Source organism: Paracoccus aeridis (assembly GCF_004923205.2).
GTDB classification, from domain to species: Bacteria; Pseudomonadota; Alphaproteobacteria; order Rhodobacterales; family Rhodobacteraceae; genus Paracoccus; species Paracoccus aeridis.
Window position 1 is genome coordinate 1 of record NZ_SELD02000005.1, and the last position, 105,070, is coordinate 105,070.

Below are 105,070 nucleotides of genomic sequence, written 5' to 3' on the forward strand. Positions count from 1 at the left end.
ATGCACTAAGATTACAAACGGACCACCTCAGGGGGGCAGGCCACTTAAGATGCACAAGGCAGGCCTTATCCAATGGCTGTTCCCGGCTCGTGGAGAAACATGTCCTAGGGTTCGTTTCCCCGAGTTCCGTGAATCCCGGCCTTGGGAGATGAAGCGATTGGATGAGATTTTAGTAGAACACGGCCAGAAAAGCACCGGAGAGCAAGACGTTTTTTCCGTCTCGGTGCGAAAAGGTCTGGTTGATCAGATCGAACATCTGGGACGGCGGTTTGCGGCTGAGAGTACTGATCACTATAATTTAGTTCAACCAGGTGATATTGTGTACACCAAAAGCCCCACTGGCGAGTTTCCATTGGGAATAATTAAGAAGAACCAGAATCCATTCAGTGTAACCGTATCACCTCTATATGGCGTTTTTTCTCCATTGAACGAGCACATAGGAGTTATTTTAGACGCATATTTTGAATCGCCCGAGAGAGCCCTGTTGTTTTTGGATCCTTTGGTGCAAAAGGGAGCAAAAAATACGATCAACGTGAAGAACGAATCTTTCTTGTCCGGAGAGATCTGCCTGCCGCCGTCCGAGGATGAGCGACGAAAGATAGCCGACTGCCTGACCTCGCTCGACGAACTGATAACGGCGCAGGACAAAATGACGGCTGCACTGGGAGACCACAAGCGAGGCCTCCTGCAACAGCTCTTCCCGCGGGAAGTCATTTAGCCCATGGCAGAGCCGCAGAAATTTCCTGATCTTGACGCGCTGGCAGTGCAACTGCGCCAGCAGATCGAGGACAGAAACAAGAAGGTCACCCTGATATTTGCCCACAACGGCACTGGCAAGACGCGTCTGTCGATGGCCTTCAAGGAGCTTGGCAAACAGCGCGATGCCGAAGGCCAGGTCACGGCACGCGATACGCTCTACTTCAACGCCTTCACCGAAGACCTGTTCAGCTGGGACAACGACCTCGAGCACGACCGCGCGCGGGTGCTGCGAATGAACACCGACTCGGCCTTTTTTGGCGGGCTCGCCGAGCTTGAGATGGAAAACCGCATCCGCCCGATGCTGCGGCGCTATTGCGATTTTGATTTCCAGATCGACTATGATGAAGGTGTCATCAGTTTCTTCCGTGATCTACGAGCCCGCAAGGAAGACGGCACTTTCGAGACCGTTCGCCACGACAACATCAAGATCTCGCGTGGTGAGGAGAATGTATTCATCTGGTCCTTCTTTTTGGCCGTGGCGCAGCTCGCAATCGATGGACAGGAAGCCTATGACTGGGTGAGATATTTTTACATCGACGACCCCATCTCATCTCTTGATGAGAATAACGCTATCGCCGTCGCGGCCAATCTGGCGAGGATGCTGAAAGAGCAGGACCGGCTTAAGGTGGTGATCTCGTCGCACCACACGTTGTTCTTCAACGTTCTATGCAATGAACTGAACAAGCCGCAACGGTACTTCCTGAGCTGCGACGGCGAGCACTGGCAGCTGCGCGATACCGGCAACACGCCTCGTTTCTACCACGTTGCGATGCTCAAGGAGCTGCACGACGCTGCCCAGTCGGGGCAGCTGCTCACCTATCACTTCACCATCCTGCGCAGCATCATGGAAAAGACTGCGACGTTCCATGGGTTCAACCACTTCGGCGATGTGATGAAGCGGGATCCGGGTGACGAGGATGGCACCTTGCATTTCCGATATGTCCAACTTCTGAGCCATGGCAACTATTCGCTCTTTGAGCCCGCTGAAATGATGGAAGAAAACAAGAGAATCTTTCGCTCAATTCTGGACGACTTCATGAACAATTATCGCTTCAACCCCGCTCTTTTTCCGGCGGATCAAGCGGCGGAGGACGTGGCATGACCGAACAAGATCAAATCCGTTTGGGCAAGACGCTTTGGGGCATAGCCAACGATCTGCGTGGGGCAATGAACGCGGACGATTTCCGGGACTACATGCTTTCGTTCCTGTTTCTTCGCTACCTGTCGGACAACTACGAAGAGGCAGCAAAGGCAGAACTCGGGCCCGACTGGCCGGCCCTCTCAGCGGACGATCGCCGTTCGCCGCTGTCGGTCTGGTATGCGCAAAACCCTGAAGACACGGACGAGTTCGAAGACGTCATGCGCCGCAAGGTGCACTACGTCATCGAACCTCCCCATCTCTGGAGTTCCATCGCCGAGATGGCGCGCACCCAGGACGATGACCTGCTGCGGACACTACAGCGCGGCTTCAAGTTCATCGAGACCGAGTCGTTCTCGAGCAGCTTCCAAGGGCTGTTTTCCGAGATCAATCTGGACTCTGAAAAGCTTGGGAGGGCCTATCAGCAGCGCAATGCGCGCCTGTGCACGATCATCCAGAAGATCGCCGAGGGTCTGGCCCAGTTCCCGCGGGACCGTGACCTTCTGGGAGATGCCTACGAGTATCTGATTGGTCAGTTCGCGGCCGGCTCCGGTAAGAAGGCCGGGGAGTTCTATACGCCTCAGGAGATATCGAGCATTCTGTCAGGAATCGTGACGCTCGATAGTCAAGACCCGGCTTCGGGCAGGCGCGCAAAGCTGAACCGCGTATACGACTTCGCCTGCGGCTCGGGCTCCCTGTTGCTTAACGTCCGACGACACATGGGCAACCATGGCATTGGCAAGCTTTATGGGCAGGAGAAGAACATCACGACGTACAATCTTGCCCGAATGAACATGCTGCTGCATGGCATGCGCGATACTGAGTTCGACATCCACCACGGTGACAGTCTCGAAAATGACTGGGACATCCTGCGAGAACCAAACCCGGCCAAGAAGGTCGAATTTGACGCCGTGGTCGCCAATCCGCCGTTCAGCTATCGCTGGAGCCCGACCGAGGAGATGGCCAAGGACTTCCGCTTCAAGAACCACGGCCTCGCGCCGAAGTCAGCGGCCGATCTCGGATTCCTTCTGCATGGGCTCCACTACCTGGCGCGCGACGGAGCCATGGCGATCATACTCCCGCATGGCGTTCTTTTCCGCGGCGGAACCGAGAAGGCGATACGCACAAAGCTGCTGAAGGACGGAAACATCGACACTGTGATCGGCCTGCCGTCCAAGCTCTTCTATTCCACTGGGATCCCCGTTTGCATTCTGGTTCTCAAGAAGTGTAAGCGCACGGACGATGTATTGTTCATCAACGCGGCCGAGCTCTATAAGCCGGGCAAACGCCAGAACTCGCTGCTGCCAGCGCACATCAAGGAAATTGTTGAAACCTATCAGAATCGGACTGAGAAGGAGAGATTCTCGCGGCTCGTTGCCCTTGATGAGATTGAAAACGAGCACGACTTCAATCTCAACATTTCACGTTACGTCAGCACAGGAGAGCCGGAGGAAGAGGTCGATCTTGATGCCGTCTACGAACAGCTTTCAGGCTTGCAGGAACTGATTGGGTCAGCGGCACAGCGCCACAACGGCTACCTCAAAGAGCTGGGCCTGCCATCGTTGCCTCTCGATCCTGAGAAACGGTCGGACTGAGGCCCCGGCGTGGGCCCGATTGGCCAACCCCAACTGGTGGAAGGCCCGTTTGGTCAGTCTTGTGGCAGCAGTTTTTGTCGCTGGAAAACGTTCGATCTCCGTTCCATCTCGGGCGAATGCCACCGGCGTCGAAGTGTTCAGGTTGAGCTCGGAAAAACATCGCAATACCAGTGGCTTGAAAGCTATTCACCAAATCGGCGCAGTCATTAGGTCCGGAGAATATCGGCCCTGAGAGACCACTTCCGGGCCACCTGGCATCGGGGTCAGTGCTCAGCCCCACCCGCATAACCCTTGAATATAACGGCAAAATCCGGCCGCGGCCGGATCGGGAGAACGCTTTCGCGGGGGCAAGTGGCGGAGGCGGTGGGATTCGAACCCACGGTGGGCGTTCACCCACGTCGGTTTTCAAGACCGGTGCATTAAACCACTCTGCCACGCCTCCCGCAGCGCGTCTGGTTACCGCAGGGCGCAGGTGCCGGCAAGCGCCCGCGTGGTCTCGCCGCTTGCCCGCGGCGCCGCCCGCTGCTAAGCCCGCCCCATGAACGCGCGTGCCGCCACCGCCGCCTGCATTACCGCCTGACGCTAGCACCGGCGGGCCGTTCATGCGTGACCATTGAACCCCGCCCTCGGGGAACTGACATGGTCGAGATCAAGCTGACGAACACGCGCACCCGCCGGAAAGAGGCGTTCGCCCCCATCGATCCCGATCGCGTCCGCATGTATCTGTGCGGGCCGACCGTCTACGACCGGGCCCATCTGGGGAACGCGCGGCCGGTGGTGGTGTTCGACGTGCTCTACCGGCTGCTCCGCCATGTCTACGGCGAGGACCGCGTCACCTACGTCCGCAACTTCACCGACGTCGACGACAAGATCAACGCGCGCGCGGCCGAGACGGGGCGGCCGATCCGTGACATCACGGACGAGACGATCGGCTGGTACCACGACGACATGGACGCGCTCGGCGCGCGGCGCCCCGATCACGAACCGCGGGCGACCGACTACATCTCGCAGATGATCGCGATGACCGCGGACCTGATCGCGAAGGGCCACGCCTACGAGGCCGAAGGCCACGTGCTGTTCGACGTACGGTCGTTTCCCGACTACGGCAGGCTCTCGGGGCGGTCGGTCGACGACATGATCGCCGGCGCGCGGGTCGAGGTTGCGCCGTTCAAGCGCGACCCGATGGACTTCGTGCTGTGGAAGCCGTCGCCGGGCGACCTTCCCGGCTGGGACAGCCCGTGGGGACGCGGTCGCCCCGGCTGGCACATCGAGTGCTCCGCCATGTCGCAGGCGCTGCTCGGCGACAGCTTCGACATCCACGGCGGCGGCATCGACCTGCAGTTCCCGCACCACGAGAACGAGATCGCGCAAAGCTGCTGCGCCAACCCCCACGCCGACTTCGCCCGCGTCTGGCTGCATAACGAGATGCTGCAGGTCGAGGGCCGGAAGATGTCGAAGTCGCTCGGCAACTTCTTCACCGTGCGCGACCTGCTGGACCAGGGCATCCCCGGCGAGGTGATCCGCTTCGTCTTCCTGATGACGCATTACCGCAAGCCGATGGACTGGACCGCCGAGAAGGCGCGCGAGGCCGAAGCGACGCTTCGCAGGTGGCACGCGCTGGTGGCGGGGGCGGAGGATCGCGGGATCGTCGACGCCGGGATCGTGGACCTGCTCGCCGACGACCTGAACACCGCCGGAGCGCTGGCGCGGCTTCATGCGATGGCGCGCGAACTGGTCGAGGACCAGAGCCCCGACGGCGCGGGCAAGGGGGTCTTCCTCGCCTCGGCCCGGCTGCTGGGGCTGATGCTGCCGGGCATGGACGGCTGGCTTGCAGCGGGGCCGGATCTCTCGGCACTGGCCGCGCGGCTGGTCCGGTTGCGCGAGGAGGCGAAGGCCACCCGGGACTTCGCCGCGCTCGACGCATTCAAGGCGGCGCTGATCGATGCTGGAGTCACCATCCGCATGAACCGCGACGGGGTGGAGCTCGACCCTTCGCCGTCGTTCGACGCGGCCAAGCTCGACGCGCTGCCATGACCGGGCGGCTCTACCTCTACGACACGACGCTGCGCGACGGGCAGCAGACGCAGGGCGTGCAGTTCTCGGCCGCCGAGAAGGCCGAGATCGCCGGGATGCTCGACGAGCTCGGCGTGGACTACATCGAGGGCGGCTGGCCCGGTGCGAACCCGACCGACAGCGACTTCTTCGCCGCCGCCCCGGCGACCCGCGCCACCATGACCGCCTTCGGCATGACCCGCCGCGCCGGGCGCTCGGCGGAAAACGACGACGTGCTCGCCGCGGTGCTGGACGCCGGGACGCCTGCGGTGTGTCTCGTCGGCAAGGCCCACGACTATCACGTGACCGAGGCGCTGGGGACGACGCTCGAGGACAATCTCAAGGGCATCTCGGCCTCGGTCGCGCATGTCGTGGCGAAAGGGCGCGAGGCGATCTTCGACGCCGAGCATTTCTTCGATGGCTACGGGGCCGATCCCGCCTATGCGCTGGCCTGCGTCCACGCCGCCCGCGACGCGGGCGCGCGCTGGGTCGTCCTGTGCGACACCAACGGCGGAACGCTGCCCGGCGACGTGGGGCGGATCGTGGCCGAGGTGATCGCGTCTGGCATCCCCGGCGACTGCCTGGGCATCCACTGCCACGACGACACCGGCAACGCCGTCGCCTGCACGCTGGCGGCGGTCGAGGCGGGCGTGCGGCAGGTGCAGGGCACGCTCAACGGCCTGGGCGAGCGCTGCGGCAACGCCAGCCTTACATCGCTGATCCCCACGCTGATGCTGAAGGAGCCGTTCCGCTCGACCGTGGCGGTCGGTGTCACGGAAAAGGGGTTGGCGCGGCTGACCCGGATCTCGCGCCGGCTGGACGAGATCCTGAACCGCGCCCCGTCGCGCCCCGCGCCCTATGTCGGCGTCTCTGCCTTCGCCCACAAGGCGGGGTTGCACGCCAGCGCGATCCTGAAATCGCCCCGCACCTACGAGCATGTCGACCCCGGCGTCGTCGGCAACGAGCGCGTGATCCCGATGTCGAACCAGGCCGGGCAGTCGAACCTGCGCGCGCGGCTCGAGGGCGGCGGGATCGCGGTCGATCCGGCCGATCCGGCGCTGACCCGCATCCTCGATCTGGTGAAGACGCGCGAGGATCAGGGCTACGCCTATGATGGCGCGCAAGCCTCGTTCGAGCTGCTGGCGCTGGATGAACTCGGCCGCCTGCCCGAGCTGTTCGACGTCGAACGCTACCGCGTCACGGTGGAGCGGCGGCTGAACGCCGTGGGCCGCCGGATTTCGGTCGCCGAGGCGGTGGTGACGGTCCGCCTGGGCGACAGCCGCGTGATGTCGGCCAGCGACGGCGCGGACCAGGAGGGCGGCGACCGCGGCCCGGTCCACGCGCTCTGGGCGGCGCTTGCCAAGGATCTGGGGCCGTGGCAGGCCTCGATCGACGACATGGCGCTGGCCGATTTCCGCGTCCGGATCATCGGCGCGGGCACCGACGCGGTCACACGCGTCATCATCGATTCGGTCGACGGGGCAGGGCGGTCGTGGTCGACCGTCGGCGTCTCGGCCAACATCGTCGATGCGAGCTTCGAGGCGCTGGTGGACGCGATCCGCTGGAAGCTGGTGCGGGACGGCGTCGCCGGGGCCGCGGGCGGATGACTAACGCCACGTCCCCGTTGCTGGCGGATGCCCTGCGCCGCGACGATCCCGACCGCCACGCGATCGCGCTGCTGGCGCCAAGGGTGGCGCGGGCGAGGCTGCTGACGCTCTATGCGCTGAACCTCGAACTCGCCCGCACACCGCTGGGCGCGCGCGATCCGGTGCTGGCCCAGATGCGGGTGCAGTGGTGGGTGGAGCGGCTGGGGGACACCGCATCCCACCCGCCGCCGCCGCACGAGTTGCTGACACCGCTTCATGCCGCATGGGGTCCGGACGCGGCGGCGCTGGTTCCGCTGGCCGAGGGCCGCATGCGCGACGCCGAGCGGCGCCCGTTCGAGGATGCGGACGAGCTTTGCGCCTATGTCGACGGAACCGCCGGCGCGCTGATGGCCGCGGCGGGGCGCGCGGTGGGGATGCCTTGCAGCGCGTCCGGTGCCGTCGCCGCGCAGGCACGGGGGGCGGGGCTCGCGGCATGGCTCTCGGCCGAGCCGCAGCTGTCGGATCTGGGCATGGGGCTGGCGCGGCCGTCGCTGCGCGACGAAATCGCGCGGCGCGGCATCGCGGCCTTTGCCCAGGCGCGGGCAGGGCGCGCCGCCGTGCCGCGCCCGCTTGGCGTGATCCTGTTTCCCGGCGCGGGTGCCGGCCTGCTGCTTCGCACGCTTGCGGCGGGGGGTGCGCTGCCTGCCCCGCCCTCGGAGTTCGCGCGCAGGGCGGCGCTTCTGCGGCTTGCGCTGACGGGGCGCTGGTGGGTCGGGCGTTAAGCGGATCTTCAGCTTTCCATGCGAGACACTGCGCCGTCCCCGTCAAGGATTCGCGATGTCCAGATCCTGCCGCACCCAGCCCTCCCTTCGGTCCGGCCCCCGGGCATGAGGCGCGTCCGGGTCCTCGTCATCGACGACAGCCTGACCATGCGCCGGCTGATCGGATTGGCGTTGTCCGCCGACAAGCGGATCGAGGTTGTGGGCGAGGCGTGCAATCCGCTTCAGGCCCGCCGCAAGATCGCGGATCTCAGGCCGGACGTGCTGACGCTGGATGTCGAGATGCCGGACGAATCCGGGCTCGTCTTCCTCCGCAGCCTGATGACGGTGCGGCCGATGCCGGTGATCATGGTGTCGTCGGGCACCCACGCCGGCAGCGCCGCCGCGATCGAGGCGCTGTCGCTCGGTGCCGTCGATTGCGTTGGCAAGCCCGCAAGCGCCGACACGGCGGCAAGCTTCGCCATGCTGCCGGACCTCGTCGTGGCTGCAGCAGACGCGCGCGTCCGCCCGCGGCTGGTCGGGTCCGGCGCCGCCCACGCCGCGACGATCATCGGCGACCCCGGGCATTTCGCGTGGAACGGCCGCTTCGTCCTGATCGGCGCGTCGACCGGCGGGGTCGAGGCGCTGGAACAGATCCTGTCCCGCTACCCGGCGAACTGCCCGCCCACGCTCATCACCCAGCACATGCCGGCGGAGTTCCTGGCGAGCCTCGCGCAGCGGCTGAACCGGGCGATGGCGCCCAGGGTGTCGCTGGCCTTCGACGGCGCGCTGCTGCTGCAGGGTCACGTCTACATCGCGCCCGGCGCCGACACCCACCTTGTCGTCGACAACCCGCGCTCGCCCGTCTGCCGGCTCCAGGCGGGGGAAAAGCGCAACTGCCACCGCCCTTCCGCCGACGTGCTCTTCGAATCTGGTGCGGCGCTTGCGCACCGCGCGGTCGGCGTCATCCTGACCGGGATGGGCAACGATGGCGCCGCGGGGCTTCTGCGGATGCGCCACGCGGGCTCGACCTGCCTTGCGCAGGATCGCGACAGCTCCGTCGTCTGGGGAATGCCCCGCGTCGCGCAGGAGATCGGCGCCGCCGAGCATGTCGTCCCCCTGCTGCAGATGGGACGGGAGATCCTGCGGGCAACCAGCCTTCGCGCCCGGGTGCCGCTGCGTTGAAGGCGCGCGGGGCGGACGGCGTCAGCGCCGCGTCATCCGGTAGTTGCCCTCGGGCAGGTTCAGCGCCGCGCGCAGTTCGTCCAGCTGCTCGATGCTGAGGACGACCGCGGTCAGCAGGTCGCCGTCGTCGGACGCCTGCGCCACGACCACGCGGTCGTCGAAGGCGGTGATGACCACGTCCTCGAACAAGGGCCGGCTGCCCTGCCGCACCTCGTCGATCAGGGTAATGACCGTCGAATCGAACTCGTGTTCGATGGTGAACATGCGGCGTCCTTTCCGTCGGGCCGTGCCGCAACTGAACGGCGCGCCCGAACATTCGCGTGAACCTTGCCAAACTGCAACCGCGGCCGTGGCGCGCCCCGCGGTTCCTGACTAAGGTGCGCCCGACCCGAGAAGCATGCGAGCGGCAGATGCAAAAGATGACCAAGATCCTCCGCACCGTGGCTGCGCTGGCGCTGGCGCCCGCGCTGAGCGCCTGCGCCGTTCCGGGCCCGGGTATCCCGCCGGGGCCGCCCGCCGGGATCGCGCCCGCCCCGGTTCCTGCGCCGGTCCCCGCCCCGGTCCCGCAGTCCGGCGTCTCGCTGCGGCAGGATTCGCCCCGGCAGGCGGCGCAGAACTTCCTGTCGGTGCTGCGCACGATGGAGCCCGCGATCGAGCGGGAATGCCTCGTCCGCCGCACCGCGCCGATCAACTGCGACTACCAGTTCGTCGTGGACGACCGAGCGGGCCTGGAACCCAACGCCTTCCAGACCATCGACCGGCAGGGCCGCCCGATCATCGGCTTCACCCTGTCGCTTCTGACCGCCGCCAACAACACCGACGAGCTTGCCTTCGTCGTCGGCCACGAGGCGTCGCACCATATCCTGAACCACCTGCGCCAGCGCGAATCCGCTGCGGCCGCAGGGGCGGTGATCGTGACCGGGATCGCCGCGGCGAGCGGGGTCAACATCCCGTCGGTCGAGATCGCGCAGCGTCTGGGCGCGCAGATGGGCGCGCGCTACTATTCCAAGGAGTGGGAGCTCCAGGCGGATTACCTGGGGGCGATCATCGCCATGAAGGGCGGCTACGATCCGGTGCGCGGCGCGCAGTTCTTCGCCCGCATGCCCGACCCGGGCGACCAGATCCTCGGCTCGCACCCGAGCCGCGCCGCGCGGCAGGCGCAGGTTGCGCGGGCCGTCGAGGATGTCCGCACCGGCCGCACCAGCTGACTTCTCTCGCAAGTTGTTGCGCGGCGGCAACAAAGACCGTCTTGCGAGATTTCGTGAACGGATCGTTAAAGTTTTGCTTCGCTTTGTGCCGCAGGTCGGCGATAATCCGCTTATTGTATGCGGAGACCGGAACGAAATTGATCGGCGTCATCCTGTGGAGCAATGCGGACCAGAAGCGGGCCGTGATCTGGTGTGAGAACAACGGCGGACTGGCCTACCTGGAATCCGCGCGGGATTTCACCGATGACGGCTGGCCCGACTGCGGCGAGATCGTCCACCTGATCGAGGAACGGGCGGCGGGGTTCCATTACGCCCGCTCGGTCCGGCGGTGGGCCGACCAGAGCGGTGTGAAAGCGGCGCCGCGCAAACCCGATGCGGCCCGCAACTATGGTCATCCGCCCCGCGCCGCCTGCTGCTGAGCGGACCTCGGCTGTGCCCCGTCAGCTTCCCCGCGCCAGCGCCGCAACGCCGGTGCGGGCTTGGTCGCACAGCCCCAGCGGCCGCATCATGTCCGCGAACGCGTCCAGCTTCTCCGGCGCGCCGGTGATTTCGAACACGAAGCTTTCCAGCGTCGAATCGACCACCTTCGCGCGGTAGATGTCGGCGATCCGCAGCGCCTCGACCCGCTTGTCGCCCGTCCCGCAGACCTTGAACAGCCCCAGCTCGCGCTCGACGCTCGGCCCCTCGACCGTCAGGTCGTTGACCTGGTGGACCGGCACGATGCGGCCGAGCTGGGCCTTGATCTGCTCGATCACGGCGGGCGTGCCGCGCGTCACGATGGTGATGCGCGAGCGGTGGCCGGCGTGGTCGGTCTCGGCCACGGTCAGGCTGTCGATGTTGTAACCGCGGCCCGAAAACAGGCCGATCACCCGCGCGAGCACCCCGGATTCGTTATCGACGAGGACTGCGAGCGTGTGGCGTTCCACGGCCTGCGCGTGGGGGTCGCGCAGGTCGTAGGCGGAATGGCTGGAAGCGCCTTGCGAAAGCTTCAGGACGGACATGGCGTTTCCTCAGACCAGCACGGCGCCGTCGTCCTGGATCGCCGAGCCGATATCCTCGGCCGCTTCCAGGTCGCCCAGCAGCATTTCGTTGTGGGGCTTGCCCGACGGGATCATCGGCAGGCAGTTCTCGTGCTTCTCGACCAGCACGTCCAGGATGAACGGCCCGTCATAGTCGATCATCTCGCGGATCGCGTCGTCCAGTTCCGCGGGATCGCTGACCTGCCGCCCCTTGCAGCCGAAGGCCTCGGCCAGCTTGACGAAGTCGGGCAGGCTGTCCGACCACGACTGGCTGTAGCGCTCGCCGTGCAGAAGCTGCTGCCACTGCCGCACCATGCCCAGCCGTTCGTTGTTCAGGATGAACTGCTTGACGGGGGCGCGGAACTGCACCGCCGTCCCCATTTCCTGCATGTTCATCAGCCAGCTGGCGTCGCCCGCGACGTTGATGACCAGCGCCTCGGGGTGCGCCACCTGCACGCCGACCGACGCGGGCAGGCCGTAGCCCATCGTGCCAAGGCCCCCGCTCGTCATCCAGCGGTTCGGGCCCTGGAAATGCAGGAACTGCGCGGCCCACATCTGGTGCTGGCCCACCTCGGTCGTGATGTAGCGGTCGTGGTCGCGGGTCAGCGCCTCAAGCCGCTCGATCGCGTATTGCGGCTTGATGATCGTGTCCGAGCGGCGGTAGGCGAGGCAGTTGCGCGCCTTCCAGGCATCGATCTGCCGCCACCAGTCGGCCAGCGCGGGGCCGTTGACCTTCGACCCGCGCGCCTTCCACAGCTTCACGACCGCGGCCAGCACGTCGCCCACGTCGCCGACGATCGGCAGCTGGCAGCGCACGACCTTGTTGATGCTGCTCGGGTCGATGTCGACGTGCGCCTTGATCGACTGCGGCGAGAAGTCCGCGATGCGCCCGGTGATGCGGTCATCGAAGCGCGCGCCCAGGTTGATCATCAGGTCGCAGCCGTGCATCGCCATGTTCGCCTCGTAGAGGCCGTGCATGCCCAGCATCCCCAGCCACGACCGCCCGCTTGCCGGGTAGGCGCCAAGGCCCATCAGCGTCGAGGTCACGGGAAAGCCGGTCGCGTCCGCGAGTTCGGTCAGCAGGCGCGATGCCTCCGGACCCGAGTTGATGACGCCGCCGCCGGTGTAGAGGATCGGCCGTTCGGCGCGCTCGATCAGCTCGACCAGCTTCTCGACCGCGACGCTGTCGCCGTGGCGTTCGGGCTGGTAGCGGCCGGGGGCGACCGCGTCGGGCGCGACATAGGTCCCTTCGGCGAACTGCACGTCCTTCGGGATGTCGATCAGCACCGGGCCGGGGCGGCCCGAGGTCGCGATGTGGAACGCGCGATGGATCGTCTCGGCCAGGCGATCGGTTTCCTTCACCAGCCAGTTGTGCTTGGTGCAGGGCCGCGTGATGCCGACGGTGTCGGCTTCCTGGAAGCCGTCGGTGCCGATCATGAAGGTCGGGACCTGCCCGGACAGCACGATGAGCGGGATCGAATCCAGCAGCGCGTCGGTCAGCCCGGTGACGGCGTTCGTCGCGCCGGGGCCTGACGTCACCAGCACCACGCCCGGCTTGCCGGTGGACCGGGCATAGCCTTCGGCCATGTGGACGGCGCCCTGTTCGTGGCGCACGAGGATGTGCTGGATATGGTTCTGCTGGAAGATCTCGTCGTAGATCGGCAGCACCGCCCCGCCCGGATAGCCGAATACGGTATCGACGCCCTGATCGCGCAAGGCTTCGACCACCATTCTCGCACCCGTCATGGTTCGGGACATGTTCATCTCTCCGATCAGATCCAGCGTGGCGGCAAGCGGACGGGCCAGCCGCGACGCCGGAAACTATTGCCGCGCCGCGGCAGGGTCAATGCGAAGCGCGACAAAAACATCCGTGTTGCGCCGAATCTTGTAATTAAGTTGCGGGAACAATCAGTCCAGCGGCAGATCGATGCGCGCGACCTGCTCGACGATGGGATCGACAGACAGCGGATGGATGTCCGCCTCGTGCGCCTGCGGGTCGCCCAGGTCCTGCCAGACACCGCCCTTGTAGATCTCCAGCGCGCCGAAGCGGGCCTTGTAGGCCATCTTGCGGCTGCCGGGCACCCAGTAGCCCAGGTAGACATAGGGAAGCCCCGCGGCGCGTGCCATGTCCACGTGATCGAGGATCATGTAGGTCCCGAGGCTCGCCTCGGCCAGTGCCGGATCGTAGAAGCTGTAGACGAGGCTCAGGCCGTCATCCAGAACGTCGGTCAGGCAGACGGCGCGCAGCTCGCCATCGGCCCGCGTCAGGTCGCCCGCGGGCGGGTCGCGGTATTCGACGACGCGGGTGCGGACCGGCGTCTCCTCGATCATGGCCGCGAACTCGAACACGTCCATGTCGGCCATGCCGCCGTCCGCGTGGCGGTCGTCGAGATAGCGCCGGAACAGCTCGTACTGCTCCTCGGTCGACCAGGCGCTGGTGGCGGTGCGGACCAGGGCGGCGTTGCGGCGCGCGAGCCTGCGCTGGGTGCGGCTGGGCGCGAAGTCGCGGACCCGGATCCGCGCCGACATGCAGGCCACGCAGCTTTCGCAGCTGGGCCGGTACAGCACGTTCTGCGAGCGCCGGAAGCCCTGCCGCGAAAGCACGTTGTTCAGCGTCTGCCCGGCGTCGCCCGCAAGCGCGGTGAACAGCTTGCGTTCGGCGCGGCCGTGCAGGTACGGGCACGGCTGCGGCGCGGTGACGTAGAACTGCGGCGCGTTCGGCAGGGTGTGACGCATCAGGCAACGCACCTTCCGCAGAGCGGATCGGCCGGGCCGGCAATGGGTATCATCGTCCGGCGCGGCGGCATAGCAGGTAATCGCGGGTCATGTTGTCGACGCAAAGCCTATCAACTGTTTGCGAACCCGCCAAGCGGGGAAAACCGCCATCGGCACGCGTATGGCCGGTTGGCTCGGCGGGCACAGGTGCCTGCGTTTGCGTTGACGGCGGTGCGGGCGCGGCTAGGGTGCCGGGATGGATTTCTCGACCCGGATCACTCGCACGCCCGTGCCCTTCGATGCCGCCCGCGGCCAGGCCGCGGCGGCGCTGTTTCCGGGTGCGGACCCGGCCCTTTCGCTCCTCATCGAGGGCGCCGCGGGGTCAAGCCCCCACCTCTCCGCGCTGATCCACCGCGAGGCGGACTGGCTGCCATCCGCGCTCGGCCTCGGCAACGTGGTCGCGCACGAGACGGCGGGGATGGATGCACTGCCCGCCGCTGAACTGGGGGCCGCCCTGCGCCGGGCCAAGCGCCGGGTCGCGCTGTGGATCGCGCTCGCCGATCTCAGCGGCGTCTGGACGGTCGAGCAGGTGACGCAGGGGCTGACCGACCTCGCGGACCGGGCGACCGACCTCGCCTTCCGCGCCCATGTCGCGGACGAGATCCGGCGCGGCAAATTGCCCGCGCCCCTGTCCGCGGCGAGCGCCGACCGCGCGCCAGATGCGGCGGGCCTGTTCGTGCTCGCGATGGGCAAGATGGGCGCGGGCGAGCTGAACTATTCCTCGGACATCGACCTGATCGTGCTCTACGACGACGCGGCCTACGCGCCCGGCGACCAGGCCGAGGTGCGCACCGCCCTGATCCGCGCCACCCGCAAGGCGACCGCGACATTGTCCGACCTGACCGAGCACGGCTACGTCTTCCGCACCGACCTGCGGCTGCGCCCCGACGCGTCGGTGACGCCCGTCTGCATCTCGGCCGGCGCCGCGCTTGCCTATTACGAGGCCGAGGGGCGCAGCTGGGAACGCGCGGCCTACATCAAGGCGCGGCCCTGCGCGGGCGACCTCGCCGCGGGCGAGCGCTTCCTGGCCGAGCTGCGGCCCTTCGTCTGGCGCCGCGCGCTCGACTTCGCGACGATCCAGGACACCCACGACATGCGGCGGCGGATCCGCAGCCACAAGGGGCTGCATGGGCCGATCCGCGCGATGGGGCACGACGTGAAGCTGGGGCAGGGCGGGATCCGCGACATCGAGTTCTTCGCGCAGACCAGCCAGCTGATCGCCGGCGGCCGCGACCCGGACCTGCGGAGCCGCGCCACCGTCCCGGCGCTCGCCGCGCTGGCGGCAAAGGGATGGATCCCGCAGGCGGTCGCGGACGAGCTGACGGATCACTACCGCGCCCACCGGCGCGTCGAGCACCGCGTCCAGATGGTGAACGACAGCCAGACCCACGCGCTGCCGCAGGTGCAGGACGCGTTTGCGCAGGTCGCGGCGCTGGACGGATCGGACGACCCGGGGGCGTGGGCCGCCGATCTGGAACGCAGGTTCGCCCGGGTCGAGGAACTCGCGGGCGACTTCTTCGACCCCGAAGCGGGCCGTGCCGACGATCCGGCGGTGCCGCCGATGTCGCCCGAAACGGCGGCGATGGTCGAAGGCTGGCGTACCTATCCGGCGCTGAAATCGGGCCGCGCGCAGGAGATCTTTGCCCGGATCGAGCCGCAGATCCTGGCCCGCATGGGCCGCGCGGCGCATCCGGCCGAGGCGCTGGTGCGGTTCGACAGCTTCCTGCGCGGCCTGCCGGCGGGGGTGCAGCTGTTCTCGCTGTTCGGGTCGAACCCGCAGCTGATCGACCTTCTGGCCGACATCTGCGGAACGGTGCCGGGCCTCGCGGCCTACCTCGCCCGCCACCCCGAGGTGCTGGACGGGGTACTGGCCGGGCACTTCTTCGCACCCTGGCCGGGGGCCGCGGGGCTGCGCGAGGCGCTCGACGCACAGCTGCAATCGGCCCTGACGCAGCCGGCCGGGGGCTACGAGGTCGCGCTGGACGCCGCGCGCCGCTGGGCGCACGAATGGCAGTTCCGCGTCGGCGTCCATCACCTGCGCGGGCTGATCGGCGCGGACGAGGCGGCGGTGCAGTACGCCGACATCGCCGACGCCGCGATTGGCGCGCTGGCGGGCGTGGTCGCGCGCAACTTCGCGGTCCGCCACGGGGCGCCGCCGGGTTGGGGGGCGGTCGTGCTGGGAATGGGCTCGCTCGGCGCGCGGCACCTCAACGCGCAGTCGGACCTCGACCTGATCGTGATCTACGACGCGGACGGGGTCGACGCATCCGACGGTCCGCGGCCGCTCGCCGCGCGGGCCTATTACGCGCGGTTGACGCAGGCGCTTCTCACCGCGGTGTCGGCGCCGACCGCCTCGGGGCGGCTGTTCGAGGTGGACATGCGCCTGCGCCCCTCGGGGCGGCAGGGGCCGGTGGCGACGGCGCTGCAATCGTTTCGCGACTACCAGATGGGCGAGGCCTGGACGTGGGAGCATCTGGCCCTGACCCGCGCCCGCGTGATCGCCGGCGCGGGGCATGACGCCCCGGCGCTCGCGGCCGAGGTCGAGGCGCTGCGGGTCGGGGTCCTTGACGCGCGCGGGCGGGACCCGCGCGTGGTCCCCGATCTCGCGGGGATGCGGGCGCGCATCTTCGCCGCCAAGGCGCCGGATGGGCTGTGGGAGGCGAAAAACGGCCGCGGCCGCCTGCAGGACATCGAGCTTCTGGCGCAGTCGTTCGCCCTTCGCACCGGCGCGCCCGCGCGCGCGGTTCCGGCCCAGCTTCGGGCAGGCGCACGGGCCGGGCTGATCGACGCGGCATCGGCCGAGGAGGTGGCGCAGGCCTGGCGCTTCCTGTGGCGGCTCCACTGCGCCGCACGCTTGCTGACGGAAGGGCGGCTTGACATGGAGGCGGCGGGCCGCGGCGGGCAGGAGTTCCTGCTGCGCGAGACGGGTCAGGATACGCTGGACGGGCTTGCGGCGGCGCTTGCGGCGGTGGTCGAAAGGTCAGGGCGCATCGTGGACGAGGCCGTGCAGGCGGGGGCCGGCGAGCCGGCTGCCGGGGCCTGACGGCGCCTGGTCCACGTCCAGCGCGCGCTAGGGCGCCGCTGCCGCGACCCAGCTGCCCGGCGGGTCACCTCAGCCCTGCGCCAGGCCTGCTTCGCTGTCGGTTGCACCGGCCCGAAGATCGCCCGCGTTGATCGGCACTGGCGCCCTGCGCGCCATGCCCCCGCCCAGGTCGCCGAGCGTCACCAGCGGGATCGTCGTCAGCGACGGCGCTTCGGGCGGCGCTTCCTCCACCACATCGAAGACTCCGTGCGTCGTCTTGTCCCAGTAGAACGGGTTCACGACGACCTCGTAGAGCGCCTTCCACGCGGCAAGGCAGCCTAGCGGAAAGTAGAGGTGCATCGTCGGCGCCCACGCCCACAGACCGCGATGCCCGGTCCGGCGCACCGCCCAGGCGCCGATCACCATGTTCAGGATCTCGGACGCGACGAAGATGGAAAACAGGACCGGCACCCCGTAGCCGCCCCACATGGCGCCGAGCGGCTCGCGCAAGGGGTGCGGCAGGCCGAGGCTCAACAGCCAGAAGCTCCACAGCAGGGGGGCCAGCAGGTACTGCGTCAGCATGCCCGCGAACTGGACCTGGAAGCCCAGGAACGCGCGCGTGCCGATCTGGCGCCACAGCTGCACCGGCGTCCGCATGTGGACGCCCCAGGTCATCGCGTAGCCCTTGAGCCAGCGCGAGCGCTGCTTGATCCACGGCAGCGCGCGGCAGTTCGCCTCTTCATGGGTGGTGAAGTCCGCGACCTCGACCCGCATCCCCATGCGCGCGAGGCGGACGCCCAGGTCCGCGTCCTCGGTCACGTTCCAGGCGTCCCACGCGCCCGACCGCTCCAGCGCGTCGCGGCGGAAGAACTGCGTGGTGCCGCCCAGCGGCACGATCAGCCCCATGCGCGACACGCCGGGCAGCACCGCGCGGAACAGCGCCGCGTATTCGATCGTGAAGCAGCGCGACAGCCAGTTGGTGCGCGGGTTGTAGAAGTCGAGCGCGCCCTGGATGCAGGCCACGTCCGCGGGCGCCGCCGCCATGTGGCGGGCGACCTTGTGGAGCTGCCCCGGCTCTGGCCGGTCCTCGGCATCCCAGACGCCGATGATGTCGCCGCGGCAGAAGCTCAGCGCATAGGTCAGCGCGCGGGGCTTCGTCTTGATCGGCCCGTCCGGCACGATGACGACGCGCAGCCAGCGGGGCAGGGTGACGCCGTCGAGCGCGGCGCGGGTGATCTCGTCTGTCTCCTCGACCACCAGGATGATGTCGCTGAGTTCGCGCGGATAGGTGAGCCGCGACAGCCGCCCGACCAGCTTGCCGGCCACGTCCGCCTCGTGGAACAGCGGCACCATGACCGAGATCAGGGGCAGCTTTCCCCCCAGCTCCGGCGGCGGGGCTTCCTTCAGCGCCCGGACCCGCAGCGTGGCGCGGAACGCCATGATCTTCAGCGCGATGCTGCCCACCAGCGTGAGCGTCGCCCACAGCGTCAGCGCCGCCAAAAGCGTGAGCGGCGCGAGCAGCAGCCCGAGCGCCAGCACCAGCATCACGGCCAGCGCGATGCGGCCTGCCCGCGCCTCGTTGCGGGTCCGGCAGCTGAGATCGCCGGCAACCCGCGTTTCCGCCTGCCGGATCAGCTGCGTGCGCCGCGCGGTCAGGATCGCGTCCCGCGCCGCGGTGGGGGAACAGAGGAGCATGCGGACCGTTCCGAGGCTGCGCCGGAGCGTGGGTGCGAGCGCCGCGAACTCATCGGGGCGGGACGCCGCGACATAGGTCACCCCGCCGGTGCGCCGCCAGGGCACGATGCCCGCGTTGAGGCACAATCCCGCCCCCGCCGCGTCGATCAGCCGGGAGTCGGGCGGGGTGGCGGCAAGATCCGGCATGGTCGTGCGCCATTGCCGCGACAGGGCGCGGGCGAGCGCGCCTTCGCTCACCCAGCCATGGGCCAGAAGGATCTCGCCCAGCGGCACGTCCTGGCGCTGCCGCATGACGACGGCCTTGAGAAGGTCGCCGGGCGCCACCGCCCCGTCCTCGATCAGGATCTGGCCCAGCGGGCGCTGGTCGCGCGCGGGCTTCGCCGCTGCCTGCGCCCGTGCGGCCGCCTCGGCCCGGTCACGGTCCGCGCGCGCCTCGCGCAGGCGCGGCTGCAGCGAGATCACCTCGGCGGACGGCGCGCGGTCGCCGGCGGGCGCGATTGAAGCTGGCATGTCTGTTCCAGGACGAGATCGGTCCCGGACGTCATGCCTGATCGAGGGTTAAGGCGCGGTTAACGCCGGCGGTTCAACCTCGCCGCTGTTCCATCGCCCTGGCGAAGCGGTCGAACAGGTAGGCGCTGTCCTGCGGCCCGGGGCTGGCCTCGGGGTGGTGCTGGACCGAGAAGACCGGCCGGTCGGACATCCGGATGCCGCAGTTGGACCCGTCGAACAGGCTCACATGCGTTTCCACGACCCCTTCGGGCAGGGACTGCGCGTCCACCGCGAAGCCGTGGTTCATCGAGGTGATCTCGACCTTGCCGGTCTCCTTGTCGCGCACCGGGTGGTTCGCGCCGTGGTGGCCGTGGCTCATCTTCACCGTCCGCGCCCCCAGCGCCAGCGCCAGCATCTGGTGGCCAAGGCAGATGCCGAAGATCGGAAGATCCCGGGCAAGCAGCTCCTGGATCATGGGCACGGCGTATGCACCGGTCGCGGCCGGGTCGCCGGGGCCGTTCGACAGGAACACGCCCTCGGGCTCGTGCGCCAGCACCTCGGCGGCGGTGGCGGTGGCCGGCAGCACCGTCACGTCGGCGCCCGACGCGACCAGCGAGCGCAGGATGTTGCGCTTCGCGCCGTAGTCCAGCGCCACGACCTTGAACGGGCGCGCAGGTCGGGCAGGGGGCTCGAACCCGTCGGGCCAGGACCACAGCCCCTCGTCCCAGCGATAGCTCTGCCGGCAGCTCACGTGGCGGGCGAGGTCGAGCCCGACGAGCCCGGTCCACGCCTTCGCCCGCTCGACCATCGCGGCGGTGTCGAAGTTCCCCTGCGGGTCATGGGCGAGCGCCACGTGCGGCGAGCCCTGCTGGCGGATCGCCCGGGTCAGGCGGCGGGTGTCGATGCCGCCGATGCCGATGCGGCCGCGCCGTTCCATCCAGTCGGCGAGGTCCGAGGTCGCGCGCCAGTTCGACGGCTCGGTCGGATCCCACTTGACGACGATGCCCGACGCCACCGGCTCGGCGGATTCGTCGTCCAGCGCGGTTACGCCGGTGTTGCCGATGTGGGGGAAGGTGAAGGTCACGACCTGCGACGCGTAGGAGGGATCGGTCATGATCTCCTGGTACCCGGTCATCGCGGTGTTGAAGACCAGCTCGGCCACCACTTCGCCCGCGGCACCGAAGCCATGGCCGCGGAAGATCGTTCCGTCGGCTAGCGCAAGGCAGGCGGTCGGTGTCGGCATTGTCATCTCTCCGGCAGATCGGCGGGGAAACTAGGGGCGGGGACCCGGCCCGTCAAGGCGCGACGCGGCGGTGCTTGACCCGCGCGCCCGGCTGCGGGATTGCAGGGTCTGACGACGCCATCGAAAGGACCACTGCCATGGATTTGCGCGAACGCATCGCCGCCGCCACGAAAGAGGCGATGAAGTCTCGCGACGCCGCCCGGCTCTCCACGCTGCGCCTGATCGGCGCGGGCATCAAGGACCGTGAGATCGCGGCCCGCGGCGAGCCGGGGAATGAGGGCGCGGACGGCCTGCGCGAGGAGGATCTGGTCGCGCTTCTCTCGAAGATGGTCAAGCAGCGACAGGAATCCGCCCGTGCCTTCGAGGAAGGCGGCCGCATCGAGCTTGCCGAGCGCGAGCAGGCCGAGATCACGGTGATCCAGGAGTTCCTGCCCCGGCAGCTGGACGACGCCGAAGTCGCGGCGGCGCTGGACAGGGTGATCGCGGACCTCGGCGCGTCGTCGGTGCGCGACATGGGGCGCGTCATGGGCGAGCTGCGTGCGCGTCACGCGGGGCAGATGGACTTCGGCGCGGTGGGGGCGCTGGTCAAGTCGCGGCTGATGGGGTGAGCGGGCGTCCCGGGCGAGGCTGACTGCATCCCGCGTCCAGGTGCGGGGTCGGGGATGCGACCGTCCGGCCGGCGTCGAGGCCATCCCGGTGTTCCGGAAAGCCGCGCAGGCGCCGGATGGTCGTCTACTGCGGTACGGCACGTACCGCAGCTTCGGCGCGGTGCGGGTCACGCCCAAGCGCCAGCCTGGATCGCCTCGTTCAGCGCTCCGCGATCTCGACCACCGGGGCGGTCGCGCGGGACAGCCCCAGCCGGCGACCGTCGCGGTCGGCCAGCACGCTGTCCACGCGGTCGCCGTCGCGGGCGACGTGGACCACGATCTCCTCTCCGTCGCCGACATTGCCGAAGTACCAGAACGAGCGCGTCGCGTTGAGCCGGGTGGGCTGGCCGCGGTTCTGGCGCCACTCCGCCGCCTTGGCGATGCGGACGAAGTTCTTGAAGTACATGAAGTCGGCGGTGTTGAAGTCCTGGATCCGGTTGACCTCGTATTCCATCGCGACCCTGCCCTCGACCGGCTCCGTCTTCATCGCGTGGTGCAGGTCGAGCTGGGCGTCCACCAGCTCGGGGTCGTGATCCTCGCCCTTCCAGACGTCGCGGACGCGCGAGAAGCGCTTGTTCGACCCGCGCTCGGTCCGCTTGATGAAGCTGGTGAAAAGCTGGACCGAGGCGCGCACCTGCCCGTCCACGACGTATTCGGTCCGCGACAGCGCATGGGGCTTGCGGATGGAATGGATCGTCGTCCGCGCCTCGAAGCGGTCGTCCTCGCGGATGGTGTTCTCCAGGTCGAACTCGGTCGTGAGCGCGATCACCGCCCCGTACATCCGCTCGCCGCGCGCATCCAGCCACTCGGACGGCTTCAGCCCCAGAAGCTCGGCCAGGATGATCCAGTGGTTTTCAAGCGCCGTGGCCAGCGCCCAGTCCTCGGACAGGGTGTGAACGTCGAGCTGCGGCAGGCCGGCGGTGAAGTGGCTGGTGTACTGCATGAAGGGCCTTACTGGAAGAAGCGCCAGAACCCGCCGTTCGGGGCCATGTCGATGGGCGGACCCAGCACCAGGTCGCGGATGTGGTCAAGGTAGCACTGGAAGAACGCGGCCGCGAACCGGTCGCCGTCGTCGTAGTCGCGGGCGTCGGGCCCGGCTTCCAGGACGATCTCGTAGCTGCTGCCCGTCCAGCGGCTGCGGGGAACGAAGGTCGCGGCGCGCCCCCGCCACGCCAGCACCGGCGCGCCGCGCCCAAGGGCCACGCGCCGGCCGAGAACCTCGAAATCCTCCTGATCGCCGAAGGGGCCGTCGGGGAAGATGCGGATCACGCGGGGGTGCGCCTTGACCATCTTGCAAAGCTTGAGGAACCGAACCTGCGCGTCGGGCACGCCCACGGGGATGTGGAAGTCGGGCGGGGGCACGTTCGCAGGCGCCGCGGCCGCCACCACCGACATGGGCAGGCCGATATGGCCGATGCCAAGGCCGCTGGTCAGCGACAGCCCGGCGTGCAGGTCGGCGATCAGGACGTTCTGTCCGCGGTCGGCCGCCGCCTGCGCACGCGAATAGTCGAGCCGGGCATAGTTCGCGAGCTCGCGTGTGACGTTGTGCAGCCGGTGCTGCTGTTCCGGCGTCCTGTCGGCGAGAAGCGAGAGATGGGTCAGGTCGGCGCGGACGAACAACAGGTAACCCGCGACCGTCCGGCTCAGGCTGATGTCGCGGCGGAGCGTGTCGAACTCGTCGGCGGGGGTTCCCCGCAGCGCGGCGAGAGTGGTGAAGAGCGACGGGCTCAGAACCGCCGGCCCGCCCTCCTCGGAGAACTTCCGGACCCGGTCGAGCAGCGACGATTCCGCGCATTCCCGCGCGAACAGCGACCGGTCAAGAAGCGGGAAGATCTGGATCGACGCCTCGGGGTGATAGATGACGATGGATTGCAGCGCCGCGCGCAGGTGCGGGTCCGCCTCGGCCGCTGCCGTGAGCCGCGCCAGTTCGTGCAGGTATGGCGCGCGATCCGGGGACCGGACCATGGCGGCCAGGCGCAGGTGGGCAAGCTGCGGGTGGTCCGCCATCGCCGGCGCGACCTCGCGCGTCAGGCTGATCGCCGGGCCCGGCAGGTTCGCGGATTGAAGCAGCGACCAGCCCGTGCGGGTGATCAGCACCAGGCGGGCGCCGGCTGGGTCGCGGGGCAGGTCGCCCGTCGCGCCGTCCTTCAGCGCCTGCAACGCGATCTCCCCGTCAGGGGTCTGCGCAAGCGCGCGGAGCGCCTGCGCTCCGAACAGCTCATCGAGCCGGGCGGCCGCGAAATCTTGCATCGTGATCCAGGATTCTGGTAACGGAAGCCGAACCGGAAAAAGGGGTTTCGGCGTGCTGGATCGTATGACATTCGACCGACTGCTGCGCAAGTACGCCAAGGCCGCAGAGGTCCGTGACAGCGATCCGCTGTTCGCCGAGGGGCTCGACTTCAGCTCCATCGGCTTTACCGAATTCGTCATGGCCATCGAGGACGAGACCGGGCTCGACATCGACCCCGACGAGCTCGACCACTCGATTCGGACGGTCGGCCAGCTTTACGACCACCTCAGCCGGATGTGACGCCCGCCTACGCAGGGCCCCTCTGCGCGACAACCTGGCGCGCGCGGCCCGGATCCGCGGGGATGAGGCGCGCGGCCCGCAGGATTGGCGGCACCGTTCTCCGCCCAGCCGCGCTCCGCGTCCGCAGCCTTTTTTTCCGATGACGCGGCGTTCCCCGCCAGTCGTGACCAGGAAGGCGACCTTCGCCAAAGCGGGTCTTCGACACCACTCGCAACCGCGCCGCATTCATCTCGGGTCCGCCGTGCCCGGTCGGGATCGCGGCCTGCATCGCGGCCGCGAGCCCGTCAGCCATTGCCGAGGATCTCCACGATCGAGTCCCTCGTCACCGACACGATTGTGTCGGCTTCCTCGCGGGTCAGGCACAGCGGCGGGGCAAAGCCCAGGATGTCGCCCTGCGGCATGGCCCGCGCGATCACGCCGCGCCGCATCATGGCGCCGGCGACCTTGGCCCCGATCCCCTCGGACGCCTCGAAGAACCTGCGCCCCTCGCGCGCGCGGACCATCTCGACCGCGCACAGCATCCCTTCGCCGCGCACGTCGCCCACATGCGCGTGCCCGCCCAGCGCATCGGCCATCTGCCGGTTCAGGTAGGCCCCGACCTCGCCCGCGTTCGCGACCAGCCCCATGCTGTCGATCAGGTTCAGGTTCGCCACCCCGGCAGCCGCCCCGATCGGGTGGGCCGAATAGGTCCAGCCGTGGCCCAGCACGCCGTATTCGTCGCTGCCCTGCATCAGCACGTCCCAAACCCGGTTCCCGACGATGCTGGCCGAAAGCGGCGCATAGGCCGAGGTCAGGCCCTTCGCGCAGGTGATGAGGTCGGGCTTCATGCCGTAGTGGTCCGACCCGAACATCGTGCCCAGCCGGCCGAAGCCCGTCACGACCTCGTCCGCGATCAGCAGGATGTCGTGGCGCGCAAGCACCTTCTGGATCGCGTCCCAATAGCCCTCGGGCGGCGGCACGATCCCGCCCGTGCCCAGCACCGGCTCGCCGATGAAGGCGGCGATGGTGTCCGCGCCCTCTGCCGCGATCAGCCTTTCCAGCTGGTCCGCGCAATGCGCCACGAAGTCAGCCTCTGACATCGAGAGATCGGCCCGGCGGAAATAGTAGGGCGCCTCGGTATGGATCACCTGTGCCAGCGGCAGGTCGAACTTCCTGTGGAACAGATCCAGCCCGGTGAGCGAGCCGGTCATCAGCCCCGACCCGTGATAGCCGCGCCAGCGCGAGATGATCTTCTTCTTCTGCGGCAGGCCGCGCACGTTGTTGTAGTACCAGACGAGCTTGATGTTCGTCTCGTTCGCGTCCGAGCCGGACAGGCCGAAGTAGACCCGCGCCATGTCCTTCGGCGCGCGGTCCATGACCATCTTCGACAGCGTGATCGCGGCCTCGGACCCAGCGCCCGCATAGGCGTGGTAGTAGGCCAGCTCGCGCGCCTGCGCCGCGATCGCCTCCGCGATCTCCTGCCGGCCGTAGCCCACGTTCACGCAGTAGAGCCCGGCGAAGCCGTCCAGCACGCGGTTGCCGTCACGGTCGGTGATGTGGCTGCCCTCGCCCCCCGTCACGATCCGCTGCGGCGCCTCGCCGCGCGCGAACTGGGCGAGGTGGGTCGAGGGGTGGAAGAAGTTCTCGCGGTCCCACTTGGCGAGTTCGTCGTTGGTAAGCATGGGTGTCTCCTTACTCTGACCAGTCACGGCAGACGTACTTGATGTCGGTGAAGGCCTCGAGCCCGTGGCGCGAGCCTTCGCGGGCGAGGCCGGACTGCTTCATGCCCCCGAACGGGATCGGCGCGCCCGTGACCTTGGTGCGGTTGACCGCGACCATGCCGAAGTCGAGCGCGCGCGAGATGCGGTAGATGCGGCGCGGGTCCTGGCTGTGGACATAGGCGATCAGGCCGTATTCGGTCGCGTTGGCGATGGCGACCGCCTCGTCCTCGGTGTCGAAGGGGGCGATGGCCGCGACCGGGCCGAAGGTTTCCTCGTGGAAGACCAGCGCGTCGGTCGGCACGTCGGCAAGAACGGTGGCCGGGTAGAACAGCGGTCCCTGCGGGTCGCGGGCGCCGCCTGTGAGCAGCTTCGCGCCACGCCCCAGCGCGTCCGCCACGTGTTCCTCCTGCTTGGCGACCGCGCGTTCGTTCATCAGTGGCCCGAGGTCGCGGTCGTCCATCCCCGGCCCCAGCGTCAGCGCCCGCGCCTTTTCGGCGAACGCATCGCAGAAGCGGTCGTAGACGGGGCGTTCCACCAGGAAGCGGTTCGCGCCAAGGCAGTCCTGCCCCGATGTCGCGAACTTGGCCTTGACCGCCTCGGCCACGGCGAGGTCGAGGTCGGCCTCGGCGAAGACGATGAAGGGCGCGTGGCCGCCCAGTTCCAGCACCAGCCGCTTCACCGTGTCGGCGGACTGGCGGTAGAGGAGCTTGCCGATCCCGGTCGAGCCGGTGAAGCTGAGCGCGCGGACGCGCGGGTGCGCGGTCCAGGCGCCGACGACTTCGGGCGCGTCGCCGGGCAGGACGTTGAAGACGCCCGCCGGCAAGCCCGCGCGGTGGGCGAGTTCCGCCAGCGCCAGCGCCGACAGCGGCGTTTCGGCGGACGGGTGGCAGACGACCGTGCAGCCGGCGGCGATGGCGGCCGCGGCCTTGCGGGTCAGCATCGCCGAGGGGAAGTTCCACGGCGTGACCAGCGCCGCGACGCCGACAGGCTCCCGCCAGACCTCCATCTCGGCGGTGGCGAGGTGCGAGGTGACGCTTTCGATGTTCGGGCGCTTGGCCTCCTCGGCGTAGAATTGCACGAACGAGGCGGCGTAGTCGATTTCGCCCAGGGCCTCGGACAGGGGCTTGCCCTGTTCGGCGACCATGATCCGGGCCAGGTCGTGGCGGTTCTGCATGATCAGCTCGAACCAGCGCCAGAGCGACTCGGCCCGCACCTGCGGCAGTTCCCATGCCCAGTCGTCGAAGGCGGCATGGGCCACGTCGACCGCCTCGCGCGCGGCATCCGCGTCGAGCCGCGCGACCCGGGCCACCGTGCCGCCGGTGGCGGGGTCCGTCACGGCGAACCGATCCGCGCCCCGGATCCAGCGGCCGCCGACATACCCGTCGGTGCGAAGCAGCGCGGGATCGTTCAGCTCGAGGTCCATCAGATCATCCCCTCGAGCTCGCGCGGGCCTGGCCCCTCCATGTCCTCGGCGCCGCCGACCTCCACGCCCACTACCGCCACGCAGTCGCCGGGCTTCACGATGCCCGGCACATGGCGCGCGCACATGATTCCCGACCGGCCCGCAAGCAGGACCGAAGGCTGGACCCCGGTGCGCCCCGTCGGCCAGAGCCGCGCGATCGGGGCGCCCTTCTTCACCATGTCGCCCAGGTCGGCGTGAAACTCGACCAGGCCGCCGTCATCGGCGAAGACGAAGCAGTCGCTGTCGGGCATGTCGAGCCAGCGCGTCCTGGCCTGCGGCACCTCGCCCTGCAGGATCCCGAAGGCGGTCAGGACGTTGCGCAGCCCCTGCCGCGCGATCCGGACGGTGCGGGCGGTCGCGGTGCCGCCGCCGCCGAGTTCGGTCGTGACGAACACCTTGCCCATTTCCTCGGCGGCGGTGTCGTACATGCCGATGGCGTCGATTTCCAGCATCCGCACGCTCCACGGCGCGCCGAACGCCTCGACCAGCTCGAAGGCGCGGGCTTCCTGCGCGCGCGTCTCGGGGTTGTCGCCGGGCAGGATGTGGGCGGCGCAGAAGGGCAGGAAATCCAGCGTCTTGCCGCCCGAATGGTAGTCCAGCACCACGTCGGCCATCGGCAGCAGCACGCGCTGGAAGTAGTCCGCGATCTTTTCCGTCACCGTCCCGTCGGGGCGCCCCGGGAAGCTGCGGTTCAGGTTGCCGCGGTCGATGGGCGAGGTCCGCGTGCCGGCCGCGAAGGCGGGCTGGTTCATCGCGGGCACGATGATGATGCGTCCCGTCACATTCTCGACCGCGAGGTTCGCGGCCAGGTCGAACAGCGCCAGCGGTCCTTCGTATTCGTCGCCGTGGTTGGCGCCGGTCAGAAGCGCCGTCGGCCCCTCGCCGTTCCTGATCACGGTGATCGGGATGACCACCGATCCCCAGGCGCTGTCGTCGCGGCTGTAGGGCAGGCGCAGGAAGCCGTGCTGGATGCCGTCCCGGTCGTAATCGACCGTGGCCAGCACCGGCGAGGGGCGCAGCCCCTCGGGAGTCGCGGGCATGGGTTCAGTCCTTCACGAAAAGCTTGCGCGGCACGTTCGCCAGCAGTTCCGGCGCTCCGTCGGTGATGGCGATGGTCTCGGTGATCTCCAGCCCCATCTCGTCGGACCAGAGGCCGGTCATGAAATGGAACGTCATCCCCGGCTGCAGCACGGTCCGGTCGCCCGGGCGCAGCGACATGGTGCGTTCGCCCCAGTCGGGCGGGTAGCTCACCCCGATCGGGTAGCCGGTGCGGCCGTCCTTGTGGATCCCGTATTTCGCGAGGACCGAATAGAACGCGCCCGCGAACTCCTCGCAGGTGTTCCCGGCGCGGGCGGCGTCCAGCCCGGCCGCCATGCCTTCCAGCACGGCCTTTTCGCCCTCGACGAAGACCTTGGGGGGCTTGCCCAGGAACACCGTGCGCGACAGCGGGCAGTGATAGCGGTTGTAGCAGCCCGCGATCTCGAAGAACGTGCCTTCGCCCGACTTCAACGGCCTGTCGTCCCAGGTGAGGTGCGCGGCCGCCGCCTCGCGCCCCGACGGCAGCAGCGGCACGATGGCCGGGTAGTCGCCGCCGAAATCGGCCGTGCCGCGGATGCCGGCGTCGTAGATCTCGGCCACGAGGTCGTTCTTGCGCATCCCCGGCTCGATCACCTCGACGATGCGGCGGTGCATCTCGGTGACGATCGCGCCCGCCTTGCGCATGCAGTCGAGCTCTGCCCCCGACTTCACCGCCCGCTGCCAGTTCACGAGCGCGGTCGTGTCGTGGAATCTCGCGTCGGGCAGCCCTGCCTGCAGCGCGGCGAAGGCGCGGGCCGAGAACCAGTAGTTGTCCATCTCGACGCCGATCCGCCTGGCGCCCCAGCCCTTGTCCTTCAGGATCGAGGACAGAAGATCCATCGGGTGCTTCGCCGTGTTCTGCACGTAATCGTCGGCGTAGCCGATGATGTTGTCCTCGGAGAGATAGGCGGTGAAGCGCGCCCCCACCGCGTCCATGCCCCGCCCGAAGAAGATCGGCTCGCCCTCGGGTGGCACGATCACCGCCTGGTGGACGTAGAACGACCAGCCGTCATAACCCGTCAGCCAGTTCATGTTGCTGGGATCGCTGACGATCAGCAGGTCGACGCCCTTCTCCTCCATCGCGCGGCGGGTCTTCTGCAGGCGGTCGGCGTATTCGGCTCGGCTGAACTTCAGGGGGATGTCGGGCATGCTGTCCTCAGGGGGTGAAGGTCCGGCCGGCCCCGGCGGCGCGGGCGCGCGTCAGGGCAAGGGCGGCGATGGCGGTGTCCTGGATGCCGGTGCCGGTCAGGTCGGCCACGGTGATCTCGTCCGGGCGGGTGCGGCCCGGCGCGTGGCCCGCGATGACCTGGCCCAGCTCGGGGCGTCCGTCGGCTTCCGCGACCAGCCCCGCGGCGATGGCGTGGTGCCATTCGCCGAGGCGGCGGGTCTGCGCCAGCCGGTCGGCGACGTAGGTGGCAGACGCGACGAGCGCGGGGTCGAGCTCGTTCTTGTGCTCGGCATCCGATCCCATCGCGGTGACGTGGGCGCCGGGGAGGACGTCGCCGGCGTCCAGGATCGGTCGGTCGGCGGGGGTGGTGGTGACGATCACGCCGGCGCCGCGTGCGGCCTTTGCGACCGTCGCGGCGGCCGTGACGGGAAAGCCCATCCGCGCCGTCATGTCGCGGGCGAAATCGGCGGCCTTCGCGGGATCGCGCGCCCAGACCCGCGCGGCGGAAAGCTTCCGCACCTGCGCCAGCGCGGCCAGCTGCATCCGCGCCTGCATCCCCGCGCCGAGGATCGCCGCGACCGACGCATCCTCGCGCGCGAGGTGCTTCGCCGCGACAGCCCCGGCGGCGGCGGTCCGCACGTCGGTCAGGTAGCCGTTGTCCAGCAGCAGCGCCTCGACCAGCCCTGTGCGGGCCGACAGGACGACCATCATCCCGTTGGTTGACGGCAGCCCCAGCGCCGGGTTGCCGAAGAAACCGGGGCTGATCTTGATCGCGAAGTGATCGACGCCGGGAATGTAGGCGGTCTTCACGTCGACTTCGCCCCGGTGTTCGGGGATGTCGAGACGCAGGATCGGCGGCATCGCCACTGCTTCGGTGGCAAGCGCGAGGAACGCGCGTTCCACGCAGTCGATCGCGTCCATGTCCAGCGGCACCAGCGCGCGCAGGTCGGCTTCGGTGAGGATCGTGACGGGCGGGCGGTTCATGCCGATTCCGCCGAGTTCGCGCCGGCAACGACGCGGGCATGAAGCGCGGGGTCCACGTTGCCGCCCGACAGGACGGTGACGACCGGGCCGCCCGCCGGCCCCTGTGCGCGGACCTTGCCCGAGAGCAAGGCCGCGGTGCCGACGGCGGCCGCGCCTTCCACGACGTGTCCCAGCGCGGCCAGGTGACGCATGGCGCCCGCGATCTCGGCCTCGGTCACGAGCACGGTTTCGTCCAGCAGCGCGCGGCAGATCGGGAAGGTCACGCGGTTCTGCAGCCCCACGCCGCCGCCGAGCGAATCCGCGAGGCTCGCGGTTTCCTCGACCTCGACCGGGGCGCCCGCGGCGAGGCTTGCGATCATCGCGGCGCCGCTTTCCATCGTGACGCCGACGATCCGCGCGTCCGGCCGCAGCGCCTTGACCGCGACCGCGACCCCCGCGATCAGCCCGCCGCCCGACAGCGGCACGAGGATGGCCGCGGCGTCGGGCGCGTCCTCGACGATCTCCAGCCCGATCGTGCCCTGACCCGCGACGACCGCCGCGTCGTCGAAGGGCGCGATCTCGGTCAGCCCCTCGTCGCGGACGGCGCGGGCGACCTCGACCATCGCCTCGTCCTGGCTCGCGCCGACGATCCGCACCTCGGCGCCAAGCGCGCGGATCGCCGCGACCTTGTTCTGCGGCACGAGCCGCGACAGGCAGACGACCGCGCGGGTGCCGGCAAGCTTCGCCGCGTGGGCGAGCGCGCGGCCGTGATTGCCGGTCGAGGCGGTGACGACCCCGCGGGAAAGCGCATCGGGCGAAAGCGCCAGCACCGCGCTGGTCGCCCCGCGCAGCTTGAACGCGCCGGTTTCCTGCAGGTGCTCGGCCTTCATCAGGACGGGGACGCCAAGGCGCCGCGCCAGCACCGGATCGGCCAGCATCGGCGTGCGCCGGACGCGGCCCGCGATCCGCGCCCGGGCGGCGGCGATGTCGTCCAGCGTGACGGGCAGGGCGGTCATGGCGTCCTCATCAGCGCGCCGGGCGCGGCCGCGCCCGTGTCGCCGCAGGCCCGCAGCACGGCCCAGGCGGTGGCGAGGTTCGCCGACACCACGGGCACGCCCGCCGCTTCCTCGAGCCGGTCGATCCAGGCCGCCGCGCGCAGCGCGGTGCAGGCGATGAACAGCGCGTCCGACCCTTTGGCCGTCGCCGCCCGCGCCTGTTGCACGAGCGTCTGCGCGTCGATCCGCGCCATCGCCCTGTCGTCCGACAGCCCCATGCAGGTCACGCGGACCAGCGCAAATCCTTCCGCCGCGAACAGGTCGGCCATCGGCACTGTCGTCTCGGGGACATAGGGCGTCAGCAGCGAGATGCGGCGCGCGCGCATTGCCCGCAGCGCCGCGAGCCCGGCCGAGATCGGGGTGATCGCCCTCGCCGCCGGCTTTCCGGCGGAAATAGCCGTGCGCACCGCCGCGTCGCCGATCACGACCGAAGCCGAGGTGCAGCTGTACACCACCGCGTCCAGCGTCTCGTCCGGCAGGATCAGTTGCGCCGCCTGGGTGATGTCGGGTGCCATCGCGGCCAGCGTCGCGGGCGCCACCGGGTTCGCGAACGGGATCCGCGTCGCGTGGACCGCAATGCCGCGGGGGCTCAGCATCCGGGCATAATCCACCTCGGTCGTCATGTCGGTCGAGAGCGCGATCAGCCCGATCCGGCGCGGCGTCGGCTGGTCGTCCAGCGACACCGGCAGGCCCGAGAGCTGCGGGGCCACGGGTATGCGGGGCAGGCGGGGCAGGGCGGTCATGTCCGTCTCCCGTAGCGGCGTTCGAGCCAGCGCAGGCCCGCGACCGAGATCAGGCTGATGATCAGGAAGAACACGCCGACCAACGTCATCGGCTCGACATAGCGGTAGGTGGAGTTCGCGACCGACTTGGCCTGGTTCATCATCTCCAGCACCGTGATCGCCGACAGCAGCGGCGTTTCCTTGAACATGGCCAGCAGGTAGTTCGCGAGCGCCGGGATCATCGGCGGCAGCGCCTGCGGCAGGATCACGTGGGTCCAGGTCTGGCGCATGGTGAGGTTCGTGGCCCGCGCCGCTTCCCACTGCCCGCGCGCCACCGCCTCGATCCCGCCGCGATAGACCTCGGCCGCGTAGGTCGCGTAGTGCAGGCCCATCCCGATCACGCCCGCGGCCAGCGCCGGCAGGCGGATGCCGATGTCCGGCAGCACGTAGAAGATGAAGTAGAGCTGCACCAGCAGCGGCGTCCCGCGGATGAACTGCACCAGGAAGCCTGCCGTGCGGGCGACGACCCGGTTCGATGACCGCCGCAGCAGCGCGAAGACGAGGCCCAGCACCGCCGCGACGGCGGCGCCGAGGATCGTCGCGATGAGCGTGACCTTCAGGCCCTGCAGCAGGATCGGCGTGATCTCGCGGGCGAACTGCCAGTCCCAGTCCATCAGCGCACCCCGTCCAGGCCGCGGGTGACACGCCGTTCGATGCGGCCCATGATCGCCGCGATCAGCAGTGACAGCGCGAAGTAGATGACCAGGATGGTCACGAAAGGCAGGATCGTGTTGCCGGTCTGCGAGCGCACGATCTGCGCCTGGAAGGTCATGTCGGACAGCGAGATCAGCGAGACGACGGCGGTCGCCTTGAGAAGCTCGATCGCGTTGTTGCCGAAGGTCGGCAGCATCAGCGGCAGCGCCTGCGGCAGGATGACGTGGCGCAGCCGCTGCCAGCCGGTCAGGTTCAGGGCGACCGTCGCCTCGTACTGGTCGCGCGGGACGGCGAGGATCGCCCCGCGCACGACCTCGGCCCCGTAGGCGCCGACGTTCAGCCCCAGCGCAAGCACGCCGGCCTGCATCGGCGTCAGGGCGACGCCCGTCAGCGGCAGGACGAAGTAGATCCAGAACAGCTGGACGAAGATCGAGGTGCCGCGGAAGATCTCGATGTAGGCGGTCGCGAGCCAGCGGACCGGCGCCCACGGCGCGATCCGGCCGAGCCCCGCGATGAACGCGACCACCAGCGCCAGCGCGCAGCCCATCACCGTCAGGCGCACGGTCACCCACGCGCCGTCGAGGATCAGCAACAGATATCCAGTCCAGTCGCCCATGCGGCCCCGGTCCTGCCCGTGGTTTCAGATGGAAGGGGATGGCCGCGGCACCTGGCGCCCCGCGACCCCCGTGGTCACTCCTGCGCGCAGAGCGTGTCGCGGTCGGTGGAAAGCGCCGCCTGGGCCGAGAAGCCGTAGGGTTCGATGATCTTCGCGAACTCGCCCGATTCCTTCAGCTTCGCCAGCTCGACGTCGAAGGCGTCGCGCAGTTCGGTGTTACCTTTGCGGAACGCGACGCCGTCGCAATAGACCGGCGCGCCTTCGACGGGCGCGAATACTTCGAGCTTCGCGTCACCCGACTTGGCCAGCAGGTCGTTGAGCGACAGGACCGGCAGCGAATAGGCGTCGATGCGGCCGTCCTGCAGCATCTTCAGGCCCGATTGCGCGTCGGGCACGACCACGACGCGGTCACGCGGCACGCCCGCTTCCAGCGCGAGCTTCTCCTCGGTCCCGCCGCCCGGCGCGCCGATCCGCGCATCGGGGTTCGACGCGAAGTCGGCATAGGACTTGAACCCCTTGGGGTTGCCGGCGGGCAGAAGCAGCGCCTCGGCGTCGCACAGCACGGGCTGGGAGTAATCGACCGCGGCGCAGCGCTCGGGCTTCATGAACAGGCCTGCGGCGATCGCGTCGACGCGCCTGGCCTGAAGGCTGGGGATCATCGCGCCGTATTCGATCACCTGCGCGTCGAGATTGGCGACGCCCAGCTTCTCGAACACCGCGCGGGCGACGTCGGGGGCCGCGCCCGACACCTTGCCGCTGGAATCGATCGCGGTGAAAGGGGGCTCGTTGCCGATGGCGATGGTGACGTTGCCGTCGGATTTCAGGTCGTCGAGCGTCTGCGCCGACGTCACCGCCGGCGCGGCGAGAAGCATTGCGGCAAGCACACAGGTCTTCATTCTCTTCTCCGCTGTTGGTCTGTTTTCGTTATCGTTCCTGCAGTCGTTCAGACGCGGTGGCCCGCGGCGATGATCTTGCGCAGGAAGGTCCGAGTGCGGTCCTGCGCAGGATTGGTGAAGATCTGTTCCGGCGTGCCCTGCTCGCAGATCCGGCCCCTGTCGAAGAACAGGACGCGGTCGGCGAACTCGCGCGCGAAGCCCATCTCGTGCGTGACGAGGAGCATGGTCATGTCGGTCTCGGCGGCGAGGCGCTTCATGACCTCCAGCACCTCCTCGACCAGTTCGGGATCGAGGGCGGAGGTGACCTCGTCGAACAGCATGATCTCGGGCTTCAGGGCCAGCGCGCGGGCGATCGCCACGCGCTGCTTCTGCCCGCCCGACAGCTGCGACGGCATCGACGCTTCCTTGTCGGCCAGCCCCACCATCTCGAGAAGCTCGCGCGCCTGCCTTTCCGCGTCCGCCCGCGCCACCCCCTGCGTCAGCATCGGGGCGAGGGTGATGTTGTCGATGACCGACTTGTGCGGGAACAGGTTGAAGTGCTGGAACACCATGCCGATGTGCCGGCGCATCTCGTGCAGGTGCGCCTCGTCCGCCGGCACCTCGGCCCCGTTCCGGCTCATGTGGTAGAGCGGCTCGCCGCAGACCTCGATCCGCCCGCCCGAGATCGTCTCGAGCGTCATGAGCATGCGCAGGATGGTGGTCTTGCCCGACCCTGACGGGCCGATCAGGGCGAGCTTCTCGCCCCGGTGCACTTCGAACGACAGCCCGTCGATGACGGTGAGCGATCCGAAGGATTTCCTCAGGTCGTGGATGCGGATGATCGGTGCGTCGTCCAAGTCCTGCCTCGCCTTGCTGCCGGCAGCATTGAACTGATGGACGATCATGTCAATCACGTTTCTCGTATCATGACAATTTGTACAGGTCGCCGCGCTGGCGTGCTCAGATCATCGGCAGGAACGGCTCCGTGGTCCTGGCGAGCATGTCGCGGATCACGCCCAGGCCGTGGCGCAGCCCGGCCGCGTCGGTCGATCCCAGCGCGATCCGCACCGCCCCGGCGCCCTGCCGTTCGCCCAGGCGGAAGGCGCGGGCCGACGCGACCGCAACCCCGCCGGCATGCGCCTGCGCCACGAACGAATCCTCGTCGGTGTCGGACGGCAGTTCCAGCCACAGGTGAAGGCTTTGCGGATGGGCGCGGAAGGGCACGCCGCGCAGCATCTCGGCCGCAAGCGCGTGGCGTTCGGACAGCGCGGCGCGCTGCCAGTCGATCAGCGCGGCGACGGTGCCGTCACCGATCCAGTGGCTGAGCAGTTCGACCATCACCGGGGTCGCGATCCAGTTGGTGACGAGGTGCCGGTTCGCCGCCGCCGTCGCCAGCCGTTCCGGCACGACGAGATAGGCAAGGCGCAAGCCGGGCAGGGTGATCTTGGTGAAGCCGCTGATGTGGAGCACGCGCTCGGGCGCAAGCGACACGAACGGCGCGGGCCGGTCCACGATCAGCGTGTTCAGCACGTCGTTTTCCACGATCATCAGGTCGTGGCGGCGCGCGACCTCGACGATCTCGGCCCGACGCGCGGCGCTGGTCACCACCGCGCGCGGGTTGATCGCCGCAGGCTGCAGGTAGACGGCAGCGACGGAACCGCGCCGGGCGGCCCGGTCGAGTGAGGCGGGGATGATCCCGTCGTCGTCGATGTCCAGCGGTTCCAGGTGCAGGCCGAGGTAGCGGGCGAGGGGGATGAGCAGGTGGTGGGTCAGCCGCGCCGCCGCCAGCGTGCCGCCGGGCGGAACGGCCGTCATCACCGCGGTCGATATCGCGGGCGTGGCCCCGTCGGTGATGACGATCCGCTCGGGCGCGACATCGATCCCGCCCTGCGCCAGCCACTTCGCCGCGACGTTGCGGTGCGGCGGCAGGACCGAGTTCGGGCGGAACGACAGCGCGTCCTGCGCCGGCATGTTCTGCGCCAGCCACGCGAGCCCGTCGCGCATCCGGTCGACATGCAGCCGCGAGGTGACTGGCTTCAGGATCGACAGGTCCACGACCTCACCGCTGCGCTGGGACAGGTAGGGCGCGCGCGTCTCGGCCGGCAGGACGAAGCTGCCCCGCCCGACCTCGCCCGACACGAGGCCGCGCCGGATCAGCTCCTCGTAGGCGCGCGACACGGTCTGCAGCGACAGGGCCAGCCGATGCGCGAGCTGCCGCTGCGGCATCAGCCGCTCGCCGGGCGCGATCTGCCCGCGCCGGATCGCCTGCGCGAGTTGTTCAGCGAGCGACAGGTAGGCCGGGCGCGTCAGCGTGGCGGGGTCTGGAGTCCACAATGTCATGGTTTCCAGCTATCAAACCCCCGCGGCTTTGCAAGTCAATGCGCGCAATGCGCCGCGTTTGTTCTGTCTTGCCGCGCTCACTCGCCGCGCGGGAAGCGCTTGCTCTCCTCGAGGATGTCGAGGTTCATGTGGTTGCGCATGTAGCGTTCCGACGCCTGCATCAGCGGCTGGTAGTCCCACGGGAAATAGGCCCCGTTCCGCAGCGCCTCGTAGACGATCCAGCGCCGCGCCTGGCTCTGGCGCACCTCGGCGTCGTAGGCGTTCAGATCCCACCGCGCCGCCGCCATGGCCCGCAACCGCTCCACCGTGCCTGCATGGGCGGGATCGCCTGCAAGATCGATGCGCTCGCCGGGATCGGCGTGAAGGTCGAAGAGCTGCTCCGGATCGGCGAGGCAGGCGGTGTACTTCCAGCGCCCGTCCCGGATCGCGACCATGGGCGAGACGCTTGCCTCGGCCGCATACTCCATGACCACCGGGGCGCGGTCTGCGCCGCTCGCCACCGGCACCAGCGACTGCCCGTCGGTCCACGGGCTCACCTCCTCCATCGGCAGCGCGACCAGGTCCGCCAGCGTCGGCAGCAGGTCGATGGTGGAAACCGGCGTGTCCACCCGGCCCGCCGGCATGCCCGGCGCGGCGATCATCAGCGGCACGCGCGCGGACGGGTCGAAGAAGTTCATCTTGAACCACAGCCCGCGGTCGCCGAGCATCTCGCCATGGTCGGACAGGAAGACGACGACCGCTTCCTGCCGGGTATCGCGCAGCACGCCCATGATCTCGCCGATCTTGTCGTCGATGTAGCTGATGTTGGCGAAGTAGCCCTGCCGCGCGCGGCGGATCTGGTCGTCCGTGATGTCGTAGCGCCGCCAGTCGCAGGCGTCGAGGATGCGCTGCGAATGGGGGTCCTGCGCGTCGTAGGGGATCGCCTCGGGCGGCTCCAGTTCCGGCGCGCGCGCGTACAGGTCCCAGTAGCGGCGCCGGGCCACGAAGGGGTCGTGCGGATGGGTGAAGCTGACCGTCAGGCACCACGGCCGCGCGTCCGCCCCGCGCGACAGGTCGTAGAGCTTGCGGCAGGCGTTGTAGGCGACCTCGTCGTCGTATTCGTACTGGTTGGTGATCTCGGCCACGCCTGCGCCGGTGATCGAGCCCATGTTGTGATACCACCAGTCGATCCGCTCCCCCGGCTTCCGATAGTCGGGGGTCCAGCCGAAATCGGCCGGGTAGATGTCGGTCGTCAGCCGCTCCTCGAACCCGTGCAGCTGGTCGGGGCCGACGAAGTGCATCTTGCCGGACAGGGCGGTCGCATACCCCGCGCGGCGCAGGTGGTGGGCATAGGTCGGGATGTCCGACCCGAACTCGGCCGCGTTGTCGTAGACGCGCGTGCGGCGCGGCAGCTGGCCCGACATGAAGGCGGCGCGGGCCGGCGCGCAAAGCGGGCTGGCGGTGTAGGCATTGGCGAAGCGCGCCGACCGCCCGGCCAGCGCGCCGAGGTTCGGCGCGCGAAGGAACGGCGCCGGCCCGTCGGGAAACCACACGCCCGACAGCTGGTCGGCCATCAGGATAAGGATGTTGGGGCGGCGTCCCGCCGGGCCGGCGCTGGTCATCCGGCGATCGCGGCCTTTGCTGCGTCAAGGCCCGGCTGGCCGTCCAGCGTGGTGACGCCGGTGGTCCATTCGGTGATGACCTCGGGGTTGTCGCGCAGCCACGCCGTTGCGGCCTCGGTCCCCGTCATGCCGTCATCGAGGATCGAGCCCATCAGCGCGTTCTCCATGTCGACGCTGAAGGTCATGTTCGACAGCAGCCTTGCCGCGTTGGGGCAGGCCTGCGCCCACTCCGTGCGCGCCAGCGTGTGGACCGTCGCGCCGCCGAAATCGGGGCCGAACTCCTCGTCGCCGCCCGTCAGGTAGGTGATCTCGTGGGCGATGTTCATCGGGTGCGGAGCCCAGGCGAGAAACACGGTCGGCGTGTTCGCCTGGTCGTTGCGCGCGACTTGCGCCAGCATCGCCTGCTCGCCCGATTCCACCAGTTCCCAGTCGCCGAGGCCGTTCTTGTCGGCCGCGATCATCGCCGCGATCGACTGGTTGGCGGGCGCGCCCGGCTCGATCCCGTAGATCCTGCCGTCGAACGCGTCCCGGTGGGCGTCGAGGTCGGCGAAGTCTTTCACGCCGAGGTCCGCGCCTGCCTTGTTGACGCCCAGCGTGAACCTGGCCCCGTCGAGGTTCTGCACCAGCTCGGTCGTGCGGCCCGACGCGTCGAGATCGTCGCGGAACGACTTCTGCGCCGGCATCCAGTTGCCGAGGAACGCGTCGATCTGCCCGCCCTTCAGCGCCTCGTAGCCGATCGGCACCGACAGGGTCTGCACGTCCGGGGTGTAGCCCAGGGCGTCCAGCATGACCGAGGCGAGCCCGTTGGTCGCGGTGATGTCGGTCCAGCCCGGATCGGACAGGCGGACGGTCCCGCAGGTGGCGGCATCGTCGGCGAAGGCGGGCGTGGCTGACAGCGCCAGCGCGGCGATCAGGATCGGGCGGATGGTCATGGGTGAAGCTCCCCCTTGGTTTGACATGCCGGCGGACCGGCGGCGCGGACCAGTCTGCCCGTCAATCTCGCGTTTGCAAGTCGTGATTGTCCCTCTCCATCGTGGAAGGCCGGGGCGCCATGACATGCGCCGCTTACGTTCGCTGCGCGTCAAGGGTGGCGTGTGCGATGTTCAGCGCCATCGGCGCCTGACTTCACCGGACCGGCCACACGGCTCGGTTGCCCGGCTGTCGGCGCAATGTCGCGGCAGCTCGTCCCGCCCGCGAGGTGAGTTCGCATCACGCGCGTCAGCCCGTCCGGACCGGCCCCGTCGAGGCGCGTTCCACCAGAGCGCAGCCGAGTTCGATCTTGCGCGGGATCGCCGGCTCGGCGAACAGCCGCCGCCGCGCAGTCTGCTGGATCAGCGTCAGCGCCTCTTCCCCGATCCTGCGCATCGGGATCACGATCGTGGTCAGCGCAGGCGACAGGAACTCGCCCTGCGGCAGGCCGTCGATGCCGATGACTGAAATGTCGCCGGGGACCGTCCGGCCGGTTTCCTGTATCCCCACGATGGCGCCGGCCGCGAGGATGTCGGCGGCGGCGATGACGGCGGTGAAGCCGGGATCGTCGCCCAGGGCGCGGCGGATGCGGATGCGGGCGGCGTCCGAGGTCCAGTCGTCCACCTCGAGGATCCGGTCGGGCCCCAGCGCAGGGCCGAGTTCGTCGCGCACGCCTTCCAGCCTGCGGGCGATGGTGCGGCGGCCCGGCCGCGTCAGGAACACGATCCGGCTGTGCCCCAGCGCCTTCAGGTGCGAAGCGGCCAGCGCCGCAGCCGAGCGGTTGCAGGGCGCGACCGAGTCGATCGTCATCAGCGGATCGTCGTCGTTCAGAAGGACGACCGCGCAGGGCAGCGACCGCGCCAGCGCGATCGTGTCGTCGTCCACGGTCATCAGGATGATGCCGATCAGCCCGCCTTCGACGCCGCCGTATGTTTCGGGCAGCCGCGCGATCTCGGCCGGATGGCCGTAGCCCAGCACCTCGACCTCGATGCCCAGTTCGCCAGCGCGGCCGCGCAGACCTTCCAGCACGTGCAGCGTGTACTGGCTTCGCTGCAGGTCGAGAAGCGCCGCGTGCGAGGCGACCAGCAGCACCCGCGAACCCACCGTCTCGTCTCGCAGCGGATAGTTCAGCTCGCGCGCGCGGGCACGGATGCGGGTCACGACCTCGTCGCGCACGTAGCCCCGGCCGCTCAGCGCGCGCGACACCGTGGCGGTGGAAACGCCGAGGTCGCGGGCGATGCGGGCAATCGTGGGGCGCTTGGGCGGCATGGTTCGAGGGTATGAAAGGAAATTACACATTGCAACAACGTTGCATGAGCAGGTTCACTCGGCGGGGGAGGACGGCATGGACGACGCAGGCGACCTGATTCTGGATGCGCGGCAGCGGATGGGCGACACGCTCGACCTGCTCGTGGCGGGGCTGACCCGCCTGTCGCATGACGGCCGCTTCGTGGAACCGAACCTCGACGGCAGCGCGGGCGACTACATCAGCTTCGACGCCTGGGAATGGCCTCAGGGCGTCGGCATGTTCGGGCTGGTGCAGCTGTGGCGCGCCAAGGGTCACGAGCCGGAGCTGGGGCGGCTGATCGACGGCTGGTACCGCCGCGCGCTTGATCGCGGCCTGCCCCCGCTCAACATCAACACCACCGCGCCGATGCTGGGGCTCGCGCTCTACTGGGACAGGACGCGGGACCCCGCGTTCCACGCGGCGCTGGAGGACTGGACCGCGCGGCTGCTGACGGCGGCGGGCCGGACCGGCTTCGGCGCGTTCCAGCACGACGTGTCCGACAAGCTGAACGAAGGCGAGCTGTGGGACGACACGCTCTACATGGTGGGGCTGTTCCTCGCCGCCTACGGGCAGGCGTCGGGCCGGCGCGAGCTGGTGGACGAGGCGGAGCGCCAGTTCCTCGCCCACGCCCATTTCCTTGCCGACCGCCGCACCGGCCTGTGGTTCCACGGCTGGACCTTCGCGGGCCGCCACAACTTCGCGGGCGCGCTGTGGGCGCGGGGGAACGCGTGGATCACTGCGGGGCTCGTGGACCTGTTCGAGCTTGCCGACCTGTCGCCGGGCGTGCGGCTGCATCTTGAATCGCTGCTGGGCGACCAGGTGGATGCGCTGCTGCCGCTGCAGGATGCCGCCGGCATGTGGCATACGCTGCTGCAGGAGCCGGAAAGCTATCCCGAAACCTCGGCGACGGCCGGGTTTGCCTACGGCCTTCTGAAGGGCGCGCGGCTGGGGCTTGGCGACGAACGCTGGCGCGCGGCGGGGCTGCGGGCGCTGGACGCGGTGATCGGCGCGGTGGATGCGCAGGGCGTCGTCGGCGGGGTCAGCTACGGCACCCGGATGGGCCACGACCTGCAACACTACCGCGACATCCCGATCCAGCCTACGGCCTATGGGCAGTCGCTGGCCATCCTGGCGCTGGTCGAGGGACGCCGGCACCTGATCGAAAGGAACGACCGATGACCATGCTGCAACGCTACGGCGCTGGACCCGACCAGATCGACGCGATGCTGACCGACGACCTGCGCGACAACTTCATGGTCGAGGGGCTGTTCCAGCCGGGGCGGATCGCCTTCTGCTACACCCACTACGACCGCATGATCCTCGGGGCGGCGGTCCCCACGGACGCGCCCCTTTCCTTCGGCGACGGCGCCGACGTGGGCACCCCGCGCTTCTTCGACGCGCGCGAGATGGGGATCGCAAACCTCGGCGGCGCGGGCTGGGTCGAGGTGGACGGCACCCGCCATGCGCTGGCTAACCGCGACGTGCTGTATGTCGGGCGCGGCGCGGGCGAGGTCCGGCTGGGCAGCGACGATGCCTCTGCTCCGGCGCATTTCTACATGAACTCGGTCCCTGCCGGCGCGGACATCCCGCACCGCCTCATCACCCGCGACGAGGGCAAGCAGGTCGAGTTCGGCGAGGCGGCCAAGTGCAACCACCGCCGCCTGCGCATGTACATCCATCCCGAGGTTGCGCCGTCCTGCCTGCTGCTGATGGGGATCACCGACCTGGCCGAGCAGTCGGTCTGGAACACCATGCCGCCCCATCTTCACGAACGGCGGATGGAGGCCTACTGCTACTTCGACCTCGCCCCCGAGGACCGGGTCATGCACTTCATGGGCCGTCCCGACAACACCCGCCACCTGGTCGTCGCGAACGGCGACATGGTGCTGTCGCCGGCGTGGTCGATCCACATGGGCGCGGGGACCGGGCGCTATGCCTTCGTCTGGGGCATGACCGGCGAGAACCAGGCCTATGGCGACGTCGATCCCGTCGCCATCGCGGAGCTGCGCTGACATGCGCCTGACCAGCGGCCAGCCCTTGCCCTGGTGGCAGACCACGCCGCTGGCCGAAGCGCGCTACGACGTGCCCGACGCCCCCATGCAGGGCGAGATGGACTCGACGTTCTTCCTGACCAAGGACAAGAACTACATCCCCCACACCTATCCCTGCCGCACCGCCTACATCGCGGAGTTCCGCGACCGCGAGCCGGTGCCGGATCTGGATCCCGACTGGACCATGGCGCGCAACGTCCTGCCGATGGGGTCCGCGTTCCTCGACCTGTCGGGCTTCTGGTTCCGCGCCACCCGGCTGCGGAACTGGCAGCGCACCGCCGTTCACGCCGAGCGCGCGGGTCCGGCCCGGCTTCGCCTCGGCATCTGCGGTGCGGCGAAGCTGTTCGTGAACGGCGAGGCGGCGGGCTGGCTTTCCCCCACGGTCCGCAACGCGATGACCAAGGCCGAGTTCGACGTGATCCTGCGCGAGGGCCTGAACGAGATCGCCGTCTGGCAGGAGGACCTGGCCGAGCGCGACGCCGTCATTCGCGTCCTCGTCGAGTGGGTGGATGGCCCGCCCGCCCGCGCCGCGCATCCCTTCGACGCGGACGACGCGCTGGTCGGCGGGGTCGAGGCCGCGATCGCGGCCATGCATCTCGACCGCAAGCACTACGACGACACCGACGAGATCCGGCTGGTGCTGCCCTGTCCGTTCCCGGCCCGGGTCGCGGCGCAGGTGGTCGTCAGCGGCCATTTCATGGCCCATGACAGCCAGGGCATCGTGCTGGACATCGCCCCGGGCGCCGGCCACGCCGTGATCGGCAAGGCCGGCGATTTTCCTGCCGACTACCGCTACTTCCACCTCGACCTGGAATGCGGCGGCTTCCGCACCCGCGCGACGCTGGGGGCCGAGATCGGCTGGCGCAGCCGCACCGGCCCTGCGCCCGAGGCGCTGCCCGACCGCATCGCCGAGACGCTGGCCTGGATCGCCGCCCACGCCGAGAACGACACCGAGACGGCGCTCGCCTGCCTCGATCAGGGCGACACGGCCCGGGCCGCCGCCATCTACGAGCACGAACTTTTCGGCATCGAGGACTGCTTCGACTGCGCGGATTTCGCCTTGGTCCCGCTGCTGTGGGGCCGCATCGCCTATGCCGACCGCATCCCCGACGGCCTGCGCGACCGCATCGACCGGGCCGCGCTCGGCTTCCGCTACTGGATGGACGAGCCGGGCAACGACGTGCAGTGGTACTTTTCGGAAAACCACGCGCTCCTGTTCCACACCGCCGCCTACCTTGCTGGCCACCACCAGCCCGACGCCGTCTTCCGCCGGTCGGGACGGACCGGGGCGGAGCAGTCGCGGGTCGGGCGCGAACGCCTGCTCGGCTGGTTCGACCACTTCGAGCGGGCGGAGATGGCGGAGTTCAACTCCTCCCCCTACTTCCCGATCGATCTCAAGGGGATGACCGCGCTCCACGCGCTGGCGCCGGACGAGGACATCCGCGACCGCGCCCGCCGCGGCATCCTGCGGCTGGTCGAGATCGTCGCGAACTCGGCCCACATGGGCGTCAACACCGCAGCCGAAGGGCGCAGCTACGAACACTCGCTGATCCCTGCCGACACGTCGGAACTGACGGGGATCGCGCGGCTGCTGTGGGGCAGGGGGTGGTTCGGGGCGCATGTGAACTGCCTGGCGCAGCTGGCGCTGTGCCTGCGCGACCACGGGCTTGCCGTGCCGGCGGAGCTGCGGCGCCGCGCGATCTGGACCGGCGAGGGCGCGCAGGAATGGCGCTTCGGGCAGGGGAACGGTCTGTTCGCGAAGCTGTATCACTACAAGACCGCGGACTTCGCGCTCGGCACGGCGGCGGCGTATCGCTGGGGCGAGTGGGGGTACCAGGAGACGCTGATCCACGGCCGGCTGGGGCAGGAGCCCCGGGCGCAGGTCTGGATCAACCATCCCGGCGAGATGGTGCAGTCGGGCTATGGCCGCCCGTCCTTCTGGGGCGGCTCTGCCAGCGTGCCCCGGGTGCAGCAGTATCGCGGCCTTGCGTTGGTGGCGTTCGACGGTGTCGAAGGGCAGCTCGACTTTACCCACGCCTGGTTCCCGACGGAAAGCTTCGACAACTGGCGCGTCGAGGGCGACCGCGCCCACGCGCGGCACGGGCGCGGCATCGTGCTGATCCGCGGCTCGCGCCCGCTCGACCTCGTGACCACCGGCGGGTCGGCCAACGCGGAGCTGCGCCTTCCCGGACGCGACGGGTTGTGGGTGGTCCGGATGGGCAGCGGCGACGACGCGGCCGCGTTCGAAGCCGCGCATCCGCTGACAGCCACCGGAACGGACGGCACGCTGACCGTCGAGGATCCCGAATACGGACCCGTCCGCTTCCTGCCCGACGGCACCGTCGAGGCCGAGGGGCGGGTGCTGTCGCCCCGCGACTGGACGCTTGAGGGAGAGCGGACGGTCCACGACGAAGCGTCGCCTGACGACCAACGCGGCCCCGCCGACGAGATCCGGGTCCGCACAACGAGAACTGGGAGGAACTGATGAAACAAGCCTATCTTCGCGGGACGGTGATCGCAGCCGCCCTTGGTTTCGCCTCCACCGCTCTCGCGGCCGAGGAAGTCCGCATCATGTGGTATTCGGACGGCAACGAGGGCGAGGTCGTGGCCGACCTCCTCAAGCGGTTCGAGGAACAGAACCCCGACATCACCGTGGCGCTGGACAACGTGTCCTACCAGGTGGTCAAGGAACAGCTGCCGATCACGCTGGAAGCCGGCGGCGGGCCGGACATCGCCCGCGTGACCGATCTCAAGGCGCTGGCGGACCACTGGCTGGACCTGACGCCCTATCTTGCCGACAAGGCCTACTGGGACCAGAACTACGGCGAGCAGGCCGACTGGCTGCGCCCGGACGGGTCGGACGCGATCACGGGGTTCATGACCCAGATCACGCTGACCGGCGGTTTCGCCAACAAGACGCTGTTCGACCAGGCGGGCGTCGCGCTGCCCGCGGCCGGCAGCAGCTGGGACCAGTGGGTCGAGGCCGCGCAGCAGGTCGCGACCAGCCAGCAGCTGCCCGCGGCCTTCGCGATGGACCGTTCGGGCCACCGGATGAGCGCGCCCATCATCAACTTCGGCGCGAACTACATCGGCGCCGACGGCATGCCCGCGCCGGTGGACGCAGGCGTCAGGGACTATGTCGGCAAGCTGGTCGGCTGGACCGAGGGCGGGCAGAACCTCAAGGACGTGTGGGTCAGCGCCGCGGGCGCGTCCTACCGTGCCGCGGCCGAGGACTTCATCAACGCGCAAGTCCCGCTCTACTTCTCGGGCAGCTGGCAGATCGGGAACTTCTCGGCCAAGATCGGCGACAACTTCGACTGGGTCGCGATCGGCAACCCCTGCGGGCCGAAGTCGTGCAGCGGCATCCCCGGCGGCGCGGGGCTCGTGGCGGTGAAGTACACCCAGCACCCCGAGGCGGTCGCGAAGGTGATGGACTATCTCGCCTCCGAGCCGGTGATGCGCGAGTTCACGCAGCGCACGCTGTTCATCCCGTCGAACGCGGCGGTCCGGGCGGCAGGCGACCTGGAATACGTCACCACCGACCCGCAGGTCCAGCCCGCGCTCGACGCCTTCAACGCCGACGTGAAGAACATCACGCCCGAGGCGAACGCGCTGCCCGCGTGGAAATGGGCGACCGCCTACTACACCGCGCTCGTGACCCGCACGGGGCAGGCGATGGCGGGCGAGATGTCGCTGGAGGACGCGTTCGCGCGGATGGACAGCGACATCGCCGAGCAGGTCGCCCAGGCTGCGCAGTGACGCGGGCAACGAAGCGGGCCGGGGCATGACCCTGTCGGGCAAGGCATCCGCCAGTCCGGCCCGCCCTGCGCGGGACGCGGTCGGGCGGCGTTCCGTGGGCGCGGTGCTTGCCGCGCCGGCGGGGTTGCTTGCCCATCTGTTCGACGCGCCGATGCGGCTCTGGCAGCGCATCGCCGGTCGGGGCGGGATGATCGCCTTCTTCCTCGCCCCGAACATGGCCATCTTCGGGCTTTTCGTCATCGTCCCGCTGGGCCTGAACGTCGCCTACGCGCTCAGCGGCGGGACGGCGCTGTTCCTGCCGCAGCGCAGCTACGTGGGGGCTGCGAATTTCGAACGGCTCCTGACCTGCGGCGACCACATGGACCCGGCCACCTGCCGCGACGACCTGTTCTGGATCGCGGTCTGGAACACGGTGCGGTTCGTGGGCCTGCAGGTCGTCGTGCTTGTCGGCGTGGCGATGGTCACGGCGCTGATCCTCAACGGCAAGATCCGGGCCCGCGGCTTCTGGCGCGCGGTGTTCTTCTTTCCGGTGCTGCTGTCGCCGGTCGTCGTGGGGCTGATCTGGAAGTGGATCTTCCAGCGGCAGGGGCTTCTGAACTGGGTCATGGTCGAACTGGGGATGGACCCGGTGAACTGGCTCACCGACCGAACCTGGGCGTTCCTGTTCTCGGTCGGGATCTCGGTCTGGGCCCATGCGGGGTTCTACGCGCTCATCCTGCTTGCGGGGCTGCAGGCGATCCCGCGCGACATCTACGAGGCGGCCGAGATGGACCGCACCTCGCCCGGCCGCGCCTTCCGCCGCATCACCCTGCCGCTTCTGTGGCCGAACCTCCTCGTGGTGATCGTGCTGGCGCTGATCCGCGCGGTGCAGGTCTTCGACGAGGTCTACGTCCTGACCGGCGGCGGCCCCGGCACCTCGACCATGTATCTCACGCAGTACATCTACGAGACGGGCTTCGCCTCGTCGCTGCGCAATCCGGGGGTCGCAGCGGCGGCATCGCTGCTGATGGGGGGCGTGCTGGTGGTGCTGACGATCGCCCAGCTCGGCCTGACGCGGTGGAGGGACCGACAATGAGCGCAGTCGCCTTTCTCACCCGCCGCCGGGGCGGCCGGGGCTGGCACTGGACCGATGTCGTCACCTTCGGCTGGCTCGCCGCGGGGCTGGTCCTGATCTTCGGCCCGGCGCTGTGGCTTCTGCTGTCGTCGTTCAAGACCCCGGCGCAACTGGCCGAGTTCCCGCCCTCGATCCTGCCTTACGCGAGCCGGTCGGCGATGGTCGACACCGGCGACGGCCCCAGGCTGCTGCCGCTCTACACCGTGGAGCTGCCGGACGGCACCACCGCCGTCATGGCCGAGAAGAACCGCATCGGCATCATGGCCAACATGGTGCGCCCCGAGGCGCCGGACGAGGTCGTCAAGGTCAACATCAACGCCCGCCAGCCGCTGCGCGAGGTGGCCTTCGCCACCGGGAACTACACGACCCCGCTTCAGGCCTTCGACTTCGGCCGCTACCTGTGGAACTCGGTCTTCGTGACGGTGATCGCGACGCTCATCACGCTTCTGACCAACTCCATGGCCGCCTTCGCGCTGTCGAAGTACGAGTTCAAGGGCAGGGGCGCCGTGATGATGGTGATCGTGGCGACGCTGATGATCCCGCTGTCGGTGAACCTCGTGCCGCTTTATTCCGTCGTCTCCGCGGTGGGGCTTCTCAACACCCGCTGGGGCGTGATCCTGCCGACCGTCGCCACCCCCACCGGCGTCTTCATGCTGCGCCAGTACATGCTGACGATCCCGGACGAACTGCTCGAGGCCGCGCGCATGGACAACGCCAGCGAATGGCAGATCTACTGGCGCATCGTCCTGCCGCTGGCGGCGCCGGCGCTCGCGGTGCTCGCGATCTTCTCGGTCGTGTGGCGCTGGAACGACTTCCTGTGGCCCCTGATCGTGCTGAGCCGGAAGGAGCTGTTCACGCTTCAGATCGGGCTCAACAGCTACGCGGGCGAACTGAACGTGCACTGGCAGTTCATCCTTGCGATGACGGTCGTGTCGATCATCCCGGTCTTGATCGTGTTCTTCTTCCTGCAGCGTTTCATCACCGCCGGCATCGCCGGCACCGGGCTGAAGTAGAAGGGGCGCCAATGGGCCACATCAGGCTGGAAGTCGTCCGCAAGACCTACGGTCCGCTCGAGGTGCTGAAAGGCATCGATCTTTCGATCGAGAAGGGCGAGTTCGTCGTCTTCGTCGGCCCTTCCGGCTGCGGCAAGTCGACGCTGCTGCGCCAGATCTCGGGTCTCGACCGCCCGAGTTCGGGCCGGATCGAGATCGACGGCCGCGACGTGACCGATGTGGGGGCTGCGGACCGGGGCCTTGCGATGGTGTTCCAGTCCTACGCGCTTTATCCGCACATGACCGTGCGCGACAACCTCGCCTTCGGCCTGCAGAACAACCGCATGCCCAAGGCCGAGATCGCGTCCCGCATCGCCGAAGCCGCTCGGATGCTGGAGATCGGGCACCTGATGACCCGCCGCCCGGGGCAGCTTTCCGGCGGGCAGCGCCAGCGCGTCGCGATCGGCCGCGCGGTCGTCCGCGACCCCACCGCGTTCCTGCTGGACGAGCCGCTGTCGAACCTCGACGCCGAGCTGCGGGTGTCCATGCGGGCAGAGCTCGCGGCGCTGCACGCGCGACTGAAGACGACGATGATCTACGTCACCCACGACCAGGTCGAGGCGATGACGCTGGCCGACCGGATCGTGGTCCTGCGGGACGGAGCGATCGAGCAGGTCGCGACGCCGATGGAGCTGTTCAACCGCCCCGCCAACCGCTTCGTCGCAGGCTTCATCGGCGCGCCGCGGATGAACTTTCTCGACGTGGCCGACGCGGCCGCGCTGGCGCCGGGCCAGGCGATGCCGGGCGCCGCGGCGTCCGTGGGCGTCCGCCCGCAGAACCTGCGCCCGGGCGACGGCGAAGCGGCGATGACCGTCGACCTCGTCGAGGCGCTGGGGACGGAGACGGTGCTTCACGGGCGTCTCGCGTCGGGTTCGCGGGTGATCGTGGCGCATGCCGGGCAGATGGCGGCGCGGCGCGGCGACGTGCTGGCGGTCGCGGCGGAAGCGGGCAAGCTGCACTTCTTCGACGCGGCCGACCGGCGCGTGGAAGCCTGAGGCGAGACAAGGACGGAGACCGCGATGACCAACCCCTTCGACCTGACCGGCCGCGTGGCCGTCGTGACCGGCGCCAACACCGGCATCGGCCAGGCCATCGCCGTCGCGCTGGCAAGCGCCGGCGCCGACATCGTGCTGGTCGGGCGCTCGGCGATGACGCAAACGCGGGCCCTGCTGGACGGCAAGGGCGCCGTGCACGAGATCACCGCCGATCTTTCCACCACCGCGCCGCTGCAGGGGATCGTCGATGAAACCGTCGCACGGTTCGGCGCGCTCCACATCCTCGTCAACAACGCCGGTATCATCCGCCGCGCCGACAGCACGGACTATACCGAGGCCGACTGGGACGCCGTCGTCGACACGAACCTGAAATCCCTTTTCTTCCTCAGCCAGGCGGCGGGCCGGCACATGATCGCGCGGGGCTCGGGCAAGATCGTCAACGTGGCCTCGCTCCTCTCCTTCCAAGGGGGGATCCGCGTGCCCGCCTACACCGCGTCGAAAAGCGGGGTGGCGGGGCTTACCCGGCTTCTGGCCTGCGAATGGGCCGCAAAGGGGGTGCAGGTCAACGCCATCGCGCCGGGCTACGTGGCGACCAACAACACCGCGGCGCTGCAGGCAGACGAAAAGCGCAGCGCCGACATCTTGGGCCGGATTCCCGCAAGCCGCTGGGGGCGGCCCGAGGATATCGGCGGCGCGGCGGTGTTCCTTGCGTCGGGCGCCGCTGACTACGTGAACGGCGTGGTGCTGCCTGTGGACGGCGGCTGGCTCGCGCGCTGACACGGTCCGCAGCCGAGGCGTGGCGACACGGACGGGCGCTTGCGGCAGGGGTGATCCGCCGTTTGGATAATCCGCTGGCTACTGCCTGCCAGGCGTCGGCTCAGGACGCGCCTCCTGATCCTTCGTTCAACTCGGCGATCATCCCGACCCGGTCTTCGGCCGATTCGTTCGGTGCGTCCCGGGCACGGCCTGGAACCGTTCCGCCGCGCCTGAACTCCACTTGACACGCTTTGTCGCGGCAATACGAGTTAGCCACGTCTAACTTCCAGGGCCGGCGCTTCACGGTCGGATCAAGGGTCCCAACGATGTCGCAAGAAGCCTGGCGCGAAAGCCGCGATACCCCGTCGCTGTCCGAGGTGTTCGGCACCATCGCCGTGCCGTCCGGGCAAACGCCGTTCCGCCGCTTCCTTGCCTTCATCGGGCCGGGCTACCTGGTCGCGGTGGGCTACATGGACCCGGGCAACTGGGCCACCTCGCTCGCCGGCGGGGCGAAGTTCGGCTATACGCTGCTGTTTGTCGCGCTTCTGTCGAACATCATGGCGATCCTGTTGCAGAGCCTGTGCGCGCGGCTTGCGATCGCGTCGGGCCGCGACCTGGCGCAGGCCTGCCGCGACGCCTTCCCGCGCTGGGTGTCGTTCCCGCTGTGGCTTCTGGCCGAGGCCGCGATCATCGCCACCGACCTGGCCGAGGTGATCGGCACCGCCATCGGCCTCAATCTCCTGTTCGGCATCCCGCTGGAGATCGGCGTGTTCATCACCGCCGCCGACGTGTTCCTGATCCTGTGGCTGCAGAACCGCGGCTTCCGCTGGGTGGAGGCGTTCGTCATCGCGCTGCTGGGCGTGATCGCGGCGTGCTTTCTCGTCCAGATCGCGATGGCCGACCCGGACTGGAACGAGGTCATCCGTGGCTTCGCGCCCTCGGTCGAGATCGCGACGAACCCCGAGATGCTGTATATCGCGTTGGGGATCATCGGCGCCACCGTGATGCCGCACAACCTGTATCTTCATTCCGGCATCGTCCAGACGCGCGCCTTCGGGCAGGACAGGGGATCGAAGCGGCAGGCGCTGCGGCTCGCGACGTGGGACAGCACGCTCGCGCTGATGCTCGCGCTTTGCGTGAACGCGTCGATCCTGATCCTCGCCGCGGCGACCTTCAACGCCTCGGGCAACACCGAGATCGTGGAGATCGACCAGGCCCACGCGCTTCTGTCCCCGATCCTGGGCGAGACGGTGGCGCCTACGCTGTTCGGGATCGCGCTTCTGTGCTGCGGCCTGAACGCGACCGTCACCGCCACCATGGCCGGCCAGATCGTGATGGAGGGCTTCGTCCGCTTCCGCATCAGCCCGGTCATGCGGCGGCTCATCACCCGTACTGTCGCGATCCTGCCCGCCATGGTCGTGATCGTGATCTGGGGTGCCGAGGAAACCGGCCGCCTGCTGATCCTGTCGCAGGTGGTCCTGTCGTTCCAGCTGCCGTTCGCGATCGTGCCGCTGGTGATGTTCACGGCAAGCCGGGCGAAGATGGGCGACCTCGTGGCGCCGAGGTGGCTGACGGCGCTCTGCGCGCTGATCGCGGTGACGATCATCGGGTTGAACGCGAACCTCCTGTGGTCCGTGGCGACGGGCGGGTTCTGAACAGACGGCCGTCGGGCGCGGGGGCTGGGCGGTCATTGGAATCGGCGGCGGTCGCGCCGAACCGGACCTACGGCCCTCACGGCATCTGTTTCGGCCCCGGCAACTTCCAGCCGAACCTGATCGCCATGAGTCGAAGGCCGAAGCATACGCCGCCTGCGACCAGGGCCGAGAGGCCGTAGGGCAGCCCCAGCGCATCCCCGATGACCACCAGCGCGGCGCCGGCCAGGGCCGCCACGGCATAGAAATCCGAGCGCAGCACCTGCGGGATCTCGGACAGCAGGATGTCGCGCGTCATTCCCCCGCCGATCCCGGTCAGCATCCCCAGCAGGGCCGACATGAGCGGGCTCAGCCCGAACTCGATGGCCTTCTGCGCGCCCGCGACCGCGAAGAACGACAGGCCCACGGCGTCGAACAGGAGCATCGGCCGGCGCAGCCTGTCGACCCCGGCATACAGGAAGAAGGTGACGAGCCCTGCGACGACCGAGGTGACGAGATAGCGGGCGTCGCTCAGGGCCGCGGGCGGAACCGCGCCGATCAGCAGGTCGCGGCCGATGCCGCCCAAGTTCCCGGCGACAAAGGACAGCACGAGCACGCCGAAGAGGTCGAGCCGGCGATGAACCGCCGCCATCGCTCCGCTGATCGCAAAGACGAAGGTCCCGCCGAGGTCGAGCACGACGGTGAAGCTTTCGACGTCGATCATGCCGACCGTGCAGATGGCTGGAGGGGATGGCCGAGAACGGGGTCCGACGTGGGCGGATGTTCCATCCCCGGACATGGGTGCCAACAGTCTGCCCTCATCGAGGATGCCGTGTCAAACGAGGGACCGGCACGTAGTGCCGTGCTCGGCACCGGGCTGATTGCCAGGCCAACTGTGGCTTTTTCAAGCATGTGAAAAGGCAAATGGACAGAACGCCTCAGCCGCAAGTCGCGTTCTCGCCCGCCGACTGACAATGAAGGGACAGGCCAAACCGGCGGCCACCGGCGACAGACCCTCCGAAGGAAGCGTAACGCTTCCTTCCACGTTCAGTATGCCCAGCCGAGGGGAAACTTACCACCCGGGTCAAGGTCGATGCCGACGTTCAGCGAGAGCAGCGCGCATCGCATCAAGGCACCGATCCAGGCAAGAACGAAACGTGGGCCGTAGGAGGGAACTCGCGAGGCTTGTTCTGCTGACCGGCACCTCTGGTAGGAAAGGCGTCCAACCATGATGCCACTAATCTGCAAGCGACGTGCAGCGCGGCGCACTCAGCGCTCCTGATGGCCAAGCACCCGCAGGATCTGCTCGCGATGCGCCTTCCATCCCTCCAATGTTTCCTGAAGCACCCGCAGCAGGGTTTCGGCCTCGGTGGTGCTCTGGTCCTGCGACCGCAGATGGGCCAGCAGTTCCTCCTGCCGGAAAATCCTCTTCTCGCCCTCGGCGATGTCGCGCTCGGCCTGTGCAAGATGAGCCCGTTCGGTGGCGAGGTCGGGCATGGTCCTTCTCCTCGGGAAAGCTGCAACGCATGGGAAGGCGGCTGGGTTCAGGTGCCCGTCATTGTCGTGCAGGAGTCAAAAAGGGGAACGCGGCGTGGCCGGGCGCGGTTTCCCTGCTGGTCACGATGATGAAAGGGCCATTCATGGACAACCGCGACATCATCGTCATCGGCGGCTCGTCGGGCGCCACCGCCCCGCTCAAGGCGATCCTGGGCGGGCTTCCCAGGGACCTGCCCGCCGCCGTCTTCGTCGTGCTGCACATCCCCGCGCGCAGCATCGGCATCCTCGCCACGGTGAGCCAGGCCGCCAGCCAGATGATCGTCTCTCCTGCCGAGGACGGGATGGAGATCGTGCCGGGCCACATCTACCTGGGCGTCCCCGACCGGCACCTGCTGATCGCCGACGGCCGGATCCGGCTGGGCCGCGGCCCGCGCGAGAACATGGCGCGGCCCGCCATCGACCCGCTGTTCCGTTCGGCCGCCGTGGCCTACGGCCCGCGCGTCGTCGGCGTGCTGCTCAGCGGGCTTCTGAACGACGGCGCTTCCGGCCTTTCCGCGATCAAGCGCTGCGGGGGGCTGGCGCTGGTGCAGGACCCGCAGGACGCCACGGCGGACGAGATGCCGCTCGCGGGCCTTCGTGCGGTGTCGGCCGACCTGGTCGCGCCCGGCATGCGGATCGGCGACGTGCTGGCCGATCTCGTGCGTGAATCCGCCGGCCCCACGGTGCCGGTCCCGCCCGAGATCCAGCTTGAGGTGGACATCGCCGCGGGCGAGCGGATCGACAGCGAGGTCCTCAACCGCATCGCCGATCCCGCGCCGCTCATCTGTCCCGATTGCGGCGGCGTCATGTCGCAACTGCGCGAGCCGGGCCCCCTGCGCTTCCGCTGTCAGGTCGGCCATGCCAAGACGGCCGAGGTGCTGGCCTACGAGCAGGAGAGGTCCGTCGACGAGGCGCTGCGCGTGGCGCCGCGGATCATCGAGGAGCGCGCCGAGCTTGTCGCGCGGATGGCCGAAGAAGGGCGCCAGTCGGGCCGCCGCTCGGTTGCCGAAATGTATCAGGAACGTGCCGACGAATATCGCCGCTACGGCGACACGATCCGCCGCGCCGTGCTCGAGACGATGCGCCCGCCGGCGCCGTCCGGCGACGAGGGGGGACAGGGCGAGGCTTGAACGAGGAGGCCTTCGGTGACAGAGGTTGCGGGCTGCGAGGGACTTTTCGGCGGCGAGCGGGGACGGGCGTACCCCGGCGCGCGCAGGACCGGGTGAACATGTCCAAGGATACGGATACAGACGTCGGCGATCCTTCGCCCGTGATCGTGGCCATGACCGCGTCGGCCGCCCGCGCGGGCTCGCTCGAGGCGCTGCTGCGCCAGTTTCCGCCGCAGCCGGATGCCGCGATCGTGGTCGTGCTGCAGCACATGGAGGCGTTCGACGAGGACCGTTTCCGCGCGGCGGCGCGCGCAGGCGGTCACGAGCCGGGGTGGATCGAGGACGGCGGGGCGATCGAGCCGGGCCGGCTTTACCTCAATCCGCGCGACATGATCGTGACGGTCGAGGACGGGCATTTCGCGGCCCAGCCGACACATCAGGCCCCGGGGCTTCAGGGCGTGATAGACAGCTTCATGGTGTCGCTCGCGCGCGAGCGGCGTGGCCGGGCGATCGGCGTGGCGCTGGCGGGAACCGACGGCGACGGCACGCTGGGCGCGCGCGAGATGAAGGCCGCGGGCGGCGTGGTGCTGGCCGAATGCGTGCGCGAGGATCTCGCCCACTCGGACAGCGCGGCCGCGCTGGCGGATGCCGTGCTTCCGCTGGAAGATATCGCCGCGCGCCTGCGGCCCTCGATCGAGCAAGCGACGCACCGACAGCGCGCAGCCGCCGGTGGAGATCGTCCCGAGACGCGCGAGATGCTGCGCGCGATCGCGGGGCTCCTGCGGCAGAAGACCGGGCACGACTTCCACGGCTACAAGCCGGGCACCTTTCTGCGCCGCGTCCACCGGCGGATGCAGGCGCTCCTGATCAACGACCTCAAGGCCTATGTTGACCTGCTGCGCTCCAGCCCGAACGAACCGCAGAGCCTGTTCAACGACCTGCTGATCGGCGTGACCGAGTTCTTCCGCGACCGCAAGGAATGGGAGATCCTTGAAAAGGAGGTCATCCCCCGCCTGTTCGAAGACAAGCCCTCCAAGTCGGCGCTTCGTGTCTGGGTCGCCGGCTGCTCGACCGGGGAGGAAGCCTATTCGCTGGCCATCCTCCTGGCTGAGCATCGGGCCAAACTGGACGACCCGCCGCAGGTCCAGATCTTCGCCTCGGACCTCGACGGGCGGGCGCTGGCGATGGGGCGGGCGGGCCGCTATCCCGACACGATCGCCGGGCACCTGTCCCAGGAACGGCTGGCGCGCTGGTTCGTCCGCGAAGGCGACACCTACTGCGTGATCAAGGAACTGCGCGAGATGTGCATCTTCTCGCAGCACAGTCTCATCAAGGACGCGCCTTTCTCGCGCCTGGACCTGGTGTCCTGCCGTAACCTGCTGATCTACCTGGACGCCGACCTGCAGGAAAAGGTGATCCCGCTTTTTCACTTCGCCCTGCGCCCCGGCGGCTTCCTGTTCCTGGGCAATTCGGAAAACGCGTCGCGCCACACGCAACTGTTCGCCCCGGTCGAGGCGCGCTCGCGCATCTTCCGGCGGCTGGACACGGCGACCCGCGTCTTTCCCGACTTCCCCTTCACCTCGGTGGACCGGCGCTGGACGGACCGCGCGGCCCGCAGCGCCCCGGACCGCGGTCAGCCCGCCGCCCGCGAACTGACACGCTGGGCCGAGCATGTGATGGAGCGCCACACCCCCGCCTTCGTCGTCATCGACGAGGCCTATACGGTGCTGCACTTCTCGGGTCCGATGGGACGCTATCTTGCACCTTCCAGCGGGACAGCCTCGCTGAACCTGCTGCAGCTTGCCCACCCGGTCCTGCGGGCCGAGTTGCGCGCGGCGCTGGTCCGCGCGGTCGAAGAAGGGCAGGCCGTCGAACTGCCGGGGCTCGACATCGGCGCCAATGGCCAGCGGCTGCGCGTGGACGTGATCGTCGAGCCGCGGCTGTCGGTTTCCGACAGCCAGCCCGGCTTCATCGTGATCTTCAAGGAATGCGGGATCGCGGCCGATCGCGGCACGGGGGGCGATGCCGCCGCCGGCCAGCGCGACGAGCAGCTGAGCCGTCTGGAAGACGATCTGCGCCTGACCCGCGACCGCCTCCAGGCGACCATCGAGGAGCTGGAAAGCACCAACGAGGAGCTGAAGTCCTCGAACGAGGAATACCAGTCGCTGAACGAGGAACTGCAGAGCGCCAACGAGGAGCTTGAGACCTCGAAGGAGGAACTGCAGTCCGTCAACGAGGAACTGACCACCGTCAACGGCGAACTGGCGCACCGGGTGCAGGAACTGGGGCGCGCGAACAGCGACCTCAAGAACTTCCTCGAATCCACCCAGATCGCGACGCTGTTCCTGGACGGCGAGCTGAGGGTCACCAACTTCACCCCTGCGATCGTCGATGTCTTCCACCTGGTTGAATCCGACGAAGGTCGTCCGATCGAGCACATCAAGGCCCGCGTCGGTTACGACAGCCTGGCCGAGGATGCCCGCCGCGTGCTGCGCACCCTGGCGCCGGTGGAACGCGAGATCGACAACCCCGCGTCCGGCACCCGCTACATCGCCCGCGTGCTGCCCTATCGCAGCACCGACAACTTCATCGCGGGTGTGGTCGTCACCTTCGTCGACGTCACCGCCCGCCGCGAGGCCGAGGAACAACTGCGCCGCAGCGAGGAACGCTTCCGCGCCATCGTGGAAACCGCCCGCGATTACGCAATCTTCACCACCGACACCGAGGGGCGGATCGAGACCTGGCCGCCAGGCGCCCGGCAGGTCTTCGGATGGGGCGCGGACGAGGCCGTGGGCCAGCCCCTCGACATCACCTTCACCCCCGAGGACCGGGAAGCCGGCCAGCCCGCGCTGGAGCGCCGGACGGCGCTGGAAGACGGGCAGGCGCCGGACGTGCGCTGGCATCTTCGCAAGGACGGCACCAGGGTCTTCATCGAAGGCTCCGTCAGGCCGCTCCTGGGACGGGACCGCCGGCCCGCGGGCTTCCTGAAGATCGGTCAGGACGTGACGGGGCAGCGGGCCATCGAGGCCGCGTTGCGGGCCAGCGAGGCCAACCAGGCCTTCCTGCTGCGGCTGTCGGACGCCCTGCGGCCCCTGGCCGATCCCGATGCCATCTAGGGCGACGCCAGCCGCATCCTGGCCGAGCATCTGGATGTCGACCGCGCCTATTACGTCGAGGTGGACGAAGAGAACGGCATCGCCCGCGTCGCCCGCGACCATGTCCGGGACGACGCGCCGTCGCTTGCGGGCGAGCATTCGGTCGCGGATTTCGGCTGGTCGGTCAAGATCCTGCGCCGCGGCGAATGTCACGTGATCAGCGACACCCGGACCTCGCCCCTCGTGCCGCCGGCCGACCGTCCGGCCTCTGACGCGCTGGGGATCATCGCCTGCATGGGGGCGCCGCTGATAAAGGAGGGGCGGCTCGTCGGCGCCCTTTGCGTGACCAGCCGGGAGCCGAGGGGCTGGACGGCGGACGAGGTGGCGATCCTGCAGGAAGTGGCCGACCGCGTCTGGGCCGCGGTCGAACGCGCCCGGGCCGAGACGCGGCTGCACGAATCCGAAGCGCGGTTCCGCACGCTCGTGGACGCGGTCGAGGACGTGTTCTACATCACCGATCTTGAACAAGGCGCGCTTGAATACCTCAGCCCGGCCTACGAACGGATCTGGGGGCGGCCGCGCTCGGCGATCATCTCGGACCTCCAGCTGTTCGTCGAAAGCATCCATCCTGCGGACCGCGACATCGTGACCGCGGCCAAGGCTGCGCAGGCGCGCGGCGAGCAGGTGGTCACGCGCTATCGCATCGTGCGCCCCGACGGCGGGGTCCGCCATATCATGGACCGCAGCTTCCCGGTGTCGGGCGCGGACGGGCGGCGGGCCGCGGGCGTCGCCTCGGACGTGACGGCGGTCACGCTGGCCGAATCGCGGCTGCGCGAGACCGAGGCGCAGCTGTTGGCCTTCGGCGAAGCCTCCTCGGACCTCCTGTGGATCAGAAACGCCGAGACGCTCGCCTTCGAATATGTCAGCCCGGCTTTCGAGCGGATCTTCGGCGCCAGCCGCGACGAGGTGCTGCAGGGCGACACGTTGGAGAACTGGCTGAGGATGGTCGTGCCCGATGATCGCGCCCGAGCCAGCAAGGCGATCGAGACGCTGCGGACGGGCAAGCGGCTGGCCTTCGAATACCGTATTCACCGGCCCGCGGATGGGCAGGTCCGCCTGCTTCGGGACACGGGCTTTCCCATCAGGGATCCCGGCGGGCGGGTCATGTGGATCGCGGGCGTAGGCCACGACGCGACGGAAGAAGCGGCATCGGCCGAGCGCCTGAAGGTGCTCGTGGCCGAACTTCAGCACCGCACGCGCAACCTGCTGGGCGTTGTCCGGTCCGTCACCGACCGGACCCTGGCCAACAGCGACGGCCTGGACGATTTCCGCGCCCGCATCCATGACCAGCTGGGGGCGCTGGCGCGCGTGAACGGCCTTCTGTCGCGCCTGCAGGAGGACGAGCGCATCGACTTCGACGAACTGATCCGCTCGGAACTCGACGCGCACGGGGTTCTGGACGGTGCGGGCAAAAGCGCGCAGATCAGCCTGAGCGGCCCCACCGGCGTCCGGCTGCGGTCCTCGACCGTGCAGACGCTGGCGCTGGGACTGCACGAACTGGCGACCAACGCGCTGAAATACGGGGCGCTTTCGACCCCGGATGGCAGGCTTGAGATCGGCTGGTCGCTGGCTGCCGGCCCGGACGGGCTGCCGCGGCTCACGGTGGATTGGCGGGAAAGCGGCGTTGCGGTCGCAATGCCCGGCGGCGCGGAGGCGACGGACGTTCCCAACGGCTACGGCCGCGAGCTCATCGAACAGGCGCTGCCCTACCAGCTCAGCGCCGAGGTCGATTACGACCTCAGCGCCCAGGGCGTGCGCTGCACGATAACGATCCCCCTGTCGACCGGCATGGACATGGCGCAGACCGCGGCGCGTGAGATCCAGGGCTGATACCTGCGCCTGCCTTGCGGCTTGCGCGCGATCGGCACGTTGCGGGTGCTGCGCGTGCTGGTCGGGGAGGGTGGGTAAAGTCTCGACCGTCGGTGCCCGGTGCTGCGGCATCGCACTGCGATATCGAAGGTCCCGCCGTTGCTTGCCACTTCCGACAGTAACCTGCGGCACTGGCCGATGACGGCCGTGCTGCTTTCACGCGGCACCCCACCGTCTTCGTCACCGGCCATGATGCCGGGACCACTCCTTCAGCTTACAAGCGGTTCTCCGCCGCGGTCGATCTAGCTCGGCTCTCGGACGCGCTGCTGGTGGCCCTCGGCTGACGGGCCCGCGCAGAGGTCCGCGACAGCGACCAGAAGGTTTTCGATCCGGAAGGGCTTGGTGCAGATCGGCCGGTTCCCGTGCCTTTCGGGCACCATCTCGGGATCGTAGCCGGTGGCGAACAGGAACGGGATGCCGCGTCCGGCCAGCAGATCCGCGAGTTCATAGACGGAACGCCCCCGCAGGTTGATGTCCAGCACCGCCGCGTCGATCGGCGGGGCGTCCTCCAGCGCGTCCACCGCCGCGCTCAGCGACGGGAAGGGCCCCACGAGCCGGGCACCGGCGGCGCTGAAGGCCTGCGTCAGATCCTTGGCCTGGAAGAACTCGTCCTCGACCACCATGATGGAACGGTCCTGCAAGGGAGCAAGGGCGTGCGTGGCGACGGTCATGCGATCCTCTTGTTCATTGCGTGGCTGTGACGTTGCAGGGGTGAGGATTGCCCATGTGGCGGCAGGCGCCACCGCCTGTTGAGTAAAAAATATTGTGATAGGGTCTTCCATCGGCGGTTGATCGTCGCCCGGTTGGCGTTGACCCTGCCGGTTGAGGCGGCGGCGGCCGGATCGGACGGGGCGGGAGCATCGCAAGCCCGGACCGCAGAGACAGACAGATGCCTCGATCTCACCGCCAGAGCTGGGGCGCCAGATTGGAAACTGCCTGGCCGGCGCACCCTGGCTGGCGGTCCGGCCTCGGGACACGGCCTGCGATCATGCGCATGTCACGCCGCTCACGGTCACCTTCACCAAGGCCCCGCTCCGGTTCGTTGCCGCAAGGGTCGGTGCGACGCGGCGGACATCCGGCTCTGTCATCCCGGACTCGAGCCGCCACGATCCGCGCCTGGGTGGGAACCACGGTGACGGAGGCAGTTGCCGACCTGCCGCCAGTCCTCGCCCGCGCGCGAGGCGATCATCGCCGCCGACGAAACGGTCCTCGTCAAGGCCAGACCGTTACGGTCGCGGGCCCGCTTTCTGGAGCGCCACGGAACCGGCCCGTTCGAAGCGGCGCGGGACGCCCAAGGGCCCTGGGCTGCCCTTGCGGCGAAGGAACGTGCGGCCATCCTGCGCAGGTGGTTCGAACTCGTCACCGCCGCGACCGACGATCTGGCGCTGATCCTGACCAGCGAACAGGGCAAGCCGCTGGCCGAGGCACGGGGCGAGATCGCCTATGCTGCCTCGTACATCGAATGGTTTGCCGAAGAGGCCAAGCGGGTCTATGGGGACACCATACCCGGACCCACGCCGGATCGCCGCATCATCGTGCTGAAGCAACCCGTCGGCGTGACGGCGGCGATCACGCCGTGGAACTTCCCGGCGGCGATGATCACCCGCAAGATCGCTCCCGCCCTGGCGGCGGGCTGCGCCATGGTGCTGAAACCTGCCAGCCAGACCCCCCTGACCGCGCTGGCGCTTGCGGTCCTGGCCGAACGCGCCGGCGTCCCCAAGGGCCTGCTGTCGGTCGTGACAGGCTCGGCGCGCGAGATCGGGGCGGAACTCACCGCCAACCCGATCATCCGCAAGCTGTCCTTCACCGGCTCGACCGAGGTCGGGAAGGAGCTGATGCGCCAATGCGCGGGAACGGTGAAGCGCACCTCGATGGAGCTTGGCGGCAACGCGCCGTTCATCGTGTTCGACGACGCCGATCTCGATGCTGCGGTCGAGGGTGCCATTGTCTCCAAATACCGGAACGCGGGGCAGACCTGCGTCTGCGCGAACCGGCTTTTCGTCCAGGCCGGCGTGCATGATGCCTTCGTCCGGCTTCTCGGAGAACGGGTCGCGCAGCTCCGTGTCGGTCACGGCACCGACGCCGGGGTCGAGATCGGTCCGCTGATCGACGAGGGCGCCGTCGCGAAGGTGCGCGAGCTTCTGGAGGACGCCAGGGCGAAAGGTGCGCAGGTGGCGCTTGGCGGCAAGGTCCACGAGCTCGGCCCCAATTTCTTCGAGCCGACCATCGTCACCGGCACCACTCGCCAGATGGCCTTCTTCGACGAGGAGATCTTTGGCCCTGTCGCCCCGATCTTCCGGTTCGAAACCGAGGAGGAGGTGATTGCCCTTGCCAACGATACGCCGTTCGGTCTCGCCTCGTATTTCTATGGTCGGGATATTGGACGAGTTTTCCGTGTCGCCGAACGGCTCGAATACGGCATGGTCGGCGTAAACACCGGGCTGATTTCGACGGAGGTGGCCCCCTTCGGCGGGATCAAGGAAAGCGGGCAAGGTCGCGAAGGTTCGAAATACGGGATCGAGGACTATGTCGAGTTGAAATACCTCTGTCTGCAAGTCTAGGTTATGACTCAGGGCAACCTTGATAGGGGCCGCACGTCCCGCTCGGATTTCGCGCGCAACTTGCCAGTTGAGCAATTCCTCATGGCTGCGATCCCACGCCGTGCGGCCCGCACTCTTCGACCAGCAGGCCGTGCAGCATCGAGATGAGTGCCGCGCGTGGCGCGGTCTTTCGTTCAACCAGCCCGATCTTGCGGTGCAGTTGCGGATGTCCGAACGGAGCGGTCACCAGATCGGCCGCGCAATCGGTAATGGCGACCTGCGGCAGGATCGACACGCCCAGGCCGTTGGCGACGCAGGCCGTGATGGCCGAGATCGTGTCGATCTGCGCGATCTCTGCCAGGGGCAGGTTCATGCGCGCCAGTTCCAGGTCGATCAGATGCGCCAAGGGCACGTTCGCGCGGAACCGGATGAACGGATGCCGAACAAGAAGCTCGTTCGCCTCCGTCGCAGGCGTCCCGGGCGGAGCCACCACGAACAGGGGCTCGTCCAGAAAGGGGCGCCAGCGGAGGGAGTCCGGAAAGTTGCCGTATTCGGCAACCATCGCGGCATCCAGCCGGCCTGACACGACGTCCTGCAACAACGTCTCGGACAGGCCCACGCGCAGCTGGATGCGCAGTTCGGGATAGGCCGCGTTCAGCCGGACGATGGCGCGCGGCAGCAGCGACAGGGCGCTGGTGCGCACCGAACCAAGCGAGAAGGTGCCGATCACCTTGCGCCCCGAAATCGCATCAATGGCGTTCTCGGCCGTGCGGACCAGCTCGCGCGCGGCCTCGACCAGCTGCTGTCCGGCCACGGTCAGGCGCGGGGGGCGGGTGCTGCGGTCGAAAAGCGGGGCGCCGACCTCCTGCTCGAGCGCCTGGACCTGCTGGCTGACGGCCGAGATCGTCAGGTTGACGACTCCGGCCGCGCGGGAAAACCCGCCGTGCTCGACGATCGCCAGAAGCGTCCTGAGTTGCCTCGTATCCACTTGTCCAGATTCGCTTGATTTAAACTCCAACATTACGCGCTTTTTTCAACGAAGACTACTGCTATCCCAGTGTTGTCGCCTGAAGGAGAGCAGGCGCGCCGTCTGGGGGAAACATGTCCGACAAGGTTCTGATCACGGGCCCGAGCCTCGCGCCGGCCGCTGTCGAGGTGCTGGAAGCTGCGGGGCTGACGCCCGTCTACGTGCCTCCCTACAGTTCGGGCAACGGCCTGCTGGACGCTGTCCGCTCGGCCGATCCCGTCGGGATCATCTCGCGCATGGGACGCATCGACGCGACGGTTCTGGACGCCGCCCCCGGCCTGCGCGTCATCTCGAAGCATGGCGTCGGCGTGGACAACATCGACATCGGTGAAGCCGCCCGACGCGGCATCCCGGTGCTGGTGGCGACGGGGGCGAACGCGGTCTCGGTGGCCGAACATGCGATCGCGCTGATGCTTGCGGTGACCAAGCGCCTGCTGCCGCTGGACCGCAGCCTGCGCGACGGGCGCTGGGAAAAGCCCGGCTTCAAGGGGCGTGAGCTGGCAGGGTCCACCCTCGGCCTCGTCGCCTTCGGGGCGATCGCCCGGCAGGCGGGGCGCTTCGCCCGTGCCTTCGGGATGGAGGTCGTGGCCTATGATCCCTTTTGCCCCGCCGAAGCCTTCGCCGAGGAAGGGGTCGCGCGGATTGACGACTTTGATGAACTGCTGGCGATGTCGGACGTGATCAGCCTGCATTCGCCGCTGACGCCCGACACGCGCAACCTGATCGACGCGCGGCGGCTGGCGCTGATGAAGCCCGATGCGGTCATCGTCAACACCGCCCGCGGCGGGCTGATCGACGAACCGGCGCTGGCGGCCGCCCTGGCCGAGGGCCGCATCGCCGGCGCCGGCCTGGACACGTTCGCGCAGGAGCCGCCGCCCGCGGAGCATCCCTTCTGGGCCGAGCCGCGCCTTGTCATGACCCCCCACATCGGCGGAGTCACCACAGCGGCCAACACCCGCGTCGGGGTCGAGGCCGCCCAGGGCATTGTCGATCTTCTGGCGGGCCGGCCGGTCGCGCCCGCCCGCATCGTCAACCGGGCAGTGCTTGCCCCGGCCGTCGCCTGAGCCGAACCAAGGAGCTTTCATGACCATCGGTTTCCGCATCCTGCCCCGCGCCCGCACCGTGTCCGCCGACCTCGTCCGGGCCTTCGCGGCGCTGCCGGTCGCGAATGTCAGCGACAGCATGAACCGCATGACGGCCGCAGGCCCCCGCCTGACCCGGATGCATCGCGACGGCGTGCTTGCGGGCCCCGCCCTGACGGTGAAGTCGCGACCGGGCGACAACCTGATGCTGCACAAGGCGATCGACATGGCCCAGCCCGGCGACGTGATCGTGGTCGATGCCGGGGGCGACCTGACCAACTCGCTGATGGGCGAGCTGATGCTGGCCCATGCCGTCAGGCGCGGCGTGGCGGGCTTCGTTCTGAACGGGGCGATCCGCGACGCCGACGCCTTCCGCGAGGTCAACCTGCCGGTCTTTGCCGCCGGGGTCACCCACCGAGGCCCCTACAAGGACGGTCCGGGAGAGATCAACGTCCCGATCGCCATCGACGGCATGGTGATCGAACCGGGCGACCTGGTCCTTGGCGATGCCGATGGGGTCTTGTCGGTCCCGTTCGATGCGGCCGACGCAGTGCTGGCGGCGACGCAGGCCAAGCAGGAGGCCGAAGCGAAACAGATGGCCGCGATCGAGGCGGGCACGAACGACCGTGCCTGGGTCGACGCCGCGCTGAAGCGGCTGGGCTGCGAGCTGCCCGTCGAGGGTTGAGGAAGAGGCGTCCGGCACCGCCGGCGCGAATGGGAGGAAGACACATGACTGCACTGAAATCCGTGGCGCTGGCGTCGGCCATGCTGTCGGTGGCGGGCGCTGCATGGGCCGACTGGCCCACCGACCGCCCGATCGAGATGATCGTGGCCTTTGCCCCCGGAGGTGGCACCGACATCATGCTGCGTACGCTCGCGCCCTTCGTCGAGGCCGAGCTGGGCACCCAGATCCCGGTGATGAACCGCCCCGGCGCATCGGGCGAGATCGCCTACACCGCGCTGTCGCAGGCGAAACCCGACGGCTACACCATCTCGTCGCTGAACACGCCCGGCTTCCTGACCATGCAGGTGGACCGCAACCTGCGCTTCGACCCCGCGGCGATCTGCCCGCTGGCGCGCATCGTCGAGGACCCGGGCACCTTCATCGTGCAGGCCGGGTCGGACTACCAGACCCTCGCCGATCTGGTGGCCTATGCCAAGGAGCATCCGGGCGCGGTCTCGGTCGGCACCACCGGCCTCGGCACCGACGAACATCTCGCGATGCTGCAACTGGAACAGGCCGCGGGCATCGACCTGACCGCCGTCCCCTTCGCAGGCGCCAACGAGGCCAGGACCGCGTTGCTGGGCGGCCATGTCAATGTCATCGGCATCAACGTCGGTGAATACACGACCAGCGACCAGAACGCGGTCCGGGCGCTGGCGCAGTTCGCCGAGCAGCGTTCCACCCTGGCCCCCGACCTGCCGACCGCCAGGGAGCAGGGCTTCGACGTGCTGATGTCGTCCGAACGGGGCCTGGCCGCACGCTGCGATGTGCCCGAGGCCGACCGCGCCCGTCTGGCGCAGGCGATCGAGACCGCGCTCGCGAACCCCGAGTTCCAGGAAAAGGCCAAGCAGCAGCAACTGCCGCTGTCCTATCTGTCGGGCGCCGACTGGACCGCGCAGATGCCCGCACGGCTCGACCGCTTCCGCGAGATCCTTGCCATGGTCAAGGAGGGCCAGTGATGGCCGCCCCCGGCACGCAAAGGGGCGACCGCCCCGACCTGCTGACCGCCGGGCTGTTCATCGGGATTGGGATGCTGGGGCTGGTCATGTCCCGGCATCTCGACTTCGGCTCGCTGGCGCGGATGGGTCCGGGCTTCATGCCGCGCATCGTCTGCCTGCTGCTGGTTGCGGTCGGCCTGATCGTGGGCATTCCCGCGCTGCGCCGCCCGGCCCATGCCATCGAGGCCGTGCGGGCGCGTCCGCTGGTCGTGATCACCGTGGCCATCGTCGGCTTCGCCTTTGCCGTGACGCATTTCGGCTTTGTCGCGGCCTCACTGTGGCTGGTCATCACCGGCTCGCTGGCGGACCCCGGCGGGCGCTGGCGCACGGTGCTGCTGCTGGCCGCGGGGCTGACCGCCTTTGGCGCGCTGGTCTTCGTCAAGACCCTGGGCGTGCAGGTGCCACTCTGGCCGCTCTGAGCCGCCGCAACATCACCTTGGGAGGGGTGTGATGGAGTTTCTGGATCTTCTGATGCTGGGCTTCGGCGAGGCGATGACGCCCGCCAACCTCGGCTTCTGCCTGATCGGCGCGCTTCTGGGCACGCTCATCGGCGTGCTGCCCGGCATCGGCCCGACAGCGACCATCGCGGTGCTGCTGCCGATCACCTTCTTCCTGCCGCCCCTGGCCGGCATCATCATGCTGGCCGGGATCTATTACGGCGCGCAATACGGAGGCTCGACCACAGCCGTCCTGGTCAACCTGCCGGGCGAGGCGTCGTCGGTCGTGACCGCGCTGGACGGCTACCAGATGGCGCGCCAGGGCCGGGCGGGCGCGGCGCTGGCCGTGGCCGCCCTGGGGTCGTTCTTCGCCGGCACGGTCGCGACCTTCGCCATCGCGCTGGCCGGACCCACGCTGTCGGGCTTTGCCCTGTCATTCGGCCCGGCGGAATACGTGTCGCTGATGCTGTTCGGGCTGCTCGCCGCCACGATCCTGGCCAGCGGCCCGGTGCTGAAGGCGATCGGCATGATCCTGATCGGCCTGCTGCTGGGCATGGTCGGGACCGACGCCGAAACCGGCGCGGAACGCCTGACCTTCGGCGCGCTCGAACTGTTCGACGGCATCGACTTCATCGTCATCGCCATCGGCGTCTTCGGCTTCGCCGAGATCATCACCAACCTGGAACGGTCGGGGTCCGAAGGCGTCAGCGTCGCGCCGCTGACCCGGCTGTGGCCGACGCGCGAGGATTTCCGCGCCTCGTGGCGCGCAGTCCTGCGTGGGACCGGTATCGGAACCTTCCTGGGTCTGCTGCCGGGAGGCGGCGCGACCCTGGCGTCCTTCAGCGCCTATTCGCTGGAAAAGAAGGTCTCGCGCCACCCGCAGAAGTTCGGCACGGGCGTCGTCGAGGGCGTGGCCGCGCCCGAGGCCGCCAACAACGCCGCCGCGCAATCCTCGTTCATCCCGCTGCTGACCCTCGGGATTCCGTCCAACAACATGATGGCGATGATGCTGTCGGCCTTCATGATCCACGGGATCACGCCCGGCCCCTCGGTCCTGACCAACCAGCCCGAGATCTTCTGGGGCCTGGTCGCCAGCATGTGGATCGGCAACCTGCTGCTTGTCATCATCAACCTGCCGCTGATCGGGCTGTGGGTGCGACTGCTCACGGTGCCTTACCGGCTGCTCTACCCGGCGATCCTGCTGTTCTGCTGCATCGGCGTCTACAGCATGAACAACCGCATCTTCGACGTGGTGCTCGCCGCCGGCTTCGGTCTGCTGGGCTATGTCTTCCGCAAGGCCAATTGCGAACCGGGACCGCTGCTGCTGGGCTTCGTCCTCGGCCCGCTGCTGGAGGCGAACCTGCGCCGCGCCATGCTGATCACCCAGGGCGACCCGTCGATCTTCGTCGAGCGCCCGATCAGCCTGACGATGCTGGTGGCCACCGTGATCCTGCTGGCGCTGATGATCATGCCCAGCTTCCGCAAGACGCGGGGAGAGGCGTTCCAGGAAGAAGAGGCGTAGAGCGGGGCGAAAAGCCCCCTTTCCGACGTGACGATCAGCCGCCGAAAAACAGCGTAGATCCGCGACCCTCGGTACAGGAGGAAACATGCAGAAACTCGGTGAACTCCTCATATCCGTCGCCGTGGCGGGGCTGGCCTCGCAGTGGGTAATCGATGGCGCGGCCTCGGCGCAGGATTTCCCGCCGTATCCCGAGCAAAAGCCCCTGGCGGCTGAACGACAGGGCGCCATCGCCAAGGGACGTGAAGACCCGCCGAACGGCGGCCGTCCCGAAATCAACAGCGCCGACGAAATGCGCGCCGCCAGCGGCTATAGCGCGCCCGGAGCCGTCCGCTATGCGACACTGGCGGCCGCGGCGGCGGACGGAAAATGGGGCGTGACGACCTATTATCGCTGCAAGAACACCCCGGGCGGCACGGCGATCAACGCACCATATCCCGCGCCACTGGAGGTCTTTGACGGCGTCTATTCTATCGGAGATCACGCCAACAACATCTGGGCGATCAAGACCAGCGAGGGCATCATCCTGCTGGATGCGCTCGGCAGCCGCGAGAACGCCGAGGCATTCATCGTCGGGAACATGATGCGGCTCGGGCTCGACCCCAAGGACATCAAGATCATCATCGTTTCCCATAACCACGATGATCATACCGGGGGGGTGGAGTATCTGAAGGATCTCACCGGGGCGCGTCTTGGCATGACAAAGATCGACTGGGATGCCGCAACTGCTGAAGGCGCGATGCCCGCGAAGGCGGATGGTGACTTCTACATCGTCGACGGCCAGAAAATCACGCTGGGGGATCGCACCCTTACCGCCGTGTTCACCCCGGGTCATACGCCTGGGACGATCTCGCTGCTATTCCCGGTGACATGGAAGGGGCAGGACCACATTGCGACCTATGCAGGCGGTCAGGGCTCTCCCAACGAACTGGCCGAACTAGTGCAATTCCGCACATCCTTGGACCATCTTGCGGTGTTTAACGACCTGATGCAGTCCGACGTTGTCCTGTCCAATCATACAGTCGGCGACGATGGCCTGACCAAGGTGGCAGCGATGACTGCCGACCCCTCCGTAAACCCGTATATCGTCGGACGCGAAGCAGTCATCGGATATCACGAGATGTGGCGCGCCTGTCTGAGTGCGGACATCGAGCAAATGATTCACGACGGTGCCACGGGCGATCCCACGGCACTCGCCGCACGTGAAGGAGAACCGCATTAAACGCTGCTGGCGTGAGCCCCTGCGTGTTTTTCAGGCGCCAAAGCCGCCACGGCCGTGGCCGCGATCGGCGGTCCCTCTCGGGCGAAAACTGTGCCGTTTTCCTTGTACACCGATCCGCCAAGAGAAAAGCCCGCAGAAGTGCCGCTTCCAAACGGAACAACCGAGGACGTCAGGAGCGGTTCATTTCGATGAAAGAGCAGGTGTGAGCTGATCACCTTGCTGCACGAGCAGCCGCACCGACTCAGTGCTCTCGAGTTTTCCGAATGTTTATAGAAAATGGCGGAGAGGGTGGGATTCGAACCCACGGAACCCGTGAAGGCTCAACGGTTTTCGAGACCGCCCCGTTCGACCACTCCGGCACCTCTCCGCGCTTTGGTGTGGTGCGGCGGGTTTAGAGAGGCGTAGGGTGATGCGCAAGGGGTGTTGCGCAGGGTTTCGCACGAAATCGGACCGGAGGGGCGCGGGTATGGCAAGGGGGCGATCATGGCGGCGGGCTGCGGTGGCGGGTCTGCTGGCGCTGGCGCTGGCGGTGGGCTGGTCGGCGATCGGGCCGGCCGCGCAGGCGCAGGTGCAGCCTCAGGTCGCCCAGGGCGAGGGTTCCCTCGGCGCGCGCCTTCGCCCGCTGCTGCGCCTTGACGAGCTCGATGCGATCATCGTGATGGAAATGGCGGCAACGGCGCGTGCGGATGCCGGACCCGGGCAGCGGCAGTTCCTCAGCGCGTGGGAACGCGCCTCGGCGGAGGTCCTGTCCGCGGACCGCATCGGCAGGCTCGTCTCGGTCGCTCTCGACCGGCGGCTGGAAAAGGTCGATCCGGCCGAGGTCTGGTCGGCCATCGCCTTTGCGGCGTCACCCTTCGGACAGCGGGTGACGGAGCTGCAGTTGTCCGCGCGACGGATGATGACGGATCCGGTCGCGGCCGATGCGGCCGGCGCGGCCTTCGACATCGCGGCGGCACGGAGCGACCCCCGGGCCGACCGCATCCGGCGGCTGGTCGCGGCGGACGGCCTGGCCGAGGCGTCTGTCGCCTACGCGATGACCAACACCCTCGCCTTTCTGGCCGGCATGGACCGGGGCGTTCCCGGCAGCGTCGGCACCGAGGACGAGCGCATCGCCCATGTCTGGGCGCAAGAGGCCGAGCAGCGCGCGATGCAGGCGGGCTGGGCCGAGACCATGCTGTTCCTGGCCCTCGCGCCCCTTTCCGACAGCGAGATCGAGGCGCTGGCCCGCCACGTCGCCTCGCCTGCGTCGCGGCGGTGGGACGGGATGATCGAGGCGTCCTATGGTGATGCGATGGCCTTGATCATGAACGAGATGGGCGCGAGTGTCGCGCGGATCCTTGGCGAGACACGGCTGTAAATCATGGAAGACATCGTTCTGGTCGGGCCGCTGGCCCATCCTGCGCTGCGCACGGCGCTGGGGATCGCGGGCGGGCAGGACCTGACCCTGACCGGGCGGCTGGTCGGTGGACGCTGGGCCGGGATCCGCGCGGGCGGCTGGCCGCGCGTTGTGGACGGGGAAGAGCCGCTTGCCGCCGTGCGGGTGCGGGCGACGGCAAAGCTTGAGCGCTACGCGGCGGTGATGGGGCTGGCGCCGGTCGACGTGCCGGGCCTTTACCTGCCGGGCGTGCAGGTGCTTGGCGCCGCGACCGGAGATGCAAACGGCGAGGAAGACGGCCACGAAAAGGACGGCCACGAAAACGACGGTGCCTGGCAGGCTGATCTGGCCGCGGCCATCGCCGGCCACATCGCGACCCAGCCCGAGGGGCGGTCCCCAGACCGGATCGCCGCGCGGTTGCCGATGATCGCCGGCTGGTGCGCGTCGCGGCTGCGGGGCAGGGACAGGCCGCGCCGGCGGGACGGGCTGGACTATCGCAGCCTCGCCGTGACCGAACCCTACGCCGCCTGGTTCGCGATGGAGGAGCACGATTTCCAGCCCCGCCTGCACGCGGGCGGCTGGGCCGACCCCGTGCATCGCGGCGTGTTCGTGTCGGGCGACGCGGCGGTGGTGCTGCCGTGGGATCCCGTGCGCGACCGGGTGATGGTGGTGGAACAGTTCCGCGCCGGTCCCGCCGCGCGGCTCGACCCCGACCCGTTCGTGCTGGAACCCATCGCCGGGCGCATCGACGCGGGCGAGGGACCCGAGGAGACGATGCTGCGCGAGGCGGTCGAGGAGGCGGGCGTCACCATCCGCGAGCTGATCCCCGCGCCGCACCACTACCCCACGCCCGGCATCGCCGCCGAATACATCTATGCCTACGTGGGCATCGCCGACCTGCCCGACGGCTGCGCCGGGATCGGCGGGCTGCCGGAAGAGGGCGAGGACATCCGCGGCATCCTGATGACGCGGTCGGAACTCACCCAAGCCGCGCTGACGGGGCGGATCGTGAACGGGCCGCTCCTGATCCTCGCGCTGTGGCTGGACCGCGAGGCAGGGGCGCTGCGCGCCCGTCATCCGGCGGCGGCGGGCTGACCGGCGGCCCGCATCCGATTTCCCGCCCCCGGTTGTGGCTGCCCCCTTCGGGTTGCTAAACCTCTGCCGAACATGACCGCGAAAGGGCCGACCATGCGTATCTGCTCCGATCTTGCTGCCGCCGTCGGCCACACGCCGCTGATCCGCCTGCGCCGCGCGTCCGAGCTGACGGGCTGCGAGATCCTGGGCAAGGCCGAGTTCATGAACCCGGGCCAGTCGGTCAAGGACCGCGCCGCGCTGTACATCATCCGCGACGCGGTGGCGCGGGGCGACCTGAAGCCCGGCGGCGTGATCGTCGAGGGCACGGCGGGCAACACCGGGATCGGGCTGGCGCTGGTCGGGAACTCCATGGGGTTCCGGTCGGTGATCGTGATCCCGGAAACGCAGAGCCAGGAAAAGAAGGACATGCTGCGCCTTGCCGGGGCGGAGCTCGTCCAGGTCGCGGCCGCGCCCTACAAGAACCCCAACAACTACGTCCGCTATTCCGGCCGGCTGGCCGAGAAGCTGGCGGCGACCGAGGCGGGCGGGGCGATCTGGGCCAACCAGTTCGACAACACCGCCAACCGGCAGGCCCATCTGGAAGGCACCGCGATCGAGATCTGGGAACAGACCGGCGGCAACCTCGACGGGTTCATCTGCTCGGTCGGTTCGGGCGGCACGCTTGCGGGCTGCGCGATGGCGCTGCAGCCGCGCGGGGTCAAGGTGGGGCTGGCGGACCCGGACGGATCGGCGCTGCACAGCTTCTATACCGACGGCGAGCTCGCCTCGTCGGGCAACTCGATCACCGAGGGGATCGGGCAGGGGCGGATCACCGCGAACCTCGAAGGGATCACCCCCGATTTCAGCTGCCGCATTCCCGATGACGAGGCGCTGCCGGTCCTATACGACCTGCTGGAACACGAAGGGCTGTGCCTTGGCGGCTCGTCGGGCGTGAACGTGGCGGGCGCGATCCGGCTGGCCCGGCACATGGGACCGGGGCACACCATCGTCACCGTCCTTTGCGACTACGGCACGCGCTACCAGACGAAGCTCTGGAACCCCGAGTTCCTGCGCGAGCGGGGACTGCCCGTGCCGCGCTGGCTGGATGGAGGTCGGGCCGAGCTTCCGGACGTGACCGAGGGTTGAAGCGCATGACCCTGAAAGCTTCGCGGGCCGCGATTGCCGCGGCCCTCACCCTCGTGTTCGTGCAGATCGCCTGCATGGTCGTCGCGCCGGCGGCGTTTGCTCCGGTGGGGGCGGCCCGGGCGCAGGATGCGGCGGCCGCCCCGGCCGCGCCCGACTACACGACCTGGGACCGCCAGGCGAGGCAGATCGAGGATCTGGTCGAAGCGGGCACGCCGAACAGCCAGCAGCTGCAGGCCTTGCGCCAGCAGGTGGTCGAATGGCGCGAGCGGTTCCTTGCCGCGCAGAACGTCAACGCGCCGCGCATCGGCACCGTCCGCGAACAGATCGCCGCGCTGGGGCCCGTTCCGGCCGAAGGGGAAAGCGAGGCGCCGGACGTGGCCGCCCGCCGGGCCGAGCTGAACGCGAGCCTGTCCGAGCTCCAGGCGCCCGGCCTTCAGGCAGTCGAGGCGGCAAGCCGCGCGACCGGGATCATCCAGTCGATCGACGCGCTGGAGCGCGAGCGTCAGACCTCGGAACTGATGCAGCTGTCCCCGTCGCCGCTGCTGCCGTCCAGCTGGGCCACGGCCGCGCGCGACACGGTCACGCTGGCGCAGGGCCTGGGCGACGAGATGTCGGACCGGCTGGATGCCGCGTCCAGGGGCGACTGGCGCGCCCGCGCCCCCGCGGTGCTGGGCTACGTCGTGGCGGCGCTGCTTCTTCTGATCTACGGCTGGCGCTGGATCGCGCAGCTTCCCTCGCGGCTGTCGGCGCGGTCGAGCGACTATTCCCGGGACGCGATCGTGTTCCTCGCCTCGCTGGGCCAGATCGTGCTGCCGACGCTGGGCGTGTGGCTCGCGGTCCGTGCGGCCGACCTGACCGGGCTGTTTGGGGAATGGGGCCGGCCGATCCTGATTGCGCTGCCGGTCGCGGCCTTCGCCTTCTTCGCCGGGCGATGGCTGTCGGACCGGTTCTTCCCCGCGCAGGGGCTGGCGCCGGTCAAGATGCCGGACGAGGCGCGCTGCCGCGCCAAGCTAAACGCCGACCTGCTGGTCGCCGTCGTGGCGCTGCACGTCGTCGTCTCGCGCGCGCTGGTTCCGGTGGGGCCTTCGACCTCGATGGATGCGGCGACGACCGTGCCGATGAACTTCGCGCCCGCGACCTCGGGCGTGTGGCACACGCCGCTGGTGGCGCTGGCGGCGCTGCTGCTGTTCCGGCTGGGATCGACGCTGCGCCGGGCCGTGAAATACGACGGCAGCGAGCAGCCGAGCTATCAGGTCCGCATCGTTGCGCTGGCCGGCGCGGTGGTCCGCCCGGTGGCGGTGATCGTCGTGCTGCTGGCGCTCGTCGGCTACAACAGCATGGCCAACGGCATCCTGTGGCCGTTGATCGACAGCCTCGCGCTTCTCGGGCTGCTGATGCTGCTGCAGGAATTCATCATCGACGTGTATGCGCTGCTGGCGCGCGACCAGGGCAAGGGACGTCAGGCGCTGGCGCCGGTCCTGATCGGGTTCGCGTTGGTCATCGCCGCGATCCCGGTCTTCGCCCTGATCTGGGGCGCGCGAGTGTCGGACCTGCTGGAGGGGTGGACCCGGCTGCGGCAGGGCGTGTCCCTGGGCGGGATCAGGCTGTCGCCGGGCGGGATCGTCATGTTCCTGGTGGTGTTCGCGATCGGCTACGCCCTCACGCGGTTCATCCAGGGCGCGTTCCGGACCTCGATCCTGCCGCGCACCAAGATCGACGCGGGCGGGCAGAACGCCATCGTGTCGGGCCTGGGCTATGTCGGGATCATGCTGGCGTCGGTGCTGGCGATCACGGCGGCGGGCATCGACCTGTCCAGCCTTGCCATCGTGGCGGGCGCGCTGTCGGTCGGCATCGGCTTCGGCATGCAGAACATCGTGTCGAACTTCGTGAGCGGCATCATCCTGCTGATCGAGCGGCCGATCGCGCTTGGCGACTGGATCCGCGTCGGCACCGCCGAGGGCTATGTCCGCCGCATCTCGGTCCGCTCGACCCAGATCCAGACCTTCGACCGGACCAACATCATCGTCCCGAACTCGGACCTCATCTCGCAGCCGGTGACGAACTGGACGCGCGGCAGCCTGCAGGGACGTGTGATCGTGCCGGTGACGGTCGCCTATGGCAGCGACACGCGCAAGGTGACGCAGATCCTGACCGAGATCGCCGAGGACCAGCCCATCGTCCTGATCAACCCGGCGCCCTCGGTGCTGTTCACGGGCTTCGGGGCGGACGGGCTGAACTTCGAGATACGCGCCATCATCTCGGACGTGAACCAGGGGATGGGCGTCCAGACCGAGATTCGCCACCAGATCATCGACCGCTTCGAACGCGAGGAGATCGTGATCCCCTACACCCACCGCGACGTCACCATCCGCAACGTCGAGGATCTGACGAAGCTCGCCGATCCGCTGGCGTCGTCGTCGCGCGGAGTGCCGAAGGTCCCCGCGCCGGCGGAAGCGGCGCCGAGGGCGACGGCCCCGCGTTCGGTGGGGAAGGGCGAGGAACCCGACGCGCTCGATCCGCGGATCGCGGGGGCCTCGTCGAGCGGCCTCGAGGACGCGCCCGGAGACGGGGACGGCGATGCGGATGGGGACGGCGGCGGGGACGGCAGGGGCTGAGGTCCGGGACGGATAGATGGAACGGGCAGGGGGCGCGGCGCTCACGCGAGCATTGGCAGCGCGCACCTTCGAGGCGGCGACGGGGGTGACGCCTTGCTCGCATGAACCCGTCCATCCTGCCTGACACAAGGGCGGCGGGATACTGACGGATCGCAGCTGTCGGGCGGGATCCACCGCCTACGTCTTCGGCCACGGCGCACGGGCGGCCGGCGCATTGCCCGTTCGGGCGGTGACGGGCAGATGCGGGTGGTGGTCAGGGGCGCACCGCCGCTCGAAGCGACCGGGGCCACGGCCAACAGCATCGCAATGGGCCGCTGCTCGTCACCGACTTCACGCCTGAACGGCCGGCCCGCCACGCGCATGGCGCATCTGAACGATACCCTCGACGCGCGCGTGTGGCCGCTGGCGAGGCGGGCGCTTCAGGGCGCGGTTGAACTGACGCAGAGCTTGCCCGGCTGACCCGATCAAACGCAGGACGCCGGGCGCGTGATGCGGCCCGGCGTCGGTTGCTTCACCTTGTCGGCGCGAGACGGTGCCTCACTCCTCAGCGGGCGGGTCGCCTTCCGGGGGCGAGGTCTGGTCCTCCACCAGCACGCCGTTCTCGGCGGCGCCTTCGGCGACCCGCGCAACCGAGACGACGACCTCGTCCTTGCCGGTGTTGAACACCCGGACCCCGCCCGCCGTGCGCGAGCGGAAGCTGATCCCGTCCACCGGCACCCGGATCGACTGCCCGGTAGAGGTGGCGAGCATGATCTGGTCGTCCAGCGTCACGGCGAAGGACGCGACCAGCTGCCCGCCGCGCATGCCGCGATCCATCGCCATCACGCCCAAGCCCCCGCGCCCGCGCACCGGATAGTCGTGGGCCGAGGACAGCTTGCCTGCGCCGCGTTCGGTCACGGTCAGGATGAGGTCCTCGTGCGCGCTCATCTCGGCATAGCGTTCCTGCGTCAGCGTGGCCTCGGCGACGTCCTCGTCCTCGTCCGGCTCGGCGCCGTCGTCCAGCGCGCCTTCCACGGCGCGCCGCATCTTGATGTAGGCAGCGCGCTCGCCCGGTGACGCCTCGAAATGGCGGATGATCGACATGCTGACGACACGGTCCCCCTTGGCCAGCCGGATGCCGCGCACGCCGGTCGAATCGCGGCCCTTGAAGATGCGGACATGCGTGGTCGGGAAGCGGATCGCCCGGCCCATCGCCGTGACAAGCATGACGTCGTCATCCTCGTCCGCGATCCGCGCATCGACCAGGCTCACGTCGTCGGGCAGCTTCATGGCGATCTTGCCGTTCGACTTCACGTTGGTGAAATCCGACAGCGCGTTGCGCCGCACGTCCCCGTCCGAGGTCGCGAACACGATCTGCAGGCCGTCCCATTCGTCCTCGGGCGCGTCGACCGGCATCAGCGCGGCGATCGAGGTGCCGCCGTCGATCGGCAGGATGTTGACCAGCGCCTTGCCCTTGGCCGTGCGCCCGCCGAGGGGCAGCCGCCAGGTCTTGAGGCGGTAGACCATGCCGTCGGTGGTGAAGAACAGCAGTTCGGTGTGGGTGTTGGCGACGAAAAGCGTCGTCACCACGTCGTCGTCCTTGGTCGCCATCGACGACAGGCCCTTGCCGCCGCGGCGCTGGCTGCGGAACTCGGCCAGCGGCGTGCGCTTGATGTAGCCGCCCGAGGTGATGGTGACGACCATGTCCTCGCGCTCGATCAGGTCCTCGTCGTCCATGTCGCCGGACCACTCGGAAATCTCGGTCCGGCGCGGGACGGCGAAGAGCTGTTTCACCTCGCGCAGCTCGTCCGAGATGATGCCCATGATCCGCTCGCGCGAGGCGAGGATCGCGAGGTAGTCGCGAATCGCGTCGGCGAGCGCACGCAGCTCGTCGGTGACTTCCTGCACGCCGAGCGCGGTCAGGCGCTGCAGCCGCAGTTCCAGGATCGCGCGGGCCTGCGCCTCGGACAGGTTGTAGGTGCCGTCCTCGTTCACCGGGTGCTGCGGATCGTCGATCAGCTTGAGGTATTCCAGGATCTGCGCGGCGGGCCAGCGCCGTGCCATCAGCCGCTCGCGCGCGTCGGCAGGGTCGGCCGAGGCGCGGATCGTCGCCACGACCTCGTCCACGTTGGTGACCGCCACGGCAAGACCGCATAGGATGTGGCTGCGCTCGCGCGCGCGGCGCAGCTCGAACGCGGTGCGGCGGGCCACCACCTCCTCGCGGAAGGTGATGAAGTTCGTCAGGAAGCCGCGCAGGGTCAGCTGTTCGGGGCGGCCGCCGTTCAGCGCCAGCATGTTGGCGCCGAAGCTCGTCTGCATCGGCGTGAAGCGGTAGAGCTGGTTCAGCACGACGTCGGGGGTCGCATCCCGTCGCAGTTCGATCACCAGCCGCACGCCGTGCCGGTTGGATTCGTCCTGGACGTGGCTGATCCCCTCGATCTTCTTTTCCTTGGCCAGCTCCGCGATCCGCTCGACCAAGGTCGCCTTGTTGACCTGATAGGGCACGTCGTCCAGCACGATGGCCTGCCGGTTGCCGCGGATATCCTCGATGCGGGTGCGGGCGCGCACGATGATCGACCCGCGCCCTTCCAGATAAGCCTTGCGCGCGCCCGAGCGGCCGAGGATGATGCCGCCGGTCGGGAAGTCGGGGCCGGGGATGATCTCGAGCAGGCGCTCGGTCGACAGGTCCGGGTCGGCGATCAGTTCCAGCGTGGCGTCGATCACCTCGCCCAGGTTGTGGGGCGGGATGTTCGTGGCCATGCCGACGGCGATGCCGCCCGCGCCGTTGACGAGCATGTTCGGGAACCGCGCGGGCAGGACGGACGGTTCGCGATCCTTGCCGTCGTAGTTGTCCTGGAACTCGACCGTTTCCTTGTCGATGTCGGCCAGCATCCAGTTCGCAGCCTTGGCCATCCGCGCCTCGGTGTAGCGCATCGCCGCGGGCGGGTCGCCGTCCATGGACCCGAAGTTGCCCTGACCGTCCAGGAGCGGCAGCGACATCGAGAAGTCCTGCGCCATCCGCACCAGCGCGTCGTAGATCGAGGCGTCGCCGTGCGGGTGGTACTTGCCCATCACGTCGCCCACCGGGCGGGCAGACTTGCGGTAGGGCTTGTCGAAGGTGTTCCCGGTCTCGTTCATCGCGAACAGGATGCGGCGGTGAACCGGCTTCAGCCCGTCGCGCAGGTCCGGGATCGCGCGGCTGACGATCACCGACATGGCGTAGTCGAGATACGCCGTCTTCATCTCGGCCGCGATGTCGATCACCGGCCCGTCATGGGGCATCACGCCGCGGGTCGCGGGCTCGCCCGAACCGGCCGCGATGGGGCTGCCGGGGGTGTCGTCTTCGGGCAGGTCGTCAGGGGTGTCGGTGGGATCGGCCAAGGGGCTGCGCCTCTATATCTTGTTGGCGTATGATCTAACACCCACCGAACGTGGTTTCAACCGGAACGGCCTTTGTGGGCGGCGTACCGCCCAGCAAAATCAGCGGATTGGGCGGGCGCGCGGGGCCTCGAACGACATCGCCCAGACGGCGGCGAGCGCGGCCGAGGCGAGCGCGTTCCAGCCCGCCATCGACAGGCCCAGGAACACGAACGCGGGCTGGTCGCAGCGGACGACCGGGGCGGCGTTGAGGCGCGCCATCAGCTCGGCCGTGGTCAGCTGCGCAAGATCGCCCACCCCGCCCGAGCAGGCGGTCGGCCCCGCCCACCACTGCCATTCGACGCCCACGTGGTAGACCGCGAAAACCGTGCCCGTCAGCGCGGCCAGAAGCCCCAGCGCGGCAAGCGCCCGGCTCCACCCCGCCACGAGGATCAGGACACCGATCAGCGCCGCCGCCAGGTGGGGCCAGCGCTGCAGGATGCACAGCTCGCACGGGGCATAGCCCGCCGCCTGGAACGCCAGCGCCGCCGCCAGCAGCAGCGCCGATCCCAGCCCCGCCGACGCGGCGATCCCGCGCGGAGTCATTCCGGCCGGTGCGATCATGATCCTATTCCGCCTTCCACGTCACAACGCGGTAGATGTAGTACGCGACGATCGCGACCACCACGAAGGTCGAGATCGGGTCGATCACATCCGCGACACGCGTGTACTGGCTTTCCAGCACGAGCCCGGCCGCCGCGAGGAGCAGCGTCCACAGAAGGCTGCCGGCCGCGGTGAAGGCCAGGAACCGGCCCGACGGCATCCGCACGATCCCGGCCGGGACCGAGATCAGCGTCCGCACCGCCGGCACCATGCGCCCGAAGAACACGGCAAGACCGCCCTGCCGCGCGAACCAGCCCTGTGCCTTGTCGATGTCGCCGGGCGACACGGTCATCCAGCGCCCGTGCCGGGCCGCCCATCGCTTCAGCCGTTCGGACCCGACCGAGCGGCCCAGCCAGAACCAGAAGCTCGTGCCCAGGACCGACCCCAGCGTGCCCGCCAGCACCGTCGGGATGAAGGACAGCGCCCCGGTGCCGCACAGGTATCCGGCCAGCGGCATGATGACCTCGGACGGGATCGGCGGAAAGATGTTTTCCAGCAGCATGAGCGCGAAGATGCCGGGATAACCCCAACCCTCGATGACCGACAGCACCCAGTCGAACATGCGACCCCCTTTTCGGCGTTGTGTGGCGGAGGTCCTGACCCCGGCGCCCTTGGATCGACCGCCTTGCGGGGCGCGTCAACCCCACGTAACGCTAGCGGCGACAGAGGTTTAGCCGGGACCCGCCGTCAGGGTCGCCGGGCGCATCGAAGGAACGGCAGCATGGAATGGCGCGGGCGACGCGGGAGCAGCAACATCGAGGACCGGCGCGGCATGGGCGTCGGCGGGGCAGGGGGCCTGGGCGTGGTCGGCACGCTCGTGGTGCTGGCGGTCGGCTATTTCTTCGGCGTCGACATCTCGCCCATCGTCCAGCAGACCCAGACCATGGCGCCGGGCGAGGAGCGGGAGCTGACGCAGGCCGAACAGGAGGTCGGGCAGTTCGTGTCCGTCGTGCTCGCCGACACCGAGGAGGTGTGGGCCCAGGTGCTTCCGGCACAGGCGAACGTCGAGTACCGGCTGCCGACGCTCGTCCTGTTCTCGGGCGCGGTCCAGTCCGCCTGCGGCAGCGCGTCCGCGGCGATGGGTCCGTTCTACTGCCCCGGCGACGAACGGCTGTATCTCGACACGACCTTCTTCGACGTGATGGGCCAGCAGATGGGCGCGGGCGGCGATTTCGCCGCGGCCTACGTCATCGCGCACGAGGTCGGGCACCACGTCCAGAACCAGCTGGGCATCCTGCCCAGGGTTAACCAGCTGCGCGCACGCGTGCGCGGGGCCGATGCGAACCGCCTGTCGGTGATGACGGAACTGCAGGCCGACTGCTTCGCCGGGATCTGGGCGCGCCATGCCAGCGACCGCTTCGGCACGATCGAGCCCGGGGACATCGACGAGGCGGTGAACGCCGCCCGCGCCGTCGGGGACGACATGCTGCAGCGAAGCGCCGGCCGCACCCCCATGCCCGACAGCTTCACCCACGGCTCGGCGGCCGAACGCAGCGAGTGGCTGCGCCGCGGGATGGACAGCGGCGAGCTGGTCCACTGCGACACCTTCGCCGGGACGGGCCTGTAACACGCGCCGGACAGCCGCGCGCCGCCGTTGTCAGCGCGGCGGGGCGCGGTGCTGCATGCGATCCTGCGTGGCCCACTCGGGCCACCAGCCCATGTGCTCGATGCTGGCGATGGCGATGCCGATGGCGACGATCGCGAGCACCAGCTTGACCCTGCCCGCCGAGGGGGGATTGCGGACCCAGCGGGCCGCGTGCAACAGCCAGATCATGTTGTGAAGCCTTTCGTCCTGCTGCTAAGACCGGCCCCGACCCAGCGCGGAAAGAAAGCCTTGCCCCACCACGCCGAAAGCCGGAACCTGCCATACACGGCGCAGCAGATGTACGATCTGGTCGCCGATGTCGAACGTTATCCCGAGTTCCTGCCGTGGAACAGCGCGGCAAGGATCCGGTCGCGCCAGCCGCTTGCCGGCGGCCCGGCAAGCGCCGAGGTGATCGAGGCGGACCTCGTCATCAGCTTCAAGGTCTTCCGCGAGCGTTTCGGCAGCCGGGTGACGCTGTATCCGGACGAGAAGCGGATCGAGACCGACTACCTCGACGGCCCGTTCAGGCACCTGCACAGCGGCTGGACCTTCACCGACCGGCCGGAAGGCGGCTGCAAGGTGGATTTCTTCGTGGATTTCGAGTTCCGCAACCCGATCCTCGGCCGCGTGATCGGCGTCGTCTTCAGCGAGGCCATGCACCGCATCGTCCGCGCGTTCCAGGACAGGGCGGCGAAGCTCTACGGCTGAGGCTTCCGGGCCCGTCGGCAGGCCTGTGACCCCGCCGCCTCATCCGGCCGCGTCAGCAGCGCGCCGATTCCCACAGCGCGATCTCATCCGCCAGCGCGGCGCGCAGCCGCCCTTCCAGCGCCGGGTCGAGCGAGGTGTCCGCGTCGGGCGACACGTTCATCCGCGCGGGCGCGATCTTGCGGCGAAGGCGCTCCGACAGGAACGCGAGGACCGCGTCCATCGCCTCGTAGCGAAACAGGTGATCGACGCCGGGCCGGTCCGGCAGCGGCTGGACGAACCACGACTGCCGCCCGATCCGCGCGTAAGGCGGCTGCTCGTCGGACAGGAACCCTTCGACGAAGGTCTGGAAGCTGACCTTGGCGGTGCTGTCGGGGCGGCCGATCACCTCGTCGCGGCTGTTGTAGCGATACCAGCTTTTCAGCCGATCCACCGGCTCGCGCAGGACGGCGACCGTCTCGAACCGCGGCGCGCCGGTCCGGTCCAGCACCGGCGCGACGAAGCGCTGGAACGCGCGCAGCTCGATGTGCTTGAGGCCGGGATGGCCGGTCAGCACGGCTGCCGCGTGGGGGCGCAGCGCGACTTCCAGCGCCGTGGTGCCGGTCTTGGGAACTGACAGCAGGACCAGTCGGGCGTCGAGAAAGGCCAGCATCGGGACCTGCTTTCCGGTGGGCAACATTCGGCGGCGCGGTATTGCCCCCGATCGCCCGCCGGCACAAGACGGGCGGGAAGGAGAGCGGAATGGCGCTGGCGACGTTCGACAGGATCATCTCGGACCGCGGATCGACCTATGCCGTGTCCGGCGGCGCGGTCGGCTCGCAGGCCGACATCGCCGCGGCGCTGGCCGAGCTGAAGAAGGCGAGGCGCTTTGCCAAGGCCACCCACAACAGCTGGGCCGCGCGGATCGGCGGCGAGGGGATCAAGGCCGACGACGGCGAGGCGGGCGCGGGCGCGATCATCCTGCGGATGCTGGAAAGCGAAGGGCTCGACGACCACCTGATCGTCGTGACGCGCTGGTATGGCGGCAAGCATCTCGGTGGCGACCGCTTCCGCCACGTCATTGCCGCGGTGCGCCACTACCTCGCGCAGCGGCGCTGAAGAGGCGGCGTCAGCCCGGCAGGGTCAGTTCCGCCAGCAGCCCGCCCGCCTTCGCGCGGTCCAGCCGCAACCGCCCGCCGTTCAGCGCCGCGAGATCGTGGACGATGGCCAGCCCCAGCCCGTGCCCGGCGGCCCCCGTCTCGTCCAGCCGCCCGACGCGGGACAGCGCCCGCGCATGGTCGATGTCGGCCATGCCCGGCCCGTCGTCGGCGATGGCGACGACCACCTCGCCGGCGCTCGCGCGCACGGTGATGTCGATCCGGGCCGCGGCCCACTTCACGGCGTTGTCGAGAAGGTTGCCGATCATTTCCTCGAGGTCGTGACGGTCGCCCGCGAAGGTGGCGGCGGACGCGCAATCGACCGTGACCAACAGCCCTCTGTCCGCGGCGGGATGGCGCAGTACCAGCAGGATGTCGTCGATCACGGCCGCGACGGGCGTGCGCGCGCCGCGCGGCAGGCCCGCCCCCGCGCTGCGCGCGCGGCGCAGGTGCCAGTCGATCTGACGGTCCATCCGCTTGACCAGCGGCAGCCCCGGATGCCCGGGTGGCAGCGTGTTCGCCATCGCGGCGAGCGGGGTCTTCAGCGCATGCGCGAGGTTCCCGAGGTGTTCGCGCGACCGCGCGAGCACCGTGGCGTTCCGGTCGACGAGCGCGTTCAGCTCGGCCACCACGGGGCGCAGCTCGGCGACGCGGGGCAGGGGCATGGCGGGCGTGCGCCCCTCGCGCACGGCCTTGATCCCGCGTCCCATCGTCGTGAGCGAGGCAAGACCCGCCGACACCTGCACCAGCGTCGCGGCCGCAAGCCCGAGCCCCAGCACCACCAGCGACAGTGCCAGCGGTTGCCGCACGGGGCCGAGCGCCGCGTCGATTTCGGCCTGCGGGGCGGTCACGGTGACGGTCAGCGCGTCGTCGACCCCCGGGACGGTGAAGCGGCGGGTCGTCACCCGCAGCGCCTCTCCCTCCGGTCCCGTGCCCGTCGCTCCGATGGCGGGGGCAGCGCCGGGGTTCAGTTGCATGTCGAAGAGCGACGGCGACTTTGCCACGGGCAGCCCGGCCCGGTCGACCTGCCAGAACCATCCCGACAGCGGCAGGCCATACCGCGGATCAGCGGGGCCGTTCGCCACGACGGCCCGGCCGGTGTCGTCCACCTGAACCTGTGCGATCAGCGTGTCCGCGATGGCTGCGGCGTCGGCATCGAAACGGCTGGTGACGAACCGCTCCAGCACGCCGCCGATCACCACCCACGCGCCCAGCAGCGCGACGGTCAGCCACACCGCCGCGAGCGCCAGAAGCCGCAGCCGGATGGAATCGGCGATGCGCGGCATCAGCGCGGCCCGGCGTTCAGGACATAGCCCTCGCCGCGCCGCGTCTCGATCAGCCCGTCCCCGATCTTGCGGCGCAGCCGGCCGATCACGACCTCGAGCGAGCGGAAATCGCGATCGGCGCCCGCGTCGTACAGGTGATCCGAGAGCTCGGTCCGGGTCACCACGCGGTTCTGGTGGTGCATGAGATAGGCGAGGATCCGCGATTCAAATGCGGTCAGCTTCAGCGGCACGCCGTCGCGCGTGGCGACCGACATCTGCGTGTCGAAGCGCAGCGGACCAGCGGTCAGCACCACCTGGGCGTGGCCGGCCGCGCGGCGCACCAGCGTCTGCGCGCGCAGCACGACCTCGTCCAGCCGGAACGGCTTTACGGCATAATCGTCCGCGCCGGCGCGAAAGCCCGCGACCTTGTCGGCCCAGTCGCCGCGCGCGGTCAGGATCAGGACGGGCAGGGCGATCCCCTGTCCGCGCCAGCGCGTCAGGACCTCGATCCCGTTCATGCCGGGCAGGCCGAGGTCGAGGATGGCGACGTCGTAGGCTTCCGTCGCGCCCAGGAACTCGCCCTCGGTGCCGTCGGCCGCCAGGTCGCAGACGAAGCCGGCCTCGCGCATCGACGCGGCAAGCTGGGACGACAGCGCGGGGTCATCCTCGACGATCAGGCAGCGCATCGTTCAGTCCTTTCCGGTGCCGCGCCGCGCGCGGACGAGGTCGTTGCCCGCCGCCTCGAGGAACGAGGCGTCGCGCGCGTCGATCCGGACGAGCAGCAGGTCCTGTTCCGGCGTGAGAAGCCGCAGAACATAGACGAGTTGCACCCCGCGCGCGGCCTCCTCCGGTCGCGGACGGGACAGGGCGGCGCCGATGACCCGGCCTCGATACCGGCCGGACGCTACCCTGACGGCCTCGCGCAGCGATACGACCGGGAAGGTGGGACCGGCGTCGTCGGGCGCGATCATCGGTTGCGCGATCCGCGGGGAAGGGGGCGAGGGCGGGGGCGGGCGGTGGTGGTGGTGGTGCGCGACATGGCCTGCGGGATGCAGGCGGGGCTGCGATGGCCGGTCCCAGCCGCCCACCGCCGCGCCAAGCAGCACCAGCGCCGCGGCGGCGCCGATCAGGATCAACAGGAAAAGGCGCGGCGGCATGGTCGTGTCTTTCGCGCGATGATGCCAAACGGAAACCGAACGAGCCATTGGCTTTTCGTTCGCGTAGCGCCGGGTAAGTCCCGTTGCATGGCCGGTCGCAAACAACGCAGCCGGCGGATGCAGAAGGATGAACTTTATGCGACTGAGACCCGCGAACTCCACCGCCGTGCTGACCGCGCTGGCGCTGCTTGCCACTCCGATGGGCGTGGCGGCCCAGACACAGACGGCGCCAACCGTGACGCCGCCCGCGCCTGCGGCCCCGGCGGCCCCCGCACCCGGTCCCGGTCAACAGGCAGGGCAGGCAGCCGGCCAGCCTGCGCCCGCGCAAGGCGCCGCCGCCGCCCCGGAACGCGCCGGGGTGCAGGTGCCTCCGGCGGTGGCCGAGCTCGGCATGACCGACGCCGAGGTGTCGGAAGGGCGGCGCGGCGACCGGGTGCGCGGCATCCTGCCGGGCGGCGTCGAGGCCGAGGCGATGATCGGCCGCGACGGCGCCCTGCGCGGCGTCCGCAGCACCGACGACGACGTGGGCCTGCCCGCCGACGTCGTTGCGCGCCTGGTTCCGCAGGCGGTGCGGGACGCGGCCATCTATCGCGAGATCGCGACCGTGACCGGCGTGATGATCTCGCCGAAAGGCGTGATGGTGGGCGGCAAGGATGCGGACGGCGAGGCGGTACGGGCCGGGTTCAGCAACGACGGCACGCTGCAACGCTTCGGCCGCGGCGAGATGGAGCGCCCGGAGCCCCGCGGCCCGCACGGCGAGGGTTATCGCGAGAAGCACCGCAAGCACGGGGAGCCGGACGGCGGGAAGCATGGCAGACCGGACGGCGACGGCGACCGGGGCGAAGGGCGGCGGCATGGCGCGGGACCGGACGCCGAAGCCGGCGACCCGCAGGATCAGCGGGCGGGGCCGGATCGGGATGCGTCCCCTGATCGGGGCGGGGACCGTCCACGCGGCCCCGCGGGCAACGGCGACGTGCGGCCCGCGCTGGACGAGGCTGCGGCCCGCGCCGCGCTCGACCGCGCGGGCTACACCCAGCCCGGCACGATCCTGCGGGCCGGTCCGCGCACCCTGGCGGAAGCAGTCAACCCGGCCGGCGAGCCGGTCACGGTCGAGCTGAACCCGCGTGGCGAGGTCGTGCGCGAAACGGCCCGCTGAGCGGCCGTTGACTGGGAGAAGGGCTTGAGACCAAGGGCCCTTTTCCTTGCGACATGACCGTAACTCCTGGTTCTTGTCCCTTGATTTCAGACCTTTCTGTCCAGCATCGGAGCAATGCCGGACAGGTCGTAGCCGGCATCGGCGGCGATCCGCAGGATCTCGCCTGCGGGACGCTCGCCGGCCTGGGTCAGCGCCCACAGCACCGCCGAGCGATTGCCGCTGCGGCAATAGGCGAAGGCCGGTCCCGCGCCGCCGGTCGCCGCCGCGAAGTCGCGGACCATGTCAGGCGTAACCTGGCCGGGATTGAACGGGATGTGGTGGTAGGCCATGCCCGCACGCCGCGCCGCCTCGGCCATCGCGGTCGAGTCCTCGTCCGGGCCGACCTCGGCGTCGGGCCGGTTGTTGATCAGCGTGCGGAACCCGGCGCGCGCAAGCTCCTCGACCTCGGACGGCTGGATCTGGGGCGAGACGGAGAGGTCCGGGGTGAGTTGGCGCAGGTCCATGCGTGGGCTCCGGTGTGTCAGGGTCGGGGACAAGATCGTGTGTCGGCGGCCGGGGTTCAAGCGATCAACTTGTCCATCGTCTCGGCAACCAGCGCCGGCAGCGTCGAGAAGTCGTCGAACTGCGCGTGATGCGGCAGCGACGCGACCGGCCCGTGCCGGTAGCCGCCCATGAACAGGATGAGCGGCACGCCGGCATTGCGGGCGCAGTTGGCGTCGAATTCGCTGTCGCCGACGAAGATGCCGCGCGGGCGCGAGGGATCTGCGCCGAGCCGCGCGAAGGCCTCGACCAGCGGCGCCGGGTCAGGCTTCTTCACCGCGAGGCTGTCGCCGCTGACGACCGCGCCGAACATCGGCGCGAGGCCGAAATGATCGAGCACCGCCATCGTCGCCGCATGGGGCTTGTTGGTGCAGATCCCGAGCGGATGACCGCTGCGGGCCAGCGCCTCCAGCGCCTCGGGGACGCCGTCGAACAGCCGCGTCAGCTGCGTGGCGTGATGGTAGCGCGACATGAACGCCGCGATCAGCCGCGACCGCTCGGCCGGGTCGATCCCGAGATCCGACGCGATCAGCGCCCACAGCATGTCGACGCCGCCGCCGATGAAGCTGCGCACGCGGTCGAGCGTCAGGGTGCGCTCGCCAGCATCGCGCAGCGTGGCATTGACGCTGGCGTGAATGTCCGGCGCGCTGTCGACCAACGTCCCGTCGAGATCGAATATCACAGGACAACGTGTCTGGACTGTCATAAAATCTTCGATGCTCGTCTTTACGGCTGCGCGTTGCGCGTCATCCTAGCCGATGCCAAGTGCAACGTGAAACCGGAGTTCGCGACGACGGCAGGATATGTATATTACATAATACAAATTATCCAAAGCGCGTGTTGGCCGATCTATGATGCGCTGCCTCGTGGCACAGGGCGCGGGCTACGGGCCACAATGCGGCACGAGCTGGCTCCCGATCAGGATCCGCTGCGGGTACCGCCGATGTCGTCGTCCGTTGCAAGCGGCTCGGGTACTGAAAAGCCGATCAACGCTGTTTCGCCCGACGTTCAGTCCCGCCAACGTCACCGCGATGATCGAGTGCGCCGGCCGCTTCTTCGTCGTGCTGAAGAACGCCGAGAAGCGCACGGCGCCGATCATGGCGCAGATCGCAATCGTGCCGACGCCCCTGCCCTGTCAGGCCCGATATTCGGATGAGCTCCGACCCAGGATGGTTGAGTGCGCCGGACCCCCGTCGCCCCTTAGCGCCGCGGTGATCCTCGTCAGTACCGTAGATCGTGCGCCGTTCGGGACCAAGGCCGCCCGGATCAAACCGCCGGTCGGGCCGGTTTTCCCCGTGTCTCGAACGATACCGCGCCCTCGAGCCCGGTCGAGCCGTAGAGCCATGCCACCTCGTCGAACCATTCCTCGGGACCGCGGGCGCGCATCACGGCGTTGCGCAGTTCGGCATGGGCTACGGCGGGGTGGTAGACGTGCTGGCCGATCTCGCGCGACTGCAACTGCACGCGGGCGGTGCGCAGGCGGCGCAGGTCCTGGTAGGCGCCAAGCGCGGCCTCGATGTCCTCGCCGTGGCGCTCGAACGTCGCGGACAGCGCCACGGCATCCTCCATCGCCATGCAGGCGCCCTGCGCGAAATACTGCATCATCGGATGCGCCGCGTCCCCCAGCAGCGCCACCCGCCCGTCCACCCAGTTCATCACCGGGTCGCGGTCGCACAGCACCCAGCGCTTCCAGTCGCGGCCGCGGTCGATGATCTGGCGCGCGATCGGGGCGACATGCTCGAAGCCCTTGCGGACCTCGTCGCTGGACACCGGCACACCCGCCTCGGGGCTGGGGGCGTCGTTGTGATAGGTCACCACCAGGTTGAACATCTTCCAGTCCTTCAAGGGGTAATGGACGATGTGGCATTTCGGCCCGGCCCAGAGGGTCGCGGCGTTCCAGCGCAGTTCCTCGGGCATGTCCTCCGTGGGGATCACCGAGCGATAGGTGGTGTGGCCGGACACGCGCGGGGCGCCGTCGCCCACGACCCGCTGGCGGACGTTGGACCACAGCCCGTCGGCGCCGATCAGCGCGCGCCCCCGGACCTCCTCGCCGTCCTTCAGGATCGCGGTGACGGTCTCGCCGTCCTGACGGTAGTCGGTGACCTCGGCCGAGGTCCGCAATCCGACCAGCGGATGATCGCTGCAGGCCCTGAGGAACACGGCATGCAGGTCACCGCGGTGGATCACCGCGTAGGGGTTGCCGAAGCGGGCGCGGAAGGCGTCGTCCAGCGGGATGTGGGTGATCTCGTCGCCGGAGATCGCGTCCATCAGGCGCAGCTGGTCGACATAGACCGCCATGTCGCGCGCCGTGTCGCCCACGCCCAGATAGTCGAAGGCGTGAAAGGCATTCGGGCCAAGCTGGATGCCGGCGCCGATCTCGCCCAGTTGCGGCGCCCGTTCCAGGACCAGCGAGCCGATGCCCTTCCCGGCAAGGCCGATGGCGGTGGCAAGGCCGCCGATGCCGCCGCCGGCGATCAGAACGGGAAGTCGGGACATGACAGATCTCCTTCATCGGGTCGACGGTGCGGCCCGGACGCGGGTTCAGGGGTTCAGGGCGCGGCCGTCAGAACGGCCGCACCATCCACGGCAGGAAGACGACCAGCAGGATCACGGCGATGGTCGCCAGGACATAGGGCAGCACGATCCGCGACAGCCGCATGATCGGGATGCCGGACAGCGCCGCGGCGATGTAAAGTCCGGTGCCCACGGGCGGCGTCAGCAGGCCCAGGACCAGGGTCAGCGACATCATCACCCCGAACTGGATCGGGTCGATGCCATAGTTGTTCACGGCCACCGGCAGCAGGATCGGGGTGAGGATGATGAGCGCGGCGATGCCGTCGAGGAACATGCCCACGACCATCAGCGCCGCGACGATCAGCAGCATGAACATCGTCGGGTCCTGCGTCAGCGAGGCGATGAAGGCCGCGACACCCTGCGGGACCTGGTTGAAGGTCAGCACCCAGCCGAACACCTTCGCGGCCATGATGAGGAACAGCACGATCGCCGTGTTCGTCACCGTGCGGTCGATGATGACCGGGATGCTCTTCAGCGGCAGTTCGCGGAACACCACCGCGCCGAACAGCAGCGCGACGAAGATGGCGACGGCGGCGCTTTCGGTGGGGGTGAACACCCCCGCGCTGATGCCGCCGACGATCACCAGCGGGATGACCATGGTGGCCAGACCCGGGATCGTCGCCGCAATCCGCGAGCCGGTGGGCAGCGGCGCGCCGGGATGGCCGCTCTGCAGGTTGCGGCCCGCCTGCCACAGTGCGATCACGAGGATCAGCAGGAACAGCGCGATGCCCGGCATGATGCCGGCCATGAACATCTCGGCGATCGAGACCTGCGCGATCACGCCGTAGATGATGAACACCATCGAGGGCGGGATGATCGGGCCCAGCAGGCCGGCGCTCGCGGTCAAGCCGGTGGCGTAGCCGCGGTCGTATCCGTCCTTTTCCATCTCCGGGACGACCACGCGGGTCATGACCGCCATCTGCGCCGTGGCCGAGCCCATGATCGCCGCCAGCGCCAGGTTCGACAGCAGGTTCACGATGACGAGGTTGTGGGGCACGCGCGTCAGCCAGACCCGGACGGCGATGATGATGCGGCGGGTCAGGCCGCTTTCGTTCATGATCTCGCCCAGCAGCACGAACAGCGGGATCGCCAGCAGGTCGAAGTTCTCGACCGACCCGAACAGGATCTGCGGGATCGAGTTCAGGATCGCCGGGTTGCCCGACATCAGCACGAAGACCAGCGTCGCGCCCAGCAGGACGAAGGCGATCGGCATGCCCGCCAGCATCAGGCCGGCGAAGGAAAGGCCCGTCATATCTCCAGCCCCTTCGATTGCGCGATCTCGATCCCGCGGCCGGTGGTCAGCGATTCCCACAGGTCGGCCAGCACGTGGACCAGCGCGGTCACGCAGAAGACCGGCACGATCCAGAAGAACGGCGCCTTGGCCCAGCCGGTGGTGATGATCTGCTCGAAGTCCACGGCGGGCGAGTTCACCCACTTGGCCGAGAACCACAGAAGCACCGCGAGCATCGCCGCAACCAGCGCCAGCACCACCTTGTCCACCGCCTGTCGCAGCGGCGCGGGCAGCCGGTCCGTCAGCAGCGTGACGCCGATCTGCGCGCGGTCGTGGATCGAGATCGAGATCGACACGAAGGCGAGCCAGACCAGCAGGATTGCCGCGAGTTCCTCGGCAAAGACCAGTGGCCGGCCGAGGACATAGCGCATCGCCACGTTGGACACGATCAGCGCCACGAAGCCGGCGACCAGCAGCCGGCTGGCCCAGCGTTCGACGCGGGCCAGACCGTGCGACAGGGCGGAAAGCGGGTTCATTCCGCCTGCGCCTCCTGCTGGAAGCGCATGATCAGGTCGTTGCCCGCGAACGATGCCTGCACGGCCTCGTTGGCGGCGGCGAAGGCTTCCTTGCCGTTGTCCATCGTGACCATCTCGACCTGCCCCTCGAGCGCGGCGAGGTTGGCCTTTTCCGCCTCGATCTGGCGGTCCGAGCCCCAGGCGAGCGCCTCTTGCGCGACCTCGTTGAAGGCGGTGCGCTCCTCCTCGGAGAGGCTGTCCCACGTCGTCCGGCTGACAACCAGCACGGCCGGGAAAGGCATGTGGTTGGTGATCGTCAGGCCCTTGGCGACCTCGTTGAACTTGGACCCGACCAGCGCGTCGAGATCGATGTCGATGCCGTCCAGAAGCCCCGTCTGCAGGCCCTGGTAGACTTCGGTCAGCTGCACCGGGGTCGGCACTGCGCCGACGGCCTCCCACCAGGTCTTCATGGCCGGGAAGGGCACGATGCGGACCTTCTTCTGCGCCAGGTCGGCGGGCGAGGTCGCGGGCGCGTCCTTCATCAGGATGTGGCGCTGGCCCGCGAAGGTGTAGCCCAGGCCGACGAGCCCCGCCTGTTCCAGCTCCTTCAGCATTTCCTGCGCGGCGGGGGTGTCGGCGGCGTCGATCGCGTCGGAGACATCGGCGAACAGGTAGGGCGTGAACCAGCCCTGCAGCGACGGCGCGCGCAGGCTGGTGATGGCGGCCGTCATCAGCCCGGCATCCAGCAGCCCGCCCGACATCTGCTGGAACATCTCGGGCTCGACCCCAAGCTGCCCGGCCGGAAAGACCGCCAGCGTCAGCGAGCCGCCGGTCGCCTCGGGCAGTTTCTCGGCCATGCGGTTGGCGACCTGCGTCCAGACATGGGCGGGCGGCGTGATCAGGCCCATGCGCAGCTCGCGCGCCTGAGCGGCGTCGGCCAGGCCGCCCGTTGCCAGCGCGGTGGTGGCCAATGCCGCGGCGATCATCGCCCGGCGGGTCATGGTGGTGAAGGTCATCGTTTCTCCTCCCTGAGAAATCATGATGTCAGACGGCGTCCGGCTGGCGGGCCGGGTGCGCCTCGGCAAAGGCGGGCAGTGCCTCGCAGGCGGCGCGGATGGCGTTGAGCCGCGGATAGGGGTCCAGCGGCAGGCCGAAGCGGTCGGCCGAGAACATCTGCGGGATCAGGCAGATGTCGGCCAGCGACGGCGTGTCGCCGAAGGCGAAGGCGCCGCCATGGTCCTGTGCGGCGGCAATCGCCTCGCAGGCCTCCAGCCCCGGCGCGATCCACGTGCGGCACCACTCGTCCCGCGCCTCCTGGTCGGCGCCGAAGGTCGTTTCCAGGTAGTTCAGCACCCGCAGGTTCTGCAGCGGATGGATGTCGCAGGCGATGACCTGCGCGAAGGCGCGCACCTGCGCCCGCGTCATCGGATCGGCAGGCAGCAGCTTCGGGCCGGGCTGGGTTTCGTCCAGCCACTCGATGATGGCCAGCGACTGCGCCAGCACGCCCTCGCCCGTATCCAGCGCCGGCACCAGCCCCTGCGGGTTCAGCGCGAGGTAGCCGGGCGAACGCTGCTCGTTCCGGCGCAGGCTCACATGGGCCGTGTCCGGCTGGATGCCCTTGAGATTGAACGCGATCCGGCAGCGATAGGCCGAGGACGAGCGGAAGAAGCCGTGAAAGCGCATCACTCGGGCTGTCCCACCGTCAGCTCGACCGGGTCCAGCCCGTCGATCTCGCCGCGCACCACGGCGCCCGGGCCGACCGCGCCGACGCCCGCAGGCGTGCCGGTATAGATCAGGTCGCCCGGCGCGAGGTGGTAGTATTTCGACAGGTCGGCGACCAGCTCCGCGACCGTCCAGATCAGGTCCGACAGGTGCGCATCCTGCCGGACCTCCCCGTCCACGGTCAGGCTGATGCGCTGGTCGCCCACAGCGCCGAAATCGGCCGCCTTGGTGATCGGCGCGATCACGGCCGAGCCCTCGACGTCCTTGCCCAGATCCCAAGGCCGCTGCTTGGCGCGGGCGGCCAGCTGCAGGTCGCGCCGCGTCATGTCGAAGCCCGCCGCATAGCCATAGACGTGGTCCATCGCCGCGTCCGCCGACACCCGGAAGGCCGGGCTGCCGATGGCGACCACCAGCTCCATCTCGTAGTGGAAGTTCTCGGTCCCGGGCGGATAGGGGAAGGTCTGGCCGCCCGGCAGGATCGTCAGCGCCGACTTGGTGAAGTAGAATGGCGCTTCTCGATCCACCTCCACGCCCATCTCGGCGGCATGGGCGGCATAGTTGCGCCCCACGCAGAACACGCGATGCACGGGATAGGCGGCATCCTCGCCCTTGACGGGAACGGTGGGCCAGGCGGGCGAGGGAAACAGCGTCCGGGTCATCATGGGGTCCTTTGCGGTTGGTTCGTGCGATCAGTCGCGGATGTAGCTCGCAACACCGTCGCGGCCGATGTCGAAGGTCATCAGGTCCTCGCCGATCATCAGCGGCCCGCCATAGGTCTGCCGCGTCTCGGCGACGATGTCCGACAGGCTGGGCGCGGGGTGCGCCTTGTCGGACAGCATCACCAGATGGGTGAAGACCGCCAGCTTCGGCTGCGCCTCGGCAAAGACCTCACCCGCCTGGCGGGGCGTGGCATGATGCGCCAGCACGCGGCGGGCGTGGTCCTGCTGCGACAGGTCGGGATGCGCGGTGCCCAGCTCGTGGATCAGCAGGTCGGCGCCCCTCGCCTGCTCGGTCACGCGCGGATCGAAGGTGGTGTCGCCCGACAGCACGACCTTGCGGCCGTCATATTCGGCCACCATGCCGTAGTTGGGCTTGATATGCTCGCCGTGGTCGGTCTCGAAGGCGGTGATCTTCAGCCCGCCCTGGTCGAAGATGACGCCGCCCTGGTCGAACTCGGTGGTCGCGATCTCGATCCCCTCGGGCGGGTTCTTCTCGTCCACCAGCCGGATCTGGACGTCGGCATCATAGGCCGTCTTCAGCCCGTCGGTGAGCGCCTGCGTGCCGGTCGGGCCGATGACGCGGAAGGGTGCCTTGCGACCGCCATAAGGGGTGGCGATCCAGCCGGTCAGCCAGATGTCGGGCAGGCCGGCGGTATGGTCAGAATGGAAATGCGTCAGGATCGTGGCGTCCAGCCTGCCGATCGGCACGCCGAGCTGCCACAGCCGCACCGGCACGTTGCGCCCGGCATCGATCAGCACCTTCTGGTCGCCCGCCTCGATCAGCGTCGAGGGACCGGAGCGGTCAGGGCGCGGGGCCGGACTGGCGGTGCCGAGCAGCGTCACCATGAAGTCCCCGGCCTGGGCAGCGGGGGCAAGGCCCGCTGCGGACAGGGCAAGTGCCGCGAGCGCGGCGCGGAATCTGGCTTTCATTCTGGTCCTCCCCATTGATCCGATCAGTGCTGCATTCCGGCGTCGTCCCGGAACTCAGGCGGCAGGTCGCCCGGCCGGGCGCCGTTGCCGAGGTCGAGCGCGCCGCGCCAGACAGCGCGGGCCCGCAGGGCCGCGGTCCGGCGTGCCGTTCCTGCGCCTTCCAGGCCGGGCACCGTCACGTCCCATTCGGCGTCGGTCAGGTCGCGCCATACGACGTTCAGATGCACCGCCGCATGGGCCACGAGGTTGCGCAGCGCCTGCGCGGGCAGCGTCTCGGCCAGGTCGAGCGCCTCGGGGCCGGTCGCGGCGTGTTCGTGGGTCGGCCGGGCGGTCGCGATCTCGAGCGCCTGGGCGATGGCCCTGCCCTGCAACGCCACGTCGGCGATGACGCGGCGGCGGCTCCAGCCCGGTCGGGCGGAGGGCTGCGACAGGGCGGCGTCGGGCAGTTCGTTCAGCTTGCGCGCGAGATAGGCCGTGCCCAGCCGGGCGAGCGCCAGATCGGCGGCCGGCGCGGCGTCCGCGTCATAGCGGGCGCCCTGCCCCTGGCGTTCGCGCAGTGCGGCACGGGCCGCGCCAAGGACGTCCGCCGGGATGCCGGACGGGTGACGTTCCTCGCCGGAACTGCCCGCTGCCGGACCGCCTGCCGCTGGCGTGTCGGCGGCTGAAGGAACCGTCAACGGGTCTGGTCCTCGATCAGGGTGCGATGGAACTCCAGCCGCTCCACGATCGGGGCGTCCGAGAAGCGGAACAGGTCGAACATCGTCTCGGCCTGCAGCGACCACGCAACCCAGCTGGGGATGACGAAGATGTCGCCCTTGTCCAGCTTGTGGGTCTGGCCGTTCATCACCACGGCCCCGCGCCCTTCGAACACCTGGAACACGGTCGAGCCGACCTCGCGCCGCGTCCGGGTCTGGGTGCCGGGGCGCAGGCGGTGGAACTCGGCCCGGATCGTGGGCATGACGTCGCCGCCCGTGGTCGGGTTGACATAGCGCACCGCGGCATGGCCCTGCTCGACGGTGGCGGGCTGGCCTTCCTCCTCCAGCAGCAACTGCTCGGTCAGGGCGCGGTCGGTGTGTTCCCAGCGATAGGCGCCGATGGGCGACGCGACGGTGTTGCGCAGTCCCGACAGCGGGCGCAGGCCGGATGGCACCACAGCCGCTCGCCCCGCGAATACTGCGGCGTGGCGTAGTCGGTCACGCGGTCGCTGCCGAACTCGAAGAAGCCCACGTCGTTCTGGAAGCTGAAGGGAATGTCCAGCCCGTCGATCCACGCCATCGGGTGGTCGGAGTCGTTGTGGTGCCCGTGGAAGCACCAGCCGGGCGTCAGCAGGAAGTCGCCCCGGCTCATCCGCACGGGGTCGCCGTTCACCACGGTCCACACCCCCTCGCCCTCGACCACGAAGCGGAAGGCGTTCTGGCTGTGGCGATGTTCCGGCGCGGTCTCGCGCGGACCGAGGTACTGGATCGCGCACCACAGCGTCGGCGTGATATAGGTTTCCCCGCCGAGGCCGGGATTGGCGAGGCCGATGGCGCGACGCTCGCCGCCCCGCCCGACGGGAACCAGGTCGCCCGACCGCTGCGCCAGCGGATAGAGGTCGGCCCATCGCCAGACATGCGGCACCGCCCGCGGCCTGGGATGCGAGGGCATCAGGTCGCCGATCTGGGTCCAGAGCGGGTTGAGGTTGTTTGCCTGAAAGCCGCGATAAAGCTCGCGCAGTTCCGGCGTATCCTCCGGCTGCATGGCGCTGTCCATGAAAACCCCTCCCTCCGAAGCTCCATGGAAACGAAGTATGCTTATCAATATCGGCCTGTCAACGAGGACCAGCGACACCATCCCACATTCTGCTTGCCCCGGAGGTCGGGGCGGCGGTGCTTCGGCCATGCGCAGGGCTGCCGTCCCCTTGCCCAGGCCGGAAGACACGCATAACTCGGGTAAACCCTGCCTTGGCTGGTCTCCGCCACCCGCCGGCATCAGCGACAGGTCCGATGGCTTCTCTGCACGATCTTCCCGGGCACCTCATCCGCCGGTTGCACCAGATCTCGGTGTCGACCTTCACGGCCGAGACGGCGGCCGAGGGATTCGACCTCACGCAGGTGCAGTATGCGGCGCTGTTCACGCTGCGCGACCATCCGGGGATAGATCAGGCGACGCTGGCGGGGCTGATCGCCTATGACCGGGTCACGATCGGTGGCGTGATCTCGCGGCTCGAGACGCGGGGCTACCTCGAACGCACGGTGTCCGAAACCGACCGCCGCGCCCGCACCCTGCGGCTGACCCCAAGCGGCGATGCCATCCTGAACGCGATCGAAGCGGCGGTCCTGCGCGCGCAAAGGTCGATGCTGCAGGGGCTGACCGAATCGGAGCGGGCCACCCTGCTCGTGCTGCTGCGCAAGGCGACCGACGCGGGCAACGAGCTGAGCCGCGCACCCCTTCGCCTGGTGGAGCCGGCGCAGGGCTGACCGCGTTCGATTCGTCCCGCACCTGCGCGCTTGCCCGGGCATCGCAAGGCCGCTTCGCTGCCGCTCTCCGGTCACGCTGATCTGTCATCCCCCGGCATCCATCTGGTCCGCAGAGGGCCGGTCCCGATTTCCGCCGACCTCGGCCGACGCCGTGTCCAACGTGAGACCAAGACGGCACGGCTCCAACGATCACATGGGACATCTTCCGATGCTCACATCCTTGCTGTCGCCCCCGTCAGCGCGTCCCGCATCCTCTTGTCGGCCCGTTCCAGCCTGCTTACATCGTCCGCAGCCGATGACGAAGGATCACCCCATGCCGATCGAGGCCAAGGATATCGAGGACCTGATCCGCGCCGCCTTTCCCGCGGCGAAGATCGCCATCACCGACCTCGCCGGAGACGGCAACCACTACGCGGCCGAGGTCATCGACGAAAGTTTCCGCGGCCAGAACCGCGTCCAGCAACAGCGCGCGGTCTACGCCGCGCTCAAGGGACGGATGGATGGACCCGCCGGCGCGCTGCACGCGCTGGCGCTGACCACCAAGGCGCCCGACTGACCCATCCCCGAAAGGACCGACCATGAGCGACCAGGCGACCACGCAGATCAAGGAAATCATCGACGGCAACGAAGTCGTGCTGTTCATGAAGGGCACCAAGGAAGTGCCGCAGTGCGGGTTTTCAAGCCGGGTCGCCAGCGTCCTCAACTACATGGGCGTCGCCTTCCAGGACGTGAACGTCCTGTCCGACGCGGACATCCGGCAGGGGATCAAGGATTTCTCCGATTGGCCGACCATCCCGCAGCTTTACGTCAAGGGCGAGTTCGTCGGCGGGTCGGACATCGTAACCGAGATGACGCTGTCGGGCGAGCTCGACCAGCTGTTCGACAAGGCGGGCGTCACCTACGACAAGGAAGCCGCCGAGCGCATCCGACAGGCCAACGGCTGAACGCCCGGCCGGCCTGAATGTGAAAAGGGCCGCATCGCGCGGCCCTTTTCCTTTTGGTGCCGGATGATGCCCGGTCAATAGTCGTCGTCTTCGTCGTAGTCGTACCGATCGTCGTAATACCGATCGCCGTGGTCGTAATCGTCGTCACGGTGCCGCATGGACTGGATCCGCGACGCGAGCGCGACGCCAGCCGCGAATGCGGCCATCAGCGGGGGAATCGTGACGGCGTTGCTCGACTTGACGGTCTCGAGCGTCTCCTGCGCGCTGCTGAAGAACTGCGGCGTCAGCCCCACCTTCGACGCAGCCGTGCCGACCGCATTTCGGGTGAAGCCGTGCACCTTGGCCTCTGCCGCATCGGCGAAGTCGTGCGCCTTGACCGTGGCGGTGTCGACCAGCGTGTTGACCTTGTGCTCGACCGTGTCGACCACCTCGTTCGCCGTGGCCCGCGCTTTCTCAAGCGCGGCATCGGCTGCAAGGCTCACGCGGGTCTCCACCTCGGCGCGCAGTTCGTCGGTGGACGGGACAGGGTGCTTCACCTGCCCGCCCTTGCTCATGACGATCAGTCCGATCACGACGAACAGCACCCCGATCGCCAGCGACGCCCACAGCGGACCCCAACCAAGGGTACGCGCCAGGAACGTCCAGAGCGCGGCGAGCAGGAAGCCCGCCCCGAGCGCGATCACCGCGCCGCCGGCCGCCTTCATGGCGGTGCGGCGGGCAGTGTCCGTCAGGGCAAGCTGCATGTTCCTCGCGTAATCGAACATCGGATCAACGACGCGCGAGGATCAGGCCGACGAGGAAGCCCACGCCCGCGGCGATGCCGAGAGCCTGCGCGGGCTTGCGGCGCACCATGTCCGAAACTTCGTCGTAGTAGTCCTCGGCGTAGTGCGCGACCTCGCCCACCTTCTTCTCGCCGGCGCGGTACAGGCGATCCGCTTCCGAACGGGCGCGGTCGGCATATTCGGCGCCACGCTCGCGCGCGGTTTCAAGGTACTCCTGCCCTTTCGCCTTGGCCTGGTCGACGGCGTCCGACGCGGTCTTCTTCAGGCTGTCGGCGTTCAGGCCCTGGTTTTCCGCCGCGTCGCGGGCGCCGCTGGACAGCTTGTCCATGCCTTCGCGAACGTCGTTCTGCACGTTGTTCGCCGTGTCCTTCAGGTCGTTCTTGGCGTCCGTGGCGGTGTAGTTGTTGGCCATGGCGATGTTCCTTTCGGTCGCGATGTTGCAAAGATGCAGACCAACCCCGCCCTCTGCCGATTGTTCCCGCGCATCGGAAAGATCGTCGTGTTTTCATGCAGGTCCGTGGCCGGACGGAATGCCGCGCATCGGCCGGTCAAGGCCCGCCCTGCCCTTTCCGGGACGGACGGATGGTCGCGCGCTGGTACCCGAGGTCGGACTCGAACCGACATGCCTTGCGGCGGCGGATTTTGAATCCGCTGCGTCTACCATTCCGCCACTCGGGCGCCGATCTGCTTCAGGCGCGGCCCAGCGATACCGTCTGCCGCCCGACCGTGCAAGCGCCAGGCGCCGGTCCGGTGAGCGCCAACCGCCAGTCAGACGAACGTCACGCCCCGGCCAGCCGGGCCAGCCGTGCGGCCCGCAGGCGCGCGAAGTCGTCGCCCGCGTGGTAGGACGACCGGGTGAGCGGGGTTGCCGACACCATCAGGAAGCCCTTGCCGAAGGCCGACTTCTCGTAGCCCGCGAACTCCTGCGGGGTGACGAAGCGGTCCACGCGGTGGTGCTTGGGCGATGGCTGCAGGTACTGGCCGATGGTGATGAAGTCGATGTCGGCCGCGCGCATGTCGTCCATGACCTGCAGCACGCCCTGGCGATCCTCGCCAAGGCCCACCATGATCCCCGACTTGGTGAACATCGAGGGATCCAGCTCCTTCACCCGCTGCAGCAGCCGCAGCGAATGGAAATAGCGCGCGCCGGGCCGGACGGTCGGGTACAGGCCCGGCACGGTTTCCAGGTTGTGGTTGAACACGTCGGGCCGCGCCGCGACCACCTTTTCAAGACTGCCGGGAACGGACTTCAGGAAGTCGGGCGTCAGCACCTCGATCGTCGCGTCGGGGGCGCGGTGGCGGATGGCGCGGATCGTCTGCGCAAAATGGTCGGCGCCGCCGTCGTCCAGGTCGTCGCGGTCCACGCTGGTGATGACGACATGCTTCAATCCGAGCGTCTGGACGGCGTGCGCCACCCTGCCCGGCTCGAACACGTCGAGCGCGTCGGGCCGGCCCGTCGCCACGTTGCAGAACGAACAGCCCCGCGTGCAGATCTCGCCCATGATCATCATGGTGGCGTGGCCCTGGCTCCAGCATTCGCCGACGTTGGGGCAGCCGGCTTCCTCGCAGACCGTGGACAGGCGGTTCTTGCGCAGGATGTCGCGAGTGTCCTTGTAGCCCTGGCTCACCGGCGCCTTGACGCGGATCCAGTCGGGCTTCTTGGGCTGCGACTGGTCGGGCCGGTGCGCCTTTTCGGGATGCCGGCGCAGGACCGGCGCGGCCGCTGCGGCGGGCTGGTCGGCAGCGGTTTCGGCGGCGGCTTCGGGGCTCACGGGGCGGTCGGTCATCGACTACTGTCCTTCCGGGACATTCCGGCATCTAAGCCCTGACGTAATGGTTTTCCGGGGGTTGATCAACGCCGGGCGCCCCGGCATGACATGCGCGATGCCGCACTGCGGCAATTCGGCTGCGGCAATCCGGCCGCGGCGCCAACCGGAAAGGACCAGATCATGAAAGTCGGCGACAAGCTTCCCGAGGTGAAGTTCCAGACCCGCGTCCGCGACGAGGCCGTGGGCGGCCCCAATCCCTACCGCTGGGAGCAACTGACCACGAGCGACTACTTCAAGGGCAAGCGCGTGGTGCTGTTCTCGCTGCCGGGCGCGTTCACGCCCACCTGCTCGACCTACCAGCTGCCGGGATTCGAGAAATCGGCCGCGGAGATGGCCGATCTCGGCGTCGACGACATCTACTGCCTGTCGGTCAACGACAGCTTCGTGATGAACCAGTGGGCGAAGTCGCAGCAGCTGGAAAACGTGAAGGTGATTCCGGACGGCTCGGGCGCGTTCACGGACGCGGTCGGCATGATGGTCCGCAAGGACAACCTGGGCTTCGGGCCGCGGTCGTGGCGCTACGCCGCAATCATCGACGACGGCGTGGTCGAGGCGGTGTTCGAGGAACCGGGCCGCTGCGACGACCACCCCGAGGATCCTTACGGCGAAAGCTCGCCGGAGAACGTGCTGTCCTACCTGCGCGACAGCGCCAAGGCGGCCTGATCCGCAAGGGACGATGTTTCGGGAGGGCGCCGTTTCGGGCGCCCTTTTCCCATCATGCAGGCTGCGTCCACCGTCAGCCGATCAGCGGCGAGCCGCTGCCGTAGCGTTCCTGGTAGTGCCGTTCCAGCCGCATCAGCGCGAGGCGCAGGACGATCTTGCCCGACCGCGCCGACCAGCCGAGCCGGCGTTCGGTCATTTCGATCCCCTCGAGGAAGCAGCAGACCCGCAGCACCAGGTCGCCCATGCCGGGGCCCAAGTCGCGCAGCGCCGCCGCCACCCGGTCGCGCGCGCCCTCGGAGCCGCCGCCGTGGCGGCCGCCGGCATGGGGTGAGCTGTCGATCCCCGCGGTCATGAAGCGGTCCCAGTTCTGCGTGACCCGCGCGCCCATCTGCGCCAGCTCGAAATCCTCCCGCAGCCGCTCGCCCGCCCCGACCAGGCCCGCATCAAGGAAGGGCTTCCCGTCGGCCCCGCGCCGGCGCGCGAGGACGAGAAGCGGGCTTTCGGCCAGGTTGACGCGGGCGCGGCGCCGCTCGCCGGTTTCGGGGTCCTCGATCTCGCGGTCGGCCCAGACGCGATGCTGCTCGGCGTGGTCGAACGGGGCCGGGCCTTCTGCGAAGCCGTGTTCGGGCACGGCCCCCTGCCCCGCGGTTTCCGGCTGCACCGGCTGCGCGTCAGTGAAGTCGTCGAAGCCCGGCAGCGTCCGCCCGCGCGCCGCCACAAGGTTCTTCAGCGCCGCCCGTCCGGCGGGCGTGATGACGTGGCGCGTGATCCGGCCGCTCTGCGACAGCGCGACCCAGCCCATCAGCGCCATCCGTTCGGCCAGCGCGCGGTCCAGCACCGCAAGGCGGATATCGTCGCGCATGACGATCGCCTTTTCCATTCCCGCCGCGACCGCCATGACCGCGCGCGGCTCGGCCAACCGGCGCAGGATCCGGCGCGCCTGGTCAAGCTCGTTGCGCGTCCAGTCGGACCCGCGCCCCGCCTGCGTGTCCAGACCTTGAGGGGTGGCGCGGCTGCGGTCCACCGCCCCGTCCAGCAGAGGATCGTCGCGGCGCTGCTCGAACCGCCGGATGCGGCGCAGGATGGTCGAGGCGTGGCAGCCCGTGTCGCGCGCGATCGCCCGGATCGATTCGCCGCCCTCGACGTGGCGCAGGTACAGGCGCGCGTCGTCGGGCATGGCAGCCGGCAGGGCCGCCGGTCGCGGTGCGGGCATGGCAGTGCCCGCGGGAGTGAGGTTGGTCAGGTGGCCGGCCGTCCCGGCGGCGTCGACCCCGATCCTGCCGAGCTCCGGCAGGGTCGCGATCGCCGCGCAGACGCTGAAGTCGGCCGTCAGGATTGTCATGGTTGTCTTCCCTCGCACGCTGGATGCCGCTGCGCCCCAGATCGCAGGCGGCACTTGGGTAGTGACCTCGACCTGTCGAAAAAGACAGGCCGCGGCCCAGATGCGTGGTTATTTGCTAACAAACCCTAAAGTTTTGTTGCCCCGCCGTGCGGCGCATCAGGCCTGCGCGCAACGCGCACCGCCCGCAGCGACACTGCCCGCACACAACCCGGAGCATGCCGCCATGACCAGCGACAACATCGTCCCGTTTCCCCTGACGTACGCCGCGCCCAAGGCGCCCGAGCCGCTGCGACGCCCGGCGCTTCTGATCCGCGCCGCGCGGCTGGGGCAATCCGGCTGGAACCGGAACCGCGATCTGCCGAAACTGCTGAAATGCGAAACGGTTCCCGAGGTCGGCGCACCCTTGGGCCAGTTGCGGACGATCGAGGCGGCGTTGAACGACGCGCGGCTGGCTGGCGCGGCGGAATACGACCTGAAACGCCACATCCTTCTGCTGATCGCCGTGCTGGCCGAGACGCGCGCCGCGGCACGGGCCGCCGCGCCCGCAACCCCGCGCATCGGCATGCTGGGATGACCGGCCATCGAGGCTAGCGGCCGCGCGACAGCGATCCCAGGATCCCGCGCACCAGCGCTTGGCCCGCCTTGGTGCCAAGCTGGCGCGCGAGGCTCTTGCCGAAGGTGGTCGCGATCGAATCGCTCTGCGATCGCCTGCCGGAACCCGTCGCCCGGCCGCGTGCCGGGCCCGCGCCGTCGCCGGGGCTGTAGCGGCGCCCGTGGGAATGGGTCTCTCCGGGCGGGTCCATGCGGAACAGGTCGTCGTCGCCTTTGCCGGTCCTTCCCGGCGCGACGCCAGCCTGCGCTTTCTCGCCCGCTTCGTTCGCGCGGGCGGCCAAAACTTCCCTGGCCGATTCGCGGTCCAGCCGGCGGCCGTATTTTGCGCCCAACGCCGAGGCCGCCATGATCCGCACCCGCTCCGCGTCCGCGATCACGCCCATCTGCGACAAAGGCGGGCGGATCAGCGTCCGCTGCACGATGCCGGGCACGCCCTTGGGTTGCAGGAACGAGGTCACCGCCTCGCCCGTGCCGACGCTCTGGATCGCCTCGGCGGTGTCGAACCCGGGGTTCGGGCGATAGTTTTCGGCCGCCATCCGCAACGCCTTCTGGTCCTTGGCGGTGAATGCCCGCAGCGCGTGCTGCACGCGGTTGCCGATCTGTCCCAGCACCGCCTCGGGCACGTCGGCCGGATTCTGCGAGACGAACCAGACGCTGACCCCCTTGGACCGGATCAGCCGCGCGACCTGCTCGACCTTGTCCACCAGCGCGTCGGGGGCGTCGTCGAACAGCAGGTGCGCCTCGTCGAAGAAGAACGCGATCTTCGGCTTTTCGGGGTCGCCCACCTCGGGCAGCTGCTCGAACAGTTCCGACAGCAGCCACAGCAGGAACGTGGAATAGAGCCGCGGCGACTGCATCAGCCGGTCGGCGGCGAGGATGTTGACCACCCCCTTGCCCGACGCATCCACCCGCATCAGGTCCGAAAGCTCCAGCGCCGGCTCGCCGAACAGCTGGTCGCCGCCCTGCGTTTCCAGCACCAGGAGCGCGCGCTGGATCGCCCCGATCGACGCGGCCGAGACGTTGCCGTAGCGCAACCGAAGCTCGGACGCGTTCTCGCCCACCCAGACCAGCATCGCCTGCAGGTCGGACAGGTCCAGCAGGGCCAGCCCCTGTTCGTCGGCGACGTGGAAGGCGATGTTCATCACCCCTTCCTGCGCCGGGGTGAGGTCCAGCAGCCGCGACAGCAGCAGCGGCCCCATCTCGGCGGGCGTGCTGCGGACGGGGTGGCCCTTCTCGCCGAACACGTCCCAGAAGGTGACGGGAAACGGCTGGTAGTCCAGATCCACGCCGATCGTCGCCGCGCGGTCCGCAAAGGGCTGGGCCAGCTTAGGATCGGTGCCCCCCGCCAGCGCCATGCCCGCGAGATCGCCCTTCACGTCGGACAGGAACACCGGCACGCCTGCGAGCGACAGCGATTCGGCCAGCGTCTGCAACGTCACCGTCTTGCCGGTCCCGGTCGCGCCGGCGATCAGCCCGTGCCTGTTGGCGTATCTCAGCAGCATCTTCTCAGGCGTCGCATGCCCGTCGCCGCAGCCGCCGACATGGATCGTTCCGGCTTCCAGATCGACGATTTGGGACATGGCTCTGCCTCGCGTGGCTTTTGGTGATGCGCTGCCCGACCATACAGGCGTGCCGGCGCCGATCCAGTCCGATCGGTGGCGGGGCCACCGCCGCAAGCGGCACACGTCCGCGGCCGCAAGCGGCACAGGGTCGCCCGCATGTCGGAATTGACGTGATGGAAGCCCGGCCCTATCCTTCGCCGCAATGATGACCGGCCAGTCCGGCAGGGATGGAACATGGAAAGGATCGCGGTCTCCGCGGTCCTTTTTAGTTCGGCCATACGTCACGCGCAGCCGCACCGCCCGATCAAGCCCGTATACCCGACGCAAAGGTGAAGCGCGCCGGCAGGGCCGTGCCTGACAAGGCGAAGGCCGCGTGCTAGGCAGCGTGCCGAGGCCTCAGCAGTCAAAAGGATACGACATGGCTTATCGGATGTCCGTCGCGCTCGCCGCGGCACTTCTTGCGGGAATCCCGGCCGGCTCGGCGCTGGCGCAGACCGCGACCGATCCGGCGCCCGCGCCCGCCGCGACCCCAGCGCCTGCGGCGACCCCGGCGCCCGCCACCACCCCCGCACCCGACGCGCCCGCCCCCGACGCCGCCGCGCCCGC

Annotated in this window: 98 protein-coding genes and 3 tRNA genes; 46 read left to right on the forward strand and 55 right to left on the reverse strand. The window is 69.0% G+C overall.

Features of this window, described 5'->3' with window-relative positions:
- The 3 genes from ELI80_RS02015 to ELI80_RS02025 form a co-directional block, all read left to right on the forward strand.
- On the forward strand, positions 1-718 hold a 718-nt coding region (locus ELI80_RS02015), incomplete at its 5' end, for a restriction endonuclease subunit S domain-containing protein (protein WP_236641285.1).
- A 3-nt stretch (positions 719-721) separates the two neighbouring features.
- Positions 722-1,861 (forward strand): ATP-binding protein, encoded by a 1,140-nt coding sequence (locus tag ELI80_RS02020; RefSeq protein ID WP_136649326.1) that lies wholly within the window; start codon positions 722-724, stop codon positions 1,859-1,861.
- The gene (locus ELI80_RS02025) at positions 1,858-3,492 is read left to right on the forward strand and encodes a type I restriction-modification system subunit M (RefSeq protein ID WP_136649327.1); all 1,635 of its coding nucleotides are present in this window, start codon (positions 1,858-1,860) and stop codon (positions 3,490-3,492) included. The genes ELI80_RS02020 and ELI80_RS02025 overlap by 4 nt, the downstream gene beginning before the upstream one ends.
- Before the next feature lie 352 nt (positions 3,493-3,844).
- Here the strand turns inward: ELI80_RS02025 and ELI80_RS02030 are convergent.
- Positions 3,845-3,934 (reverse strand) — tRNA-Ser (locus tag ELI80_RS02030).
- Positions 3,935-4,131: 197 nt separating this feature from the next.
- Here ELI80_RS02030 and cysS point away from each other — a divergent pair.
- The 4 genes from cysS to ELI80_RS02050 all read left to right on the forward strand — a co-directional run bounded on the left by cysS (position 4,132) and on the right by ELI80_RS02050 (position 9,073).
- Entirely contained in the window at positions 4,132-5,526 is a 1,395-nt protein-coding gene (cysS, locus tag ELI80_RS02035) for a cysteine--tRNA ligase (protein ID WP_136649328.1), read from the forward strand.
- Positions 5,523-7,151, forward strand: a complete 1,629-nt coding sequence (gene cimA / locus ELI80_RS02040; protein ID WP_136649329.1) for a citramalate synthase — start codon at positions 5,523-5,525, stop codon at positions 7,149-7,151. Before cysS ends, cimA begins: the two co-directional genes overlap by 4 nt.
- Positions 7,148-7,912: a squalene/phytoene synthase family protein gene (locus ELI80_RS02045; RefSeq protein WP_136649330.1), complete on the forward strand. Its 765-nt coding sequence runs from the start codon at positions 7,148-7,150 to the stop codon at positions 7,910-7,912. Before cimA ends, ELI80_RS02045 begins: the two co-directional genes overlap by 4 nt.
- A 105-nt stretch (positions 7,913-8,017) precedes the next feature.
- On the forward strand, positions 8,018-9,073 hold the full coding sequence (locus tag ELI80_RS02050) for a protein-glutamate methylesterase/protein-glutamine glutaminase (RefSeq protein ID WP_136649331.1): 1,056 nt from the start codon (positions 8,018-8,020) through the stop codon (positions 9,071-9,073).
- A 21-nt stretch (positions 9,074-9,094) separates the two neighbouring features.
- Here the strand turns inward: ELI80_RS02050 and ELI80_RS02055 are convergent, their stop codons facing one another.
- On the reverse strand, positions 9,095-9,337 hold the full coding sequence (locus ELI80_RS02055; RefSeq protein WP_136649332.1) for a DUF8831 family protein: 243 nt from the start codon (positions 9,335-9,337) through the stop codon (positions 9,095-9,097).
- 155 nt (positions 9,338-9,492) lie between these two features.
- On the opposite strand from ELI80_RS02055, the gene ELI80_RS02060 reads away from it, so the two are divergent.
- The gene (locus ELI80_RS02060) at positions 9,493-10,281 is read left to right on the forward strand and encodes a M48 family metalloprotease (protein ID WP_136649333.1); all 789 of its coding nucleotides are present in this window, start codon (positions 9,493-9,495) and stop codon (positions 10,279-10,281) included.
- A gap of 137 nt (positions 10,282-10,418) precedes the next feature.
- Positions 10,419-10,700 (forward strand): hypothetical protein, encoded by a 282-nt coding sequence (locus tag ELI80_RS02065; RefSeq protein WP_136649334.1) that lies wholly within the window; start codon positions 10,419-10,421, stop codon positions 10,698-10,700.
- Between the two features lie 21 nt (positions 10,701-10,721).
- Here ELI80_RS02065 and ilvN read toward each other — a convergent pair whose 3' ends face one another.
- The 3 genes from ilvN to ELI80_RS02080 all read right to left on the reverse strand — a co-directional run bounded on the left by ilvN (position 10,722) and on the right by ELI80_RS02080 (position 14,036).
- Positions 10,722-11,282, reverse strand: a complete 561-nt coding sequence (ilvN, locus tag ELI80_RS02070) for an acetolactate synthase small subunit (protein ID WP_136649335.1) — start codon at positions 11,280-11,282, stop codon at positions 10,722-10,724.
- Positions 11,283-11,291: 9 nt separating this feature from the next.
- Entirely contained in the window at positions 11,292-13,058 is a 1,767-nt protein-coding gene (locus tag ELI80_RS02075) for an acetolactate synthase 3 large subunit (protein ID WP_136649336.1), read from the reverse strand.
- 150 nt (positions 13,059-13,208) lie between these two features.
- Positions 13,209-14,036: an arginyltransferase gene (locus ELI80_RS02080; protein ID WP_136649337.1), complete on the reverse strand. Its 828-nt coding sequence runs from the start codon at positions 14,034-14,036 to the stop codon at positions 13,209-13,211.
- 235 nt (positions 14,037-14,271) lie between these two features.
- Between ELI80_RS02080 and ELI80_RS02085 the strand changes: the two genes are divergently transcribed.
- The gene (locus tag ELI80_RS02085; protein ID WP_136649338.1) at positions 14,272-17,118 is read left to right on the forward strand and encodes a [protein-PII] uridylyltransferase family protein; all 2,847 of its coding nucleotides are present in this window, start codon (positions 14,272-14,274) and stop codon (positions 17,116-17,118) included.
- 69 nt (positions 17,119-17,187) lie between these two features.
- Here the strand turns inward: ELI80_RS02085 and ELI80_RS02090 are convergent, their stop codons facing one another.
- Complete coding sequence (locus ELI80_RS02090) at positions 17,188-19,302, reverse strand: glycosyltransferase family 2 protein (protein ID WP_136649339.1); 2,115 nt, start codon at positions 19,300-19,302, stop codon at positions 17,188-17,190.
- A 73-nt stretch (positions 19,303-19,375) separates the two neighbouring features.
- Positions 19,376-20,530, reverse strand: coding sequence for a glutamine-hydrolyzing carbamoyl-phosphate synthase small subunit (gene carA / locus ELI80_RS02095; RefSeq protein ID WP_136649340.1), 1,155 nt, complete (start codon positions 20,528-20,530; stop codon positions 19,376-19,378).
- A 131-nt stretch (positions 20,531-20,661) separates the two neighbouring features.
- Here carA and ELI80_RS02100 point away from each other — a divergent pair, with 131 nt between their 5' ends.
- Positions 20,662-21,132, forward strand: a complete 471-nt coding sequence (locus ELI80_RS02100) for a GatB/YqeY domain-containing protein (RefSeq protein WP_136649341.1) — start codon at positions 20,662-20,664, stop codon at positions 21,130-21,132.
- 199 nt (positions 21,133-21,331) lie between these two features.
- Here the strand turns inward: ELI80_RS02100 and ELI80_RS02105 are convergent, their stop codons facing one another.
- Together ELI80_RS02105 and ELI80_RS02110 are read right to left on the reverse strand one after the other, a co-directional pair.
- Positions 21,332-22,114 carry a Pnap_2097 family protein gene (locus ELI80_RS02105; RefSeq protein ID WP_136649342.1) on the reverse strand — a complete coding sequence of 261 codons (783 nt, stop codon included), beginning with the start codon at positions 22,112-22,114 and terminating at the stop codon, positions 21,332-21,334.
- An 8-nt stretch (positions 22,115-22,122) separates the two neighbouring features.
- On the reverse strand, positions 22,123-23,421 hold the full coding sequence (locus ELI80_RS02110) for a hypothetical protein (RefSeq protein ID WP_136649343.1): 1,299 nt from the start codon (positions 23,419-23,421) through the stop codon (positions 22,123-22,125).
- Positions 23,422-23,485: 64 nt separating this feature from the next.
- On the opposite strand from ELI80_RS02110, the gene ELI80_RS02115 reads away from it, so the two are divergent.
- A complete protein-coding gene (locus ELI80_RS02115) occupies positions 23,486-23,701 on the forward strand; it encodes an acyl carrier protein (protein ID WP_136649410.1) in 216 nt (71 codons plus the stop codon).
- 284 nt (positions 23,702-23,985) lie between these two features.
- Here ELI80_RS02115 and ELI80_RS02120 read toward each other — a convergent pair whose 3' ends face one another.
- The 15 genes from ELI80_RS02120 to ELI80_RS02190 all read right to left on the reverse strand — a co-directional run bounded on the left by ELI80_RS02120 (position 23,986) and on the right by ELI80_RS02190 (position 40,232).
- Positions 23,986-25,362: an aminotransferase gene (locus tag ELI80_RS02120; RefSeq protein ID WP_136649344.1), complete on the reverse strand. Its 1,377-nt coding sequence runs from the start codon at positions 25,360-25,362 to the stop codon at positions 23,986-23,988.
- Between the two features lie 10 nt (positions 25,363-25,372).
- Entirely contained in the window at positions 25,373-26,824 is a 1,452-nt protein-coding gene (locus ELI80_RS02125; protein ID WP_136649345.1) for an NAD-dependent succinate-semialdehyde dehydrogenase, read from the reverse strand.
- Positions 26,824-27,903: a N(2)-acetyl-L-2,4-diaminobutanoate deacetylase DoeB gene (gene doeB / locus ELI80_RS02130; protein WP_136649346.1), complete on the reverse strand. Its 1,080-nt coding sequence runs from the start codon at positions 27,901-27,903 to the stop codon at positions 26,824-26,826. The genes ELI80_RS02125 and doeB overlap by 1 nt, the downstream gene beginning before the upstream one ends.
- A 4-nt stretch (positions 27,904-27,907) precedes the next feature.
- A complete protein-coding gene (gene doeA, locus ELI80_RS02135; protein ID WP_136649347.1) occupies positions 27,908-29,089 on the reverse strand; it encodes an ectoine hydrolase DoeA in 1,182 nt (393 codons plus the stop codon).
- 7 nt (positions 29,090-29,096) lie between these two features.
- A complete protein-coding gene (locus ELI80_RS02140) occupies positions 29,097-30,092 on the reverse strand; it encodes a cyclodeaminase (RefSeq protein ID WP_136649348.1) in 996 nt (331 codons plus the stop codon).
- Positions 30,089-31,087, reverse strand: a complete 999-nt coding sequence (gene eutB / locus ELI80_RS02145; protein ID WP_136649349.1) for a hydroxyectoine utilization dehydratase EutB — start codon at positions 31,085-31,087, stop codon at positions 30,089-30,091. Before eutB ends, ELI80_RS02140 begins: the two co-directional genes overlap by 4 nt.
- Complete coding sequence (locus ELI80_RS02150) at positions 31,084-31,869, reverse strand: aspartate racemase/maleate isomerase family protein (RefSeq protein WP_136649350.1); 786 nt, start codon at positions 31,867-31,869, stop codon at positions 31,084-31,086. Before ELI80_RS02150 ends, eutB begins: the two co-directional genes overlap by 4 nt.
- On the reverse strand, positions 31,866-32,522 hold the full coding sequence (gene ehuD / locus ELI80_RS02155; protein WP_136649351.1) for an ectoine/hydroxyectoine ABC transporter permease subunit EhuD: 657 nt from the start codon (positions 32,520-32,522) through the stop codon (positions 31,866-31,868). The genes ELI80_RS02150 and ehuD overlap by 4 nt, the downstream gene beginning before the upstream one ends.
- Positions 32,522-33,178 (reverse strand): ectoine/hydroxyectoine ABC transporter permease subunit EhuC, encoded by a 657-nt coding sequence (gene ehuC, locus ELI80_RS02160; protein WP_136649352.1) that lies wholly within the window; start codon positions 33,176-33,178, stop codon positions 32,522-32,524. Before ehuC ends, ehuD begins: the two co-directional genes overlap by 1 nt.
- Positions 33,179-33,252: 74 nt before the next feature.
- Positions 33,253-34,074: an ectoine/hydroxyectoine ABC transporter substrate-binding protein EhuB gene (gene ehuB / locus ELI80_RS02165; RefSeq protein WP_136649353.1), complete on the reverse strand. Its 822-nt coding sequence runs from the start codon at positions 34,072-34,074 to the stop codon at positions 33,253-33,255.
- 47 nt (positions 34,075-34,121) lie between these two features.
- On the reverse strand, positions 34,122-34,958 hold the full coding sequence (gene ehuA, locus ELI80_RS02170) for an ectoine/hydroxyectoine ABC transporter ATP-binding protein EhuA (protein WP_136649354.1): 837 nt from the start codon (positions 34,956-34,958) through the stop codon (positions 34,122-34,124).
- A 55-nt stretch (positions 34,959-35,013) separates the two neighbouring features.
- A complete protein-coding gene (gene ehuR / locus ELI80_RS02175) occupies positions 35,014-36,393 on the reverse strand; it encodes a MocR-like ectoine utilization transcription factor EhuR (protein ID WP_136649355.1) in 1,380 nt (459 codons plus the stop codon).
- Between the two features lie 77 nt (positions 36,394-36,470).
- The gene (gene betC, locus ELI80_RS02180) at positions 36,471-37,994 is read right to left on the reverse strand and encodes a choline-sulfatase (RefSeq protein WP_136649356.1); all 1,524 of its coding nucleotides are present in this window, start codon (positions 37,992-37,994) and stop codon (positions 36,471-36,473) included.
- Entirely contained in the window at positions 37,991-38,926 is a 936-nt protein-coding gene (gene choX / locus ELI80_RS02185) for a choline ABC transporter substrate-binding protein (RefSeq protein ID WP_136649357.1), read from the reverse strand. The genes betC and choX overlap by 4 nt, the downstream gene beginning before the upstream one ends.
- Before the next feature lie 286 nt (positions 38,927-39,212).
- Positions 39,213-40,232, reverse strand: a complete 1,020-nt coding sequence (locus ELI80_RS02190) for a LacI family DNA-binding transcriptional regulator (protein WP_161596411.1) — start codon at positions 40,230-40,232, stop codon at positions 39,213-39,215.
- Between the two features lie 76 nt (positions 40,233-40,308).
- On the opposite strand from ELI80_RS02190, the gene bglB reads away from it, so the two are divergent.
- From bglB to ELI80_RS02235, 9 genes are all read left to right on the forward strand, one after another.
- Positions 40,309-41,430: a beta-galactosidase BglB gene (gene bglB / locus ELI80_RS02195; RefSeq protein ID WP_201740520.1), complete on the forward strand. Its 1,122-nt coding sequence runs from the start codon at positions 40,309-40,311 to the stop codon at positions 41,428-41,430.
- Positions 41,427-42,263 carry a 5-dehydro-4-deoxy-D-glucuronate isomerase gene (gene kduI / locus ELI80_RS02200; RefSeq protein WP_201740521.1) on the forward strand — a complete coding sequence of 279 codons (837 nt, stop codon included), beginning with the start codon at positions 41,427-41,429 and terminating at the stop codon, positions 42,261-42,263. Before bglB ends, kduI begins: the two co-directional genes overlap by 4 nt.
- 1 nt (position 42,264) lies before the next feature.
- Positions 42,265-44,787 (forward strand): hypothetical protein, encoded by a 2,523-nt coding sequence (locus ELI80_RS02205; RefSeq protein ID WP_201740522.1) that lies wholly within the window; start codon positions 42,265-42,267, stop codon positions 44,785-44,787.
- Positions 44,787-46,061: an ABC transporter substrate-binding protein gene (locus ELI80_RS02210; protein ID WP_136649359.1), complete on the forward strand. Its 1,275-nt coding sequence runs from the start codon at positions 44,787-44,789 to the stop codon at positions 46,059-46,061. Before ELI80_RS02205 ends, ELI80_RS02210 begins: the two co-directional genes overlap by 1 nt.
- Positions 46,062-46,086: 25 nt before the next feature.
- The gene (locus ELI80_RS02215; RefSeq protein ID WP_136649360.1) at positions 46,087-47,136 is read left to right on the forward strand and encodes a carbohydrate ABC transporter permease; all 1,050 of its coding nucleotides are present in this window, start codon (positions 46,087-46,089) and stop codon (positions 47,134-47,136) included.
- Positions 47,133-48,188: a carbohydrate ABC transporter permease gene (locus tag ELI80_RS02220; RefSeq protein WP_136649361.1), complete on the forward strand. Its 1,056-nt coding sequence runs from the start codon at positions 47,133-47,135 to the stop codon at positions 48,186-48,188. Before ELI80_RS02215 ends, ELI80_RS02220 begins: the two co-directional genes overlap by 4 nt.
- A gap of 11 nt (positions 48,189-48,199) precedes the next feature.
- Complete coding sequence (locus ELI80_RS02225; protein WP_136649362.1) at positions 48,200-49,222, forward strand: ABC transporter ATP-binding protein; 1,023 nt, start codon at positions 48,200-48,202, stop codon at positions 49,220-49,222.
- Positions 49,223-49,246: 24 nt separating this feature from the next.
- Complete coding sequence (kduD, locus tag ELI80_RS02230) at positions 49,247-49,999, forward strand: 2-dehydro-3-deoxy-D-gluconate 5-dehydrogenase KduD (RefSeq protein WP_136649363.1); 753 nt, start codon at positions 49,247-49,249, stop codon at positions 49,997-49,999.
- A 305-nt stretch (positions 50,000-50,304) separates the two neighbouring features.
- A complete protein-coding gene (locus tag ELI80_RS02235; protein ID WP_136649364.1) occupies positions 50,305-51,633 on the forward strand; it encodes an Nramp family divalent metal transporter in 1,329 nt (442 codons plus the stop codon).
- 76 nt (positions 51,634-51,709) lie between these two features.
- Here the strand turns inward: ELI80_RS02235 and ELI80_RS02240 are convergent, their stop codons facing one another.
- Together ELI80_RS02240 and ELI80_RS02245 are read right to left on the reverse strand one after the other, a co-directional pair.
- Positions 51,710-52,333: a trimeric intracellular cation channel family protein gene (locus ELI80_RS02240; protein WP_136649365.1), complete on the reverse strand. Its 624-nt coding sequence runs from the start codon at positions 52,331-52,333 to the stop codon at positions 51,710-51,712.
- 545 nt (positions 52,334-52,878) lie between these two features.
- Positions 52,879-53,106, reverse strand: coding sequence for a hypothetical protein (locus ELI80_RS02245; RefSeq protein ID WP_136649366.1), 228 nt, complete (start codon positions 53,104-53,106; stop codon positions 52,879-52,881).
- 143 nt (positions 53,107-53,249) lie between these two features.
- Between ELI80_RS02245 and ELI80_RS02250 the strand changes: the two genes are divergently transcribed.
- The 3 genes from ELI80_RS02250 to ELI80_RS02260 all read left to right on the forward strand — a co-directional run bounded on the left by ELI80_RS02250 (position 53,250) and on the right by ELI80_RS02260 (position 59,239).
- On the forward strand, positions 53,250-54,275 hold the full coding sequence (locus ELI80_RS02250; protein ID WP_136649367.1) for a chemotaxis protein CheB: 1,026 nt from the start codon (positions 53,250-53,252) through the stop codon (positions 54,273-54,275).
- A gap of 98 nt (positions 54,276-54,373) precedes the next feature.
- Positions 54,374-57,370 carry a CheR family methyltransferase gene (locus tag ELI80_RS02255; protein WP_136649368.1) on the forward strand — a complete coding sequence of 999 codons (2,997 nt, stop codon included), beginning with the start codon at positions 54,374-54,376 and terminating at the stop codon, positions 57,368-57,370.
- Positions 57,371-57,388: 18 nt separating this feature from the next.
- Positions 57,389-59,239 carry a PAS domain-containing protein gene (locus ELI80_RS02260; RefSeq protein ID WP_268939830.1) on the forward strand — a complete coding sequence of 617 codons (1,851 nt, stop codon included), beginning with the start codon at positions 57,389-57,391 and terminating at the stop codon, positions 59,237-59,239.
- Between the two features lie 281 nt (positions 59,240-59,520).
- Here ELI80_RS02260 and ELI80_RS02265 read toward each other — a convergent pair whose 3' ends face one another.
- Positions 59,521-59,949, reverse strand: coding sequence for a response regulator (locus ELI80_RS02265; RefSeq protein WP_161596412.1), 429 nt, complete (start codon positions 59,947-59,949; stop codon positions 59,521-59,523).
- A gap of 474 nt (positions 59,950-60,423) precedes the next feature.
- Between ELI80_RS02265 and ELI80_RS02270 the strand changes: the two genes are divergently transcribed.
- A complete protein-coding gene (locus ELI80_RS02270) occupies positions 60,424-61,839 on the forward strand; it encodes an NAD-dependent succinate-semialdehyde dehydrogenase (RefSeq protein WP_136649371.1) in 1,416 nt (471 codons plus the stop codon).
- 79 nt (positions 61,840-61,918) lie between these two features.
- Here the strand turns inward: ELI80_RS02270 and ELI80_RS02275 are convergent, their stop codons facing one another.
- Positions 61,919-62,806 carry a LysR family transcriptional regulator gene (locus ELI80_RS02275; RefSeq protein ID WP_136649372.1) on the reverse strand — a complete coding sequence of 296 codons (888 nt, stop codon included), beginning with the start codon at positions 62,804-62,806 and terminating at the stop codon, positions 61,919-61,921.
- A 113-nt stretch (positions 62,807-62,919) separates the two neighbouring features.
- On the opposite strand from ELI80_RS02275, the gene ELI80_RS02280 reads away from it, so the two are divergent.
- The 6 genes from ELI80_RS02280 to ELI80_RS02305 all read left to right on the forward strand — a co-directional run bounded on the left by ELI80_RS02280 (position 62,920) and on the right by ELI80_RS02305 (position 68,827).
- Positions 62,920-63,909, forward strand: a complete 990-nt coding sequence (locus ELI80_RS02280; protein WP_136649373.1) for a hydroxyacid dehydrogenase — start codon at positions 62,920-62,922, stop codon at positions 63,907-63,909.
- A gap of 19 nt (positions 63,910-63,928) precedes the next feature.
- The gene (locus tag ELI80_RS02285) at positions 63,929-64,612 is read left to right on the forward strand and encodes an RraA family protein (protein ID WP_136649374.1); all 684 of its coding nucleotides are present in this window, start codon (positions 63,929-63,931) and stop codon (positions 64,610-64,612) included.
- Positions 64,613-64,656: 44 nt separating this feature from the next.
- On the forward strand, positions 64,657-65,610 hold the full coding sequence (locus ELI80_RS02290; protein WP_136649375.1) for a tripartite tricarboxylate transporter substrate binding protein: 954 nt from the start codon (positions 64,657-64,659) through the stop codon (positions 65,608-65,610).
- Positions 65,610-66,068: a tripartite tricarboxylate transporter TctB family protein gene (locus ELI80_RS02295; protein WP_136649376.1), complete on the forward strand. Its 459-nt coding sequence runs from the start codon at positions 65,610-65,612 to the stop codon at positions 66,066-66,068. The genes ELI80_RS02290 and ELI80_RS02295 overlap by 1 nt, the downstream gene beginning before the upstream one ends.
- A gap of 31 nt (positions 66,069-66,099) precedes the next feature.
- Entirely contained in the window at positions 66,100-67,608 is a 1,509-nt protein-coding gene (locus ELI80_RS02300) for a tripartite tricarboxylate transporter permease (protein WP_136649377.1), read from the forward strand.
- A gap of 85 nt (positions 67,609-67,693) precedes the next feature.
- Positions 67,694-68,827, forward strand: coding sequence for an MBL fold metallo-hydrolase (locus tag ELI80_RS02305; protein ID WP_136649378.1), 1,134 nt, complete (start codon positions 67,694-67,696; stop codon positions 68,825-68,827).
- Positions 68,828-69,104: 277 nt separating this feature from the next.
- On the opposite strand, the gene ELI80_RS02310 is transcribed toward ELI80_RS02305, so the two are convergent.
- Positions 69,105-69,194: transfer RNA gene (locus ELI80_RS02310), tRNA-Ser, on the reverse strand.
- A 132-nt stretch (positions 69,195-69,326) separates the two neighbouring features.
- Between ELI80_RS02310 and ELI80_RS02315 the strand changes: the two genes are divergently transcribed.
- From ELI80_RS02315 to ELI80_RS02335, 5 genes are all read left to right on the forward strand, one after another.
- On the forward strand, positions 69,327-70,184 hold the full coding sequence (locus tag ELI80_RS02315; protein ID WP_136649379.1) for a hypothetical protein: 858 nt from the start codon (positions 69,327-69,329) through the stop codon (positions 70,182-70,184).
- 3 nt (positions 70,185-70,187) lie between these two features.
- Positions 70,188-71,297 (forward strand): NUDIX domain-containing protein, encoded by a 1,110-nt coding sequence (locus tag ELI80_RS02320; protein WP_136649380.1) that lies wholly within the window; start codon positions 70,188-70,190, stop codon positions 71,295-71,297.
- A 93-nt stretch (positions 71,298-71,390) separates the two neighbouring features.
- Entirely contained in the window at positions 71,391-72,422 is a 1,032-nt protein-coding gene (locus tag ELI80_RS02325; protein WP_136649381.1) for a cysteine synthase A, read from the forward strand.
- A gap of 5 nt (positions 72,423-72,427) precedes the next feature.
- Positions 72,428-75,037 (forward strand): DUF3772 domain-containing protein, encoded by a 2,610-nt coding sequence (locus ELI80_RS02330; protein ID WP_136649382.1) that lies wholly within the window; start codon positions 72,428-72,430, stop codon positions 75,035-75,037.
- Positions 75,038-75,277: 240 nt separating this feature from the next.
- On the forward strand, positions 75,278-75,496 hold the full coding sequence (locus tag ELI80_RS02335) for a hypothetical protein (RefSeq protein WP_136649383.1): 219 nt from the start codon (positions 75,278-75,280) through the stop codon (positions 75,494-75,496).
- A 78-nt stretch (positions 75,497-75,574) separates the two neighbouring features.
- Here the strand turns inward: ELI80_RS02335 and gyrA are convergent, their stop codons facing one another.
- From gyrA to ELI80_RS02350, 3 genes are all read right to left on the reverse strand, one after another.
- Positions 75,575-78,298, reverse strand: a complete 2,724-nt coding sequence (gene gyrA / locus ELI80_RS02340; protein ID WP_136649413.1) for a DNA gyrase subunit A — start codon at positions 78,296-78,298, stop codon at positions 75,575-75,577.
- Between the two features lie 198 nt (positions 78,299-78,496).
- Positions 78,497-78,997, reverse strand: a complete 501-nt coding sequence (locus tag ELI80_RS02345; protein WP_136649384.1) for a disulfide bond formation protein B — start codon at positions 78,995-78,997, stop codon at positions 78,497-78,499.
- A gap of 4 nt (positions 78,998-79,001) precedes the next feature.
- Positions 79,002-79,598: a DedA family protein gene (locus ELI80_RS02350; RefSeq protein WP_136649385.1), complete on the reverse strand. Its 597-nt coding sequence runs from the start codon at positions 79,596-79,598 to the stop codon at positions 79,002-79,004.
- A gap of 159 nt (positions 79,599-79,757) precedes the next feature.
- Here ELI80_RS02350 and ypfJ point away from each other — a divergent pair, with 159 nt between their 5' ends.
- On the forward strand, positions 79,758-80,603 hold the full coding sequence (gene ypfJ / locus ELI80_RS02355) for a KPN_02809 family neutral zinc metallopeptidase (protein WP_136649386.1): 846 nt from the start codon (positions 79,758-79,760) through the stop codon (positions 80,601-80,603).
- 30 nt (positions 80,604-80,633) lie between these two features.
- On the opposite strand, the gene ELI80_RS16140 is transcribed toward ypfJ, so the two are convergent.
- Positions 80,634-80,810 (reverse strand): hypothetical protein, encoded by a 177-nt coding sequence (locus tag ELI80_RS16140; protein WP_201740523.1) that lies wholly within the window; start codon positions 80,808-80,810, stop codon positions 80,634-80,636.
- 60 nt (positions 80,811-80,870) lie between these two features.
- Here ELI80_RS16140 and ELI80_RS02360 point away from each other — a divergent pair, with 60 nt between their 5' ends.
- Entirely contained in the window at positions 80,871-81,329 is a 459-nt protein-coding gene (locus ELI80_RS02360) for a type II toxin-antitoxin system RatA family toxin (protein ID WP_136649387.1), read from the forward strand.
- 52 nt (positions 81,330-81,381) lie between these two features.
- Here ELI80_RS02360 and ELI80_RS02365 read toward each other — a convergent pair whose 3' ends face one another.
- The gene (locus ELI80_RS02365) at positions 81,382-81,978 is read right to left on the reverse strand and encodes a sulfotransferase family protein (RefSeq protein WP_136649388.1); all 597 of its coding nucleotides are present in this window, start codon (positions 81,976-81,978) and stop codon (positions 81,382-81,384) included.
- Between the two features lie 89 nt (positions 81,979-82,067).
- Here ELI80_RS02365 and ELI80_RS02370 point away from each other — a divergent pair, with 89 nt between their 5' ends.
- Positions 82,068-82,424, forward strand: coding sequence for a YigZ family protein (locus ELI80_RS02370; protein WP_136649389.1), 357 nt, complete (start codon positions 82,068-82,070; stop codon positions 82,422-82,424).
- A gap of 10 nt (positions 82,425-82,434) precedes the next feature.
- Here ELI80_RS02370 and ELI80_RS02375 read toward each other — a convergent pair whose 3' ends face one another.
- The 3 genes from ELI80_RS02375 to ELI80_RS02385 are packed head-to-tail and all read right to left on the reverse strand — an operon-like array spanning position 82,435 to position 84,884.
- Positions 82,435-83,748, reverse strand: a complete 1,314-nt coding sequence (locus ELI80_RS02375) for a sensor histidine kinase (protein WP_136649390.1) — start codon at positions 83,746-83,748, stop codon at positions 82,435-82,437.
- The gene (locus ELI80_RS02380; protein WP_136649391.1) at positions 83,748-84,413 is read right to left on the reverse strand and encodes a response regulator transcription factor; all 666 of its coding nucleotides are present in this window, start codon (positions 84,411-84,413) and stop codon (positions 83,748-83,750) included. Before ELI80_RS02380 ends, ELI80_RS02375 begins: the two co-directional genes overlap by 1 nt.
- Positions 84,414-84,416: 3 nt before the next feature.
- A complete protein-coding gene (locus ELI80_RS02385) occupies positions 84,417-84,884 on the reverse strand; it encodes a PepSY domain-containing protein (RefSeq protein WP_136649392.1) in 468 nt (155 codons plus the stop codon).
- A gap of 136 nt (positions 84,885-85,020) precedes the next feature.
- Here ELI80_RS02385 and ELI80_RS02390 point away from each other — a divergent pair, with 136 nt between their 5' ends.
- Complete coding sequence (locus ELI80_RS02390; RefSeq protein ID WP_136649393.1) at positions 85,021-86,040, forward strand: hypothetical protein; 1,020 nt, start codon at positions 85,021-85,023, stop codon at positions 86,038-86,040.
- Positions 86,041-86,126: 86 nt separating this feature from the next.
- Here the strand turns inward: ELI80_RS02390 and ELI80_RS02395 are convergent, their stop codons facing one another.
- From ELI80_RS02395 to ELI80_RS16295, 12 genes are all read right to left on the reverse strand, one after another.
- Positions 86,127-86,543 (reverse strand): TIGR01244 family sulfur transferase, encoded by a 417-nt coding sequence (locus tag ELI80_RS02395; protein ID WP_136649394.1) that lies wholly within the window; start codon positions 86,541-86,543, stop codon positions 86,127-86,129.
- Positions 86,544-86,599: 56 nt separating this feature from the next.
- Complete coding sequence (gene gph / locus ELI80_RS02400; protein WP_236641286.1) at positions 86,600-87,262, reverse strand: phosphoglycolate phosphatase; 663 nt, start codon at positions 87,260-87,262, stop codon at positions 86,600-86,602.
- A 584-nt stretch (positions 87,263-87,846) separates the two neighbouring features.
- Positions 87,847-89,076, reverse strand: coding sequence for a 3-hydroxybenzoate 6-monooxygenase (locus tag ELI80_RS02410; RefSeq protein WP_136649396.1), 1,230 nt, complete (start codon positions 89,074-89,076; stop codon positions 87,847-87,849).
- Between the two features lie 67 nt (positions 89,077-89,143).
- On the reverse strand, positions 89,144-90,406 hold the full coding sequence (locus ELI80_RS02415) for a TRAP transporter large permease (RefSeq protein ID WP_136649397.1): 1,263 nt from the start codon (positions 90,404-90,406) through the stop codon (positions 89,144-89,146).
- Positions 90,403-90,921: a TRAP transporter small permease gene (locus tag ELI80_RS02420; RefSeq protein ID WP_136649398.1), complete on the reverse strand. Its 519-nt coding sequence runs from the start codon at positions 90,919-90,921 to the stop codon at positions 90,403-90,405. Before ELI80_RS02420 ends, ELI80_RS02415 begins: the two co-directional genes overlap by 4 nt.
- Entirely contained in the window at positions 90,918-91,916 is a 999-nt protein-coding gene (locus ELI80_RS02425) for a TRAP transporter substrate-binding protein (RefSeq protein ID WP_201740524.1), read from the reverse strand. Before ELI80_RS02425 ends, ELI80_RS02420 begins: the two co-directional genes overlap by 4 nt.
- Positions 91,917-91,944: 28 nt before the next feature.
- Complete coding sequence (gene maiA, locus ELI80_RS02430) at positions 91,945-92,583, reverse strand: maleylacetoacetate isomerase (protein WP_136649415.1); 639 nt, start codon at positions 92,581-92,583, stop codon at positions 91,945-91,947.
- Complete coding sequence (locus tag ELI80_RS02435; protein ID WP_136649399.1) at positions 92,583-93,281, reverse strand: fumarylacetoacetate hydrolase family protein; 699 nt, start codon at positions 93,279-93,281, stop codon at positions 92,583-92,585. The genes maiA and ELI80_RS02435 overlap by 1 nt, the downstream gene beginning before the upstream one ends.
- 30 nt (positions 93,282-93,311) lie before the next feature.
- Positions 93,312-94,271, reverse strand: a complete 960-nt coding sequence (locus tag ELI80_RS02440) for an MBL fold metallo-hydrolase (RefSeq protein WP_136649400.1) — start codon at positions 94,269-94,271, stop codon at positions 93,312-93,314.
- A gap of 23 nt (positions 94,272-94,294) precedes the next feature.
- Complete coding sequence (locus ELI80_RS02445) at positions 94,295-94,948, reverse strand: maleylpyruvate isomerase N-terminal domain-containing protein (protein WP_201740525.1); 654 nt, start codon at positions 94,946-94,948, stop codon at positions 94,295-94,297.
- Positions 94,945-95,421, reverse strand: coding sequence for a cupin domain-containing protein (locus tag ELI80_RS16290; protein WP_236641287.1), 477 nt, complete (start codon positions 95,419-95,421; stop codon positions 94,945-94,947). The genes ELI80_RS02445 and ELI80_RS16290 overlap by 4 nt, the downstream gene beginning before the upstream one ends.
- A complete protein-coding gene (locus ELI80_RS16295) occupies positions 95,328-96,023 on the reverse strand; it encodes a cupin domain-containing protein (RefSeq protein ID WP_236641288.1) in 696 nt (231 codons plus the stop codon). Before ELI80_RS16295 ends, ELI80_RS16290 begins: the two co-directional genes overlap by 94 nt.
- Positions 96,024-96,256: 233 nt before the next feature.
- On the opposite strand from ELI80_RS16295, the gene ELI80_RS02455 reads away from it, so the two are divergent.
- From ELI80_RS02455 to grxD, 3 genes are all read left to right on the forward strand, one after another.
- Complete coding sequence (locus ELI80_RS02455) at positions 96,257-96,730, forward strand: MarR family winged helix-turn-helix transcriptional regulator (protein ID WP_136649401.1); 474 nt, start codon at positions 96,257-96,259, stop codon at positions 96,728-96,730.
- A gap of 313 nt (positions 96,731-97,043) precedes the next feature.
- On the forward strand, positions 97,044-97,286 hold the full coding sequence (locus tag ELI80_RS02460) for a BolA/IbaG family iron-sulfur metabolism protein (RefSeq protein WP_136649402.1): 243 nt from the start codon (positions 97,044-97,046) through the stop codon (positions 97,284-97,286).
- Positions 97,287-97,308: 22 nt separating this feature from the next.
- Positions 97,309-97,674, forward strand: a complete 366-nt coding sequence (gene grxD, locus ELI80_RS02465) for a Grx4 family monothiol glutaredoxin (protein WP_136649403.1) — start codon at positions 97,309-97,311, stop codon at positions 97,672-97,674.
- Between the two features lie 74 nt (positions 97,675-97,748).
- On the opposite strand, the gene ELI80_RS02470 is transcribed toward grxD, so the two are convergent.
- From ELI80_RS02470 to lipA, 4 genes are all read right to left on the reverse strand, one after another.
- A complete protein-coding gene (locus tag ELI80_RS02470) occupies positions 97,749-98,438 on the reverse strand; it encodes a phage holin family protein (RefSeq protein WP_201740526.1) in 690 nt (229 codons plus the stop codon).
- A gap of 4 nt (positions 98,439-98,442) precedes the next feature.
- Positions 98,443-98,868: an ElaB/YgaM/YqjD family protein gene (locus tag ELI80_RS02475; protein ID WP_136649404.1), complete on the reverse strand. Its 426-nt coding sequence runs from the start codon at positions 98,866-98,868 to the stop codon at positions 98,443-98,445.
- Between the two features lie 182 nt (positions 98,869-99,050).
- Positions 99,051-99,134 (reverse strand) — tRNA-Leu (locus tag ELI80_RS02480).
- Between the two features lie 101 nt (positions 99,135-99,235).
- The gene (gene lipA, locus ELI80_RS02485) at positions 99,236-100,243 is read right to left on the reverse strand and encodes a lipoyl synthase (protein ID WP_136649405.1); all 1,008 of its coding nucleotides are present in this window, start codon (positions 100,241-100,243) and stop codon (positions 99,236-99,238) included.
- A 162-nt stretch (positions 100,244-100,405) separates the two neighbouring features.
- Between lipA and ELI80_RS02490 the strand changes: the two genes are divergently transcribed.
- On the forward strand, positions 100,406-100,948 hold the full coding sequence (locus ELI80_RS02490; RefSeq protein WP_136649406.1) for a peroxiredoxin: 543 nt from the start codon (positions 100,406-100,408) through the stop codon (positions 100,946-100,948).
- A gap of 73 nt (positions 100,949-101,021) precedes the next feature.
- Here ELI80_RS02490 and ELI80_RS02495 read toward each other — a convergent pair whose 3' ends face one another.
- Positions 101,022-102,290, reverse strand: a complete 1,269-nt coding sequence (locus ELI80_RS02495) for a DUF6456 domain-containing protein (protein ID WP_136649407.1) — start codon at positions 102,288-102,290, stop codon at positions 101,022-101,024.
- On the opposite strand from ELI80_RS02495, the gene ELI80_RS16300 reads away from it, so the two are divergent.
- A complete protein-coding gene (locus ELI80_RS16300; RefSeq protein ID WP_236641289.1) occupies positions 102,289-102,864 on the forward strand; it encodes a DUF6477 family protein in 576 nt (191 codons plus the stop codon). The genes ELI80_RS02495 and ELI80_RS16300 overlap by 2 nt on opposite strands.
- A 13-nt stretch (positions 102,865-102,877) precedes the next feature.
- On the opposite strand, the gene ELI80_RS02505 is transcribed toward ELI80_RS16300, so the two are convergent.
- Positions 102,878-104,482: a helicase HerA-like domain-containing protein gene (locus tag ELI80_RS02505; RefSeq protein ID WP_136649409.1), complete on the reverse strand. Its 1,605-nt coding sequence runs from the start codon at positions 104,480-104,482 to the stop codon at positions 102,878-102,880.
- A 400-nt stretch (positions 104,483-104,882) separates the two neighbouring features.
- Here ELI80_RS02505 and ELI80_RS16145 point away from each other — a divergent pair.
- Positions 104,883-105,070 (forward strand): hypothetical protein (locus ELI80_RS16145; protein WP_201740527.1); only part of this gene is annotated, 188 nt, incomplete at its 3' end.

Coding starts and splice junctions, on each gene's coding strand:
- ELI80_RS02085 (WP_136649338.1), top strand. CDS start 14,272: ATGGATTTCTCGACCCGGATCACTCGCACGCCCGTGCCCTTCGATGCC.
- ELI80_RS02390 (WP_136649393.1), top strand. CDS start 85,021: ATGCGACTGAGACCCGCGAACTCCACCGCCGTGCTGACCGCGCTGGCG.
- ELI80_RS02235 (WP_136649364.1), top strand. CDS start 50,305: ATGTCGCAAGAAGCCTGGCGCGAAAGCCGCGATACCCCGTCGCTGTCC.
- ELI80_RS02325 (WP_136649381.1), top strand. CDS start 71,391: ATGCGTATCTGCTCCGATCTTGCTGCCGCCGTCGGCCACACGCCGCTG.
- ELI80_RS16300 (WP_236641289.1), top strand. CDS start 102,289: ATGGTTGTCTTCCCTCGCACGCTGGATGCCGCTGCGCCCCAGATCGCA.
- ELI80_RS02295 (WP_136649376.1), top strand. CDS start 65,610: ATGGCCGCCCCCGGCACGCAAAGGGGCGACCGCCCCGACCTGCTGACC.
- bglB (WP_201740520.1), top strand. CDS start 40,309: ATGGACGACGCAGGCGACCTGATTCTGGATGCGCGGCAGCGGATGGGC.
- maiA (WP_136649415.1), bottom strand. CDS start 92,583: ATGCGCTTTCACGGCTTCTTCCGCTCGTCCTCGGCCTATCGCTGCCGG.
- ELI80_RS02350 (WP_136649385.1), bottom strand. CDS start 79,598: ATGTTCGACTGGGTGCTGTCGGTCATCGAGGGTTGGGGTTATCCCGGC.
- ELI80_RS02490 (WP_136649406.1), top strand. CDS start 100,406: ATGAAAGTCGGCGACAAGCTTCCCGAGGTGAAGTTCCAGACCCGCGTC.
- carA (WP_136649340.1), bottom strand. CDS start 20,530: ATGACAATGCCGACACCGACCGCCTGCCTTGCGCTAGCCGACGGAACG.
- ELI80_RS02100 (WP_136649341.1), top strand. CDS start 20,662: ATGGATTTGCGCGAACGCATCGCCGCCGCCACGAAAGAGGCGATGAAG.
- ELI80_RS02415 (WP_136649397.1), bottom strand. CDS start 90,406: ATGACGGGCCTTTCCTTCGCCGGCCTGATGCTGGCGGGCATGCCGATC.
- ELI80_RS02110 (WP_136649343.1), bottom strand. CDS start 23,421: ATGCAAGATTTCGCGGCCGCCCGGCTCGATGAGCTGTTCGGAGCGCAG.
- ELI80_RS02115 (WP_136649410.1), top strand. CDS start 23,486: ATGACATTCGACCGACTGCTGCGCAAGTACGCCAAGGCCGCAGAGGTC.
- cimA (WP_136649329.1), top strand. CDS start 5,523: ATGACCGGGCGGCTCTACCTCTACGACACGACGCTGCGCGACGGGCAG.
- ehuB (WP_136649353.1), bottom strand. CDS start 34,074: ATGAAGACCTGTGTGCTTGCCGCAATGCTTCTCGCCGCGCCGGCGGTG.
- ELI80_RS02475 (WP_136649404.1), bottom strand. CDS start 98,868: ATGGCCAACAACTACACCGCCACGGACGCCAAGAACGACCTGAAGGAC.
- ELI80_RS02285 (WP_136649374.1), top strand. CDS start 63,929: ATGACCATCGGTTTCCGCATCCTGCCCCGCGCCCGCACCGTGTCCGCC.
- ELI80_RS16140 (WP_201740523.1), bottom strand. CDS start 80,810: ATGATCTGGCTGTTGCACGCGGCCCGCTGGGTCCGCAATCCCCCCTCG.
- ELI80_RS02505 (WP_136649409.1), bottom strand. CDS start 104,482: ATGTCCCAAATCGTCGATCTGGAAGCCGGAACGATCCATGTCGGCGGC.
- ELI80_RS02220 (WP_136649361.1), top strand. CDS start 47,133: ATGAGCGCAGTCGCCTTTCTCACCCGCCGCCGGGGCGGCCGGGGCTGG.
- kduD (WP_136649363.1), top strand. CDS start 49,247: ATGACCAACCCCTTCGACCTGACCGGCCGCGTGGCCGTCGTGACCGGC.
- ELI80_RS02025 (WP_136649327.1), top strand. CDS start 1,858: ATGACCGAACAAGATCAAATCCGTTTGGGCAAGACGCTTTGGGGCATA.
- grxD (WP_136649403.1), top strand. CDS start 97,309: ATGAGCGACCAGGCGACCACGCAGATCAAGGAAATCATCGACGGCAAC.
- ELI80_RS02255 (WP_136649368.1), top strand. CDS start 54,374: ATGTCCAAGGATACGGATACAGACGTCGGCGATCCTTCGCCCGTGATC.
- ELI80_RS02120 (WP_136649344.1), bottom strand. CDS start 25,362: ATGCTTACCAACGACGAACTCGCCAAGTGGGACCGCGAGAACTTCTTC.
- ilvN (WP_136649335.1), bottom strand. CDS start 11,282: ATGTCCGTCCTGAAGCTTTCGCAAGGCGCTTCCAGCCATTCCGCCTAC.
- ELI80_RS02440 (WP_136649400.1), bottom strand. CDS start 94,271: ATGAAAGCCAGATTCCGCGCCGCGCTCGCGGCACTTGCCCTGTCCGCA.
- ELI80_RS02080 (WP_136649337.1), bottom strand. CDS start 14,036: ATGCGTCACACCCTGCCGAACGCGCCGCAGTTCTACGTCACCGCGCCG.
- ELI80_RS02250 (WP_136649367.1), top strand. CDS start 53,250: ATGGACAACCGCGACATCATCGTCATCGGCGGCTCGTCGGGCGCCACC.
- ELI80_RS02225 (WP_136649362.1), top strand. CDS start 48,200: ATGGGCCACATCAGGCTGGAAGTCGTCCGCAAGACCTACGGTCCGCTC.
- ELI80_RS02395 (WP_136649394.1), bottom strand. CDS start 86,543: ATGGACCTGCGCCAACTCACCCCGGACCTCTCCGTCTCGCCCCAGATC.
- ELI80_RS02245 (WP_136649366.1), bottom strand. CDS start 53,106: ATGCCCGACCTCGCCACCGAACGGGCTCATCTTGCACAGGCCGAGCGC.
- ELI80_RS02265 (WP_161596412.1), bottom strand. CDS start 59,949: ATGACCGTCGCCACGCACGCCCTTGCTCCCTTGCAGGACCGTTCCATC.
- eutB (WP_136649349.1), bottom strand. CDS start 31,087: ATGACCGCCCTGCCCGTCACGCTGGACGACATCGCCGCCGCCCGGGCG.
- ELI80_RS02495 (WP_136649407.1), bottom strand. CDS start 102,290: ATGACAATCCTGACGGCCGACTTCAGCGTCTGCGCGGCGATCGCGACC.
- betC (WP_136649356.1), bottom strand. CDS start 37,994: ATGACCAGCGCCGGCCCGGCGGGACGCCGCCCCAACATCCTTATCCTG.
- ELI80_RS02205 (WP_201740522.1), top strand. CDS start 42,265: ATGCGCCTGACCAGCGGCCAGCCCTTGCCCTGGTGGCAGACCACGCCG.
- ELI80_RS02060 (WP_136649333.1), top strand. CDS start 9,493: ATGACCAAGATCCTCCGCACCGTGGCTGCGCTGGCGCTGGCGCCCGCG.
- ehuR (WP_136649355.1), bottom strand. CDS start 36,393: ATGACATTGTGGACTCCAGACCCCGCCACGCTGACGCGCCCGGCCTAC.
- ELI80_RS02365 (WP_136649388.1), bottom strand. CDS start 81,978: ATGCTGGCCTTTCTCGACGCCCGACTGGTCCTGCTGTCAGTTCCCAAG.
- ELI80_RS02050 (WP_136649331.1), top strand. CDS start 8,018: ATGAGGCGCGTCCGGGTCCTCGTCATCGACGACAGCCTGACCATGCGC.
- ELI80_RS02345 (WP_136649384.1), bottom strand. CDS start 78,997: ATGATCGCACCGGCCGGAATGACTCCGCGCGGGATCGCCGCGTCGGCG.
- ELI80_RS02300 (WP_136649377.1), top strand. CDS start 66,100: ATGGAGTTTCTGGATCTTCTGATGCTGGGCTTCGGCGAGGCGATGACG.
- lipA (WP_136649405.1), bottom strand. CDS start 100,243: ATGACCGACCGCCCCGTGAGCCCCGAAGCCGCCGCCGAAACCGCTGCC.
- ELI80_RS02090 (WP_136649339.1), bottom strand. CDS start 19,302: ATGCCAGCTTCAATCGCGCCCGCCGGCGACCGCGCGCCGTCCGCCGAG.
- ELI80_RS02435 (WP_136649399.1), bottom strand. CDS start 93,281: ATGACCCGGACGCTGTTTCCCTCGCCCGCCTGGCCCACCGTTCCCGTC.
- ELI80_RS02425 (WP_201740524.1), bottom strand. CDS start 91,916: ATGACCTTCACCACCATGACCCGCCGGGCGATGATCGCCGCGGCATTG.
- doeB (WP_136649346.1), bottom strand. CDS start 27,903: ATGCCCGCGACTCCCGAGGGGCTGCGCCCCTCGCCGGTGCTGGCCACG.
- ELI80_RS02330 (WP_136649382.1), top strand. CDS start 72,428: ATGACCCTGAAAGCTTCGCGGGCCGCGATTGCCGCGGCCCTCACCCTC.
- ELI80_RS02075 (WP_136649336.1), bottom strand. CDS start 13,058: ATGTCCCGAACCATGACGGGTGCGAGAATGGTGGTCGAAGCCTTGCGC.
- ELI80_RS02455 (WP_136649401.1), top strand. CDS start 96,257: ATGGCTTCTCTGCACGATCTTCCCGGGCACCTCATCCGCCGGTTGCAC.
- ehuA (WP_136649354.1), bottom strand. CDS start 34,958: ATGATCGTCCATCAGTTCAATGCTGCCGGCAGCAAGGCGAGGCAGGAC.
- ELI80_RS02410 (WP_136649396.1), bottom strand. CDS start 89,076: ATGTCCCGACTTCCCGTTCTGATCGCCGGCGGCGGCATCGGCGGCCTT.
- kduI (WP_201740521.1), top strand. CDS start 41,427: ATGACCATGCTGCAACGCTACGGCGCTGGACCCGACCAGATCGACGCG.
- ELI80_RS02240 (WP_136649365.1), bottom strand. CDS start 52,333: ATGATCGACGTCGAAAGCTTCACCGTCGTGCTCGACCTCGGCGGGACC.
- ELI80_RS02045 (WP_136649330.1), top strand. CDS start 7,148: ATGACTAACGCCACGTCCCCGTTGCTGGCGGATGCCCTGCGCCGCGAC.
- ELI80_RS02320 (WP_136649380.1), top strand. CDS start 70,188: ATGGAAGACATCGTTCTGGTCGGGCCGCTGGCCCATCCTGCGCTGCGC.
- ELI80_RS02385 (WP_136649392.1), bottom strand. CDS start 84,884: ATGCCGCCGCGCCTTTTCCTGTTGATCCTGATCGGCGCCGCCGCGGCG.
- ELI80_RS02305 (WP_136649378.1), top strand. CDS start 67,694: ATGCAGAAACTCGGTGAACTCCTCATATCCGTCGCCGTGGCGGGGCTG.
- ELI80_RS02150 (WP_136649350.1), bottom strand. CDS start 31,869: ATGACCGCCCTGCCCCGCCTGCCCCGCATACCCGTGGCCCCGCAGCTC.
- ypfJ (WP_136649386.1), top strand. CDS start 79,758: ATGGAATGGCGCGGGCGACGCGGGAGCAGCAACATCGAGGACCGGCGC.
- ELI80_RS02290 (WP_136649375.1), top strand. CDS start 64,657: ATGACTGCACTGAAATCCGTGGCGCTGGCGTCGGCCATGCTGTCGGTG.
- ELI80_RS02470 (WP_201740526.1), bottom strand. CDS start 98,438: ATGTTCGATTACGCGAGGAACATGCAGCTTGCCCTGACGGACACTGCC.
- ELI80_RS02215 (WP_136649360.1), top strand. CDS start 46,087: ATGACCCTGTCGGGCAAGGCATCCGCCAGTCCGGCCCGCCCTGCGCGG.
- ELI80_RS02460 (WP_136649402.1), top strand. CDS start 97,044: ATGCCGATCGAGGCCAAGGATATCGAGGACCTGATCCGCGCCGCCTTT.
- ELI80_RS02335 (WP_136649383.1), top strand. CDS start 75,278: ATGCGGGTGGTGGTCAGGGGCGCACCGCCGCTCGAAGCGACCGGGGCC.
- ehuD (WP_136649351.1), bottom strand. CDS start 32,522: ATGGACTGGGACTGGCAGTTCGCCCGCGAGATCACGCCGATCCTGCTG.
- ELI80_RS02020 (WP_136649326.1), top strand. CDS start 722: ATGGCAGAGCCGCAGAAATTTCCTGATCTTGACGCGCTGGCAGTGCAA.
- ELI80_RS02370 (WP_136649389.1), top strand. CDS start 82,068: ATGGCGCTGGCGACGTTCGACAGGATCATCTCGGACCGCGGATCGACC.
- ELI80_RS02420 (WP_136649398.1), bottom strand. CDS start 90,921: ATGAACCCGCTTTCCGCCCTGTCGCACGGTCTGGCCCGCGTCGAACGC.
- choX (WP_136649357.1), bottom strand. CDS start 38,926: ATGACCATCCGCCCGATCCTGATCGCCGCGCTGGCGCTGTCAGCCACG.
- ELI80_RS02210 (WP_136649359.1), top strand. CDS start 44,787: ATGAAACAAGCCTATCTTCGCGGGACGGTGATCGCAGCCGCCCTTGGT.
- ELI80_RS02140 (WP_136649348.1), bottom strand. CDS start 30,092: ATGAACCGCCCGCCCGTCACGATCCTCACCGAAGCCGACCTGCGCGCG.
- ELI80_RS16295 (WP_236641288.1), bottom strand. CDS start 96,023: ATGGACAGCGCCATGCAGCCGGAGGATACGCCGGAACTGCGCGAGCTT.
- ELI80_RS02125 (WP_136649345.1), bottom strand. CDS start 26,824: ATGGACCTCGAGCTGAACGATCCCGCGCTGCTTCGCACCGACGGGTAT.
- ELI80_RS02280 (WP_136649373.1), top strand. CDS start 62,920: ATGTCCGACAAGGTTCTGATCACGGGCCCGAGCCTCGCGCCGGCCGCT.
- cysS (WP_136649328.1), top strand. CDS start 4,132: ATGGTCGAGATCAAGCTGACGAACACGCGCACCCGCCGGAAAGAGGCG.
- ELI80_RS02380 (WP_136649391.1), bottom strand. CDS start 84,413: ATGCGCTGCCTGATCGTCGAGGATGACCCCGCGCTGTCGTCCCAGCTT.
- ELI80_RS02190 (WP_161596411.1), bottom strand. CDS start 40,232: ATGCCGCCCAAGCGCCCCACGATTGCCCGCATCGCCCGCGACCTCGGC.
- ELI80_RS02055 (WP_136649332.1), bottom strand. CDS start 9,337: ATGTTCACCATCGAACACGAGTTCGATTCGACGGTCATTACCCTGATC.
- gyrA (WP_136649413.1), bottom strand. CDS start 78,298: ATGCCCCATGACGGGCCGGTGATCGACATCGCGGCCGAGATGAAGACG.
- ELI80_RS02105 (WP_136649342.1), bottom strand. CDS start 22,114: ATGCAGTACACCAGCCACTTCACCGCCGGCCTGCCGCAGCTCGACGTT.
- ELI80_RS02375 (WP_136649390.1), bottom strand. CDS start 83,748: ATGCCGCGCATCGCCGATTCCATCCGGCTGCGGCTTCTGGCGCTCGCG.
- doeA (WP_136649347.1), bottom strand. CDS start 29,089: ATGCCCGACATCCCCCTGAAGTTCAGCCGAGCCGAATACGCCGACCGC.
- ehuC (WP_136649352.1), bottom strand. CDS start 33,178: ATGGGCGACTGGACTGGATATCTGTTGCTGATCCTCGACGGCGCGTGG.